Source organism: Micromonospora sp. CP22, assembly GCF_009712475.1.
Taxonomy (GTDB): Bacteria; Actinomycetota; Actinomycetes; order Mycobacteriales; family Micromonosporaceae; genus Micromonospora.
In genome coordinates this window covers 60,924-151,472 of the sequence record NZ_VCJO01000012.1, presented here as the reverse complement: position 1 = coordinate 151,472, position 90,549 = coordinate 60,924, and the positions used below count along the sequence as shown (strand labels likewise).

Here is a 90,549-nt window from a genome sequence, read left to right as displayed (position 1 = left end):
CGCGAAACCCAACCCCAAACCGAGAAGATCAACTGCCCAGATCACGGCCTTGATCAACAGCTAGCGAAAGACCGAGGCTAGTGACGCGAAGAGTCCCGAGCCGAAAGCCGACTGAGCCCACCAGCCGAGGAACCGCCCGTCCATCATCTCGCTACGGGGTCGCATGCGCAGGAGAGTGTTCTGGAAACACACCATCTCATCGATCTCGCCCTGCCAGACTGCGGAGGCTCCGACTGAGGAGAGGCTTCCGCTGCCCTCGGTTACGAGGACATCGCCTGGGCGTAGCCCAAAGATCCGCTGCTCGTCGGGGGTGAAGTTCATCGACTTCACATCACTTAGATCGAGCGTTCCATCCTTGACGTTGGCTGCCCGAAGGTATTTGACCATGAACGGGCCTTCGGCGTGCTGGGGTGAACGCTGTCGGCCGAGCGTGACCTCCGCAACGGACCTTAATGCAACGTTCTCTTGCCACGTCACTTGGTTACCTCGCCCAGCAGGGCCTGGATCTCGGCTTCGAGGGCTTTGAGTTCGGCGTCGATTTCGGCGAGGGGCCTTGGGGGCTTGTAGACGTAGAAGTGGCGGGTGAAGGGGATCTCGTACCCGATCTTGGTCTTGGTGTGGTCGATCCAGGCGTCGGGGACGTGGGGGAGGACCTCGCGGCGTAGGTATTCTTCTACGTCCTCGTTCAGCGGCACATTCTCGTAGTCGCGCAGTTCCGGGTCCGGCTCGGGGTCACCCTTGACGAGTTGCACCTCGCCGTCGGGGTCGCGGACGCCGACGAGTTCGCGCAGGGCCTTCTGGAAGGGGGCGCCGGTCGGCCAGAGGACGCCGCCTTCGGCCATCGCCGAGCGGATCGCGTCCCAGGCGGCCCGCTTGGTCTGCCACGAGCGGCCGACCAGCGGCTTCAAGGCGGCCTCGAACAGGTCGACGTCGACCACCCTGGCGATCGGCTTGGTGTCGCGTACCCGGGTCAGGGTTTCGTCGGTGACCTCGAAGCGGAGCTTGAGCGGGCGTTCCACGGTGACCCGCCGGTAGCCGAAGTCCTCGTTGGCGAAGACCTTCACCTTCTGGTGTTGCGGGTGCTCGGGGTCGGCGGCGGCGTGCAGCGCCTCGCCGTACAGTCGGGTGATCTCCTTGATCTGCTCGGCGGTGAGGTACTTGCGCTTGTCGCCGAGGGACTTGCGCATCTTGGCGAACTGGTCCCGGGCGTCCAGCAGGATCACCTTGCCGGCGTGGTCGGGCAGCTTGCGGTTGGTGAGGATCCAGAAGTACGTGGAGATGCCGGTGTTGTAGAAGAGCTGGTCGGGCAGGGCGACGATGCCTTCCAGCCAGTCGTTTTCCAGGATCCACTGGCGGATGCGGGACTCACCGGACTCGGCGGCCCCGGTGAACAGCGGCGAGCCGTTGAAGACGATCGCGACGCGGCTGCCGCCCTTGCCGTCGGCGGTCACCGGTTTCATTTTTGAAATCATGTGCTGGAGGAAGAGCAGCGAGCCGTCGTTGATCCGGGGCAGGCCCGCGCCGAAGCGTCCACTGTGGCCCAGACGCTCGTACTCGTCCTCGATGTCGTCCTTGACCTTCTTCCACTCCACGCCGAACGGCGGGTTGGCCAGCAGGTAGTCGAACGTGGCGGTCCGGTGGCCGTCGTCGCTGAACGAGTTGCCGAACTTGATGTTCTCCGGATCCTGGCCCTTGATCATCATGTCGGAGCGGCAGATCGCCCAGGACTCCGGGTTCAGCTCCTGCCCGAAGACCTGCACGGTGGCCGACGGGTTCAGCGCGGTGATGTGCTCCTCGGCGGCGCTGAGCATCCCGCCCGTGCCGCAGGCCGGATCCATCACGGTGCGCACCACACCCGGCACGCTCAACGCGTCGTCGTCCGGCGCGACCAGCAGGTTCACCATCAGCTCGATGACCTCGCGGGGGGTGAAGTGCTCACCGGCGGTCTCGTTGGAGACTTCGGCGAAACGCCGGATCAGCTCCTCGAAGACGTACCCCATCTGGTGGTTGGAGACCACCTCCGGCCGCAGGTCCAGGTCCGCGAAACGCCCGACCACCTGGTAGAGCAGGTTCGCGCCGTCGAGCCGGCGAATCTGCTGCGGGAACTCGTAGCGGTGCAGCACCTCCTGCGCGTTGTCGGAGAACGCCCCGATGTACGCCTGCAGGTGCTTCGCCGTCTGGCTCGGGTCGGCGGCGATCGACTTCAGCGTGTAGCCGCTGACGTTGTAGAAGCTGTGCCCGGCCGCGCGGCGCAGGAACCGGGTCACGTCGACGTCCTGGCCCCGAAATCGTTCGGATGTCTCGCGCACCTTGTCCCGGGTCGGCGCGAGGACACATTCGAGGCGGCGCAGCACCGTGAACGGCAGGATCACCTTGCCGTAGTCGGACTGCTTGTAGTCGCCGCGGAGCAGGTCGGCGACCGACCAGGCGTGGTTGGCCAGTTCGGTGTGCTTGCTGGTGCTCAACGGGTTCCTTCCGGTGGATCTGGGGGGAGGAGCGCACCGCCGGTGAGGCCGGCGGCCAACGTGCGGGCGGTCTCGTCGGCGAGCCGGTTCGCGATATCCGCCGCGACGCGCAGCGCGTGGAGCTGGCGGAACGCGTGACCGTAGCGCCGCTGCTCGGCCAAGGGAAGCAGCGGGATGCGCAGTCGGCGCGGGTCCACCCGGACCACGCTGGTGCCCGACGACGCGGCGTTCAGATTGTCCTCGGCGGCGAGGAAGCCGGCAAGGAACCACGGGTCGAGCCGCGTCGGGTCCGGACGCAGCAGATGCAGGTGCCGACCGAGCAGATGCCCGGCGTCGCGGGCATCGGCGACCCGGGCGGTGGCGACGCCCTCGTGCAGCATCTCCGGGAGGATGACGTCCCCGGCCCGAATGGTGACGTCCTCGTCGGAGGGATCCTCCTCGGCGACGCCGGAAGCCGGTCGGCGGGACACCACATCGCGGGCGGTGAGCGTACGAGGCGCGTCGCCGTGCCGCCCGGTCGGGCCCGAGCTGCGGATCGACGCCGGGGCGCGCAGCAGCGTCAACGCGTCGCCGCGCAGCAGGTCGGCGACACTGGCATGCCGCCAGGACAGGGGAGTGGCACCGGTCGGGGACCAGGTGTCGCCGCCGCCGAGGGCCACCAACCCGGTCGCCGCCCGCCGTAGCCGACTGCGCAGCTCGTACGCCAGGTCGGCGAGTTCGTCGGGCCTCGCGGGCACCGGAGCAGCGCGTACGTGGCGGGCGGGGGTGACGTCCACCGCCTCGTCGAGCAGGTCGATCACCGGCACCGCGCGGGCCGTTCCCGGGATCGGCTCGAAGGCGTCGGGGTGTCGGTCGAAGTCGCGCCATGCGCCGAGCACCGCAGCGCGGACCGCCGGCCAGTTCACCGTCGCCCGCCCACCCGGGCCGTCCTCGCTGGTGGCGACGGTGTCGGTGTCGAGCAGGAGCACCGTCGACGGCAAGGTCGCCTGCGGGTGGGGGCGTTCCAGCAGCCACAGGTGCAGACCGACGTGCAGCGGTGGGGCCACCCCGACGGGCAGGGCGACGACGGCTCGTAGCGCCCCCGCGCGGACCATCTCGGCCCTGACCCGCCTGCCGGACGGTCGAGCGGCGGCGTTCGGTGGCATGAGCAGAACCGCCCGGCCACCCGGGGCGAGGTGCGCCAGGCAGTGCTGCAACCACGCGAGTTCCGGTTCGCCCTTCGGCGGCAGGCCGAACAACCACCGAGGGTCGTACGTCAGCTCCTCGTGCCCCCAGTCGCGGTTGCCGTAGGGCGGGGCGCAGAGCGCGGCGTCGGCGACCAACGTCGGGAACGCGTCGTCGCGGATGCTGTCGCCGGCTCGTACCTGCGCCTTCGCTCCCTCGGCCGTGACGGCGAGCAGGGCAGCGGCCTGCCCGGCGATCAGGCGCGCGATGTCCTGCCCGAACAGTTCCCGAGCGCCGCGAGCAGCGGCGGCCAGCAGCAGGCTGCCGACCCCGCACCCCGGATCGAAGACACTGCCCGGGTACGGCTCGTCGGGGCCGGCGAGAAGATCGGCCATCAGGTCGGCCACCGGCTCCGGAGTGCGGTACGCACCGCTGGTCTTGCTGTCGCCGAGATCGCCCTCGGCGATCACGTCCAGGGCTCGTGCCGCTCCTTCCTCGGCGGCGCACCGCAACAGCGTGCGAATCAGCTCCGCATCACCGGGCCGGTAGGTGAGGTCGTCCGCGCCGGGGATGTCGGAAGCGTACGACCGGCTCGTCTGCCGCGCCCACGCGGACAGCTCGTCATCGGAGAGTCCGCCGACCTTCGTCAGCTCGCTGTCGGCAACGCGACTAGCCGCGACAACGAGCGTGAGCAGTCTGCTTCGGTGGGTCACATCGGCCCGGCTGGCGCGCAGCGCAGCGCGCAGCTCATCGGCGGGAGAGGCGGTCGGCAACTGCCCACGGGCGGCCAGCCAGGCGCGAACCGCTTCCAGGTCGTACGCCGGGCTCGTCTCCGTCCCACCCGACGGGGCGGGGAAGTCCGGGTGGCGCCGACGCCAGTTGCTCACCGTGGCGCGCGTGACCCCGGCCAGCCGGGAGATCTCGGCGGCGGTCACCTGGGCGGGCTGCGGCATGGGCGTCCTGTCGGTCGTGATGATGCCCGCCCACCCTACACGACCGCTATCCCGTTAAAGCGGTTTGACAGTGCTTTCACTCTGGTGTCTACTGGCGATGCTTTCACTGGGTCGAGAGGGGTACGACGTGACAGACAGCAAGACCGCCGTCATCGACCAGCGCATCAGCGACCACCTTGACCGTTCCGACCTGCCCGAGATCGCCAAGGACCTCATCGTCGGCGCCCTCTGCGGCGAGGATTACCTGACCGACGTACTCGGCGGAGCCGCATCGCCCCCACCCCGACCGTCCGTCGACGACACCGAAGCGCCCGAGCCGATCGGCACGTACCTCAAGGCGATCGAGGTCACCGGCTTCCGTGGCATCGGCCCTACCGCCACTCTCGACCTGGTCCCCGGACCAGGACTGACCATCGTCACCGGCCGTAACGGCTCCGGTAAGTCCAGCTTCGCCGAAGCCGCCGAGTTCGCCCTCACCGGTGAGAACAAGCGCTGGGCTGGCCGTAGCACCGTGTGGCGCAAGGACTGGCGAAACCTGCACGCCCCCGACACCCCGCGTATCCGCGTCCGCCTCGGTGTCGAAGGCCACCGCGACGGTGCCGTCGTGGAATGCAACTGGGCCAGCGACGCGAAGCTCACCGACGTCACCACCTTCCTCCAGATGACCGGGCAGCCTCGCCGATCCATCGCCGATCTCGGCTGGGACAAGCCCCTGCAGCTCTACCGGCCCTTCCTGTCGTACTCCGAACTCAGCGGACTCTTCGACAAGCCCAGCGAGCTGCACGACTCCCTGCAGAACATCCTCGGTCTCCGGCGCCTCGGAGAGATCGAAAACATGCTCAAGGCCGCCCGCCGGGAGACGGATCAGCAGCGCACGAGGGGCAAGGAAGCCCTCCCCGCTCTGCGGGCCGCGCTCGCGGAGCACCCCGACCAGCGGGCCCGCCTCGCCGAGCAGGCCCTCACCGCCCGGGCTGTCGACCTCGACCGACTCGAGGCCCTGACGACCAGCGACGACGCCGCCGACGACAAGAACGTCGTGCCGCTGCGCCAGCTCGATGTCCTGCGCCTGCCCAGCCGTGACGACGTGGCTGCCATGGTCGGCCAACTTCGCGTCGCGCTCCGCCAGATCGAGGACCTGGCCGGCACCCCGGCCGACGAGGCGAGGGCGCTGGCCGGACTGCTCCGCGATGCCCTGCGCCACCGCGCCAACCACCCCGACCAGCCCTGCCCGGTGTGCCAGGGGCGCATCCTGGACGAAGCCTGGACCCTGCAGGCGCAGGAGCAGCTACAACGACTTACTCAGCGTGCCGAGCAGCTAGAGAGCGCCCACGGTGCGGAGCGTGAACTCCGCCGCCTCCTGCGCGACCAGGTGCCCGTCCTGCCGCACGCGCTGAGCCTCGACCTCTCGGCCGAGCAGGTTCACACCGAAGACGCACGCATGGCCTGGCAGGGCTGGGACGACCTGCTCGCCGCCGGTGATGCTGCCAAGATCGTAGAGTCCGCCGTGGCCACCTTCGACGCCCTGCTCACCACCTTGAACGGGGTGCAGATCGCCGCCCGAAAGGCATTGGAGCGCCGCCGGCAGGTGTGGCAGCCGATCGCCGACCAGCTTCGTACCTGGATCGACACCGAACGCGCCAGCCGGCACGCCGCCACCATGCATGCCGCTCTGAAAAAGGCGGTCGCCGGGCTGCTGAAGATCGGAGAGCAGATCCGCCACGACGAGCTGGCACCGGTCGCAGCGGAAGCTACCGAGATCTGGAACATGCTCAGGCAGGACAGCAACGTCCAGCTTGGTGAGATCGCCCTCGCAGGGACCGGCCCAAGTCGCCGAGCCGACCTCGACGTGCAGGTCGACGGAATTCGCGCTGCCGCCCTGAGCGTCATGAGCCAGGGCGAACTGCACTCCCTCGCGCTGGCGCTGTTTCTCCCCCGGGCGACAAGACGCGAAAGCCCGTTCCGATTCCTCGTCATCGATGATCCGGTGCAGTCCATGGATCCGGCCAAGGTTTACGGCCTCGCGCAGCTCCTGACGGAGGTCGCGAAGCGCCGGCAGGTCATCGTCTTCACCCACGACGACCGGCTGCCTTCGGCCGTACGACACCTCCAGCTCGACGCCCGGATCCTGACCGTCAGCCGCAAGAACCGCTCCGAGATCTCGGTGACCGGTGCCCGCGACGGCGACCCGGGGCAGCGCTACCTCACCGATGCCCGGGCCATCCTCAGCGACCAGAAGATGGCTAGCAAGCTGAAGAACACCATCGTCTGCAACCTGATCCGCGACGCCCTGGAGTATGCCTGCCACGAGAGAATCCGCATCCGCGCCTTCCGCGCCGGCACCTCGATAGTCGATACCGAAGCCGCCATCAGCGAGACCGAGGGATTGCGTGCCACTCTGGCGCTGGCCCTGCTCGGGGACCGTCAGCGGATTGGGGAACTGCGCGACGCGTTGCGCAAGTTCGGTCCCGACGCCGACGAGATCGTCACCGAGGTGAACCGGGGCACCCACGGCGGTGCCACCGGCGACCTGCACGTCCTGATCGACAAGGCAGGACGTCTGGTGGAAAGGCTGGGGCGGCCGTGACCCCCGAACAGCTCCTCCGTGAAGCCGACATCCTACTGACCCGTCCCAGCCGAAGCATGCGTCGTTGTTGGCAGCGGGCCTGCGCCTGCCTGACCCGCCTCGCCCTGCAACAGGGGCTCCGGACCTACTGGGAACAGGTCGACGCTTCGGTGCTGTCCCGATGCCCGACGCGGCACCAGTTGCTGGCCCTGCCGGTCTACGCCGATGTCTCGACGGCCCGCCTCGCGCGCACCGCCTGGCACGGCCTCTCCCGCGCCATGCACCACCACGTGTACGAGCTGGCCCCCACCCACGCCGAGCTGCGCGCCTGGCACCGCGACGTCGCCGCACTGCTCGATGAACTGAAGCATCGGGTTGGCTCGGCCAGTAGCAGCTGAATGTTGCTGACTGGGGTCCTTTCCTCGATACCTCTGTCGCACTTCCGATCCGCATCCATACCTGCTCAAAGCCCTATCCTGTAGGGCTTTGCCCTCGGGCCGTCGGCCCGGCGGATCAGCACTGCCGTACGTCGACCGACATGGAGACGAGATGCTGATGAACCAACCGGAAGCGTTCAACGTCGTCCAGCAGGCCGCCAGCCGGTGGGCAGACCGGCTGATCGACTTCGGCCCGCGTAACACACTGCTGTACTTCAAGGAACGGCAGGCGACCACACTGGATCTCGCCGAAGCCACTGCCGACGGGATCAGCGATCTGCTGCGGGGGAAGAAGGTCCGTCTGCGGACGCTATTTCCGGTTCAGGAGAGCCACAACAGGGCCTGCAATACCGCCCGCACGCTGCGCCGCAAGCTGGTCGAGCTGGATGAGGAGCAGGGTATTCAAGCCGGCTGGGTCGCCCGGGGTCTGCTCTGCATGGTCGGCTCGTATACCCGGGGATCTGTACCGATGCAGCCCCTGCGCGCACCGTTGATCCTGCAACAGCTCACGCTGGACAGCAGGACGGCGACCGAGAACGACTTCACCCTGGAACTGTCCGACTCGCCCGAGATCAATCCCGTGCTCCTGTACGCGCTGGAGCGGCAGTACGGCGTGGAGGCGGACATCATCGCCCTCGGCGAGAAGCTGAGCATGATGCTGAGTGAGATAGCCGACCCTGATCAGCAGCTCAGCAACGCTTACCAACAGATCGCCGAGGCGGTCGCGCCCAGCGGCCTCTCCCTCCATCTCGAGTCGGCGTTGGTCGCCGGTGTGTTCAGTTTCGACAAGCTGGCCATGGTCAAGGACCTGCGCAATTCCGGAGAGCTGCTGGCGTCGCATCCCGTGATCGGCGCCATGGCCGGCGACCGGAACGCACAGCAGCACCTGCGCGTCGAAACGGCCCCGGGCCCGAGTTCCAGCGCGGACCGGGTCGACCTGGCCAAGGAGTTCCTGGTTCATGACGCGGACTCATCCCAGCAGGCGGCCATTGACGCGGTGCTGTCCGGCCGGCACGTGGTCATCGAGGGCCCGCCGGGCACCGGGAAGAGCCAGACGATCGCCAACATCATCGCGTACTCGGCGGCGATGGGTCGCAGTGTCCTGTTCGTCTCCGAGAAGCGCGCGGCGATCGAGGCGGTGATGAACCGACTCGGTGACGTCGGGCTCGACAACCTTGTGTTCGACCTGCACGACCGAAGGATCAACAAGAAGCAGGTCGCCCAACGTATCGCCACCGTTCTCACTCAGGCCGGTGCCGAGCCACCGGTGGATACGGATGATCTGCACCGACGCCTGCGCAGCCGGCGGACCGCCGCACAGCGCCACCCGGCCGAGATGCACGAGGTACGGCAACCGTGGGGCATGAGCGCGTACCGGGTGATCGACGAGTTACTCGCCCTACCCAGTCATGACGTCAGTAGGTATAACCTGCGCGCCTCGCAGTTGCGAAGCCTTGACCGGTCGGCGATCGACGCTGCGCGAGAGGACCTGCGGACGTTCGTCGATCGTGGTGGCCTGCGGATCTGGCGTGGGGCGTCACCGTGGGCGAAGGCCGCGATCCACACTTCCGATGATGTCGACAACGTTTTGGTTCACCTCGAAGGGCTCGCCTTCGGCGCACTTCAGAACGCGCAGCAGCAGATCCGGAATCTGGTCGACCGGGCAGGGCTGGACGTACCCGACGACCTCACCGCCTGGACCGACCTCTTCGACCTGCTCAGCGAGATCGAACGGACCGTCGACAGCTACAGCGAACACATTTTCGGACCGGATCTGGACGACTATCTCTACTCGACGGCGCCACGTCGGCACCGGCCGCGACGAGTCGAACCGCTCGGACTTCTCCGCCGATTCCAATTGCGCCGCCAGCTGCTGCGCGCCTGCCCCGCCGCACCCCGCAAGCGAGCCGAGATGTATCGAGGGCTGCTCGCTGCGGTCGATCAGCGCGAGCGGTGGCGCAAGCTCAGTCGATCCGACAGCATGCCCACCGCCCTGGCCGGTGCCGATCTGTGCATGGCGTCCTTCGTCCAGGTCCGCAACCACCTCGCCGCAGTGGCGGCCTGCGCCCGTATCGACGGCCTCGACCAGGGATCGGCCACCACCGCAGCACACACCCTCGCCGAACTGGACGCCGACCGCGAGACCCTGTTCCTGATGCCCGAGCTGAACAAGCAGCAGCAGCGCTTCCGCTCGCTGGGACTGGGCTGTCTGCTCGACGACCTGGCCGCGCGGGACGTCTCCAGCGGCGAGGCGACCGACATCCTGCTGCGCGCCTGGCTCCAGGTGGTCCTTGACGAGATGCGCATCCGCGTCCCGTACCTTGGGCAGTTCGTCGGTCGGCAGCACAGCACCGTCGTCGCGGACTTCCGTGACGCTGACAGCGAGCACATCCAGGCGGCGGCCCGGCACGTGCGACGCAACGTGGCAGTGAACCTGCGCAAGACCCGGGACACCTACCCCGACCAGAACAGCCTCGTCCGGCGAGAGGCGACGAAGCGGAGCCGGCACCTGCCGCTGCGCAAGCTGCTCGGCAGCGCCCGAGAGGTGCTCCTCGCCGCGTTCCCGTGCTGGGCCATGTCACCCCTCGTGGTCAGCCGCATCCTGCCGGCCGAGCGGATCTTCGATGTGGTCATCTTCGACGAGGCGAGCCAGATCGAGCCGCACGACGCGGTGGCGTCGATCATGCGCGGCGCGCAACTCGTTGTGGCCGGCGACCCCAAACAGCTCCCGCCTACGCCGTTCTTTCGTCGACTCGTCCAGCAAGTTGGCAACGGCGAGGAGGACGAACTCGGCGACGACAGTCTCGAAGACTATGAGTCCGTACTCGACGTCCTCAGCGGTCTGATCTCCGACCGACACCGGCTGACCTGGCACTACCGAAGCCGGGACGAGCGCCTGATCGCGTTTTCGAACATCGAGATCTACGACCGGTCTCTGGTGACTTTCCCCGGGGTGCAGGTGGACACCCCGCTACGCCTTGAAACGGTCGATGGCCGCGTTTCGCCAGGGCAGAGCGGCTCCTCGCCCGAGGAGGTCGACCGGGCCGTTGACCTGATCCTCGAACACGCCGCACAGCGGCCCCACGAGAGCCTGGGCGTCATCACGATGGGTCAGAAGCACGCCTTGCGGATCGAAGCTGCGCTGCGCAGCCGACGCCGTGAGCACGAACACCTCGACGCCTTCTTCTCCCAGGACAGGGCTGCGAGCCAACGGTTCTTCATCAAGAGCCTGGAGAACGTCCAGGGTGACGAGCGTGACGCCATCATCCTCAGTATCGGTTACGCAAAGACCCGCGACGGTCGCTTGCAAATGCGGTTCGGGCCGCTCAATCAGGAAGGCGGCGAGCGGCGGCTGAACGTCGCCATCACCCGCGCGCGTTGTCGGATGACCGTCCTCAGCGCCTTCTCGCACCACGACATGGACCCGATCCAGACCGCCGCGACCAGGAACCGCGGCCCCGAACTGCTGCGCCGCTACCTGGAATTCGTCGACCTTGGTGGCGAACTCGGCGGGCGGCAGCACACCCGCATCGAACTCAACGGCCTCGAACGCAGCGTCTTGGCCGCCGTCGAGCGGCAGGGCATCAACGCGGTGCCGCAGTGGGGGGTCTCCGGTTACCGCATCGACCTGGCGCTCGCCCATCCGGATCAGCCCGGCCGGATGGTGCTCGCCGTCGAGACCGACGGCCACGCCTATCACCAGGCGCACAGCGCTCGCGACCGAGACCGGCTGCGCCAGCAGCACCTCGAGCGGCTCGGGTGGAAGTTCCACCGGATCTGGTCCACCGACTGGTACGTGGACCCGGAAGGCCAGACCGCCCGACTCGTCGCTCGCTGGAAGCAGGCGGTCGCGGAAGCCGATCGCGTCCCGAACCACCGCCCGGAACCCCTGCCGCCGCGACGGCCTGCACCGCCACCGGCCGCACCGTCGCGCCGCGGCCCGCGTCCCCCAGTCCCGGTGGGACTGCGGATCACCGAATACAGCCGCGAACAGCTCGTGCAGATCTGCGCGTGGCTGCTCAACGACGGACTCCAGCGTGACCGCGACGAGCGCCTGCAGGAGGCCATGGCCGAACTCGGGTTCCGCAAGCGGGGATCGATCATCATCCAGCGCCTCACCGAGGCGCTCGACATCGCGCAACAGCGTGCCGACCGGGAGGTTTCCTGATGGCCATCCTTGACCCGCTTACCCTGGAACGGGTAGCACGCCTGATTTGTGACATCGACGGACCGTACGAGCGAAACGGCTGGCAGCTGGAGCGGTTTCTGCAGCGGGTCCGGTGGCCCGGCGACCCGCAGTACGACGGCTCACCTCGCGTTCCTTGGCTCACTGAACTGCTGCTCGCCGGTGCCGACGACGCTGCTGCCCTCGACCGCCTGCTCTGCCGAATCTGCGATCCGTTGGAGTACGACGGCGGCATCGAGGCAGCAGAGCCGATCGCCCAGGAGCTGAACCGCCTCCTGGCACCCGAGCGCCTCACCGTCACCTATGTCGGCGGACGCCCGGTGCTCGGCCAGCTCGATCAGACGGGCGAAGCGCCGATGTACGGGCCACCACCGGACCTGCACGAGCGGGTGCGCCGGCTGACTTCCGACAGCCCGGCGGTAGATGTCCTGATGGCAAGGGCCGACGAGGCGAGCATCTGCCAGAACAACGGCGCGTATGCCTTGGCGATCATCGGAATCGGCAGCTTCGTCGAAGGACTGCTGCACGTCGTGGTGACCGATCGCGATGAGGAGGTCCGCGAGCGTGGCATCCCCGGTTACAACGGCCGGAGGACCCCGGCCGACCGGGCTGGCCTGAAACTCCTGCTCGATTTCGCACACCAGCAGAAGTGGGTCCAGACCGATGCCAAGGACTTCATGGAGAAGGTCCGGGACTACCGAAACTTCGTCCATCCCCGGCACCAGATCGAATACGGCCTGGTGCCGGACATCGACACCGTCCGGATGTGCTGGGCACCTGTGCACGCGCTCCTCAACGACCTGGAATCCGCACCATGATCAACCGCTGATCTCGGTGCCCAGCAAGTAAGCGGATCGACCTCTCCTTGTCCAGATGCCGACCTCGACCCCCGCCTCTGCTACTCCAGCTTCCGACCGGGACCAGGTGCTGGAGTAGCAGACGCGGGGCACCGGGGCCGCATCGAGCGAGTGCGGTGACGCGTTCGGCGCAGCCTTCTCGCCTGTAACCCCTCGGGACGGCGCAAATGCTCGGTTTCAGGTCTGTGTTCGCGACCCACCACGAACGGGACCATCTACAGCGACTGGTGCGGGAACAACTCGACCGTTGGATCGCGGACCCCAAGGGTTGGGATCCGTCCGCGCTTCAGGAGAATCGGTGGGCGACCATCGGTGACAACGTCAGGGCCCTCCTACTGCAGCACGAGGGGCAGGATGGATCGACGTCAACACGCGTACGGATCGTCGAAACGAAGCCGGACGGGCAGTGGATCGTCCAACTGACCGTGCACTCGCCCAATGCGAGAGAACGGGCGGCATGGGCCTGGATCGACATCGAATCACCCGACCCCGACGGCGAGGACCCACGCAGCCGCCCCCGCCTCGCAGGCACCCCCCGCTTCCTGGCCCCCATGCTCGAAATCATCGATGCCTGGGACGGTGCCGCACGCCTGACGACGCGACCAGTCGTCATCCGCGGCGACGAAGTCGACGAGGTCCACCGAGCCCTCATCGACACCGAGCGACGAGGTGTCCTCTTCGTCGCCGGCAACGACGACTCGCTGCCTTCAGTCCCATGGACCAACCGGATCGCCGACCTGACCCGGTTCACCATCGGCATGGCCTCGTGCTACGTGCTGGACGGGGCAGCCACACAGATGCTCAACGACCGGCTCGGCCAGGTGCACGCCGTACTGCCGGGCCGACTTCGTACCTTTCGTCCCCAGGTGCAGCTGGACTCCGCCGTCGACGGGTTGCGGCACCGGGTGCTGAGCGCCGAGCGGATCGCCGACGACAACGAACAGCCCCGGCTCGCGCGGGTCCTCGCCTCCAATGCCCAACTGCAGGCTCTCAAACAGCCGCTGCCCGCATCGGTGGCGCGGGTGCACCGGATGCTGGAACGTATCGCCGACGACATGTTGGTGCACCGGCTCGGCGACGTCACCTCGAAGCGACCATCGCTCGTTCCGTCGCAACCCCAGGCAGCAGCCGTCGAGACCCGACAGAGTGACGGCCAGCAAGATGGTGCCGGCGCGCAGCAAGGCATGTTGCTGGACTACCTGAAGATCAAGGTAGGAATCGATCACCTGACCGTCGACCGGATAGACGAGATCGTGCGTCTGATCGAAGTCGGCCGGTCATCGCAGGAGGCGCAGAAAGACATCGCATCCCGATTCGCGCAGCTCCAGGCCGAACTCGATGAGATACAGAAGGCGTATCACGACGTCAAACGGCAGCTGGACGATGAGCAGATCGAGAACCGGGACGCGGTTGAACGCCTGACCCGCTCCGCGGAGACGGAACGGACGCTGCGCCACCGGCTCGCCTCTCTCGGGCAAGCAGAGGTGGCCTGGACGGCACAGCCGTCGGAAGCTGACGTCTCCCGCCCGGACAGCTTCGGTGAGATGCTCCGTTGGCTGCCAAGGCTCCAGTACGTCGTGTTCACGGGTGATCCTGACTGCGCTGAGGAACTTGACAACAACGATCCCCTGGGCAACTGGGCTTCGAAGACCTGGGACGCGTTGTTGGTACTCCAGGACTATGCAGCGGCGAAGGCAGACGGACGTTGGGCTAGGGACGTCCATGGCTTCCTGGAGAACACTCCGGATGGCTGTCACGGGTGGCCGACGCGACGCCATGCCCGTGACGAGAGCGAGGAGGTCCGAACCAACCCGGCGTACTGGAAAAAGCGGGTGCTACCCGTTCCGGCTTCCGTCATCGCGGCGGGCGAGATCTTCATGGGTGCGCATTTCAAGATCGCTCAGTTCGCGATGATCAGCCCCCGCATGCACTACTACGACGATACGGCGCAGAGCGGACGGATCTATGTCGGCTACATCGGCCGGCACCTACCAACCGGACAGACGAACTGACGGCCACCGAGGGCGATGGCTGAGCCACAGCATCGAGGGCTGCGGTACCTACGGCTGGCTGAGGTCGTGCACCAGTCAGCCGGTGGCGCGGTAGAGCTTCACCCCGCCGCCGCTGGCGTCCGGTGGGCTGGCGACCGCGGCGTGTTCGTTGACGAGCCGGCGACGGCTCCGAGGGCGAAATCCGGACGGCGCCAGATCTCGCGTCGATCATCGAGATTCACGGCGACGGTGTCGGCGCCGACCTGGGCGACGACCACGGGGCCGGACGCGCCGATGACGACCGGGTGCTTCCGCGTCAACTCGTGCTGATCTTCGTCACTGGGCTCGATCTCGATACGTTGAGCTTCACGCCCGGTGCCGGCGTCAACGGCGAGGATTTCGATAACCGGGCGCGGCGGTGTCGTGCCCTTACCGGGCGCAGTGGCGGCGAAGGCTGTCACCACACGGCGCTGCGCACCGGTTCCGGCCAGGACCGGCGGTTGGGCGGGGTTACCACCGACGAACGGGTTCAGCGTCGACGGCGACAGCGCAGGCTCGTGTGCCGGTCGCAGCGTGCCGGCGACCATGCCGGAGGTGATGTCAACGCGCTCCAGCCGGTCCACCGACGAGATCCAGACGCGCTTCCCGTCGAGTAGCACGGGTAGCGGCTCGACGCGTTGCCCACCCAGATTGATCTTCGACAGTGACGCGCTGTCCGGTAGCGGGATGGGGTCGGACACGTCGAATGTGCGCGGTGGGTCAAAGGTGGGCCGCTCGCTCGGTGCGCTGGCTGTCGCTTGGGCTGGTGGCTGTTGCGCCTCCGGTGCGGTTCCGCAGCCGATGGTGGCGGCAAGTACGCCGAGGCCTACGCCGAACACGCCCAGATTGCTTTGCGCACCGCGTCACGTCTCCCCGTCGCCGTTGGGTACAGCCGGGGAGTGTAGCGAGTTTGGTCCACTCTTCGTGTGCCGACCGTCGCAGCCCGGAGCTGAGCTGTATGTCGTGGAGCGAGATAGGGCAACGGAACTCGGGAGGCCGCCATAGGTCATCAGCGCCATAAAGAGGAATTCTCTGCTGGCGGTACGTCCTCAGGCTTCTCCGCCACAAGGCGTCGGACATGACGTTCGGACACGCCGGCGGCCAGAGCCAACTCCGCCGGGCTGGCCTGCGGACGCTCGGCGCGCAGCCGGGCTACAACGTCTGCTGTCCGCTCCGCGCGTCCCGTCACCCGCTTGCGTCGTGAGGTTCGCCGCCGGAGCGGCGCCGACACCTGGCTCGTGGCCGGACCGTCGGCGGCCCCAGCCAGCTGCGCCTCCTTCATCTCGGTCACAACCTCCAACGTCGACCATGGCCGCTGACGCGACGACCAGCATCCCGTCGACCGATAGCGGAAGTACGTAGGCGACCTCGGGACGCTCACCGAACCTCAACGCCACGGCGACCATGTGGCTCCTCGACGACCAGGCAGCAATACCGGCCACCGCCACCGTGCTCACGTCTCGGGCCAGCCGGGTCGGAGTCATCGAACCACCCCCAGCCCGAGCCGACGCTCGATGGCCCGGACCTCGATGGGGTCCACGGACGGACGTCCGCCGATGTCCAGCCGCGTCTGGACATCAGCCCATCGCCACCATCGCCTGAGGAAGTCGATCGCGTCGAGACCGGTCGCTTTCGCGATGTCCGTCAGGTCCGCGCCCGCCCGCAACGCGGTGTGGATCACTGAGGGTTGCCAGCGAGTCCACCAGGACACCACCGCAGCGGACAACGCCAGCTCCGTCAGGACGTCATCGAGGCCGGTTCCCGGCGTTCGAGCGACGGCCTGGTCATGAAGATCGAGAAGGAGTTGGAACGGGTTGATCTCTGCGGCATCGGCGAACCACACCGGCGGTTCGGTCGGTCGGGCCCGGTTCATCGGGCACCGCCCGATCCGCGTGAGCTGGGCAAACTCAGCGGTAGTGGGTCACCGACGATCGTGGCGGTGTGGTTCGCATGGTGGTACCTCCGGCCCACGCAACTTTCTGACCTGCCGTTTCGTGGCGACGTGTGTTCACCATGCGAACCATCGGCGTGGTGTCTGGAGGAACGGTGGACGCCCCAGCGGATTTTGGTCATACTTGTGACCATGACGACGCTGCCGTTGGGGGAAGTGAAGACTCGGCTCTCTGAGCTGGTGGGGCGGGTGCACGACCACCACGAACGGGTGACCGTGACCGTGCATGGTCGGCCGTCCGCGGTGCTGGTGTCGGTGGAGGACTTGGAGCGTCTGGAGGAAACCGTCGCGGTTCTCGGGGATGCGGACACCCTGCGGCGGCTGGCCGACTCCGACGCGGAACTGGCCCGAGGTGAAGAGGTGTCCGCCGGCCAGCTTGCGGAGACCATTCGCGCCCGTCGCGCCTCGGCCGCGTGAGCCCCCGGCTGCCGGAAGATCCGTAAACGTTGCGCACCACGCCGACCGTCCGTCGAGCGCTCGCCGAACGGTTGCCGGAGGCCGTCGCGGTGGCCGCGTACGAGTTCATGACTGGGCCGTTGGTGCGAGAGCCCTACCGGGTCGGGAAGCGTTTGTTGCCACCGTTGTCTGATCGGTTCAGCGCCCGGCGAGGCACCTACCGGATCATCTACCGCATCGACGACGACAATCGCACCGTGACCGTTGTGGACATTGATCATCGAAGGGATGTGTACCGCTCCTGACGCCCCTGGCAATTTGTCGACCCTTGCCATGCGTTCGTCACTGATGGTCATGGAGCTAATGCTTGACGGTTACCTCTCATGGGCCCGTCCCAAGACCTGTCGCCCGCTGAGGCCCGCCGTCGTCCGTAAACGCTGCCGGACCCTGTCTCGGCGATGCCTACATGTACTCTGCCGCCACTCCCTCTGCTTCCGCCACGAACTCGTCCAGCTCGGCCGGGGTCAGCTTCTGCTCTTGCAGCAGCTTTCCGAGGACGAAGATCTCGGCGGCGATCATGGTTTCGGCAGGAATGTTGTCGACTAACTCAGGTTCGCCGAGGGCGGCGCGGATGAGACCCTCCATTTCGAGGGCCGGCAGGGTGTCTCCGTCCTGGTGCTGCGAACGGGTTGTGGACACCCATGCAGCAACATCGGTGGGAGTGGCATCCGGTTCGAAGTGCCGGTTGACAGCAAGGGTGAACGCCGCTCCGATTACCTGGAGGCCGCCGACCCAACCGCCACGACCGATCTCTGCGACGAGGGCATCGGCAGCATCCCAGTCAGCTCGGGCCAGCGCCCGGATAAGCTCGCTGAGCGCTTGAATCTTCACTTCCTCAACCTCGCTATCATCTTGCTGGCCGCGATCATGAACCATCTTGCCCCCATGCCTGCCAGCAGGCTGACCACCACGGCGACCTCGGGACGCTCTCCGAACCTCAACGCCACGGCGACCATGTGACTCCACGACGACCAGGCATCAATCCCGGCCAAGCGCCACCGTGCTCACGTCTCGGGCGAGCAGGGTCGGCGTCATCGGACCACCCCAGTCCGAGCCGCGGCATGGCCATGGAGATCGAGAAGGAGTCGGAACGGGTTGATCTCCTCCGCATCGGCGATCCGCACCGGCGGGTCGGATGGGCGGGCCGGGTTCATCGGGCACCGCCCGATGCCCGTGAGCTGGGCAAACTCAGTGGTAGCGGGTCACCGGCGATCGTGGCGATGTGGTTCGCATGGTGGTACCTCCGGCCCGCTCGAAACGGATACCCAAACGGAGGGTGCAAGATCGCAGGCCACGGCCGGTGTCGTGGCGGCGTTGCCGTACGGCGGCGGGACTCTGCGGCAGGGTGGTGGATTCGTGGGTCAGTTCTGGCCGGGGCTTGCTACGGGTAGTCCTGCTTCCTTGGCGCATTCGAGCAGCCGCCGGTCGTAGGTGACGAAGGCGGTGAGTGCCGCGCCGGACTCGTTGGTCAGCACCTGGGCGGTGGCCAGGTGGATGGCGTCAAGGCTGCGGAGTGTCGGATCGGCGAACGCGGCTGCGGTCGCCCGGATCGTGCTGTCGATCTCCAGTCGGAACAGCCGTCCGACAGCAGCCGGCACTCCGATCAAAGCTTGCGGAGCTGATCGGCGCAGCGCTCTGGGTACTTCCACCTCGACGAGAGCAGAGGAGACCAGCGGCACGTCGTCGTGCTTGTGGAGCCAGGAGACAAGGTCGGCGCTGCACATCTCCTGCCGAACCAGCTTGACGACGGCAGCTGAATCGAGATAGATCACCAGCGCTCCTCGTCACGCATCGCAGCGAGGGAGGCGGCGGCGTCCGCACTCTCGTCACCGAGCTTCGGTGGAAGTGGAACAGAGCCGCCGCCGGTGGGGGCGACGGCTCGCCCTGCCGCTACCAACTTGGCCAACACCGACCTATCGTTGCCTACCGGAACAAGTCGGGCAATCGGGTGTCCACGATCGGTGATCTCGACGGTCTCGCCGCCACTCACCCGAGCCAGCACCTGGCTCGTGTTCTGGTTCAGCTCCCGGACACCGATGCGTTCCATGGGCACAAGTGTAGAACTAAATGTTCTACGGTTCTAGCTCCTGACGTAAACCGGGGCTGCCTGTCCGGCGACCAGAGAGGTCCACGAGGTCTAGACCATGGCGCTGGCCGGCGGCTCGGTGGGTGGTGTCGGAATCATCGCGCACGACCCGAGGTTCGTGAGCCGGGCAAGCTCAGGGTTAGCGGATCGCCTGCGATCGTGGCGGCGCGTTCGCATGGTGGTACCTCCGACCCACCACCCGCCCATCGTGTGGGCTGGATCGGCGAGATCTCCGCGAAGAGCGGACGCTGTTCAGGAAGGTGCTGGTCGCGCTAGCCGTGGCCGTGGCACTGGCGACGATCTACGTGGCTGGCATCGCGGTGCCAACGGCCGGGCCGACGATCGTCGACACACTGTGGCTGTGCTTGTGCGGCGCGGGCGCTGTGCTCGGCCCTACCGCTGCCTATGTCGGCGTCGTACACCTCAAGCGGAGAACAGACGTGATGATCGAGGTGAACGGCGGCTCAACGGCGGTCGGCGTGGGCGGCGAGGGCGCGAAGTCCCGCCAGGTCGAGCACCGTGATCCGGCGGTAGCCGGTGCGGATCAGTCGCTCCGCGCGCAGCGTACGCAAGGCTCGCTGGGTCGTGTCCGTTGCCGCACCGACCAGGGTGGCCAGTTCCGTGTGGCTCAGTGCCACACCGATGACTATCTCGTCGTCGGCGATTCGGCCACAGCTGGCGGCGATCTCGGCGAGCACCCGGGCCAGCCGGACGTGCACTGGATAGGTGAATTCGGCCCGCCGCTCGTTCGCGCTCCGTAACCGTTCGCCGACCACGGCGGTGACCTGGGCGGCGACTGCGGAGCGGCGGTCGAGCAGGCGCAGGAAGTCGACCTGTCGAATCACAGTCGACACCACATCACCGCAGGCTGCCACGGTTGCCGACCGCGCCTGGCCGGTGATCGCGGCAAACTCTCCCACGAGGTCACCCGGTAGGCGGATCGCCAGCAGCCGGTCCGAGCCGTCCACAGTAGCGGTCACCTTGGCGAAACCACGCCGGAGCACCTCGACGTGGGTGTCACGCGCGCCCTCGACGAAAAGCCGCCGGCCGGAGGACACCGTGCGGGTGACCCCGAGCGCGAGCAACTCCTGGCGGTCGGCCGGCGCGATCCGGCCCAGGAATGATCCCTTCGCCCAGGGCGCGTCACCATCCAGCGGTACGGCAGACATGCGGTGCCCTCCTCGACGCGGGACCGGGCGAGATCCCGTCCTTCCCCGGAATACCGGCCACGGGACCGGGGTGCAATACCCCTGGACCGGATGAGCATCCTGACGAGGGGAGGCGACGTGGAGTCTCATTGGGCGAGGGCGTACCGCTGACATCCGTACCCGGTCGCCGACCGACTCGATGCCTCGGCCGCCCACCGGCCAGCGGGGGAGTGGCCGTGCCGATGGCCCGTCCGTCAGGATGATGACAGTGAACCTGTCGGGCGTGCGGTGCGGATCGGAGGCGACATGGCTAGCCGGGACCAGTCGGTCACGGCCATGACCAGCGATGGCGATCCGCCGGCCGTGCCACGCGTGGCACGGCCGGACGGGCCAGGATGTGCGTCACGCGCACGCCGTGCGCCTGTCGGCGGCCACCGTCCGCTGGTGGAGGAGCGGTGACCGACCCAGAACCGCAGCCGGCGGAACTCTCCCCGGTGCAGCAGGCCCGAATCCGGCGGTTGCTCGAACGGGAGTTCACCGAGGCATGGCGTGCGGCCGTGGCAGCCGGAGCGGAGCCGGCTGTGCTGGCGGACACCATCGAGCGGGTGCGGGGGTTACCGCGGGCCGTCGGAGATGATGTGGAGCACGTCGTCGACGATCCGCCGGACGGTGGCGTCGTTGGCGAGCAGGGCTGAGACCCGCTCGTCGGTGGCTGCCGTTTCGCCGGGCACACGATCGATCTCCTCACTGCCGATGTCGGAGCCGAAGACCATTCGGAGTACCTCAACCACCGTCTCGCGCGGGTCGCCCCCGTCGCGCAGACCATGGTTGATCGCTTCGACAGCGGCGGATGCGAGGTCGGCGAGCCTCGCCTCGTCCCGTTCCTGCGGTCCCACCGGCACCAACGGCTGGGGGTCGGTGACCCCGTCACCGGGAACGGCGAGGACGGGAGCGTGTTTGCGGCCGAGTGGCCGTTCCACGTAGTCGGCGTACCACCGGGGCCGTCGTCGCATGGCTGTCAGGACCCTCTCGATCTCCCTCGTGAGGGTGCCACCGTCGCCGCCGGTCGGGTCGCCCGTCACTGCCTCGCGTCGCTGCGCCCACCTGTCCAGCGGCCACAGCTCGGTACCGGCGGTGGTCGGGACGCCGACCCAGGTGAGGATCTGAACCGCCAGGTCGGTGAGCCACGGGTCGTTGTCGAGCTCGCGGGCCAGCCAGGCGGGGACCCGGGGCCGTTGCAACGCGCCCCGACCACCGCGCCGACGGCGGTGACCGTCGACGGTTGCGGCAGTGAGTCGAGTCGAGAGCCAGCGTTCGACATCGATGATCGGTACCCGGGCGTTGGCCAGGAGATCGGTCACCACCGCCTCCACGTCGTCGTGGTGCCGGTCGAGGCAGTCGTCGGCAAGCATTCGAACGGAGGTGGCGCAGGCCCAGTGACCACGTCGTCGTTCCATCGGGCGGGTCACCCTGGTGAAGACGATTGGCCATGCGATCGCGTACGCGGCGCCGGTGAGCCGGGCGCGGACCTCGGGCGTCGCCGATGCCATCGTGGTGGCGAGTTCACCGCGGTGGGCGAGCCCGCGCAGTTCGCCCTGAGCCGGATCGGGGCGGGAATGCGTCTCCCGGTCGAGTGTCGCGTAATTGACAGATCTGGCCGGAAAGGGCTGGCGGATCGAATCATCCGCGTTTGTCATGACGCCCCCTTCCCCATACGGAATGAGCCCTGCCTGACCCTGCGATTGCATCCGAAGGATCGCCCCTGGATGGCCACTAACAATGTCTCCATTGACTCGGCCAGGCGAGCCCCTGCCCGCCGAAGAAGCGGTTCGTGGTCGATCGATGACGGAACGTCGGCCGAGGAGGCCGTTACGGTGAGTGCGGTAGCGGTTTCGCCGAAGTGCCGCGACCCACCTGTCTGCGCGGCCACGTCCGTCAGGGCACCCGAGGTCCGGTCCTGACCCGGCCGATCGGCGGCTCCGCACGCCGGTCTGTGTGTGCTATGACGATTGATTGTTCGTACCCACATGGCGACGAATGGATCCCCGTTTCCTGATTGCGACGAGACTGGTCCATCCTTGTGCTTGCGGGTGCTCGCCGCTGGCCAGGCAATGGCCAATTTTCTGGCCAGATAAAGGTCGCGCGTGGGCGACGACGGGACCAGGGCGGGACAGGGGTCGATAGCCTCCGCACCGTTCTGACGGACCACTACGAAAGGAGGAGGGCCCTGCCTGCTGCGATCGAGGATTACCCCTCGTATGAGGCTGGACTCCGTCAGGAGTTACTGGAACTCCGTCGGGGCGCGGGCGTGCAGAGCAGCCCGTTACGTCGGCGACTCGGCCCGCTACTGGCCGACCTGTGTGGGGTGTCGTGGACGGAGCCAGAGGCGACCACCCGCGCGAAGGTGCGGGCCGCCCTGCTCGCCCGCACCGCCGACATGCCCCGTGAGCTACGTCGGGCAGTCGAGCTGGCGTACGCCCTCGATCCCGATCACTCCTACCTCCGGCTGGACCGCCGCATCGAGCAACTCGCCACGGAACTCTCGGTACAGCACCGCACCGCCCGTCGTCGGATCGACGAGGCGGTCGCCCGGCTGGTCCGCACCATCGCGCTCAGGACTTCCGTCGAGGCATCCGAGTCCGGTCCTGCCTGGCACGTGCAGGCGATGAGCGCACTGCTGCGGCTCGACACGCCGACCCCCGAGCTGTACGAGACGCGGGACATCACGGCGATCCGGGCGATCGACCAGATCACCGTGCAGTTCAGCCTGCCGCGTCGGCCCGGCGACGACGCCCCGGATCACGACGTGCGCGCCGACGTGCTGTTCGGCGCGCGCATCACCGAACTGACCCGGCACAACGCCGGACAGGTCTTCCGCCTCACCCTCGCCCTTCCCCGGACCCTCGCACCGGGGGAGCGGCACCAGATCTGCGTGCACTACCGGGTGCCACCGGGGCAGGCGGTCCGGGAGCACTACGTGTTCCAGCCACTTACGCCGTGCGCGCGCTGCACCGTCCGGCTGCGCTTTCCGTTGGACCGGGGCCCGGTGATCGCGTGGCGGCTCGACGGTGTGCCACCTCGCGCGGTTGACGACCGGGCACCGGGGCCCGACCGGCTGGAACCCGACTCGGTGGGCGAGGTGACTTCGGACTTCGACGGGTTGCAGCAGGGCCATGCGTACGGCATCGCCTGGGCCTTCCCTGACGCCCCGGACGGCTGAGCCCGCATGACGGACGCCGCGCCGGTGGAGACCTTGCGCCGGACGGTCCGTCAGATAGGGACGTGGCGAGTTTTTCCGACCGGCTTCCGGCCGCCGCCTCCCGGTCCGGGCACGCGGCCCGACGGCCTTCGCTGTCCGGGGCGGGACGGACACCCCGGTCCGATGGCGTCGTCGGCCTGACCTCCGCCACGGGCGACCGCTGGCCGGCCAGGGCGATCCGGCCGTGAACCCCTTCGCGCTGTTCCAGGACGAGTCGGAGGAGCCGGACGCGATTCCGTTCGTGACCGACACGCACCGGCGGCGTTTCGTGGCGCTCCTGATCGACACCTCGTGGTCGATGGCGGCCACCCAGAGCAACGGCATGCGCGCGATCGACGTGCTCAACCAGGAGTTGACCCGGTGGCTGCCGACGGTGCGTGCGGAGGGCCGTGGGGCGCTGCGGGACGTCGAGTTCGTGGTCGTCACGTTCGGCGCGGGCGGGGTACGGGTGGTCTCCGGTGACGGAACGGCCTCCGCCGCCGACGGTGCCGCTTTCGTACCCGCATCCCGGCTCGACCTGCCGACCCTGACGGCGGGTGGCGCGACCCCGATGGTCGCGGCGGTGGAACTGGCACTCGATCTCGTGGAGCAGCGTCGTCAGCACGTGCAGACGGTGCATGCCCAGCAGACCGGCGGGCCCCGGCTGATCCTGGTCAGCGACGGCACGCCCACCGACGACGAGGGCAATCCCACGGACGACTGGCGGCCGCTCGCCCGCCGGTTGGAGCAGTGGCGATCGACGCGCCGGCTGCAGATGTTCGCATTCGGTGTGCCCGGGGTCGACGACGAGGTGATGCGCGCCCTGGCCACGCCGAGCGGCTACTTTGCCCTCGCCGACCTCGACCTGCGAAAGCTGCTCGACCTGATTCTGGTGGCGACCTCCGACCATGTCGACTTCGACCAGGTACGCAGTCAGGTCTACGGGGACGACCTCTGATGGCGGCGCGGTGGTCGGTGCTGGGTGGCAGCGTGGCGGGCGGGGCGCACGCCCGCGCCGGGCTCAGCGGCCAGGACGCCTACGCGACGCGGGAACTCGACGGGACTCTGCTACTGGTCACCGCCGACGGAGCCGGCAGCCGGCGGTACGCCGCGACCGGTGCGAACCTGGTGGTCACCCTCGCCCTGGAGGTGTTCGGCGCACTCGCCGCTGATCAGCGCCCGGCCACCACCGCCGCCTGGGCCCGGCTGCTCGACGTCGCTCGGCACCGAGTGATCCGCCGGTTCCGCCGCGCGGCGTGGGCGCTGGCGCGGGCCGTCGGGGACCTCGCCCCCGAGGACCTGGCGACGACGCTGACCGTCGTCGTGGCCCGTCCGCCGTGGGTGGCCGTGCTCGCGGTGGGAGACGGTGTCGTCGTGGTCCGAGCGGCTGACGGCAACCTCGATCTGCTGGTCGCCCCCACCGGCGGTGCGGATCAGTCGCTCGGCACGGCCACGCTGCTGCCGGTCGCCCGCGTCCGAGGTCACGCCCGGCGGCGGGTGGCCCGGCTGCCCGACCTCACCGGAATCGCGGTGTTCACCGACGGCCTGGACAGCCTCCTCGTCGAGTACGACGGTGCCCGGCCCCGTCAGCCCGGCGCCGAGGCGTTCGCCCAACTGTTCGCGCTCGTCGAAGGTGCCGAGCCCGACCCGATGGCGGTGACCCGGATACTCGCCGGCCGACGGGTCGGTGCGCTCACCGACGACGACAAGACTCTCCTGCTGGCGGTGCCCCGATGAGTATGCACATATGGCTCGTCGACCGGGACGGGCGTCGGGTGACCGATCGGCTGGACACGCCGATCGGCTCGGTCGGCTCCCAGGGGCGGGTCTTCCGGCTCCGGGGCCGGCCCGACACGGTGGTCAAGGTGCTGCACCGGGTGGACCGGGCGGAGTTGGCCACCCGGATCCGGGCGCTGCTCGCCGAGCCGACCGACTGGACCGGGCAGGCTGGCCATCCGGTCGTGGCCTGGCCGTACGCAGCGGTGCGTCGGCGGGACGACGACCGACTGGTCGGATACGCCGCCCCGTGGCTCGGACCACCGTTGTTCGCTCCGCTGCCGCTGCTGTTCAACCCGGTGGCCCGGGCTCAAATGCTGCCCGGCATCACCTGGGTCTGGTGGCTCACGGTGGCGGAGGAGTTGGCGCGGGTGGTCGAGGCGGTGCACCAGCGTGGACACGTCGTCGGTGATCTCGCCCCGGTCAACGTCTTCGTCACCGCCACCGGCGGGGTCTGCCTCATCGACGTCGACGGCTGGCAGCTGCACGACCCGACCACCGGGGTGGACCTACCGTGCCCGTTCTCCCGTCCCGAGTACACCGCCCCGGAGGTCCTCGGCCCGGCGCCGGGACGGCGGGACCACTCCAGCGACGCGTGGGCGCTGGCCGTGCTCGTCGCCCAACTCGTCTGTCTCGGCTTCCATCCCTACGGGGGAGTGCCGCCCGACGCGACCGGGCCGGTGGAGGAGGTCGACAACGTCCACCTGCGCCGCTGTCGGCTACTCGGCGCCGACCTCCGCGCTCCGGCCGCCGCCGTACCGGCGGACCTGCTGCCCGACGTGCTGCGACGCCGGCTGAGCGAGGCCCTCGACGCCGGCTTCGACGCGCCGGCGGCCCGACCAGGGCCGCGCTCCTGGGCAGCCGCCCTGGCGTACGCCCGCGACCGGCTGGTCGGGTGCCCCATCGCACCCACCCACGTGTACCCGCGCGAGCGACGCCACTGCCCGTGGTGCGCGATGGTCGCCGCCGGGGCACCCGACCCCTTTCCCGGAGGCCGACGGTGACCACGACGCTTGAGATCAGCCGGGTCGTCGAGCGGACCGCTGTGCTCGGCCCGGGCCTGCGCGCGGTGATCTGGGTACGGGGTTGCCCACTGCGCTGCCCCGGATGTGTGGCACCGGAGGACCTGCCGTTCACCGGTGGAACCACCCGTACCGTCGACGACCTCGCCGAATGGCTCGGCGGCCTGCCGCCCGAGATCACCGGGGTCACCTTCTCCGGCGGTGAACCGATGTCTCAGGCGGCCGGACTCAGCGCACTGGTCACCCGCGTACGGGCCGACCGGGACTGGTCGGTGATGGCATACAGCGGGTGGACCATGGAACACCTGCGTCGGCGGGGTGAGCCCGACCACCTCCGCCTGCTGGATCAGCTCGACATCCTGGTGGACGGTCCGTACGTCGCCGCCCGTCATGCCGACCTGCGTTGGCGCGGCTCGGCGAACCAACGCCTGCACTTTCTCACCGACCGGCACGCGCCGCCGCCGGAGGACGGTTCCGCCGGCATCGAGCTGCGGCTCACCGACGACGGGGTGCAGTGGATCGGAGTCCCGCCGGTGCCCGGCTTCCGCACCGGCTTCGAGACCGCCATGCGGACCCGGGGGATCACGATTGCCCCGTCCGCCACCAGCTCCGACGAGAAAGGTCGATGAATGTCTGGCAGCCCCAAGTACACGACAGTCGACTTCGACGCGGCCCGGCGGGCCGAACTGGCGGCCGCTCGGCGACGACGTCAGGAGGAACGCCGTCGACGTCAGGAGGAACAGCGCCAGCAGCGCTTCGACGCCGCCGTACGGGCGGCCGAGACGCGCCGGGACGCGTTGACCGAACGACTCCGCCAGCTCACCGACAGCTCGCGGGGACTGTCCCAGCATGCCCAGGTCACCGCAGAGAGCGGTCGGGTGGCTGGGCTGGGCCGTCCCAGCGACGGGGCCGAACTGAGCCGGCTCGGCCGGGAGTTGCGCAGCGCCGAACGGCGGGTGGACAAGCTCACCGCCGAGGTGTCCCGGGAACTGACCCGCGTGGAGCACGGCCGGGCGGTGGAGCTGGCCGTCGCGCCAGTGCGGAGCCTGACCGACGCGGAGCAGCTCGACCCGGTGGGGCACCGGAACATCGGTGCCCTGCTGGGCGAGGCGCGGCGGCTGGCGGGTGATCCGCGCGGCTTCGCCGACCTGCATCGCCGGCTCGGTGAGGCGGTCGGGGCGCACGTCGAGACGGTCCGTGACCGTCAGGCATCCCTGATGCGTCTGGCCACCGAGTCCGACGAACTGGCGGCCCAGCTCTCGACCGTCCTGGCCGACGCGGCGGCGGCCGGGGTCACGGTCGACGGGGCGGCCGAACTGCGTGCTGCGGTCGCCGGACTGCGGAGAACCGCCACCGGCAACACCGACTACTGGGAGCGGCAGGTCGCCGGTCTGCGGGAGCGGATCAAGCAGGTGGCTGTCGCGACCGATGCCCGACTCGATCAGCTGGACCGGATGGCGCTCATCGTGGAGGCGGCCAGCGCCGCACTGCCTGCCGCCGGACTCCGAGTCGTGCCGGACAGCCTGACGGAGCGGGCCGATGCGGTGGTCTTCCTCGCCGAACGGGCGGACGGCTCGGCCGTCGAACTCACCGTGCACGCCGGGGACGGCAGCGGAAACCGGCTGGAGTACCGCACCGACGGCTCCGACACGGTTGTCGAACGCACGGTCGACGGCCAGAGTTCCCGCTGCGACCTGACCGAGGAACTGCTCGAACGCTTCCACACCGAACTCGCCGGCCAGGGTGTGGAGGCGGACGGACTGCACTGGGAAGGCAAGCCCGCCATCCCCCGTCCGCCGGCCCGGCAGGCACTGACCCGTCCGGCCCAGGACGACCGGAGTCGGTCGTGACCACCGGACCGGCGAGCCGTCCCAGTGCGCCGCCGGCAGCGGCCTGGTTGGAACGGGTCACCGCCGAGATCGCCCGCGGTCGGCACGTCGTCATCCACGGCAACGTCCGTGACCTGGTCCGCTGGGACCGCTCCTTCCACCCGCTGCGGACGGCGGTCGCCGGCCTGCTGTCGATCTTCGGATACCAGTTGACCGGCTACTACGACCCGGTGGACGGGTTGAGCTTCGTCAGCCCGACCGACCAGCACGAGTTCCATCGGCTCGCCGGGGGCGACCCCGGTGGGTCCTCGGGTGGATCGTCCGCCGCGACGGACCGGACCGGAGCGACCCGGGGTCGGTTCGCCGCCGCGCTACGCGACGCGCCTCCGCCAGCACTCACCAACCCGTACGACGCGATGGCCGCCGTCCGGCGGGTGCTGCGGCAGCCCACCGTCTCGTCGGCGTTCCTCGTCGACCAGGCCGACCTGCTGCTGTCGCCTCCCGACCGGGGCGGCGACGCCGAACGGCGTCTGCTGGGTACCGTGGCCAGGGCGATGACCGAGGCGGCCCAGAGTGGTCCCCTCCGCAACCTGCTGCTGTTGGTCGCCGACGACCTGGCGGCGCTGCCCGCGTGGCTCTACCGGGATCGTCCATACGTGCAGGTCGTCGAGGCGGCTCTGCCCACCTTCGACGAGCGGCACGTCTACCTCCATCAGCAGGCCCGCCACTTCCACGAGGCGGCGGCTGCCCGCAAGGCACCCGAGGACCTGCGGGTGCTGGCCAACCTCAGCGAGGGCATGGCGATCTCCGAGCTGGACGGCCTGTGGCGGATGAGCAACCTGCAGAAGATCCCGCTGGACGAGCCACGGCTGCTGATGAAGCGCACGCTGTTCGGCCCACGGCAGGACCCCTGGCGCCGCGTCCGCGACCGACTCGACCGATTCGATAGCGCCGTCGGTGAACGCGTCATCGGTCAACCTGTCGCCGTCGACCGGGTCCGCCGGGCACTGACCTCGGCCACCGTCGGCATCGACTTCGTGGCCGACCCGCACAACGCCGAGTCTCGGCCCAAGGGGATCTTCTTCTTCGTCGGGCCGACCGGTGTCGGAAAGACGGAGCTGGCCCGAGCGCTCAGCGAGTTCGTCTTCGACGACGAGACCGCGCTGGCCCGCTTCGACATGTCCACCTTCGCGGAGGCGCACTCCGCGGAGCGGCTCACCGGTGCCCCACCCGGGTACGTCGGACACGAGCGGGGCGGCGAGTTGACGAACCGGGTGAGTCAACGGCCGTTCAGCGTGCTGCTCTTCGACGAGATAGAGAAGGCCCACGCATCGGTGTTCGACAAGTTCCTCCAGGTCCTCGACGACGGGCGGCTCACCGACGCGCTGGGCAACACGGCGTACTTCTCCGAGACCGTGATCATCTTCACCTCGAACCTGGGTGCCGCCGAGACGTACGGCTGGCTCGACGGCGGCGAACTGCCCGACTACGACAAGGTCACCGCGCACTTCGAACGGGCCGTCCGAGAACACTTCACCGCCACTCTCGGCCGTCCCGAGCTGCTCGGTCGGCTCGGCGGCGGCATCACCGTCTTCGACATCCTGCGACCCGAGTTCGTCGATCGGATCGTCCGCAAGCTGCTGGGGCAGCTGGTCGCCAGCGCCGCCCGGCAGGGGGTGCGGCTCACCGTCGACGAGCGGGCGGTGGTGACCCGGGTGCAGGAGCTGATGCGCCGGCCCGAGGCGTTGCGACTGGGCGTACGCAGCATCCGCGACGCCCTGGACCGGTTGGTGCGGGAACCGCTGGTCGAGCACGTCTTCGCCCACCCTGTCCAGGCAGCCGTGCATCTGTCGGTCAGTCGGCACGGCGCGGTCATCCGCGCCGACTGACCTCAACCGCTCCGGCCGGACGTCGACGGCGTCTCCGGCGCGGGCGGCACCGGCTCGGCTGGGCCGCGCAGCGGCGTCAGGAAGTACGCGACGACCTGCCCGGCCTGCTGCCATGCGCCCCGGGCGAAGCCTGCCACGTGGGGCTCGGCCGGAGCGGCGACCAGGGCGGCCAGCAGCGCGCCGAGGATCACCAGACGAGCCGCACGGTGGCTGGGTGGCAGCTGTGCATTTCCCTGCTCAGTCAAGTTCGCTCCATTCCCTGCCGAGGATCCAGTTCGCCGGGCCGAAACCGCCGTCCGGACCGCTGTCCCGCCCGGAGACGAGGTAGAAGCGCACCTCGCGGAAGTCGCGTTCGGCGGACAGCACGAGGTTGCTGAGCCCGTTGTCCCGCAACCACGCCCGCACCCCGGCAGAATTCTTCGGACCGGCGGACATCTTTTTGAGCAGGTCCGCCTTGGACACCACCAGGGCGAGTCGTTTGCGGTCCGTGCGTACGCCGTACTCCTGCAATCTCTGCGCGGTCGCGTTGTAGGCGTCCTCCGGGTCGTGGCTCGCCGGGTTCGCCGCGGCGAAGATCTCGGGCGCACCACTCGCGAACTCCTCGCGTACCCGGCGCACCGAGAACGGATCGAGAACGTAGATCAGGGAACGTGCGTGATCCAGGTAGGCGAGCCGGGCGTTCTGTTCCCGGTCGACCAGGTTCTCGCCGGCCGCGTCGAAGAGATGCACCAGTGCCACCCGGGGACCACGGGCCAACCGGAGGGTGATGGCCACGGGTTGCCCGGACGCCTCGGTCTTGGCCGGCGACGCACCCTCGCGCATGAGGCGCGAGTACGTCTCGTGCCGCTGCCGGCTGTGCTCGTCGGCCAGGGACACCTCGACTCCCGCCTGCTTCGCGGCGAGTTCCAGCCCGGCCAGCGCCGACATGATGAGCTGCGTCTTGCCCGCCGACGCGGCACCGAACACCGGCAGCCGCACGTCGGTGACCACGCCGGCACCGGGCAGCAGCGGCTCCCCGCAACTCGGGCAGCACGCCTGCAACCGGCGGCTGAACGCGGCGCGCAGGACGGTGGTGGGCAGCAGGACGCCGCAGCCGCATCGTCGCCAGAGCACGCCGAGTCGCCCGGGGCGCAGATCCCGGTGCAGGTCCGTGTCGGCCAACCGGTGGCTCAGCGGATGCGGTCCCTGGCAGCGGTACGCCGGGACGGCGGCGAGCTGGTGGCAGTTGCGGCAGCTGGCGCGGGCGCCCAGCGCGAACTGCCAGCCCGCGTCCATTCCGCGCAGCAGCAGGACCACCAGGATGCCGACGAGCCAGACAACGATCGACACTCCGGCGGTGACCAGCCCGGCGCCCAGCACTCCGGCCACCACGCCCAACGTCGCTCCGACCTGCACGGCGAGAACCGGCAGGTAGAACGGCCACCAGAACCGCACCCGGTGCGCCCGGGCCCACTGACGGGGCCGGGCCCAGAGCTGACGCGTGATCAGCCAGACGCACCGCGCGAGCGCTTGCGCGTCGAGCAGCACCTGGGCGGCGAAGTACTGTGGCCAGGCCCGGTCCCATCGGACAAAGGCCGGTGCCACCCGGCCCGCCAGGGCGCCGCCGTGCACGTCGTCGGGTGTGCGTACCCGCACCCAGGTGGGACGGCCGACCAGAACGACAGCGGCGACCCCGAGCACCAGCACGATGCCCGCGGCCAGGCCGGTGATCGCGGTGAGGTTGGCCAACGGCAGGGCGACCAGGAACAGCAGGCTGACGCTGACGGTGAAGTGAAGGACGCGTCCGATGAGTCGCATGGTCACCGCCCCCGGAAGGGGTGGGCGAGGCGGTACACGCGACGTCGTTTGCCGCACTTGTCGGAGTACCTCTGCCAACCCTTGCGCCATGCCGGGTCGAGCTTCGCGAAGTGCAGACCGGCGCGTTCGAGCGCGCTGTCCGAGGCCCGGACCAACCAGTGCACGAGAGCCTGCTCGAGGCGCTTGACCTGCCGATCTTCCGGTGTACGCGAACTGGCCGTCAGGTAGTAGGTGAGCACGGCCGGTGCCTCACCCTCCTCGCTCGTCAAGGCGTGCACGAGTCGGTCGACGAAGGGAGCGGCCAGGGCCGAATGCCGGTCGAGCACCCGGTCGAGGTTGGCGAAGGCCACCACCCGGCTCAGCGCCACGACGACCGCGTCCTTCCGCATCTCGACCAGCCGTACGGGACAGTCGCGTAGCCGGCGGAGCAGCTCCGCCTTGCGACGGTCGTTGGGGCCACGGGCCAACTCGTCGATGATGTCGGTCAGCCTGGCGTCCTCGGCCAGTGCGGCGGCCACCCGGTCGCTGGGCGTCATCAGGTCACGGGCGACCAACTGGTGACACAGGTCGAACAGCCGCTGCTCCGCCGGGCCACGCGTCACCTCGTCGGCGACCGCCCGAAAGACCCGGCTGGGTAGGCGCGTGCCGTGTGGTGCCCAGTCGAGCAGCAGCTCCAGCTCCGCAGTCGTGGGCGAGGACTGGCTCCACAGTGCGCCTGCCAGCCAGGCGAAGCCACGCGGGTCGTCCCGGCTGTCGTTGAGGTACCGGCGGATGACCGGTTCACGCTCGTCACCGTGCCGTACCGCTGAGCCCAGCACCGCCTCAGCGAGCGGGGAGGACAGCGTCTTGACCGACGGCAACAGGCGTCGCCACCAGCCGTCGCCCACCTCCGCCCGCTCCTTCGCACCGCGTTGGGCGCGATCATCCAGCACGGTCAGGAGCTGACGTTCCAGCTGGTCGACGCAGGCCAGACCGGCGAGGCGGAAACGTCGGGGGTGGTCCGCCAGATACTCGACGAAGGTCTCGGCAGCCGGCGCGATGTCCGGCCATCGCAGATCCACGTCGAACCGGGTCGCCAGCCGCAGCAACGCCTCGAACCCTTCCGGCGACACGCCCGAGGTGAGCGCTTCGGTGAGCAGCTGGCGAACCTGGTCGTCGTGTTCAGGGTGCCACTCACCGGACGGCAGCGGGGGTAACCGACGGTCGGTCACCAGACCCCGTACGCGAGCCTCCTCCACCTCGCTGATGACGAGCGCGAGACGGACGTCGGCCGCCTTACCCGGCACCAGGCCGTCGCAGCCGACCTCGTCGAGCCGCACCAGCACCCGCTGCTCCCAACGTTCGGGCGTTTCGGCGAAGAGGTCGGCCACGTCGGCGCCGTACGCCTGGCGCATCCCTTCCGACCCGGTGCGTAGCCAGTCCACGATGGCCTCGGCGTGCTGCGGTTCCGGGAGGCGGTGCAGGATCGCGGCCAGTCCGAGCGCGGCAGCCTCCTCCTCGGCCAGCCCGGACGCGGTGGCGACGCCCAACGCGTCGACCACGTCTCGTGGATTCTCGGTGAGGAAGAGGTCGACCCACCGCCGGGCGGCCGTGTTCGGCTCGACCGGGGTGTGCCGGTGGTGGCGCAGGTCGAAAACGGCGTACCCGAGGGCGTTGTCGATCCGGCCGGCCTGACCCGCGAACTCCGGCAGGACCGCGAGGACGGGCAGCGCCGACCGCGCCGGGTCGGTTGAAAAAATCTTGAAGCCGAGCTCCAGCGCCCGCTCACGGGGCAGCAGGAGAGTACCGGCGACCAGCCATGCCACGATCGAGTCCATGTCGTCGCCGACAAAGAGGACCCGTGCTCGCCCGGGGCGGCCGGCCTCGGCGAGCGCCGAGACCAGCGCCAGCAACGTATCCCGGCCGTGCGGCTGGTCGAGGACGAAGGTCTGCGCGCGGAGCGGGGAGTAGCCGGTGCCCGTCCCTTCGCCGAGCCGTATCGGTTCGGATCGGGTGGTGGGTGCCGCCTCGGTCGACCAGAACCCGGCCCGGAACAGCTGCGCCGGTCGCAGGTCGCCGTAGGTGGCCGGATCGGTGGTGACGATGGCGTGGGTGAGCTGGTTGCCCTCCCGGGTGCCGTTCGCCTCTCGGCCGAGGTAGAGCCCGGCGGCGGTGACGAGAAGCCCGTCGGAGCTGATGTGCGCGAACGAGGGGGGGTACTGGTCGACCGGTCGCCGGTCGGCCATCCATCGTGACGGCGGCTCGTAGAGCAGGTGATTGCGGACCAGACCCTCCGCTGCCGCCGCGGATTCCGTCGACCGCGCCTGGAACTGGAGGCCGGCATTGCCCTTGAGCCCCTGACCCGGTCGGCAGTCGGTGTAGATGAGCGTCTCGAAGTGGCTCATCGTGCCGCCTGGCGACGTGGCACCACGTTGAACTCGCTCAGCAGCCAGAGCAGCGGCTCGTCCACCCGGAACGGTCGAACTCCGCGGACGTCCACCCGGTTGTTGTCGTAGTCCGGTTCGGAACCGAGGGCGGAGACGGCGAAGTAGCGGAACTTCCGGTAGTGGTGGGTGAGGTGGGTGTCGATGTCGTCCGCGCCCCAATCGTGCAGCAGTGCTCGGACGTGTTCATGGGTTTCCCGGCCGGCCTGCTCGTCGTAGTACGGCCCCGGCTCCGGACGACGGACCAGGGCATGGTCGGCGCCGAGCACTTCGAAGAACGCGTCGATCTTCGCGAAGGCGACGGCCACCGGAATGGGGATGTTCTTGCGGCCACCGAGACGGTGACTGATCCGCAGGTTCTCGGTCACCCGGTTGACCACGTCGATGGTGTTGGCGTGCTTGTCGATCGCGGACTCCGGCACCCGGATCTGATCCCGCGCCTGCGGGATCATGAAGGGGTCGAGCAGCAGGATGAGCGCGTCGGCCGCGCCGAGATAGCCGAGATTGTCGACGGTCTCCTGGTCGAGCAGATCCTCACCGGCGGTGTCGAAGAAGGACAGGAAAGTGGTGTCGTAGCCGGTGATCCGGCGGTTCTGGCGCCACGCGAACACGATCGGCTCGCGTCGTCCGTTCACCGCCTGGTTGGTCCGCTGGTACAGGCCGCCCTCGGGAAACAGTTCGCCCGCCGGGTCGAGGAAGTCGATGCCACCCCCGGTCTCCTGCTGGAACTGCCGGTCACCGGCGAGCCGCACATCGGCGTTGAACCGCTGGCCCATGCCCCGGCGGAGCTGATGCGCCAACACCTTGAGGTACACGCTCTTGCCGGTGTGCCGGGCGCCGGCCATGGCGATCAGTGGACTGCGCCCCTCACCGAACGCCGCCGGCAACCTGGTGTGGCAGTTCGGGCAGACCTTGACCGCGGACTCGGTCTCGCAGTGGGGGCAGGGCGCGGAGTGCACCGGCCGTAGGGCGCGTCGCGGCCCGGCGAACGACGGCAGCACGAGTTGCTTGTCCTGGAACTCCCGGTCCCGGGCCTCGTCCCACTGGGGCTTGCAGGGCTCCTTTCCCGGCGACCGCCGTCCCGTGCACCGGAACCACGGTCTGCGGGGGTCGATCTTCCCGTAGCAGTACGGGCAGGAGTGGGTCGTCATGTCAGGGCACCTTCATCTCGTCGATCGGGTCGGCAACCCGCGCTCCGGCCGGTCGGATCACGAAACAGCGCAGCCAGTACGGCTTGTCGATGCCGGTGGGCAGGGTGAACGACAGCTGCCACGGCGCGTCCGGGCGCAGCGAGAGCCCGGTGACCCGGCGCACCACGCGGCCCCGTTCCGGTCGAGCCGGCATCGCCAGCCCCGGCGCGGCCACCAGGAGCAGTTCCACACCGTCACACGGCTGGTCGACCTCGACGGTCAGCAACCGTTTGCGACTGAACAGGCCACCCTCCCGTCGGATGCGGTAGCCGAACGCGACGGGCAGCCCGTCCACCGACACCGTCTCCGCGACGGAGTAGGTCTCCCCGCCGGCACCACGTTCCACGGTCCGCACCGACACCCGACCTCCGACCGCGTCCACGCGCAGCCGGCAACCGGATTCGGTGAACTGTCCCCGGGTCACCCGCCGTACGGTCGGCGCGCCGCGCGGTGGCGTGAACGTGACTTCGGCCAGGTTGACCGCGGGCGGCCACACCCAGGCCACGTCCACCTCGTCGCCGGTGCGACGGGCGACGAGCTGCCGGACCGGCTCGGTCACCCCCAGCAGGAGCGGTTCACCCACCACCGCCATGTCCGTGGACCGTTCGATGGTGAACGGGACGTACACGAATCGGCCGCTGGGCACGGTCACCTCGAGGAGGGTCTCCCCGTCCTGCACGATGCGGTCGCTGATCAGCGTCTCGCCGTAACCTTCCATCTCGTCCAGGCGGATCCGGCTGCCCGTGGCCCACGTCGGCCGCAACTCCGACCGGCGGATCGACACCGTGCCAGTGGCCGGGGTGAGCCAGGCCAGGTGTGCCGTCGCGGTGTTCGCGTCATGGGCGGTGACGTGTGCCCGCAGCCGTTCCACGTACGGCGGTGGCGCGTCGCGCAGGGCTGCGTGGGCCACCACCAGCGGCGCGTGCACCTCGGCACCGTGCTCGTCCCGGTAGATCGCGACGATGCCGTAGTAGCGGTCGGTGCTTCCGTCCCCGGTGTCGTCGGAGAACCCGGTGCGGCTGGCCTTCACCGGATCCCCGTCCGCTTCGGTCACCGGGGGGCGGGCCAGCGTGCGGCGCACCCGGATGTCCACCACGGCGTGGTGCGCCCGCCAGGAGCAGGAGAGCTCGGTCGGCCGGACCGACATCCGCACGGCGGACACCGGGGGCACGATGCGGGTCTCGACCGTGGCGGGACGCGACCAGTCCCCGCCGTAGCTGGCGAAGACGCCGTAGTGCAGCGGTCGAGCCGGTGGCGCGGCCGGGTCGGTCGCCTCCGTCGCCGTACCCTCGACGACAGTTTCGCCGTCGGTGGCCGACCGGGGCGGCCGGTCGGATCGGAGCACCCGGTAGCTCACCTCGGTGCTCTGCCCCGCCGGCGGCGTCCAGGTGAGCCGGACACCGGTCTCCGCCGGCCGCACCGTCACCTCACGCGGGGGCGGCGGTGGAAGCGCGACGAGGCGTCCGGCGAGATCCTCGTCGTCCGCCGCGATCCGGAGGGCGGCACGAAGATGCCGGGCCGCCTCCTCCTCGCGCTCCGCGTGGACCGCCTCGTCGGCGGCCTGCCGCAGCGACTCGGCCTCGGCGAGCAGAGTCTCGATCTGGCCACGCAACTCGTCCCGCTCCGGCGCGTCGGCGGGGAGCAGCGCGAGGGCCTGCCGGGCGGCGTGCAGTTGCCCGTCGGCGACCAGATCACGAATCCGGTCCGCCGGGTCGCTCTCCCGGTCGGTGTCCAGTGGCAGGTTCGCCACCACGGACCGGGCGTCGGACTGGTCCAGCCCGGCGTCGGTGGCGATCCGGACCAGCATTCCGTCGGCGAGACCTCTGGTCCGCCCCGATCGCAGCCGCTCGACAAGCTGGAACAGCGCGACCGTGCCCAGGTCCACGCCCGCGTCGGTGGCACGTTGCAGCAGGCCGAGGGCCTCTTTGCGATGCCGCACGGCGGTCGAGTCCGCGAGGCGGTGCGCCTCCTCCGCCTGGGCCCGTACGGTGGCCGCGTCGAGCGGCACCGCGTCCGGGCCGAACAGCCGGAACGGGGCGCTGTCGGGGTGGACCACCTGGACGAGGGTGGGTACGCCGAGCAGGTCCTGAAGCCGGAGCAGCGACCGGTAGCCGGTGCGTTCCATGCCCGGCTCGGACGGCAGTTCCAGGGGATCGGCCACGGTCAGGCCGGCCCGCCGGACCGCGTCGTCGATCTGGTCGGCGTTCAGCCCCGGCCAGTGTCCGGCGATCTCCTTGAGCTGAGCCTGGCTGATCCGCCCGAGCGCACCGTACGCCTGCGCCAGGTCCCGGGCGAGCCGCTCGGACTCCGCACGGGCACCCCGGCCGTGCTCCTCGATCCGCTGCCGCCACCACGACGGATCGAACATGTCCTCGCCGTGCTCGGCGCGTAGCTGCTCGTCCCGGTTGAACAGCCGCGCGCAGACCCGGGCAGCGGAGTCGACGCCGCTCGACCGCTGGTTCCACAGCCGACGAACCGCCGTCAGATGTTCCCGTAGCTGGGCTGCGGACATCTCCGGCGTGACCGCGTAGTGCCGGGCGAGATCGGTGGCCGACAGGCCGTCCGGCCGGTCGCGCAGCGGACCGATCACGTCGCGAAGGTACGCGCGCTGATCGAATGCCATGATCGTCAGCCCCGGACCGTGATCCCGGCGACAACCTCCCGGGCCTGCTCGACCTCCTCCTCGCTGAGCACGCTGACCCGCACCTCGATGACGAGGTCCTTGCCGCTGCTCGGCTCGACGGCGCGCAGGGTGAGCTCACCGCCGTCGCTGACGTCCATGGTGATGTGGATCGGTGACTGTCGGGGCAGCGGCGGCAGACCGGTGATCAGCCCGTTGCCCTTGTCCACCGGCTTGTTGGCCGACAGCTCCGGGCTCTCCGCGGCCCCGGCCTGCTCGTAGATCTCGATCTCGACGGAGGTCTGTCCCTCCACCACGGTCTGTGCGGTGAACTCACGGTGGATCGCCAACGCCTCGTTCGCATGCACCAGGTGCTCCACGAACAACCGCGGCGGTTGGGTCTCCCAGTCCGGAAACGAGGTGTCCCGCAGCTTCACCCCGAAGGACTTCGGCAGGACGGTGACGATCCGCTTGTTCGCGCTGGCCTGCAACGCCTCCTCGTCCAGCCCGATGGCCAGGGCGATGGCCTCGGCCTGCTCCTGCCGTTGCTCCTGGGTGGGGCCCGCACCCTCGCCGTCCCAGGCCCAGAGGGCACGGTTCAGCGCGTAGCGGGCGGCGCCCTTGGCCACCGCCATGTCGGGATCGTGCAGCCGTGGCGTCCACCCCCACCTCTCGGTCAACCGCCGTGCCACCGCCGGCATCTTGCTGGAACCGCCGACCAGCAGCACCTCGTCGATGGCGGCGGCCGAGTCGTCCGTCCCCAGCTTCTGGCCGAGCGTGTGCAGGGTGCGTCCGGTGTATTCGATGGTCCGGTCGAGCAGGTCCGCGGTGATCTCCTCGAACGTCTCTCGGGTGACCTCCACCGATGCGGCCGCGCCCGCGTACCGCATCGGCACCTTGCGCGAGTTCACCACCGAAAGCTGCTGCTTGACCTCCTCGGCGGTCAGCGCGAGATCCTGCATGAACTCATCGTCGAGCGTCGGATCCTCGGCCGGTTCGGCGCGGGCCACGAATTCGTCGACCAGGTACTGGACGAGCCGGGCGTCCCAGTCGGCACCACCGAGCTTCTGATCGCCGTCGGTGCAGAGCACCTCGACGGTGTCCGGGTCGATCCGGATGACCGTGGTGTCGAAGGTGCCGCCGCCGAGGTCGTAGACGAGCACCGTTCGGCTGGCTTCACCGCCCACCTCGTACTGAAGGGCGGCGGCGACCGGCTCCGGCACCACCTCGACCACGTCCAACCCGGCGATCCGGCCGGCCTTGCGGGTGGCGTCCCGTTCCAACAGGCCGAAGTACGCCGGCACGGTGATCACCACTTTGCTGACCGGGCGTTGGGTGTAGTACTCGGCGTCCTGCGCCAGCTGCTTGAGGATCAGCGCAGAGATCGACTCAGGGGTGTACGGCGTCCCGTCGAACTCCCACTGCGCCTCCTTGCCCATGCTCCGCTTGACCCGCTCCACGACCCGGGACGGGTACAGCCGGGACACGTTCTTGGCCGCCTTGCCGACCACCACCTCACCGGTGTCCTGCTCGAAGTAGACGACCGACGGGGTGATCTCGTCGTTGGTGATGACGTTGCGGACGACAGCGGGCCGTCCGGCCTCGTCGATGTACGACACGACCGAGTACGTGGTACCCAGGTCGATGCCGAAGAAGGTCAGGTTCTCGTCGGACATCGTGCTCCTGTCCCGCCGATCTGGTCGGCTGTCACGGGGTGGGTGTGGGTTGCGGGCCGGTCTCCGGCGGTGATGCGGGTTCGACCGCGGTGGGCTCCGGGTCGGCCGTCCAGCGGTGGACCCGGACTGCGGCGGGCACGACGGTGCGTCCCGCCTCGACGTCGTGGTAGCCGTCCAGGACGACGTCGGCGACGGTGCCGTCCTGGCCCGGGTCGTCCGCGATCACGGTCCCGGTGGCGCGCTGGCGCGACGGGTCGAAGGTCGCCCCGACCGTGGGGGACAGCACGGTGATGCCGCCTCTCTCCAGGGTCAGTTCGAGGTTGGCGGCGTAACTGCGCAACATGTCCGCGGCAGCCGCGACGTCGAAGGTCGGGGGTAGCCCGGCGGCGGTGCGAAGCAGATCGTGGCGCAGCCGTTGCAGGTCGGTCAGGAGGGGGCGCAGCAGCAGCCGCCGCTCACCGGCCCGCAACCGTTGGTTGTCCTCGTGTAGACGGTCGATGACCTGTTCACGGGCCTTCGCCCGATCCTGGCTCCGGGCGAGCTCGACGCGCAGGGCCGCGAGTTCCCCGCCGAGCCGGTCCGCCACGTCGGCCAGCTCGTCGCCGAGTCGTTCGACCAGGCCGGTCAGCCCGTCGTCGTGCCGCTCCACCGAGTCCGGCGGGCCGTCGACCGCCGTCTCCTCCGATCGCGTCGGGTCGCCCGTCGTCTGTTCCGGCGGCGCCTCGGTCGCTCGACCTGCCGGGTCGGCAGGGGTCCCCTCCTCGGGACTGTCCGCTACGTCGTGCACCGTCGCTCCCTCCCCTGATCCCATCCGGCCGCCGCACTGGGCGTCTCGGTCTTCCCCTGACGGACGGCTCCGGTGCGCGGTCAGCCGTCCGTCAGGGACATACGACGGTCGACAGGGGGAGGACGATCAGCATGGATCGGCGTACGGTGGCGGCCGTTGCGGCGGCCCTCACGGCGGTGGTGGCGGCGTGCCTGCCGGGCCTGCCCGCGGCGGGGGCGTCGGCGGACAGGGACGAGGTGTACGCGGCGCTCGGTGTCAACCAGGTGGCAGCCGACTATGTGGTGCTGGTCGACGTGTCCGGGTCGATGCGTAACGGCGGGCGGTACGAGCAGGTGAAGCGGGGACTGCGGACGTTCCTGGCCGCCCTCGCCCCGGATGACCGGGTCGCTCTGGTCACCTTCGCCGACTCGACCCGGGTGGTCCACGACGGTCCTGCCGGTCGCGCTCCGGACCAGTTGGTGGCGAAGCTACCGCGCACCGCGACCGGACGGTACACCGACATCGGTGCGGCCATCGAGACCAGCCTGCGGCTGCTGCGCGCCGACCGGGCGGCACCGATCGCCACCGTTCTGCTGCTCACCGACGGGCGGCACGACCCACCTGCCGGCAGCGCCTATCCATTCGAGCAGGGCTACTCCTGGAACCAGTTGGTCCGGACCGCCCGGTCGTTGCGGAAGACCTCGCTGAACGCGTACGCGGTGCCGCTCTCCGGATCGACGGGAGCGCCGCTGCTCGCCCGCGTCTACCCCGATGCCCGGGTTCTCAAGCGCACGTCCATCGATCGGCTCGGCAGCCAGTTGGAACAGCCGAAGAGCGCGGCTCGGGCAGCGAAGGCGCGCGGTCTCCTCGGCGACGACGTGTCCCGAGGAGTGCGGGTGAGTTGGCCTGCCGAGTTCGGGGGGATCGGGGCCGGCCGGAGTCAGGTGGAGGTCCGGCTCACCTCGACCACGACGACGATCCCACTGGTCGTCGACCGCCTTGTCGTCCGCAGCGATCGGCCGCAGGTACGGACGTCGGTCCCGTCCGGTGCGGTGGAACTGCCCGCCGGAGGCACCGTGACTGTTCCGATCACGGTCGAGTGGGATGCCGGCCCACGGCGGACGGCGCCGCTGGCCCGGGTCACCGAGGACGTGACGTTCACTCTTGAGGGAGAAGTCGGCTCCCCGTGGGCCGGGGTGCTGACCGGTGAACTGGGGTTGGACTTCGTGCCCCGCCTGGAGGACGCGTCGACCCCGGGCACCCTGTCCGCCCAGCGCGGCAGCATCGGCTGGTGGTTGCTGGGGGCGGCTCTGGTGGCTGCGCTGGTCGCCGCCGGGTGGTGGGCGCGGAAGCGGCGGCTGTACCCGCCGCCCACCGGTACGGTGCGCCTGTGCGATGCCGGGGGCGACGAACACGACCTGGTGCTGACCGGCCGGCGGACCGCGATCACCGCGGACTCGACCGGGCTACCCGGCTACGGCGAGGTGACCGCGCGCCGGGCATCGCTGCGCGCGTCGGAGGTTCGTCTGGTCATCGGCTATTCCCGGGACGGCACGGTGGCCGCCCGCGAGGTCGGTGAGTGCGAACTAGGGAAGTCCGTTGAACTGGGTGGCGTCACCTTCACGTGGCGCACCGCGACCCCTGGGCGGGCCGGCCTGGTCGGGGGCTTCTCCAGGTCGTCGCGATGACGGATCCGGTCGGGGCGGGGGTGCGGCCGCTGAACGACGCCGATCTGCTCGCTCACGGTGAACTCGTCGCGGCCAGCGGCCGGTGTCCGGGGGAGGACGGCCCGACCGAGCCGATCCACGTACGCTGCGGGCGGCCCCTGTTCTATCCGGTGCCCGCCCGGGACCTCCCGGTGCACCTGCGTCGCCGCGCCGCCGCCACCGGAAGTCGATATGTCGGTGCGCTGTTCGCCTTCGACCTGGACACCCTGCCCCGGCGGAAGCGGTACGCAGCCGCCCGGTTCGTGGTGACCCTCGCCGACTCGGCGGCGTTGGCGATCCGGCTCGACGGTGACGGCGGCGCCCTGGGGCTGAGCTGGTCGCCGGGGTCCGTCGAGGCGAGCTCCACGACGGCGCTACACGCCGTTGCGGCATCCCGGTCCCGGCCGGGTTGGCTGGGCCGGCTGGCCAGCCGATCGGGCGCGGCCCGCGCCCACGTCTTCGGCATCCAGCGCAACGAGTTCGGCTGGGTGTACGAGGATCCGCGGGGCACGTCGCTGGTGCCTCGGGCGCACGGCACGCACGCGCTGCTGGAGCTGCCGTCCCGCGCGACCGGGGTGGCCGGCACCCTGGATGTGCGGGTACGCGTGGCGGGCGGCCACGATCGGTACAGCGCGGGACTGCGTGAGTCGGTGCGGTTCGACGAACCACTCGGACCTGGCGTGGCGGTGGACGGCGCGGCGGTGCGACTCTGCATGGCCGTCGACGTCGCCGGCTACAGCAGGCGGGGCACCGTCGGCACCGAGCGGATCCAGCGCGACCTGGTCGACCTGCTGTCCCGGGTACGGCGTGGGGCAGGCATCCCGGACTCCGCCGTCGAACCGCAGCCGCAGGGTGATGGACAGTTCACCGTGCTGCCGGCCGGGATCGACGAGTCCTCGGTGATTCCTCGGCTGGTCGGCGGGCTGGGCCGGCAACTGCGCGCGCTCAACGCCGGCCGGTCGGCGGCGGAACGACTTCGGCTGCGGCTGGCGCTGCATCGAGGGCTGGTCAAGCCGGCGGCGAACGGCTGGGTGGGGCCGTCGGCGATCGCGGTGCACCGGATCCTCGACAGCACGCCGCTGCGGGAGGCGCTGGCCGCGCATCCGGCTGCGCACTTCGTCCTCGGCCTTCCCGATGTGCTGTTCCAGGACGTCATCCGGGACGCCGCCGAGCCGCCGCTGCCGGCGGACTTCACCTCCGTCACCGTCGAGTTGCCCGCGAAGGACTTCCTTGAGCACGCCTGGCTGCACATCGGCCCCGAGGAGACGGCATGAGCACCTTGTACGCCCTGCTGGTCGGCATCGACAAGTATCGAGCATCGGCGGTGCCCGACCTGGCCGGGTGCCGGACCGACGTGGTCGAGGCGCGGGCTTTCCTGGAGAGCCGCCTGGCGCCTGGGGTCACCCTCGCGCCGCTGTCGCTGCACGACGGTCAGGCGACCCGAGCGGCGGTGGCGGAGGCATTCCGATCACACCTCGGGCAGGCCGGTCCGGCGGACACCGCGTTGTTCTGGTTCAGCGGCCACGGCTCCGAGGCACCCGCCCCGGACTGGTGGCACGTGGAACCGACTGGCATGCTGCAAACGCTGGTCTGCGTGGACAGCCGGGCCGGTGGGGTGCCTGACCTGCTCGACAAGGAACTGTCCGTCCTGCTCGACGAGGTGGCCCGGCGAGCCGGACACGTGGCGGTGGTCCTTGACTGCTGCCACTCGGCGAGCGGCACGCGGGACCTGCCGGGCACCGGTGCCCGGATGGTGGCTCCGCTGGCCGCCGCACCAGCGCGGGAGTTGCTCCTGCCGGAGCTGGTGACCGCGCTGCCTGGAGCACCGCCGGCCCCGGAGCATGTCGCGCTGGCCGCCTGCCGCTCCGACGAGCTGGCCCAGGAAATGGACCTGGGTGGCCGGCGGCGGGGGCTCTTCAGCTGGGCGTTGCTGCGGGCCCTGGCTCGGCTCGGGCCGGCGGCGACCTACCGGGACCTGCTGATCGCCGCGCAGACCGAGGTGGAGCAGACCATTGTCGGCCAGGTCCCGCAGTTGACTCCGGCTGCCCGGGGCGTCGCCGACCGCCCCTTCCTCGGCGGGTGTCTGGCACCACCCGCCGCCGGCCTGGTGCTGCGGTATGCCCAGCACGGCTGGGAGGTCAACGTCGGCAGCTGCCACGGCCTGGTCGGCGATGCCCCGCCGGGCGAGGTCCGGATGGCGGCGGTGGGTGAGCCGTCGGTACGGGAGGTCGAAGTGATCCAGGTGCTGCCAGAGCGGAGTCTGGTCACACCGCTCGGCTGGCAGCCCGCACTGGACCGCCAGTACCGACTGGTGCTCAGCCGGGTACCGCTGCCGCCCACCACCGTCGCGGTGGGGGAGCAGGACGAGGACCGCGCGACCGTGGAGACGGTGCTCGCCGCGCTACGGACCGCCGGTCCGCGAGGGGCGCCCTCGCCGCACCTGCGCCCGATCGATCCGGCGCCCGGCGGCTCGGTGCCGGAGCTGCGGCTGCACGTTCCGCGTCGCGGGGTGGCCGTCGTGTTGGATCGGCACGGCACCCGGCTGACCGGGGAGCTGACCGACGTCGACCGGGACGGGGCGCGGCAGACGGTCCAGGTCCTGGAGCACATCGCCCGGTGGCGCCAGATCCGCGAGCTGAACAATCCGGTCACCGACCTGGCCGGCGCGGTGACGGTGGAGGTGGTGGCGGCGTGGCCGGGGGAGGACCGCACGCCGTTGGACCGGCCGCCGCTGGACACCGACGCCGATGGCGTGGTGCGGCTGCGCTACGAACGGGCAGCGGGCGGGTGGACACCCCCGACCGTCTTCGTCCGGCTGCACAACCGGGCAAACCGGAGGCTCTTCTGCGTTCTGCTGGATCTGACCGATCGGTTCCGGGTGCACGCCGAGCTGTTTCCGGGGGACTTCGTCGCTCCGGGAGGACGGACCGCCGCCCTGCGGGGACGCCGGATCGTCGCCGCCCTGCCGTCTGGCGCGGTTGTCGCGCCGGGGGCTCGGGCCCGGGACTGGCTCAAACTGGTGGTGGCCGAGGAACAGTTCAGCCCCGAACCCTTCGAGATGCCGGCGCTGGGCACGCCGCGAGGGTTGGACCGCGGGCCGTTGGCGGTGCGCGGATTCCTCAGCCGCATCGGACGTGCCGTGCAGAACCGTGACCTGGTGGCCTCCGCTGAGGACGGCGCGTACGACTGGACGGCGGTCACCATCCCGCTGGAGGTCGAGGTGCCACCGGACTGAGCGGACGGGCTCAGATCCCCCGCAGCACCATCGCGGTCCGGTAGGCCGGGTCGGCGAGGTCCGCGGCGGTGAGTGCGGGGGGCAGCTGGGCGGGGGCGATCCGGGCGGGATCCTGGAGCCGGCGGCCCACGGCCCGGACAGCAGCGGCCGGACGCAGTCCACCCCGGACCAACTCGGTGTGCAGCAGGGTCAGCATCAGGGTGGCCACGGTGCGGGGCACCGGCCGAACCCAGTCCACCACCGCGGTGAACCCGACAGTGAGCAGGGCGTCGGCGAGCAGCCCGGATCCCGCCCCGCCGGGCGGCAGCACGGCCAACCCACCCTCGGACCGGGCGTGACCGCCCCGGACCGCGATCATCGCCGGGGTCAGCTCGGCCGGCCCGGCGAGCGCGAGCGACCCGTCGGTGTCGATGGCGCAGTCCAGGTGCAACATCGACGCGTCGAGGTGGGCGAGGACCTCGTCCGGAGTGCCGGTGCCGTCGGTCCCCGAGCCGTCGCCGCCGAGGACGACCGAGCGCGGGTAGAGGCGACGAAGTCGATCCAACTCGGCCGTGACGCGTCCGCCGCGTGGATCCGCGACGATCACCGGTGCCTCGGTGACCCGCATCGGCACCCGCGTGGCAAGTTCGGCCGCCTGCCGGGCCGTGCCGACGTAGGAGACCACCACCGCGTCGCCGGCCGCCAACGGGTCGGTGCCTACCACCACTACCCGGTCCGGCAGATCACGGCCGGTGGGTACGCGGTCGAAGCAACCGGTCTCGGTGCGCAGCAGCAGCGTGTCGTCCGCTCGCGGCCAGGCCAGGGCGGCGACCCGCACGGCGCGCAGCGCCTCCGCCACCGGGGCGAAGCGGGCGTGCACCGTGTCGCGTACCGCTTCGCCGAGAAGCTCTGCCAACTCCACGGCGATCGGATCGACTCCGGACGGCTCGGCCGGTAGGGCGTCGGCGGCGGCGAGCAGGAGTGCGGTGGCAGATCGGAGGTCGTCGCCGCCGTTCCCCCAGCCGTCGTCGGTGTCGTTCGTACCGCGCAGGTACAACGCCACGGCCAGGGCGACCCGGTCGGCCGCAGTGGCCGCCGCGCCTGCGGCGTGTACGGCCGCGGTGGCCAGCCCCACCAGGTCGTCCACCAGCCCGGGCGGCGTCGGGGTGTCGGGGCGCAGCAGGGCCGCGAGGGCGAGGTACGGGTCGCCGTCGTCGGCGACCCGTTCCCGCAGGGCCCGGCGCAGCGCCGCCGGATCGGGTGCCACCGCCGGTCGTGGGGTGGCGGGGAGGACGGCGTCCTCCGCCGGATCGGGCACGGTCACGACGACGACGGGACGGTCCAACGGGTCGACCGTGGCGGGGGGCGAGAAGTCGAAGAGCGGGGGCATCGAGAACTCGGCGAGGAGACCGCCGGTGCGCTGCTGCATCTGTTGCAGCTTGGTCATGAGTTGGATGATGGGGGTGAGGTCGAACGCGGTCGTCGCGCCCTGGTTGCTGCGGGACAGCAGGTCGCGTACGGCTTCGGCCAGCTCCAGCATGACCTTGCTGACCTCGCGCGTTTCGGCGCCCATCTGGTCGGCGGCGATCACCTGCCGGAAGCAGTCCACCGCCCGTTCGGCCTCGGCCACCCCGTCCGGGTCGGGTGCGGCACCCGACAGCAGTCGTCCGACGCCGTGGCCGTCCAGGCCGCGGACCAACCTGTGCAGGTAGAGCTGGCCGAGGGAGAACCGGGCGATGGTCGTGAGGACCGGCGGCAGCCCCACCGCCGCGACGGCCTCCTCGAGCCGGGCGATGGCCGTCTGCCGGTCGGTGTCCGGGCCACCGTGGACGGTGTGTCGGGTGTTCAGCAGCCAGCCCAGGTGAGCGGCGACCTGAGCGCGTAGCGGATCGACGGCCTCGAAAAGGTCGTACGCCTCGGTCAGGCAGTCGATCGCCTCGGTGAGCGCCGGCAACGCGGTCGCCTGCCCGGGGCCGATCCGCCAGTAGCGGTCGGCCAGGATCTGGGAGAGCTCCGTCAGGGGCCGGAGCCGGGCGGGGCCGGTCGATCGGGTCAGCTGCGCTCGCAGCTGTGCCTCCCTGTCCGTGTTCACGACAGCCTCCTTCTGCTCGCCGCGCGCTGCTGCGCAGCTGATCAGTGTCCAAAGTGGACGAAACCGGCCCAGGCGGCGACGTGCGACAGCTCGTCGTGGGCCAGGTGCCGACGCAGCGGTGCCGGCATGCCGTCCGGGATGGACCGCTCCGGGTCGAGCATCCAGCTCTGCGCCCGCCGCAGCGCCTCCCAGGCGGGCAGCCCCTCGGTGATCAGGTGGTGATGGAACATGTACATCAGGGCCGAGGTGGCCCGGTCGGGGATGGCCCACTGGGTGGAGAGCACCGACCGGACGCCGCCGGCCAGGAATGCGGTGCCCAGGCTGTACGCCTCGTCGTAGCCGTTGATCGCCAGGCCCGTCCGGCAGGCGGCGAGCACTATCAGTCCGATGGCCCGCTCCGGGCAGCGCGCCGTCAGCTCGACCAGTTCGTCAGCGGCGAGCCGCCCGCCGTCGGCCAGCAGGAGGTAGGAGGTGGCCACCGCCGGGTCGGTGTTGATGACGCCGTGACACGCGAGGTGCAGCACCGCGCCGGCCCCAGGGCTGTCGCTGGTCAACCAGGCCCGTACCTCCTCGACACTGCCGGTGCCGGACCGGCTCGGCGAGCCGTCGGCCCGGCGGCCGACGTACCGGCCGCCGGGATAGAACGACCGGTGGATCGCGTACGCCTCAAGCCGGGCGGCCGTGAGGTCAGGTGCCTCACCGCCCGGGTCCGGATCCCCGACCACGAGGCCGACCGGGGTCGGCGCGACCGGGGGAAGGGCAGCCGAGTGGCACAACATCCGGGCCGAGGCGGTCTGTGAGATCGCCACCAGCCGCACCGCGTACGTGCCGTCGGACCGGCGGGCCGCCTGCCACGGGATCCGGGCGAGTTCCCCCATCGGCACCAGCACCAGCCGTGGCAGTCGCCCCGAATCCGCCCGGGGCAGGTTGGGCAGGTAGCGCTGCACCAGGGGGCCGATCGCCGCCCGCCACGCCCAGTCGCACACCGTGTCGAGGCTGCCGGCGAAATCCGCCCCGTCATCGAGTGCGACCAGGTCGCGGTGTGGGTCCGCGAGGACGGTGTCGCGCCGGACCAGGGCCGTCAGGTAGCGCTCCACGTCCACGTCGTCGAGAAGGTGCAGATTGGGCAGCGCCATGTAGGCGGGTGGTCCCTGCACCGGTGCGATGACCGCGTACCCGGGGACCGGCGTCGCCCCCGGCATCAGATAGACCAGCGCGTCCGCGTCGAGGGTGTGCAACGCGGCCCTGATCTCGCCGAGCGTCGGTGCGTCGAGCAGGCTGCCCGCGTTGCTCTGCTCGGTCAGCACCGTCAGCACCTCGCGCCGCAGGCCGATCGGGACCTCCGGGGCTTCGTCGGACCCGGTGACCGCCCGCCACCGGGCCGCCAGTTCGGGGTGGCCCGCCGCCTCCAGGCGGCTGGGGATGTGCCGGTTCTCGGTCGCGGCGTAGAGGGTCAGTCCCCGGCCGGAGTCGAGCGCTCGGATGGCGTTTGCCGGGTCGTGGAACATCAGGCACCGCCGCGCCACGTCGATGGCGTCCTGGACGGCCCGACGCGCGGCGGCGGACGCCGCTTTCAGGTCGGTCTGCAGCAGCACCCGCCAGACATGCTCGCGGAGACCCTCCAGGGCGACGGTGTGCGAATTCTCCGCGCCGACGTGCCGCCGCACCTGGCTGAGCAGCTCGTTGATGACCGACCACAAGGCATGGCCCGGTCCACCCGCCAGTTTCTTCGCCCGTTTCAGCACCTCCTCCGCCTCGACGGTGTCCGCGATGGAGCCGGTCACTTCTCCGCGATGGACCAGTCCCAGAGCCAACCCGACCAGATGTGAGGGGAGCCGCGAGTCATCGGGTGGCGCCACGGTCACCGACATCCGGAGATGTTCGACGGCCTCCTCGACGCGAGCCAGGTCGTCGCGCTCCTCGCCGAGTGCGAGCAGCGCGCCGCCGATTCCCGAGTGGAACATCGCGCGCTCTCCCGGGGCGAGGTCGGGTCGCTGCACCAGGGCGCGCATCGCGGCGAGCTGTTCGGGTGTCACGCGGGTCACCGGACCGTCCTGACCCGCACTCCGGATCGACGCCAGCGGTGCCATCAGCGTGTCGATCTCCATCACGGACGTCCGGATCAGATCTCCGGACGGCAACCGCTGCACCGTCTCGCGGAGCGCCTCAAGGGCGGCTGCCGGGTCGTCGCCGCGGTGGTTGGCCATCATGAGGTCCACCAGCTTGGCGAAGGCGTCGGCGATGGGCGCGGCCGCCGCATCGTCGGCCAGCGCGTCACGCAGCTGGTGAGCCTGCCCGGGCAGCCGGTCCAGAGCGGCCTCGTCGCCGTCATACGTCGCCCGCAGCGCGCCGAGCATCGTCCGCATGGCGTTCCACAGCCGCGCCGCCGGTTCGTCGTCACCCGCCGTAGGCGCTACGGCGAGGAAGGACTCGACCTTGGCGAGGGTGGCGAACGGGTCCGACATCTCGCCCTTCATCCCGGCGTGCAGCAGCGCCGTCACCCGGGCCGCCGCCCGCATCTGCGGCCACTCCGGGGTGTCTGGTGGCGACCCCTCGGCGATCTCCAGCAGGTCGTCGAGCTGGCGCAGTCGGTGAGGTTCCGTCGTCGGATCAGCCCGCACCAGCGCGCCGAGCAGATCGGCCGCGAGGACGCCCCGGACGGGCAGGTCGATCGGTAGGCGGTGCAGGTCCTCGATCGCCGCGTCCAGGTCGCCCCGACCGAACGCCGCCCGGCTGATCGCCACGCATCGCCCGGTGATGTCGGCCGCCATCTCCACCCGAGCCCTCCCGCATACTCCGTCCCCATACCAACCTGACGGACGGGAGCAGCTTCGCGGCCGAACACCTCAAGGGGAGAAAGCCCGAGACGTCAGCGGCTTAGCTGCGCGTTGAGTCGGGCGGCCTGGCGGGTGAGGTGGTCGCGTTCGGGGAGGCTGGGTGCGGATCTGGCGGCCTTGGCGTAGAGCTGGGCCGCAGTCGCCAGGGCACCGTCACGTTCGTGCAGGTGGGCGGCGACCGCGTCGTATCGGGGCAGGGCGGGGTCGAGTCCCGCCAGGGCGGCCAGACCGGCGCGCGCTCCGTCGGCCTCGCCGACCGCCACGGCCCGGTTGAGGCGGGCCACCGGGCTGTCGGTGAGCCGGACCAGCTCGTCGTACCACCCGACGATCTGCACCCAGTCGGTCTCCTCGGCGGTGCGGGCGTCGGCGTGCAGTGCGGCGATGGCGGCCTGCGCCTGGTATTCGCCCAGGCGGTCGCGGGCCAGGGCGCTCTGGAGCAGGTGTACGCCTTCGGCGATGAGGCGGGTGTCCCACCGGCTGCGGTCCTGCTGGGCCAGCGGCACGAGTCGGCCGTCGGCGTCGGTGCGGGCCGCCCGCCGGGCGTGGTGGAGCAGCATGAGCGCGAGCAGCCCCGCCACCTCCTCGTGCCGGATCCTCGCCGCCAGTTGACGGGTGAGCCGGATCGCCTCGGCGGCGAGGTCGACGTCGCCGGAGTAGCCCTCGTTGAAGACCAGGTAGAGCACGCGCAGCACGGTGGCGACGTCACCCGGCTGGTCGAACCGAACCCCGGAGACGGTCCGTTTGGCCCGGCTGATCCGCTGCGCCATGGTCGGCTCCGGCACCAGGTACGCCTGGGCGATCTGCCGGGTGGTCAGGCCGCCCACCGCGCGTAGCGTCAGCGCGACCGCCGAGGCCGAGGTCAGCGACGGATGCGCGCACAGGAAGTACAACGCGAGGGTGTCGTCGACCTCCCCGCCGGGCCCGGGTGCGGGCTCGACCTGCGCCAGCGCCTCGCGCCGACGTCGGGAGGTGTCGGCGCGGGCCGCGTCGAGGAACTTGCGCCAGGCGACGGCCACCAGCCAGCCCTTGGGGTCGCGCGGCGGGTCGGTCGGCCACACCCGTACCGCTTCGACCAACGCGTCCTGCACGGCATCCTCGGCCGTCGCGAAGTCGACTCCGCGACGGACGAGGATGCCGATCACGGCGGGTGTGAGGGTCCGCAGTACGGCCTCTTCCACCGAGGGTCACTCCTCGATGGTCGGCGGCTCGGTGAGGAACGGCCGGACCTCGAGCCACTCGTGCAGCGGCTTCCCGCCGACGCCCGGTGCCGCGGACAGCTCGGCGGCCAACTCCAGCGCCCGGTCGTAGCTGTCGACGTCGATCACCATCCAGCCGGCGATCAGGTCCTTGGTCTCCGCGAACGGGCCGTCGGTGACCGGCGGTCGGCCCTCGCCGTCGTAGCGGACGAACGTTCCCTCCGGGGAGAGTGCCTGGGCGTCGACGAACTCGCCGGTGCCTTGCAGCCGTTCGGCGAAGTCCCGCATGTATTGCACGTGAGCCGAGATCTCCTCGGGCGTCCACTTCTCCATCGGCACGTCGGTCAGCGGGGTCGGGCCGCCACGGTAGTGCTTGAGCAGTAGGTACTTGGCCATCGGTGCTCCTTGTCGGGTACGGCCATTCTGGCCGGGTGTACAGCGGGGACGGAGCACGATCCCGCTTCTCGACATGCCGCCGGAAAAAATCTTGGCGGTTTTCTCGGATGGCCTTTCCGTCCGGCTCCCGTCGGCACCCGCGTCGACCGGGACGGCGCGCGGTTGGTCCCCGCCCAGACATGCTGGGCGGGGACCACGCGTTCTCAGACGCTCGACGAGAAGGTCGAGCTGTACTGGCTGTCCAGCAGGCGGCCGTTGTTGGCGAAGCAGGTGACCGGCAGCACCGCAGTGGTGGCGACCTGCGCCCACAGTTCCTGGATGGTGCAGTACGAGGGGCTGTCCCCGATCGCGGTCACGTGCGCGGTGGTGTGCCTCTCGTGCAGCAGCGGGAACCTGACGACGGAGGTGCCGGGGCCGGTGGGAGCGTAGCCGTTGGGTCCGATGCCGAGCGGGTACGAGTAGTTCGTCGGGCCGGCGAACGGTGGGGTGGCGAGGTATCCGAAGTACCTCGGCGGGCCGAACGAGGCGTAGACCGAGCGCTCCCGGTGGAACGACACGGTGAAGTCGCTGTCCATCGGCGCGCCGCTGAACGGATCGTGGCAGGCGACGTAGACCAACACCTCCGGGCCGGACGCGCCCCAGCGGAGGATCTTGCATCGGCGCGGTTCTGCGTTCGGCTGCTGGGCGGTCACCTGCACGTTCCCGGAGAGTATGCCGGACGGTTCGCCGACACCCGAGAAGCGCACGGCGTAGATGCCCACCCCGACGTGGGAGGCGCTGACGGGCGCTCCGGCCGAGTTGTACGCCTGGGCGAGGAGGTTGGACGTCACCTGCGCTGAGGCGTACGCGCCGACGCCCGCCGGCAGGACACCGGAACTGAACGTCCACAACACGGTGAACGGGGTGTCGGCCGGTCTGCCGCCGGGCCGGAAGCACTGCACGTCGACGATCTGGTCGGGACCCGAGCCATACCAGCGTACGAGTTCGCAGAAGCGGCCGTCCCGCGCCACGGCGGTGACGTGCGCGTTGCCTCGGCCCCCCAGGCCGATGTTCGGGAAGCGCACCTGGAACCGGCCGAGTGCCACCTTGCCGCCGGTGGCCGTCAGCCCCGGTGTCCAGCTTCCGTACTGGTAGGCGGCGGGCAGTGGTGTCCAGGGCAGCGCGGTCGGATCGTCGACGTACGCGAACCCGAAGCGGTCGGCGGTTGCGGCTGTGGCCGGGGTGACCGGACTCAACAGCGCCGCGGCCAGGATGGCGGCCACGGCGGCGCAGAGATGGCGCAGGCGGAGAGGCATCGTCGACTCCAATCGGCATGAATCGATGCGTGCTGCCACTCTGCCGGGTAATGACCAAGGTCACAGTCGGATTGCCTACAGTCCGGGGTTAATCGATTACTCGTGGTCCGGGGATGGTGGGGCGGCGCGGCTGCGCCTGGATGTGGCACCGGCCGTCGCGCTCGCAGACCAGCCGGTCCGTACGGCGGGCGAGGTCTCCTTCACCGAGCTGACGCCGACCGCCGACGGCGTACGCGGGATGCTCGTGCTCCCGCCGCCGGAGGTGCCTCGACGGAGCGGGGTGCTGTGGGTCGGCGGCTCGGAGGGCGGCGTCGGCGGGCTGTACGACGCGCCTACCTTCGCCGCCGAACTGCTGCTGGCCCTCGGTGGTCCGCCGCACCGTGCGCTGTTCTACCCGGATGCCGGGCACGGCGTCGGCACCTTTCCGTATCTGCCCTCGAAGACGGTGCACCAGGGACGCACCGGCGAGCAGACACACGGCGGCACCCGGGCGGGCGACGCCGCCGCCCGCCGGGACGGGTGGTCCGAGGTGCTCACCTTCCTCGCCGCGCGCTGACCGCTGGCCGCCGACCCGGGCGGGCCGGCCTTCAGCGGTCAGCGCGGGGTGCGGGTTTTCGGCAGGTCGAACTGGTCGGCGCGGCGGCAGTCGCGCTGATTGCCGATCGCGTCGGGCCCCAGCCGGTCGAGCACCTCTCGGGCCCGCTGGCGCCCCAGGTTCCAGGCGTGCCACGGGTCCGGCTCCGCCAGATCGTCGGCGATCCAGCTGAGCGTGCAGCGGCGAACCGGGTCGGGCAGCGTGGACAGGGCGGGGGTGGCGTCCGCGGACAGCGCCCGCAGATACCACGCGTCGATCCGGCCGGTCTGCTCGTACCGGGCGATGTTGCGGCGGGCCGCGTAGTCCTCCGGGTTCAGCGCCGCCAGGCTCAACAGCATCACCACCGCGAGGGCGGCGGTCAGACGCGGTATCCACCCGCCGCGCCAGCGTACGCCGGCCACCAGGACCATCAGGAACACGGCGCCGAGCAGCAGCTCGAACGCCATCACGAAGATCCGCTCGCCGGTGAAGCTGTAGACCTTCTGGTAGGTGTACATCCGCGACAGGGCCGAGATGACGATGACCACGCTCAGCGCGCTGAGCAGGCCCAGCAGGATCCTCAACAGCAGCCGGTCCAGCGGCCGGTCCCGGCGCGCCCACCTGGTGACGCCGCCGAGCACCGCCAGGGCCAGCACGGTCACCACGACCAGTTGCCAGAACCCGCTGCGGGCGTACTCGGCGTAGCTGAGTCCGGTGGTGTCCAGCACGTGCCGTTGACCGCCGAAGAGCACGGTGAACTGCACGGCGACGAAGCCGCCGAACAGCGTGGTCAGGGTGGCGATCGGCGGAGCCCACTCGATCAGCCCGATACTGCGGGAGGTCTCCCGGTCCACCGAGGACAGGTTCGGCGGTGCGGCGAGCGTGTAGACGGCGGCCACGGCGATCAGGGCACCGACGGCGGCCAGGAACAGCCACCGGAACACCCCGCTCACGCTGATCTCCGGGATGAGGGCGCCGAGCACCCGGGAGAAGGCGGCGTCGGCGGAGGAGAGCAGCGCCCCGAACACGATCAGGAACGCCACGGTGACGACGACCGACCCGACGACCCGCCGGGTGGCCCCGGAGTCGTCGGAGACCCGGACGTGTGCGCGTACCCACGGCACGCCGCGAACCGCCGCGATCGGGGCGGCGACCAGGCTGAACAGGATCGACCGGATGCGCCGCCCACCGATGATCGCCAATGCCGTACAGGCCAGCGCGCCCAACACGCAGAACGTGACCAGCCACCAGGCGTTGCGGAAGCCGAGGACCGCCAGCAGCGCCAGGGCGGCGACGGCCCAACCGGTCCGCAGCCACCGCTCGGGCTGCGGCAGCTCGGCGATGTGGTGTCGTACCGCGACCGCGACGCCGACGGTGAGGACGAGGTAGCCGAGGAGCCAGCCGAGGCCGGTCCGGCCCAACGGGACGAACGTGGCCACGCCGAGCGCACCCGCCACGACGGCCAGCGGGGTGGTCAGCCGCCGGGCCGGTGGCGGTCCCGGCCACACCCGGTCGAAGAACGACGGCTGCGGCGGCACCGGCCGGAACGAGTACGGACCGGACGGTTGGTAGCCGAACGCCGCCGCTGGTGGAACCCGTGGCCCGGCCGGAGCCGCCGGAGCCGCCGGAGCCGCCGGAGCCGCCGGAGCCGCCCGGTCACCCGTCGCCGGTGCGTCCGCCGGGGCTGGGCCGTCTGCCGTCGCCGGGTCGGCGACTGTCGCGGCGGGCGGTGACGGCGGCTGGCCGTCGTCGGCCGTCTCCTCGACCGGGCGTACGACCTGGGTGGTGGGCCCGGTGGCGGCGAGCGCCGCCGGCCGCGCTGCCGTGCGCTGCGCCGGTGCTGCGGGGCTGGCCGGGTTCGCGCCCTCCGGCACCAGGGGCAGAAAGATGGCGTAGCCCTGGGTGCCGGGTGGCACGGTGACCGGAATCGCCCAGGCGGGCTGGTCGGTCGGTCCCGGCCAGACGATGGGGGTCAGCCCGTCGGTGGCTGGCATGACCAGGAGACGGGGTGCCGTCGCGGCCGACGGCGCGGTGCTCTCGCCCCCGGCCGCGACAGGACGTTCGCCTGGTCCCCCGGTGCCGGGGGAGCCGTCGACGGGTGGCGGCTCGGTCACCGCGCCCTCCTAGGTTCGGTATGTCTGCGTCACTCTAGGACCGGTGACGCGGCCACGGTGCCCCCGCCGTATCCGTCCTACGGGGTGTCGCCACCCCTGCCCCGGTCGTCGAGGACCAGCGGGGCCCGACCGCGCACCGTGTACCGGACGTGGGTGACGTGCGGGCGGGGCACCACCCGGTCGGGGGTGAGCTCGATCGCCTCGAAGTCGTCGAGACCCAGGTCGTCGAAGACACGGAGCCCGGCGCCGAGGATGACCGGCGCGATGTGCAGGTCCAACTCGTCGAGCATCCCCGCCCGCAGCACCTGCCGGACCAGACTGCCGCCGCCGGCCACCGCGACGTTGCGGTCACCGGCCGCGGCGCGGGCCTGCTCCATCGCGCTGGCCAGCCCGTCGGTGACGTAGGTGAAGCTGGTGCCGCCCTTACGGTGCAGCGTCGGGCGCGGCCGGTGCGTGACCACGAAGACCGGAGCACGGAACGGTGGCTCGTCGCCCCACGGCACCTCACCGCCGTCGGCCATCCGGCGACCCATCACGTACGCGCCGGCCGAGGCGAACGACTCGGCGATGATCTCGGAGCTGGCGTCGTGTCGGCCGCCGACGAATCCCTGCCGCTCGCGCCACGCCATCGCTTCGGTGGCCCACCGGGTCACCCGGTAGAACCCGTGGCTCTCCGCCGACCGCACCCAGTCGCCGTTGCCGTCGTGCCGTGGCCCGGCGTAGTAGCCGTCGAGCGACACCGACAGTTGGGCGGTCACCTTCGTCATATCCGTTCCTCCCGGATCTGGCGGCGCCCACCGTGGGCGCCGACCCACAGGTGGATCGGTGCCGGGTCGACCGCTTCTACCGGTCCGGCAGGTGACCTGGGTCACACGGGAGCGGATCCTGACTCGCTCAAGGCGGCGGCCCGACGCAGCAGGTACCGCCGCTCGGGTTCGCTGCCGGCGTGCTGCGCCGCCGCCCGCCACTCCGTCGCGGCGGCCCGGTCGTCGGCGAGTTCCAGCAGGTGGGCGCGGACGGCGTGCAGCCGGTGGTGCCCGGCCAGCAGCCCCGACTCCACCTCGGACAGCAGGGCCAGCCCGGCGGCGGGTCCGTGGACCATGCCCACCGCCACCGCCCGGTTCAGCGTGACCACCGGGTTGGGGGCGAGGCGTTCCAGCAGCTCGTACAGGGCGAGCACCTGGGGCCAGTCGGTGTCCTCGGTGGTCGGTGCCTCGGCGTGCACCGCGGCGATGGCGGCCTGGATCCGGTACGGCCCCGGTGGCGAGGCGGTCAGGCTCTGCTCGACCAGCGCGCGACCCTCGTCGATCAGCGTTCGGTCCCACCGGTCGCGGTCCTGCTCGGCCAGGGGCACCAGGTCACCGTTCGGGCCGACCCGGGCCGCCGCCCGGGCCTCGGTGAGCAGCATCAACGCGAGCAGACCGGCCGTCTCCCCGTCGCCGGGAACTCGCTCGTGCAGTCGGCGGGTCAGCCGCAGCGCCTGCCCGGTCAGTTCGGCGCGCCGCAACCGGGGGCCGCTGCTGGCGCTGTATCCCTCGTTGAACATCAGGTACAGCACCTGGCGTACGACGGCCAGCCGCGTCGCGAACTGTGCTTCCGCCGGTGGCTCGAACCGGGCACCCGCCTGCCGGAGTCGCACCTTGGCGCGGGAGATCCGCTGGCCCATGGTCCGCTCCGACACCAGGAAGGCGGCGGCGACCTCGGCGGTGGTGAGCCCACCCACCGCGCGCAGGGTCAGCGCCAACTGTGCCGGCGCGGACAACGCCGGATGGCAGCAGAGCAGGAACAACTCCAGCAGGTCGTCGCGGGGGGCCGTGACGTCGGGCGGTGGGGTGACCAGCGCGTCGCGCGGCGTGAGTTCCAGTGCCGTGCGCTCGCGGCGGGTACGGGCGGCCTCGGCGCGGACCAGGTCGACGTACCGGCGGGCGGCCACGGTGTGCAGCCAGCCCCCGGGTTGTTCGGGTACGCCGTCGACCGGCCACCTCTCCACGGCCGCGACCAGCGCCTCCTGCACGGCGTCCTCGGCCCGGCCGAAGTCGCCGTACCGGCGGGCGAGCGTGGCCAGCACCTGCGGCGCGAGTCGGCGCAGCAGGTCGGTGGTGGCCGCGTCGAGGTTCAGCGGTCCGCTCCGTCGCCGGTCATCAGCGGCCAGATCTCGATCCCGCCGCCGACGGCCCCGAACCGGATGCCCGGATACGCGCGGGCGATCTCCAACGCGCGCTGCTCGTCGTCGACGTCGACCACGAAGTACGAGCCCACGTACTCCTTGGCCTCCAGGTAGGGCCCGTCCGTGACGACCGGGGTGTCGGCGACGATCCGCACCGAGCGGGGCCGCGACACCAGGCCCTGGACGTCGACCAGCTCACCGGAGGCGCGCAGCGTCTCGTTGAAGGCGTCGACCTGACCGATCAGGGCGGTCAGCTCGTCGTCCGGGAGGCTGTTCCAGATCTCCTCGTTGCCGTAGATCAACATCAGGTACTTCACGCACGCCTCCATAAAGGTCAATATGTCTGGAAATGGACAAGACGGCAGGGTCTTCCCTGACGCACTGTTGTAGCAGGTAGAGAGGCTGCGGATGGCGGGCCACATCCGATCCTCCGGCCGAGCATGGGCCGCGAGTCCCACCGGCCGCCGGTAAGGATCCCCCGCCGGGGCGCGTCGTCGCGCCGTCCGGCTCCGGCCCGCCGTCGTGGACCAGCCGCACCGACGGTGTTGCACCGCTGGGTCGCGACGACGGCCAAGCCAGGAAGGAGCCGCCATGGCCGCTCCCACTGTCAACGTCTCGATGAACCCCACCACCTACTCGCCCGGCGAGCAGATGCTGCTCACCGTCAACTACGGCGACCCGGACAACCAGCGGCTGACCCTGACGATCACCGTGGCCGACGCCCAGGGCAACCGCAGCGCTCCGGTCTCGGTGACCGCGGTGATCGACCCGCTCACCCTCACCGTCACCGACGATTCGGGGCGCACCTGGTCCCGGGTCTCCGACAGCGGCTCGGTTGCTGTCTACCGGGCGGTGGCGTGATGCCGAGGGTGACCGTCACCGTGCGGGACGCCACCAGCAAGACCGCCACCGCGAGCGTCGCGTACACCGTGCTCCCGCCGGTGCTCGGCGGTTACTACCTCTCCGGCGGCGCGGACCCGACCGCCGACATGGCCGGTGGCAACTTCCGGTCACTGACCCAGTACCGCAGCTTCGCCGACGCGCACATCTTCCCCGGCTACCAGCGGCAGTGGCTGGTCACCCTCGGCCGGTCCGGGGTGCAGATCAACATGGTGCTCGAACTGAAGCACTACGGCGCGTCCGACACCGGGCCGCAGACCTTCACCGTCGACGGGGTGAAGTACACCGTGCCGGCACCGGCGATGACCATCCAGCAGCGTCCGGGCGCGGTCTGGCCCAAGGCGTACGGGTACGGCCAGGTCCTCGCCGGGCAGTGCGACGGGTTGTTCGCGCGGGCGTTGTCGCAGTACCGGACGATGGGCTTCGGCGTGAACATCCAACTCGCCTCCGAACTGGACACCGACCACGAGTTCGGCACCACCGAGGCGGGCAAGGCGTACACCTGGGCCGAGTCGGACGCTCGGGCGGTGCAGGCGATGACGTACATCGTCAACTGGTTCCGGGCCAAGGGGCTGCCGCAGGGCACCACCTTCTCGGTCGGGCTCGGCGGTTTCGACCGGGCCTGCTTCCGGCGTACCCACCCCGAGGCGCTGATGTCGCGGCTGGACTACCTCCAGTGGAACGTCTACGCGACCAGTGCCGGCCACACCGCGCTGGAGCGCTTCCGGCGTACCAAGGACTGGGCGGTGGCAGACCTCGGCCCGGTCGCGCTGTCCCGCCCGGTGTTGATCGCCGAGTGGGGCGTACGGGTCGTCGAGATCCCCGACCAGGCCGCCTGGATCGCCACCGTGCCGGCGGCCATCGCCCGGCTCAACGCCGAGCGTGGTCCCTTCATCGCCCGGACGAACTACTTCAACTCCGGCTGGGGCACCCTCAGCCCGAAGGCCGCCGGGCTGGCCGCCCTGCGCGCCGCGTACGCCCGGCCGCCGTACGGCTGATCCCGGTCGGTCTGAGTCGGCCCGCCGGGGTACCGGCGGGCCGACCCGTGCGCGGACCGGCCGTCCGCGCGCCTCGTCCGCTGATCGGGCCGGAAGCGCCCGTCTTGACATCGACACCCCACTGGTTACATGGTTAGTTACATGAGTAATGAACCAGCTAACCATGATCGGGATTGGTGGACGTGATGGAGGACGGCCGACCGATCTTTCTCCAGATCGCGGAGCTGCTGGAGAACTCGATCCTGGACGGGACCCTCGCAGAGGAGGGCCAGGTGCCCTCGACCAACGAGCTGGCCGCCTTCCACCGGATCAACCCCGCGACCGCCGCCAAGGGGGTCAACAAGCTGGTCGACGACGGAACTCTCTACAAGAAGCGAGGAATCGGCATGTTCGTCACCCCCGGTGCCCGAGCCAAGCTCCGCGGCCGGCGCCGCGACGAGTTCGCCCGACAGTACGTCCGGCCGCTGCTGACCGAGGCCCGCAAGCTCGGCATCGGACCGACCGAACTCAAGAACATGATCGACACCTGGGAGGAGGACCAGTGAGCGCGGTGGTCACCGTCACCGACCTGACCAAGCGGTACCGGACGGTCACCGCCCTGGACCGGGTCAGCTTCTCGCTCACCGAGAACCGCATCTACGGCCTGCTGGGACGCAACGGGGCGGGCAAGACCACCCTGATGCAACTGCTCACCGCGCAGAACTTCGCCACCAGCGGGGAGATCTCCGTCTTCGGGCAGCACCCCTACGAGAACGAACGGGTGCTGTCGCGCATCTCCTTCATCAAGGAGAGCCAGACCTACCCGTCCGGCCTGCGGGTGATGCACGTCCTCCGCGCGGCCGGTCTGGTCTACCCGGGCTGGGACGAGGAGTACGCCCAGCGGCTGGCCGACGTGTTCCAGCTGCCGCGCGAGCGTCACGTCACGAAGCTCTCCCGGGGCATGCTCTCCGCGCTCGGCATCGTCGTCGGGCTCGCCTCACGGGCCCCGCTGACCTTCTTCGACGAGCCCTACCTGGGGCTGGACGCGGTGTCCCGGCAGCTCTTCTACGACCACCTGCTGGCCGACTACACCGAACACCCGCGCACCATCGTGCTGTCGACCCACCTCATCGACGAGGTCAGCGACCTGATCGAGTACGTGCTGCTGATCGACCGGGGTCGGCTCCTGCTCGACGTCGACGCGGAGGCCCTACGTGGGCAGGTGGTGACCGTCTCCGGCCCGGTCGCCGGGGTGGACGAGTTCGTCCGTACCGGCACCGAACTGCACCGGGTGCTCCTCGGCGGGACCGCGCGGGCCACCGTACGCGGTGACTTCGGCGCGGCGGCGCGGGACCGCGCCCGCTCCCTGGGCCTCGACCTCGAAGCCTCCTCGCTCCAGGACATCGTCGTCCGCCTGACCACCTCGACCAACGGGCACGCGGCCGGTGCCGGCAGTGCCACGGCCAACAAGGAGGCCACCCGATGAACCGCGCCCTGACCGTCGCCCGGTTGCAGTTCGTCGCCTGGCGCGTCGTGCTCGGCTGGCCCTGGGGAATCCTCGCGCTCAGCTTCCTGATCAACCTGGCCCTGTTCACCGCCATGGGAGAGAACGACGACTTCGAACCCACCACGGGCGGGCTGCTCAGCATCTACATCGTGATGTTCATCGCCAGCATCAGCGCGATCACCCAGGACTTCCCGTTCGCCATCGGGCTGGGACTCTCACGCCGCAGCTTCTACCTCGGCAACGTGCTCCAGTTCGCGGCGCAGGCGGTCGTCTACGCGGCGGTGCTCTACCTGCTGGCCATCGTCGAGGAGGCCACCGACGGCTGGGGCGTCAACCTGCGCTTCTTCGGCCTGCCCTTCCTTCTCGTGGAGAACCCGGTACTGCGGTTCCTCGGGTTCGCCATCCCGTTCCTGCTGCTCGGCTTCATCGGCATCGCGATCGCGCTGGTCTTCAAGCGTTGGCGGGTCAACGGCCTGCTGACGCTGGGCACCGTCGCGCTGGGCGGCATCGGCGGCCTCGCCGTACTCGCCACCTGGCGGGGCTGGTGGTCGGCGATCGGCGGATGGTTCGTCGACCAGCCCAACTGGGCGCTGCTGGTGGGTTGGCCCGCACTGGTGACCGTGGTGCTCGCCGCCGTCAGCTACCTGGTCATCCGGCGGGCGACGCCCTGAGCGTCGAGACCGCGCGACGGCAGTGGAGGGCAGTCCGCCCGGAGAGTTCCTATGCTCGACGCATGGAACTGCGGATCTTCACCGAACCCCAGCAGGGTGCCAGCTACGACGACCTGCTGGCCGTGGCCCGACGCGCCGAGGAGACCGGCTTCGGCGCCTTCTTCCGCTCGGACCACTATCTCAAGATGGGGTCGGTCAGCGGCGAGCCCGGCCCCACCGATGCCTGGACCACCCTGGCCGGTCTGGCCCGGGACACCCGTAGCATCCGGCTCGGCACGCTGATGAGCGCCGCCACGTTCCGGCTGCCCGGCCCGCTCGCCATCACCGTCGCCCAGGTCGACCAGATGAGCGGCGGACGGGTCGAACTCGGCATCGGCACCGGCTGGTACGACGCCGAGCACCAGGCGTACGGGATCCCGTTCCCGCCGCTGCGGGAGCGGTTCGACCGGCTGGACGAGCAGCTGGCGGTGATCACCGGTCTGTGGCGTACCCCGGCGGGCGAGACGTTCGACTTCACCGGCCGGCACTACCAGGTCAGCGACTCACCCGCGCTGCCGAAGCCGGTGCAGCGCCCGCACCCGCCGATCCTGCTCGGCGGCAAGGGCGCGAAGCGTACGCCGCAGCTCGCCGCCCGCTACGCCGACGAGTTCAACCTGCCGTTCGTCTCGATCGACGAGACGGTCGCCCAGTTCGAGCGGGTCCGCAACGCCTGCGCCGACATCGGTCGCGACCCGGCCGAGCTGACCTGGTCCAACGCGCTGGTGCTCTGCTGCGGCCGGGACGAGGCCGAGGTGCGGCGGCGGGCCGCCGCCATCGGCCGGGAACCGGACGAGCTGCGCGTCAACGGGTTGGCCGGTACCCCCGACGAGGTGGTCGACCGGATCGGACAGTTCGCGGCGGTCGGCAGTCAGCGCATCTACCTCCAGGTGCTCGACCTGGCCGACCTGGACCACCTCGACCTGGTCGCCGCCGAGGTGATGCGGCAGCTCTGACCACCTCGCCACGCCTCAGACCCGGTGCTCCTCACGCAGCACCGTGTCCAGTCGGCCGTCGCGATCACGGTCGAGGTAGGTGACGTCGGGCAGCCCGTCACCGTCGAGGTCGAACTGCACCACGTCGGCCACGCCGTCGCCGTCGAAGTCGGTGACCACCTGGACCGAACCGTCCATGTGCCGGGCCACGATCGACCGGGCGCCGCCCTCGACCCGGGGCGGCGGCCCGGGGGTGGGGGGCGGCGTCGGCACCGGCTCCGGAGTGGGGGCGGGCTGCGGATCCGGCTGGCTCGCCGACGGCCCGGCCTCGGCCCAGGTGACCGAGGAGCCGACCGGACCGGTGGCGGGTTCCACCCCGCTGCCGGCCGGGTCGATCTCCTCCTCGGAGGGGTACACGTCGCCGCGAGGGGCGGGATCACGGTAGCTGCTCATCGGCGTAGGGTTCCCCGACGAAGCCGGCGGTAACCGCCGGCGGGGAGAGGGGGACGAAGTGTCGACGCAGCGCAACTGGGCCGGCAACGTCGCGTACGCAGCACGGGCACACCACCGGCCGTCATCGGTCGACGAGCTGCGGGAGCTGGTCATCGGCAGCGACCGGATCCGGGCGGTGGGCAGCGGGCACTCGTTCAACCGAATCGGCGACACCACCGGGGACCTGGTCACGCTGGCCGGGCTGCCGGCCACGGTGCGGCTCGACGAGGCGCGGCGGGTGGTGCAGGTACCGGCCGCGATGCGCTACGGCGACCTGGCCACCTGGTTGCACGAGCGGGGGTACGCGCTGGCCAACCTCGCCTCGCTGCCGCACATCTCGGTGGCCGGCGCGGTCGCCACCGGCACCCACGGCTCCGGGGTGGCCGTCGGCAACCTGGCCACCGCCGTCGCCGGCCTGGAACTGGTCACCGCCGCCGGTGAGCTGATCACCGTGGACCGCACCGCCACCGAGTACGCCGGCATGGTGGTCTCCCTCGGCGCGTTGGGCATCGTCACCCGGGTCACCCTGGACGTGGTGCCCACCTTCGAGGTACGCCAGTACGTCCACCTGGACCTGCCGCGCGAGGCGCTGGACGCGGCGCTCAGCTCGGCGTACAGCGTCAGTGTCTTCACCGACTGGCGCTCCACCCGCGGCACCCAGGTCTGGCGCAAGCAGCTCGCGGACCAGCCCGCGCCCCCGGCGGACTGGCTCGGCACCACGGCGGCCGACCGCCCCTGGCATCCGGTGCCCGGCATGCCGGTGGTCAACTGCACCGAGCAGCTCGGCGTGCCCGGCCCCTGGCACGAGCGGCTGCCGCACTTCCGGCTCGGCTTCACCCCGAGCAACGGCGACGAACTCCAGTCCGAGTACCACCTGCCCCGGGCGGCGGCCGGTGCCGCGCTCGCCGCGTTGGACGAGGTGGCGCACCTGATCGCCCCGGTCCTGCTGACCAGCGAGTTGCGTACCGTCGCCGCCGACCAGCTGTGGCTCAGCCCGCAGTACGACCGGGACAGCCTCGCGGTGCACTTCACCTGGATCGCCGACACGAGTGCGGTACTCCCGGTCGTCGCCGAGGTCGAGCGGGCGCTGGCCCCCTTCGCGCCCCGCCCGCACTGGGGCAAGGTCTTCACCATGCCGACCGAGACCATCGCCGCCACCTACCCCCGCTGGGTTGACTTCGCCGCGCTGGTGACCCGGCTCGACCCCGGGGGCAAGTTCCGCACCGAGGAGTTCGACCGCCTGTTTCCCCGCTGACGAGACCCTGTTCCCCGCCGGGGACGACCCGGCGGACCGACGCGGCGCGGCCCGGTCGACGGGCCCGGACACCGCACTAGGATGGGCCCATGAGCGCTGAGGCCGTCGGCATGCACATGCCCGCCGTCGTGACGCTCGACGACGTGGCGGCGATGAACGCCGCCGACGTGAACGGTCATCGGTACGAGACCAGCCCCGAGGGGGTCCTGTCGGTCATGCCGCCACCGGACTCGGAGCACGCGACGATCGCCAGCCGCATCTTCGCCTGGTTGATCATGGCGGGTTGGCCGGCGGAACAGGTGCTCCAGGCCGTTGGCGTACGCATTCCCGGCCCGGACGGGCACGGCGGCAGGATTCCGGACCTCAGCGTCTGGCGCAAACCTCCCCGGCGCGGCGTGTGGTCGGCGGTCGCGGACGTCGTACTCGTGATCGAGATCGTGTCACCCGGTTCCGAGGCGATGGACTCGGTGACGAAGGTCCGCGAGTACGCCTCGGCGGGCATCCCCCGGTACTGGGTGGTGGACCGGGACGGCGCGCAGACGGTCACGTTGCACGAACTCGGCGGCGAAGGGCGCTACGTCGAGCAGGCGCGGATGCCGTTGGCGTGGTTGTTGCAGACCGCGCCGGTCGACCACCTCGACTGAGGCGGGGTCGACGGGTCAGCGACCGGCGCCGAGCTGGTCACGCATACTGCTGCGCTGCACGGCACGGCTGATGTCGCTGGGGGAGACGATGCCGATCAGGCGGCCCTCGGTGACCACCAGTGCGCGGCCGTCGGCACATTCGCTGAGTCTCGGCAGCAGGTCGGTCAGCGGCTCGTCGGGGGAGGCGAGGACCAGGTCGTCGGCGCGGCAGGCCACCGCCGCCAACGTGGTGCTGCCCCGCTCGTCGGCCGGCACGCCGCGTACCCGGTCGAGGGTGACCAGCCCGACGGGGCGGCCGTCCTCGGTCAACGGCAGCGCCGTGTGCCGGTACGCGAAAAGGTAGTTGTTCACGAAGTCGGCGACCGTCAGCTCACCGGAGGCGGTCTGCGGCTGCGGGGTCATCACGTCGCCGACCCGGACACCGCGCAGCGCGTCGCCCACCCGGGCCTGCCGCTCCTCCATGGTGGCCGCGCCGATCAGGAACCAGCCGATCAGCGCCAACCACAGCCCGCCGACGCCGGTACCGCTGAGGAACCGCCACAGCCCGAACCCGATCAGCGCCAGGCCGAGCACCCAGCCGGCGCGGGCCGCCACCACCGTGGCGCGGGTCCGGTCGCCGGTGGCCTTCCACACCGCCGCCCGCAGCAGCCGCCCACCGTCCAACGGTGCGGCGGGCAGGATGTTGAACACGGCCAACAGCAGGTTGATGCCGGCGAGCCAGGCCATCACGCCCAGCACCAGGCCCTCGACCCCGGCGAGGGCGAGCAGCATCGCGATCGCGCCGAAGAAGACGCCGATGATCAGACTGACCAGTGGCCCGACCCCGGAGATGCGCAGCTCGGCACCGGGGGAGCGGGCCTCGCCGCGCAGCTCGGCGACCCCGCCGAAAAGCCACAGGGTGATGCCCTGCACGCCGAGTCCGTTGCGCTTGGCCACCACCGCGTGCGACACCTCGTGGGCGAGCAGGCCGAGGAAGAAGACCACCGCCGCGGTCAGCCCGGCCAGCAGGTACGCCAGCACGGACCGGTCCGGGTACGACTGCGGGAACAGGTTGGCCGACAGCCCCCACCAGATCAGCGCGAAGATGACCAGGACACTCCAGTTGACCCCGACCGGTACGCCCACGATCCGACCGAGCCGGAAATTCGCCCTCATGTTCCGGTGATACCCCGGCAGCCCCTTCCCATGCCAGGGCCGAACGTCACCCCGACCGCAAGCGTGAGCGTCAGTCGCGATGTCGACAGCCACCGGGCCGGGTGCGGCGTCGAGGTTCGGCGATAGTTCGAAGGTGGCGACCTCGACCGATGACAGCGATGACCCGTACCTCTGGCTGGAGGACCTGGACGGCCCGGAGGCCGTGACCTGGGTCCGCGAGCGCAACGCCGAGACCGTCGCGGCGTTGACCGGCAGTCCGACGTTCGTCGCCCGCCAGACCGAGATCAGGCAGGTGCTCGACGCGGACGACCGCATCCCGTACCCGGGATGGCGCGGCGACGGCTTCTACTACGACTTCTGGCGCGACGCCGCCCATCCGCGCGGGCTGTGGCGACGCACGACCCTCGACCAGTACCGCCGACCCGAGCCGGAGTGGGACGTCCTGCTCGACCTGGACGCCCTGGCCCGCGCCGAGGGCGAGAACTGGGTCTGGGCGGGCGTGGCGACGTTGCCGCCCCAACACCGGCACTGCCTGGTCAGCCTGTCCCGGGGCGGTGCCGACGCGGTGGTGGTACGCGAGTACGACCTGGTCGACCGGTGCTTCGTCGACGGCGGCTTCACCGTCGCCGAGGCCAAGACCGACGTCTGCTGGATCGACGTCGACCACATCTGGATCGGCACCGACCTCGGCCCGGGTTCGCTGACCGACGCCGGTTATCCGCGCGTGGTGCTGCGCTGGCGACGCGGCACCCCGTTGACCGACGCCGAAGTCGCCTTCGAGGCGTCCACGCTGGACGTCGGGGCGTACGGGTGGCGCGACTCGACGCCGGGCTTCGAGCGCGACTTCGTCGGCCGCAGCATCGACTTCTACCGCTCGGAGAACTTCCTGTTGACCGGGGCGGGACAGCGGGTCCGCATCCCGGTGCCCGAGGACGCGGAGTGGGGGGTACGCCGGGAGTGGTTGCTGATCCAGCCGCGTACGCCCTGGCCGGTCGGTGAGCTGACCCATCCGGCGGGGGCGCTGTTGGCGATCCGGTTCGACGACTTCCTCGCCGGCTCCCGCGACTTCGACGTGCTGTTCCGCCCCGACGAGCACACCTCGCTCGGTGGCTCCGCCTGGACCCGCAACCACCTGATCCTGACCACCCTCACCGACGTCCGTAGCCGGCTGGAGGTGCTCACCCCCACCGGGCGCGGCTGGCGGCGGGAGCCCCTGCCGGGGGTGCCGGCGGACGAGGAGGGCTGCCTCGTGGAGACCGACCCCGACCGGGACGACTCCTACCTGGTCGCCTCGGAGGGCTTCCTCCAGCCGGCCACGCTGCGCCTCGGTGCGGTCGGCGGGAGTGTGGAGACGCTCAAGCGGGCGCCCGCGTTCTTCGACCCGGACCGCCTCGCGGTACGTCAGTTCTTCGCCACCTCCGCCGACGGCACCCGGGTGCCGTACTTCGTGGTCGGGGATCCGGCCGCGCCTGCCGGACCGACGCTGCTGCACGGGTACGGCGGTTTCGAGGTCTCCCTGACGCCCGGCTACGACGGGATCGTCGGCCGGGGTTGGCTGGCCCGTGGCGGCACCTACGTGGTGGCGAACATCAGGGGCGGCGGCGAGTACGGCCCGCGCTGGCACCGGGCCGCGTTGCGCGAGCACCGACCGAGGGCGTACGCGGACTTCGCGGCCGTGGCGACCGACCTGGTGACCCGGGGTATCACCACCCCGGCGATGCTGGGCATCGAGGGCGGCAGCAACGGCGGCCTGCTGATGGGTGCGATGCTGACCCGCTACCCGTCGCTCGTCGGGGCGGTCGTGGCGAACGTCCCGTTGCTGGACATGCGGCGCTACCACCGGCTTTTGGCCGGTGCCTCCTGGATGGCCGAGTACGGCGACCCGGACGTGCCGGAGGACTGGGCCTACCTGCGGGAGTACTCGCCGTACCACAACGTGCGAGCGGACGTGCGGTATCCGCCGGTCCTGTTCGTCACCTCCACGCGTGACGACCGGGTGCATCCCGGGCACGCCCGGAAGATGGCCGCCCGGCTGCGCGAGTACGGCCACGACGTGGCGTACTACGAGAACGTCGAGGGTGGGCACGGGGCGGCGGCCAACAACGAGCAGCGGGCCTTCATCGAGGCGATGTCGCTGGAGTTCCTCTGGCGGAAGTTGGCCCCGTCGGGGAGTTCCGTGCCCGCTCAGGCGGTCGGGGGCGGGGCGGGTAGCTCGTCGACGACCACCACCGGGGTGCCGGGGCCGACCTTCTCCAACAGCAGGCGCTGGCCGCTGGCGGTCAGCCGGATGCATCCGTTGGTGGTCTGCTGGCCCAGCTCACCGTCGTGATACCAGGTGTGGATGCCGATGTGGGCGCCGCGCAGCCCGGCGGGCACCGAATCCGGGTCGTCGGGGATCGAGCCGAGGGCGTAGATGTCGACCCCGCCGTAGACCGACTCCGGCGGTGGGGTGCGGCCCAGGACGAAGGTGCGGCCGAGCGGGGTTTCCTGACCCCGTTGCCCCAGGCTGACCTGCCAGGAGCGCTGGGCGGTGCCGTCGCGGTACCAGGTGAGCCGGAAGGGTTTGCGCTCCACCACGATCTGGTCGCGCAGCGCGACGGTGCGGAAGTCGCCGGGGGGTAGCCAGGCCAGTTTGCGGTTGGCCGAGGGGAGCAGCACCGCCGTCCAGCCGGACTCGCGGCGGGCGATCGGCACGGTGAGGTCCACCTCGCTGATCGTCGGCATCAGGAACGCCAGTGGTCGACCACCGGGTGCGTCGTACGCGGCCAGCCTGCGGGTCGGCTGTAGGCCCTGGGTCAGCGGTGTGGTGTCGAGGGTGTCCGGGTCGTCGGGGAAACCGGCGGGGGCCGGGTCGTAGTCGATCACCGGGAGCCCGTCCGGTGCCGGCGCGGCGGGCAGCACCCGCTCGGCGACCGCCGACGGCGACGCCGGAGTGGTCGGCACCACCTCGCCCGTGGACCCGACGACCGGCGCAGGTGCGGTGGCCGGAGTCAACGCCCACCCGGTGTACGCCGCGCCACTCATCAGCACCGCCACGCCCACCCCGACGGCGACCTTCCGCCGCCCCCGCGACCCCAGAACCCCCCAAAACCCCACCCACCCACCCTACCCCCCAACCCCTCCCCAACCCCCCCCAAACCCCCCACCCCCTCCGTGTTGATCAAGAAGTTTTGGTCACGTTCGGGCCGTATTCCGACGCAAACTTCTTGATCAACACGGCGGGGTGGGGGGTGGGGTGGGGTGGGGGTTAGGGGAGGCGGGCGGTTTGGTGGATGGCTAGGGCGTCGTGGGCGGGGATGTTGGCGGAGAACCAGCCGTTGGCGTCGACGGTGATGACCGGGCCGGAGCAGGTGCCGTTGGTGAAGGTGCCGTGGATGACGTCGCAGTAGCGGCCAGCCGGGAGACCGGTGTAGTAGGAGCGGCCGTTGATCGCCGAGCCCTCGTGGTTGATGGTGATGTAACCGCGGCCCGTACGGCTGAAGGCGATGTGGTTGTTGCCGTTGTCGTACCAGTTGCTGACCCCGGCGCCCTCGGTGGCGTTGCGGAAGCCGACCATGTTCGCGATCACCTGCCAGCGGTGCTCGCACTCCCAGCCGGAGTAGCAGACCGTGTTGTGCGTCTTGTTGTTGCCGTCCGAGGGTGGTCCGGCGTCCCGGTTGTTGAAGGTGTAGCTCGACATCACCGTCGGGGAGCCGTACGGCCAGGCCAGCATGAACGCGTTCGCCAGTGCGTAGATGCCCCGGTCCCGGTAGGTGAGCACCCCGCCGTCGTCGCGCTGGGTGTCGTGGTTGTCAACGAAGACCGAGGCGACGCCGCTGGGCAGGTGGCCCCAGCCCTCACCGAAGTTGCGCAGGTACGCGAGCCGCTCGGAGCGGAACACCCGGGCCAGGTCCTTGCCGTAGCGGAACTCGTGCACGTCGCCGTTGCCGGTGTACTCGTTCGGCGTGATCGGCTCGCCCGCGCCGTAGATGACCTCCTGCACGATGTACGCCGGTCGGCTGAGTCGGCTGAGGATGTTGCCGATGTCGGCCGCCGGCATGTGCTTGCTGGCGTCCAACCGGAACCCGTCCACGCCGAGCGACAGCAGGTCGTTGAGGTATGCGGCCAGCCGGGAGCGGACGTAGTCCGACTCCGTCTTCAGGTCGGAGAGGTTGACCAGCTCGCAGTTCTGCACCTCGTACCGGTCGTGGTAGTTGACGATGTCGTTGTTGCCGTTGCGACCGCAGTAGTGGAAGTCCTGCGCCTGGTAGATGCCGGGGTAGACGTGGTGCTGGTAGGACGAGCCGGCCCAGCCGACGCCGCCGTTGTCCTGGCCGGACATGTGGTTGATGACCGCGTCGACGATCACTTTCACGCCGGCCGCGTGGCAGGCGTCGACCATGGACTTGAACTGTGCGCGGGTGCCCTTGCGGGACTCGATCCGGTAGCTGACCGGCTGGTAGGCCACCCACCACTGGTTGCCGCGTACGTGCTCCTGTGGTGGTGACACCTGGACGAAGCCGTAGCCCTTCGGGCCGAGCGTGCTGCCGCACTCGCTGGCGACCGAGGGCCAGTTCCACTCGAAGAGGTTGGCGATGACCTTCTTGCCGCCGGTCGGGGCGGCGACCGCCGGGGGTGCGGTCACCACGCCGGGGGCGAGGAGGCCGGCGATCACGGCGAGGGCGATCGCCGGGTGGAGTCGACGTTTGCGCATCGGGGGCTCCAAGGGGGACGGGGGACGGGGGACGGGGGAGATGGCACGGGTTGCCCAGATCTTGCAATCAAGGCTGAAAAATTGCGGAAAGATTACAAGCGGGTTTCAACGCCTGTCAATGAGTGGCGCTGGCGGCGGCGGAACGCGCGTTACACGCGCCAGCGGGCGGGGCGGTTCGACAACTCGTCGAGATTTTTTTCGTGAACACTGATCCGACCGGGGCCGCGCTGCGTACTGGAGTGGGGAACAGGTCGGCCGGCGGTGCGCCGCCGCGAGACGATCGAGGAGCAGATGGCCCGGGCTACGCAGAACGAGAAGGCGGCTGCCGTCCGTACCAGCAGCAGCAGTCGAGGGATCCGCGTCTGGTCCCGCAGCCAGATCCTGGCGCTCTCCGCGTCCGGGCTGGCCGCGTTGTGGGCGTTGACGATGCTCACCGGCGCGGGCCAGACGATGTACGCGATGGGCTTCTTCTTCACCGAGTTCTTCGCCGGCGTGATCGCGTTGGTCGCGCTGAGCCTCACGGTGATGATGGGCCTGCTCGCCACCGACCGGCTGGTGCTGCTCATCCGGCACCGGGTGCTGTTACAGTCCGCGCACCGGGCCACCGGCATCCTCGGCGTGGCGGGGCTGCTCTTCCACGTCATCACGAAGATCGCCAGCGGTCGGGCGGGAGTGACCGACGCCGCCGTGCCGTTCGTCGGTGGTCGGGGCCTCTACGTCGGACTCGGCACCATCGCCGCGCTGCTCATGGTGGGTGTGCTCTGGACCGGCGTCATCCGCGCCCGCTTCGCCGACGTCGGCCCGAAGTGGGTGTGGCGCGCGCTGCACTCCATGGCGTACGTCTCCTGGCCGTTCGCCATCTTCCACGGTCTTCTCGCCGGCCGCCCGCCCGCCACCTGGGTGAGCCTGAGCTACTTCGCCTGCGTGGTGCTGGTGGTGCTCGCCCTGATGGTCCGCCTCTCGGTCACCCTGCAACGGCGCAGCCGCGAGCAGCAGCAGGCCGCCGTCCTGAACGAGGTGATGAGCGGCAGCAAGTCCACCGAGGAGACCCGGGGCAAGACGCTGCTCGGCACCATCACCGGCCGACGTGGCGACGCCGACGACGGTCGCGAGAAGCGCGTCCGTCGGGACACCAGTTGGGCCGACAGCACCTCCGGCACCTGGGCCAGCCCCACCATCCGGCGCAACGATCCGGAGCGGTTCGCCGTGCCGATGGTCCCCGAGCCGGGCACCCTGCGTGAGCGGGACCTTCGCGACGAGGAGTTCGAGCCGGTCGTCCGGCGTGCCTCGCGCCGCGAGGAGGAGGAACTGGAGCGGGTCGTGCGCCGCGAGACCGAGGCGTTGGAGCCGGTCGTACGCCGTCGACGCGACGCGGAGCCGACCAGCCGGCGCTCCCGTCGGGACGAGGACATCGAGAGCACCGGGCGGCGTTCGCGGGTCGAGGACGACCTGGAACCGGTGGGCCGCCGGTCACGGCGCGACGAGGAACCGACCCGCCGCCGGTCGCGGCGCGAGGAGGAGCGCGAGCCGGTGGGCCGCCGCGCGTCCCGCCGCGACGAGGACCTGATGGAGTACGAGGCGCCGGTGCGTCGCCGCCGCGACGAGGACGAGGAGGAGTACGGCCGACCCCGTCGGTCCCGGACCGAGGTCGGCAGCCGGTACTCGGCCCCGCCGCGCGTCCAGGACGAGCCGGAGGAGCCCTGGGACAGCCCGCGTCGGTGGGAGTCCACCGCCCCGATCTCGGTCGATCCGATCTCCGGCGCGCCCATCTCAGGCTCGCCGATCTCGGCCGCGCCGCGTAGCGGCGGCGGACGGCACAGCGCCGAGGCCGACCTGCCGGAGGCGGAGACCGACTACTGGCGTCCGCCGGCCCGGTACACCCCGGAGGATGTCGTGGACGACGACGACACCCCCACCCTGGTCGACCTGGCCTCCCGGCGGGCCCGCCGCGCCTCGTCGGGGGAGAGCCGGCGTCGCCGCCGGGCCGACCCGGACTCGGTGGACGGCGCGTACTGGGCCGGGCTGCGAGGTGAGGCCAAGTGACCATGCGGACCACCGTCCCCCCGGTGGCCGCCGTCGGTGAGCCCCGGCTCACTGCGGGGTTCGCCGAGTTCGGTCGCCTCGACCTGCGCGCCCACGAGATGGTGCACGGCCCGATCAGCCCGATGGAACCGTCCAACCTGCTGCGTCTGGCCGAGGGCATCCAACTCAAGGGCAAGGGCGGAGCCGGCTTCCCGTTCGCCAGGAAGCTGCGGGCGGTGCTGGAATCCTGCGAACGCCAGGACCTGCCGCCCGTCGTGGTGGTCAACGCCACCGAGGGGGAACCGGCCAGCTGGAAGGACAAGGTCCTGCTCACCCGGGCGCCGCACCTGATCCTCGACGGTGCCGCGCTGGCCGCGTTCGCACTGGACGCCGAGGAGATCGTGCTCTGCGTGGCCGACGACCTGGTGGGCCGGGACTCCCTGATGGAGGCTCTGGACGAGCGCCGGATGCCCGCGCCGACCAGCGTCGTGACGGTGCCGCACCGCTTCATCAGCGGTGAGGGTGGCGCGTTGGTGAACGGGATCAACGGGCTGCCGCACATCCCGCCCGGCACCAAGAAGCGTTCCAGCGACTCCGGCGTCGGCGGACTGCCGACCCTGCTGTCGAACGCCGAGACGTACTCCCAGATGGCGATCGCCGCCCGCCTCGGCCCGTACGAGTACGCCGCGCTCGGCACCGACGACGAACCCGGCACGGTGCTGCTCAGCGTCACCGGCGCGGCGAAGCGGCACGCGGTGGTGGAGTGCGCGGCCGGCACCCCGTTGGCCGAGATCCTCGAACTGTGCGAGGTGCCGGACGGCCCCGGCATCCTGATGGGCGGCTACCACGGCAAGTGGATCACCCGGGAGGCGGCGGAGAAGGCCGAGGTCTCCCGCAAGGGACTCGCCGCGGTCGGTGGCACGCTCGGCGCGGGCATCATCGTCCCGCTCGCCAACGACACCTGCCCGCTCGGTGAGGCGGCGCAGGTGGTGCGCTACCTGGCCGGTGAGTCCGCCGGGCAGTGCGGCCCGTGCAAGCGGGGACTGCCCGACCTGGCCCGCGCCGTCGACCTGGCGGTCTCCGGCAGTGCGCCGGTGGAGGTCGTGCGGGCCGCCGCCGGGGACGTCAAGGGTCGAGGCGCGTGCAGCCACCCCGACGGTACGTCCCGGTTCGCGCTCTCGGCGATGGAGGTCTTCGCCGAGGACCTGAAGAAGCACACCACCGGCGAGGGCTGCGGTCGACGGGTCAAGGGCATGATGGGCCTGCCCGGTGCCCCCGACCCGGACCCGCAGAAGCTGGTCCTGGACTGGTCCCGCTGCGACGGGCACGGTCTCTGCGCCCACGTGGTGCCGGACTTCATCCGGCTCGACCAGAACGGATACCCCGCCTTCCCGCCCACCCCGGTGCCGACCTGGTTGCGGGAGGGCGCGGTGAAGGCGGTCAAGGTCTGCCCGGAGCTGGCGCTGCGGCTGACCAAGGCCTGAGCGCGTGGGTGCGGGGCCGTCCTGCTGCGGGCGCGCCTCCTCACCCTCCAAGTGCCGCCGGATGGTGGCGTGGCCGCCCGGCTGCCGGGCGAGCGGACCGAAGGAGACGCCGATGGGGTCGGTCACTTCGCCGGTACGGCGAACCGGCACGGTCACTGCCGCCCTGCTCGCCGTGGTGCTGGCCACCGCCGGATGCGGCGGACCGGACGTAGCGGCGGCCCCACCGGCCGACAGCGCGGCGTCCGCTCCGGCTGACCCGGCGTCCTCGCCGACCGGACCCGCTGCTCCGGTGCCGGACACTCTGCGGTTCACCGGCACGACCCTGACCGGCGCGGCCTTCGACGCGGCCACCCTGGCCGGACGCCCGGTGGTGCTCTGGTTCTGGGCGCCCTGGTGCGCCAGCTGCGCCAGTCAGGCGTGGACCATCGCCGAGATCGAGCCGGGCTTCCGGACGACCGTGCCGATCATCGGCGTGGCGGGGCTCGGCGAACGCAAGGCGATGACCGACTTCGTCACCGAGTTCGAACTGGGTCCGATGCCGCAGATCGAGGACCGGGCGGGGGTGCTCTGGCGGCGCTTCGAGGTCGTCGAGCAGAGCACCTTCGTGATCATCGACCGGGACGGACGGGTGATCCACAAGGGTTGGCTGGACGGCGAGGACCTCACCCGCCGGGTGACCGCGCTGGCGGCCTGATGGAAGCGCCGCTGCTGCTCGCCCTGACGGCGGGCATGCTCGGCGCGGTCAACCCGTGCGGCTTCGCGATGCTGCCCGCGTACCTGTCGCTGCTGGTTGCCGGCAGCGCCGACACCCGGGGGGCCGTCGGTCGGGCGCTGACCGCCGCGGGCGCGCTCACCCTCGGGTACGTCCTGGTGTTCGGTGCCTTCGGGCTGCTGCTGGCCCCCGTCGCCGGCTGGCTGCGGCCCCGGCTGCCCTGGTTCACCGTGGGCCTGGGCGTGCTGCTGGTGCTGCTCGGGTGCTGGCTGCTCGCCGGTCGGCGACTGCCGACGCCCCGCCCGCTGGCCCGGGCACCCCGGTTGACCCGTTCGCTGCCGTCCATGGTGCTGTTCGGGATGGCCTACGCGACGGCCTCGCTGGGCTGCGCCATCGCGCCGTTCCTGGCGACCGTGGTGACCAGCCTCCAGGCTGGCTCGACGGCACGCGGGCTGGTGCTGTTCGGCGCGTACGCCCTCGGGATGGGGCTGGTGGTGGCGGTGGCCGCGCTCGGCGTGGCGCTGCTGCGCGGCGAGGTGGTGGCCCGGCTGCGCGGGGCCGGCGCCTGGGCTCCCCGGCTCAGCGGACTGGTGCTGCTGCTCGCCGGTGGCTACGTCGCCTGGTACGGCTGGTACGAGGTGCGGCTGGCCGCCGGCAACCGTGAGGCCCTGACCGACCCGCTGGTGACCACCGCCGCCAGCCTCCAGCGCTGGCTGGCCGACACCATCACGGCCGCCGGCCCCACCACCCTCACCACCCTGCTCGCCGCCCTCCTCCTCACCGCCCTGCTGAGAAGGAAGGGCACCTTGTTAACGCCTGCGGTAGAGAAAGGGCCCCTTATTAACACCGAGCCGGCGCGCACCGAGCGTGCGCGCCGGCCGGGAACGCCAGCGGTCCGGTCAGCGAGGAGTGAGACGGTCGGTGCCCAGCCGGTCGCGGAGGACCTCCGGCACCAGGACTGAGCCGTCCGGCTGCTGGAACTGTTCCAGGATGGCCGGGTAGAGGCGGCTGGTGGCCAGCGCGGAACCGTTGAGCGTGTGCACGAAACGGGTCTGCTTGCCGCCCGGCTCGCGGTAGCGGACAGCCGCCCGGCGGGCCTGGTAGTCACCGCCCCAGGAGACCGACGAGACCTCCTTGTACTTGCCGGTGCTGGGCATCCACACCTCGATGTCGAGGGTCTTGCGCATCGACGCGCTGGAGTCACCGGCGGCGAGCAGGCTGCGCTGGTAGTGCAGGCCCAACGCCTCGACCAGGCTCTCCGCGTGGGTGACCATCTGCTCCAGCGCGGCGTCGGCCTGCTCGGGCAGGGTGAACTGGAAGATCTCCACCTTGTTGAACTGGTGGCCCCGGACGGTGCCCCGCTCGTCGGAGTGCGAACCGGCCGCCTCGCGCCGATAGCACGGGGTGTACGCGAACACCTTCAACGGCAGCTTCGAGGTCTCCAGGATCTCGTCCTGGTACGCCCCGAGGATCGCCGTCTCCGCCGTCGGCAGCAGGAACTGGCCACGCGGCGCGGACTGCTTGTCCAGGTGGTAGACGTCGTCGTAGAACTTGGGGAACTGACCGGCGGCGAAACCGGCGCTGTCCAGCAGCAGGTGCGGGGGGAGGAGGAACTCGTAACCGGCCTCGATGTTCCGCTCGACCAGCCAGTTGATCAGCGCCCACTCCAGCCGGGCACCCAGCCCGGTGTACATCCAGAAGCCGGAGCCGCCCAGCTTGACGCCGCGTTCGTGGTCGACCAGACCCAGCATCCGGCTCAGCTCGACGTGGTCGCGGACCTTCTCGATGGCCGGTGGCGCACCGAAGGTCTTCACCACCCGGTTGGCCTCCTTGCCGCCGGCCACCACGTCGTCGGCGGGCAGGTTGGGCAGCTCACTCATGGTGCTACGCAGCCGCGCCTGCACCTCGTCGAGTTCCGCCTCCAACTCGGCGACCTGCCGACGACCGGCTTCCGAGGTCACCTGCGGCTCGACACCGGCCCGCTTCGCCTGCGCGTACGCCCGAGCCTCGGCCTTGCGGCGCTGACGTTCCCCGTCGATCTCACTGATCAGCCGGCGACGCTCCCGGTCGAGCTGCTGGATCTCCTCCAGCGCCCGGTCGACCTCGGCGGCGTCCAGCCGCTTCGCCAGCGCGGCCGCCACCGCGTCGCGATCCTTCCGGATCAACTCCATGTCGAGCATGCTGCTCCGTACGCCTCCGTCCGGGCTCAGGTGGACCTCCAGATGCTACCGTCGCGCCCGAATCGCCCCGCCTCCCGCACCCGACCCACCCCACCGACCGGCGGTCGCACCGCCCTCGGCCCGCGCCGCCACCCCGGTCAGAGCCGGATCGGCATCAGGATGGAGAAGGCGGCCGGATCGTCTGGTCGGCGGATGGCCAGCGGGGTGACCGGGCCGTCCAGCTCCAACACCAGGCGTGGCCGAGCGGCCGCGTGCAGCGCGTCGAGCAGATACCCGCCGTTGACGCCGATCCGCAGCTCGGCGTCGCTCCGGTCGTCGGCCAGTTCGTCCGGGCCGAGCAGGCGTGGCGCGTCCGGGCCGCCCAGCCCCAACACGGTCACCGGCAGGTGGCTGCCCGCGTGTTCCCGGGTCACCGTCGGCGCGCCCGAACGCAGCGCGGCGACCAGCCGAGGCGCGTCGACGGGCACCCGGCGAGCCGGTCCGCCGACGGCCGGCGGCAGCAGGGGGCGATAGTCGGGGAAGTCGTACGCCAAGGTCGTCGCCCGCAACCGGCCGCCGGTGACGTCGGCGACCACCTGCCGTCCGACCAGGGTCAGCCGCACCTCACCGGCAGCGTCGGACAACCGGCGCAACCGGTCCACGGCAGCCACCGGCAGCAGTGCCCGTACCGCCGGTCCGCATACCGCCGCACCGGCCGTCGCCACCGCCAACCGGTGTCGGTCGGTCGCCACCAGCCGTAGTCCGTCGTCGGTCACGTCGAGCAGGACGCCGGCCAGCCCCGGCAACGTTGGGTCGGTGCCGACGGCGAAGCGGACGGCGTCCACGGCGGCGCACAGCTCGCTTCCGCTCAGGACGAGCCGGGTGGCCGTTGCGGGCCGGTCGGTGGCGAGCAGGCGGCGGATCCGGGCGGCCTCCCGGCGTGCCTCGGTCAGCCCGTCGGCCAGCCGTCCCAGGTGCGCGTCGAGCAACTTGTGCACCACCGAGGGCTCGGCGCGTACCGCGTGGGCGATCTCGGCCACCGGCAGGCCGACCCGGCGCAGCCCGGCCACCAGCCGGGCCGGTGCCACCTGGTCGTCGGCGTACCAGCGGTACCCGGTGGTCGGGTCGACCCGGGCCGGGACCAGCACCCCGGCGGCGTCGTAGAACCGCAGGGCGCTCACCGTCAGCCCACTGGCTCGGGCCAACTCGCCGATGCTGCGCAGGTCACCATCCACGAGGAGATCCTGCCCCCTCGACCTGGTCGAGGGTCAAGCAGCCACCGACTGCTGACTCAGCACGCGGAAGGTGATGCCGGCGGCGGTGAGCCGGTGCAGCAGCGCGTCGCCCATCGCGGTGACCGGTGTGACCTGACCGGCGGTGGCCGGCAGGTCGTCGCAGGCCAGGCAGAGGGCCGACTCGGCGAGCATCTTCGCGGTCTCGTCGTAGCCGGGGTCGCCACCGGCCACCTCGGTCACCACCCGTCGTTGGCCGCCGACGCCGACGAAACGCACCGAGAACCACGACTTCGCCCGCTGCTCGGCGCTCGGTCCCTGCCCGGAGGCGAGCCGGCCGAGCAGCCAGCGCCGGGTCGGTGGCAGCTTCACCAGCCCGAGCACGGCGCCGAGGCCCGCCCCGGCGGCCAGCACCGTGGGCAGCCGTCGTACCGCCGCGAAGTGCCGGTAGCGGAAGTCCGGACCGTACTCGGGGCGGGCCGCCGCCGAGCGGCGGACCACCTGCGGGTCGATGGTCGGCAGCGGCACCGCCCAGACGGGCAGGTCCCGCGAGCGGGCCAGCCGCCCCGGCACGGCCCGGACCCGACGGTCGGTCGGGCGGGGTTCGGCGGCGCGGCGCTCGCGGGCCGCCCGCGCCGCCTCGCCGGTACGCGCGAACGCGGTCAGCGCCGAGTGGTACGTACCGGCGGAGAACCGCCCACCCGCCCGCACGTACCCGTCCACGGTGATCGCGGTGTCGGTCGGTAGCTGTTTGACCGTGAACCAGACACCGAGGTCGTGGGGGATCGAGTCGAAGCCGCAGGCGTGCACCAGCCGGGCGCCGGTGCGCACCGCCTCGGCGTGGTGGCGCAGGTACATCCGGTCGACGAACTCCGGTTCGCCGGTGATGTCGAGGTAGTCGGTCCCGGCGGCGGCGCAGGCGGCCACCAGCGGCTCACCGTGGTGGACGTACGGGCCGACCGTGCTGGCCACCACCCGGGCGTCGTCGGCCACCGCCCGCAGGGTGGCCGGGTCGGTGACGTCGGCGGTGAGCAGCGGCATCCCGGCCAGTGCCGGGTCGATCGCGGTCAACCGTTGGCGTACCGCGGCCAGCTTCTCCGGGTTGCGCCCGGCGAGCGCCCAGCGCAGCCCCGGCGGCGCGTGCTCGGCCAGGTAGCGTGCGGTGAGCCCACCGGTGAACCCGGTCGCCCCGAACAACACCACGTCGTACGAGCGTTGGGCAGCCATTCCGCGATCATGCCACCGTCGTCGGCGATCCGCCCGGTGCCGCTCAGCGCGGGGTGAACCGGTGCCGCTCAGTGCGGGGTGAACACGGCGCGCAGGCACTCGTCGGGCCGGTCCCGGAACAACGCGTACCCCTCGGCGGCCCGCTCCAGCGGGAAGTGGTGCGTGGCCAGGTGCTCGGTACGCAACTCGTCGCGGGCCATCCGGTCCAACAGCATGGGGATGTGGCGTTGGCCGTGCTGGCGTCCCCCGCGTACGGTCAGCGCCTTGTGCACGACGGTGCCGACCGGGAACGCGTCGACGTGGCCGGCAGCGCCGTTGAGGACGAAGACGCTGCCGCCCTTGCGGCACGCGTACACCGCCTCCCGGACCGCCTCCGGCACCCGTGTCCGGCCGGTGAACCGGTCGGCGAGCGTCCGGTGCTCACCCGCGGGCCCACCGACCGCCTCGACACACACGTCCGGTCCCCGCCCACCGCTGAACTCCCGCAGCTGCGCGCTGACGTCGCTGTCCCGCTGGTCGATGGTCTCCACGCCGATGTGCTGGCGTGCCATCAGCAGCCGCGCCGGGTGCCGGTCGACCACGATCACCCGTTCGGCACCGAGCAGCCAGGCTGCCCGCGCGGCGAGTTGACCCACCGCGCCCGCGCCCCACACCGCCACCACGTCACCGGGACGCACCTCGGCTCCCTCGGCGCCCAGCCAACCGGTCGGCGCGGCGTCCGAGGCGAAGACGGCCCGGTCGTCGCCCACCGACTCCGGCACCGGGAACGCCCCGACGTCGGCGTACGGCACCCGGACGTACTCGGCGTGGCTACCGGCGAAGCCGCCTGCGGCGCGCGGCTGGCCGAAGCAGCCCGCCACCGGGTGACCCCACTGCGCCTCGTTGGCGATCGGATCGGTGCTGCCGTTGTCGCAGCACGACGGCAGTCCTCGACGGCAGTACCAGCAGGCGCCGCAGGCCACCGACGCGCAGACCACCACCCGGTCGCCGACCCGGTGGCGGCGTACCTGCGGGCCCACCTCGATCACGTCGCCGAGGAACTCGTGGCCGAGCACGTCACCGGCGGCCAGACCCGGCGTCTGCCCGGCGAGCAGCGACAGGTCGGCCCCGCAGGTGGCGCTGCGCCGCACCCGCACGATCACGTCGTGGTCGTTGCGCAGCTCCGGGTCGGGCACCTGACCGACGGTCAACTCACCGCCGGAGGTCCAGCACAGCGCTCTCACCGCTGTGGCCCGTCCGATGACGGCCGCACGTCGGGCACCACCGGCCCGCGCTCGTCGGGCATCCGGTCGGCGCGCAGCACCTCGCCGGTCTCGGCGAGCTGTTTGACCTGCCACAACGTGCGTCGGACCAGCAGGCTGGGGTCGTCGCCCAGCAGGTGTGCGGAGAGTCCGGGCCAGTCCGCGTGGGGCCGTACCCGGGCCGCCAGTTCGGTGCCCCGGCCGCCCGGCGCGCGGGCCACCTCGACCTCGACGGCGTCGCCGAGGCGGCGCAGTGGCTCCGGCCAGACAGCCGAGGGGAGCACCTGCTCCGGTGGCCGGTCGACGGTGACCACCTGCCAACGTCGCGGGTGTCCGGTTCGTCGGGCCTCGGTCGGCCCCGGCACGGAGGTCAGGCGCGCCCGCTGCCGACCGACGGCGGTACGCGCGGCCCTGGCGGCGGCCACACCGAGGGCACCGGCCACCGCGACGACTGTCCCGACCCGTCCCACTCGTACCTCCGAGATCGGCTTTGCGGCTGTGCTGCCCCGTCACGCCGGACCGTGGCGGCCCACAGCGCTCGTCCACCCGGCCACAGCCCGGCATCCGGTCCACCGTCAACCCGGCCATCCGGTCCACCGTCATGGTCGTCGCCGTCCGGGTGAACCCGGCTCCTCCCGAAGGGGTGAACCGTCGCGGGCCGGGTAACCGCCCGCCGCAGGACCGGGGAGGAACGACGCGTCCGTGGGGGTGGGCCGGATGCCGGATGACCGCAGCACCGTCCGGGTCGGCGCGGGGATCCGCGCGTCGGGCGGCCCGCCCCTGCTGGCGTCGCGGCTGACGCCCGCCGTGCCGGCCGAACCGGTGGTGCTGCGACCCCGGCTGGCCCGGCTGCTCGACGAGGCGGTGGACCGTCCGGCCGCCCTGCTCCGGGCACCCGCCGGTTGGGGCAAGACCACCCTGCTCGCCAGCTGGCTACGGTCCCGGCAGGACGCTGACCCGCAGCAGCCCGCACCGGCCTGGGTGTCGGTGGAGGCGGGTGACGATCCGGACCGGCTCTGGTGCTACCTCGGTGCCGCGCTGCGCTCCGTGCTGGACGGCGCGGCAGTGCTGCCTGACCGGGCGCCGCGGCCGGACGAGTTGGAACTCCTCGCCGCCGCGCTGGCGGATCGGGAGCGGCCGGTGGTGCTGGTCGTGGACGACCTGCACCAGATCACCGACCCGGCGGCGCTGACCGGGCTGGAGTTCCTGCTGCGCCACAGCGAGCAGCGGTTTCGCCTGGTGGCGGCGGGGCGGTCCGAAGTGCCGTTGGCGGTGCACCGGCTGCGGCTGGCCGGGGAACTGGCCGAGATCGGCCCGGACGACCTGGCGTTCACCGACGACGAGGTCGCCGACCTGCTCACCGCGCACGGGGTGGCGGTACCGGCTGCCGCAGTGGCCCGGCTGCGACAGCGGACCGGGGGCTGGGCCGCGGTGCTGCGGATCGTCGCGCTCGCCCTGCGCGACCAGGCGGACCCGGAGCGCTGGATCGCCGAACTCGGTGCCGACCAGCCGGAGATCGCCGGCTATCTGCGGGCGGAGCCGCTGGCCGGGCTGGAACCGACCGACCGTGAGCTGCTGCGCCGGGCGGCCGTCGTCGACACCGTCTGCGCTGGTCTGGCCGCCGCGCTCAGCGGCGACGCGGACGCCGGTGAGCGGCTGAGCACGCTGGCCGACGGCGGTGGTCTGCTGCACCACGACGGCAGCCGACCGGTCTGGTACCGGTGCCACCCGCTGCTGGCCGACCTGCTGCACCGGGAGCTGGCCCGGCTGCCCGAGGACGAACTTCGCGACCTGCACCTGCGGGCGGCGGGGTGGTACGCCGACAACGGCCGACCGGCCGACGCGCTGCGCCACGCCCTCGCCGCCGGTGACTGGACCGCCGCCACCGACCTGTTCGTGGTCCGCTGGCCGGAGCTGGCACCGTACGAGCCGTCGGCGGGCACCGGGTCGGCACCCGCGCCGCCCCCGCCGGAGGCGGTCGACCGCGATCCCGAACTCGCGCTGGCCTGCGCCGCCGAGCGTGCCCTCGACGGTGACACCGGGGCGGCCGTGGCGTACCTGCGGCTGGCCGCCGGGCACTCCCGCCGGTTGCCGCAACCGCGCCGGTCCCGCTTCGGACGACTGGCCGCCGCGGTCGACCTCACCCTGGCCCGGCTGGCCGCCGACCCGCCCACCGTGCGCGCCGCCGCCGCTCGGCTGCTCGCCACCGACGGTCAGCCGGGCGTCCCCACCGGCGCCGAGCCGGGCGGCGAGTCGTCGGCCGCAGGCGGCGGCACGGGGGAGGTCACCGGCCCACGCGGCCACGCCGGTGAGGACGCCGACGTGCGGGCCGTGGCGGGTACCGCGCTGGCCCTGCTCGCCCTGGACGAGGGTGATCTGACCAGGGCGGCGACCGGCTTCGGGTCCGCGCTGACGGCCGCCCGGAAGGCGGCACGTCCGCGTACCGAACTGGTCTGTGCCAGCCGGTGGTCCCTGGTGACGGCGCTACGCGGGGAGCTGCGCGCCGCCGAGGAGGCGGCGCGGGCGGCGCTGGCCCTGCCGCCCTGCCAGGGCTGGGCCGCGTTGCTCGACTGCGGGTACGCGCACCTGGCGCTGGCGGTCGTGGCGCTGCACCGGGACCAACCGGCGGAGGCCGACGCGCACCTGGGGTTGGCCGCGCCGGCCGGCGGTGAACCGGTGGCGGATGCGGTCGCCGGGTGGTGTCGCGCGTACCTGCGCCACGACGAAGGGGATCTCAGCGTCGGCCACCGGCTGCTGGTGGAGGCCCGCACCGGGTGGGGTGCGCGCGGTGGTGAGCTGGGCTCGTGGCTGCGCGCCGCCGAACTGGACCTGCACAGTGCCCGGGGCGACGTGCAGACCGCCCGGGAACTGGCCGGTGAGCGGTCCACCGAGCCGGTGTCGGGTGCCGCTGCCCCGGTGGCCGTCGCGGCGGCCCGCACCGAACTGCGGGCCGGTGACCCGCGTGGTGCCGACCGGCTGTTGCCGGACTGGACCGCCGCGTCGACGGCGGACTGGCCGCTGCCGGTACGCCTGGACGCCGCGCTGCTGGCCACGGTGCTGGCCGTCCGGGCCGGTGACGACCGGCGGGCAAGCCGGATCTTGGAGCAGGCGCTCGACCTGGCCGCACCCGAGGGGTACCGTCGCCCGTTCCTGCGGGCCGAACCGGGCCTTCGGGAACTGCTCGCCGCCCACCTCGACTCCGGCACCGCACACTGGTCGCTGGTGAGTGACCTGGTCCGCGCGGCAGACGCCTCGGTCGGGCAGGCGGGTGGCCCGGGTGCGGCGGACTCGGCCGTCGCGCCGCTGGACGAGCCGCTCACCGAACGGGAGTTGACGATCCTGCGTTACCTCCAGAGCATCCTGTCCAACGTGGAGATCGCCGCCGAGCTGTCGGTCTCGGTGAACACGGTCAAGACCCACGTGCGGAACATCTACCGCAAACTCGACGCCACCCGTCGCCGCGACGCCGTCCGTCGTGCCCGTCAACTGCACCTCATCTGACCACCTGTGTGGCCCACCGTCGGACGGGGCGAGATGTCCGTCAGCCGGTGGCGGCGTCGACGGCGGCGCGGAGGGCGTCCGGGGTGAAGTCGCCGTCGTGGCGGACGTCGTTGACGAAGAGAGTGGGGGTGGCGTCGACCCCGCTGCGGATGGCACCGACGAAGTCGTGCCGGATGCGGTCGCCGTGGGTGTGCCGCTCGATCTCCGCCTCCACCTCGTCGACCGGCAGGCCGAGCTGCTCCACTCCGAGGGTCAGGTGCACCGGATCCAACTGGTCCTGGTGCTCGAAGAGCCAGTCGTGCATCTCCCAGAAGCGGCCCCGCCGACCGGCGGCCTCGGCGGCCTCGGCGGCCCGCTCGGCGTACGGGTGCAGGTTGGTGATCGGGAAGTGGCGGTAGACGTGACGGACCTGGCCGCCGCGCTGTCGCAGCACCTCCGTCAGGTTGGCGTGGGCGAGGCCGCAGTGGGGGCACTGGAAGTCGCCGTACTCGACGATCGTCACCGGTGCGTCCAGCGGACCACGGACGTGGTCGTGCTCCGTGACGGGTGTGCGAAGTCGCGCAGTGACCTGTAGGGGCGTGGTCAGCTGATCGGTCATACCGCCCAGCCTCGGACCGGGTCGGGTGAGCGCGGCTCACCCGACCCGGGTGGTTCCGCGCCGACTCAGCGCAGCACCGGGGCGACCGCGATGTGGTTCTGCACCTCACGGATCCCCGGTGCGGACCAGACGACCCGCTCCACCTCGGCGCGTTCGGGCACCGAGTGCACCAACCCGCCGAGCAGCACCGTGTCGCCGTGCACGCGTATCGTCACCTGCTCGGCGTCGGTGGCGCGGTTGCGGGCCAGCGCGTCGACGATGCGCCGGGCCAGGAGGGCGGCGTCCGGGCGTACCGGCGGTCGGACGGTGAGTCCGTTGCTGACCCCGCGTACGCCGTTCAACTGGCTCACCGCCTGCTCGGCGGCGCGGCGCTGGTACTCCCACTCGACCTCGCCGTGCAGGGTGACCCACCCCTGGGAGACCGTCACGTCGAGCGCCTCGACCGGCACGAACGCCTGCCACTGGAGCGCGTGCTGGACCGCGGCGGCGATCTCCGGGTCGGTGTGTTCGGCACCCGTGACCAGGCGTACCGCGATGTCGTTGGCCACCGCCCGGACCTGCGTGACCCGGTGCGCGGCGCGCTCAGCCGCCCACTTCTTGGCGTAGCTGTCCACCCGCCCGGTCAGCGTCACCACGCCCTCGGTGACGATGACCCCGATCTCGTGCGGTCCGACCCGGGGTTCCCAGTCGAGTTCGTCGAGCACCGCGGACCGGATGTCCTCGTCGGTGCGGTTGATCGTCGAAATGCTGGCCATCGGTCGCTCCCTTCTCGCCAGGGTGGCGCGACCGGTGCGTCCGCACGCCCGCACCGGCACGGTATGGCCCGCACCGGCACGGCGTCGTTGCGTCGGGCATCGTCTGCGTGCCGGCTTGGGCCGTCCGCGTCGGGCTTCGCCCGGCCGGCGTGGCGCGGGCGCGCGTCGGCGACCAGGTCCGCCGTGACCGAGCCTGGTTACCGTCCGGGTGAATCGGCCTCATCCGGATCGGACGAGGACTCGCCGGGGAGCGTCAGTTGGCGGGGCTGGTCGGGTCGGCGGGGGAGTCGGGCCGGTCCACGTCGACGAACTCGATGTCCTCCAGGGCACGGTCACGGCCTCCGGCGGCGCGTGCGGCGGTACCGGCCGCCCAGCCGACCGCGGCACCGACCAGGGCGGCGCCGATCAGCAGCGTCCAGGGCAGCGCCGGTCGGCGTCCGGCGAGTGCGTCGAAGGCGCGGCTGGCGCGGTGGCGCGCCTCCTCGGCGGCCGACTCGACCAGGTCACCGGCGTCGCCCGCGAAACCGGCGGAGTTGTGCCGGGCGGTGCGGGCGGTGTCGCGGATGCTGTCACCGGCGTTGTTCACCGCCGAGACGAGGTGGTGCCACGCCTGGTCGGCGATCCGCTCCGGCTTGCTGCGGCGCTCCAGCAGATGAGTCCCGAACATGTTGTTCCCTCCATCGACGATGCCGGCCCCGGTGCACGCGTCAGCCGTCGGGCGTCGTCCGGCCCGGCGGCGGTTCGCATTCGAGGCTGTGCCCGCCCCGCCGTGGCCGCAAACCACCGACTCACGCCGCGATCGGCACTTCTCGGGCGGTCCGGCCCCGGTCGTGCGGACATGAGTCGTCCGCACGTCATGGGGGTCACACGTGATGGTACGCACGCAACGGCGACCATCATTCTTTGCGCGCAGGTCAGGTTGGGTCCGTGGGGCCACGCCGGAAACTCCGGGATGCGGCGGGGGTGGCCACTCCCCGCTACCCTGGTTCGACGGCGTCGGCGGTGTCGAACGCCGAGGAAAGGTCAATAAAGTTCGGATATGGGCGATTTGACGTGCCCTCATCCGTGAATTGCTCATCCCGAGGGGTGGCGACCGAGGCCGTCGAAGGAATACTGTCGGTCGCGGCCCGCGTACTGATGAGGCGCCCGTCGTCGGGCGAGTGGAGGTGCTCGCGTGAGCCTGTCGATCCTGCAGACGGTTCGGCCCGGTGGTGTCATCGAGATCGCCCCTCGGGGCGAGATCGACGTCGACACCGCGTACGAGGTTAAAGAGGCCATCGCCGAGGTGCTGGCCAAGGGACGTCCAGCCCGGATCGAGCTCAACATGCGGCTGGTCACCTTCATCGACTCCGTGGGCATCAGCGCCATGGTCGCCGGCTTCCAGACCGCCGAGGTCAGCGGGGTGAAGCTGGTCGTCACCGAGCCGAGCCGGTTCGTGCACCGGCAGCTCTGGGTGACCGGCCTGCTCGGCCTCTTCGGCGCGCCCGAGCCCTACTACGCCGGAGCCGCCACGGCCCCCGAGGTGCTACCCGGGGCCTGACGACCCGTCGGCCCGGTCAGGCCGCGTCGAGGCGGTCAGCGAAACGTCGAACGCCTCGGTGACCGCCAGGCGGTCACCGAGGCGTAGCCGTCGGCGAGGAACTCAGTACACCGACAGGTGGACGTGGTTGGTGTGGTCGCTGGACGGGTCACCCCGACCGCCGCTGTACGACTTCCAGCCGCTGCTGGGCAGCCAGATCTGCTTGTACCAGATCACGTAGAGCACGGCGAGCCGGTCGGCGTTGTTCACGAAGTACGCCGCCAGGTTGTTGCCGTAGGTCCGGTCGCCGCCGGTCGCGACCCCGCCGAAGCCGTTCTTCTGGGCCGCGAAGTCACAGGCCCGGCCCTTCGGGTGCTCGCCGGAGCCGCCGGAGCGGTAGCAGGAGACGTACCGGGTGAAGCCGGCCGCCTTGGCCTGCTTCAGCGCGTGCAGGGTGCGCGGGGTGATGCAGCCGTTGGCCGGGGTGGGGTCGTTGACGCTGCACGACTCGGCCGGCCACGACCCGTCGGAGTTGCGTGGAGCGGGCTTGGCGGTGGGGCTCGACCCGCCGCTGCGTGAGGGTGAGCGGGCGGCCCGTTCGGCGGCCTCGGCCCGCTCGGCGGCCTTGTCGCGTTCGATGGCCACGGTCAGCGCCCGCTCGGCCTGCTCCTTGCGCTTGGCCATCACGGCCACCTGCTTGCGTTGCTCCTGGATCTCCGCGTCCAGGGCCCGCTTGGTGGCGCTGACCTCGTCCCGGGCGTTCTGGAGTTCACGCAGCGCGCGGTCGGAGTTGGCGGCCACCGCGTCCAGCGCCGCCGCCCGATCCATGAAGCCGGCCGGCGACCCGCTGTTGAGCAGTGCCGACGCGGCTCCCAGTCGCCCGGTGCGGTACGCCTGCGCGGCGATCTCGGCGACCTTGGTGCCCCGCTCGGCGACCTGGACCTCGGTCGTCTTGAGCTGCTCGGCGAGCTGCTTCTGGCGCTTGACCGACCGGTCGAGCGCGGTCTTGGCGTCGAGGTAGCCCTTGCTGGCGGCCTCCAACTGGGCCCGCAGCGCCGGGGTGCCACCCTCGTCGTCCACGTCACCCGGTGCCGCCGCCCGCACTGGCTGCGGGGCCGCGGTGGCTGGGGCGAAGGGGGCCAGCGCCACGCCGAGGGTGACGGCGAGCGCGGCGGCGATCAGGGCCGCCGTACGGGCGGCCGGTCTTACCGTTGCCACTGCTGGCATGTGCACATGTCCTTCCGTCAGCCGCCGACCGGGTTAGCTGACGGGTTCGGGACGGAAGATCCCTACCGCTGACGCGGATACACCCCAGGAACATGGTTCCCCGGTTCGCCCTGGTGGGCGATTAGGCGGCGGCCGCCGCCGGCGCCGGTGGGCGCCGCCTGGCGGAGGCCGGGTCCGAGCCTACCGGTGCCTCTGTGACCGGTGCAGCTGCTGTTACTCCTGGTGTTCAGTTGTTGACTAGTAGAACAGACAAAAACGGACGATGATCCCTTTTCGGGAATGCGCTCGTCACCACCGGGCGGCACCGCAGTCTCCAGGATCCGAGCGCGGCTCGATCTGGAGGGTCGCGTGCTCGATCTGGAAGTCCTCGTGCAGCGCCGCGCGAGCCGCCGCGAGCACGGCCCCGACGTCGGTGCCCGGCGTGATGGTCAAGTGTGCCGAGGCGACCTCCATGCCGGAGGTCAGCGTCCAGACGTGCAGGTCGTGCACCCCGGCCACCCCGGGCACCGCGGCCAGCCGGTCGTGTACCGCGGTGACCTGAAGGTGCTCCGGTGCGGCCTGGACCAGGATGCGCACCGCCGCCCGTCCCAGCCGCCACGTCCGGGGCAGGATGAACCCGGCGATCGCGACCGCCACCAGCGGATCGGCCCACCACCAGCCGGTCGCGGCGATCAGCAGGGCGGACGCGATCACGCCCAGGGAGCCGAGCAGATCGCCCAGCACCTCCAGGTAGGCCCCGCGCAGGTTGATGCTCTCCCGTGCCCCCGGGCGCAGGAGGGCGAAGGCGGCGACGTTGGCGAGCAGGCCGAGGGTCGCCACCACCAGTACCGGGTCGGTGAGCACCTCGGGGGGATCGCCGAACCGGCGGGCCGCCTCGATCACCACGTACACCGCGACGCCGGAGAGCAGCACGGCGTTGGCCAGGGCCGCGAGCACCTCCAGCCGGTACAGCCCGAAGGTGCGTTGCGGATCGGTGTTGGCCCGGCGTGTGGCGGCGACGGCCGCGAGGGCCATTCCGATGCCCAGCACGTCGGTGAACATGTGCCCGGCGTCGGAGAGCAGGGCCAGCGAACCGGTTCGCAGTGCGGTGCCGGCCTCGATCACCATCAGCGTGCTGAGCAGGGCAAACGCTGCCCACAGTCGGCCAGAGTGGCGGTGTGCGGCGTTCGACACCGCAGCGTGGTGGTGGTCATGGCCGGTGCCCACCCAGACACCTTGCGCCGTCCGTCGGGCGGCGGGCAGATCTATGCCAACATCGCTATGTGTGCAATCGTCGGGTGGGTTCGACGCGTGGTCTCACCCGGTCGGGTCGACGGTGGTCAGCCGCTGGGTGGCCCGGGACAGCGCGACGTAGAGCGTCCGGACACCGGAGCCCGGCTCCGCCCGGATCTCACTCGGCGCGACCAGCACCACCCCGTCGTACTCCATGCCCTTGGCCTCCAGGCTGGTCACCACCTGCAACCGCTCCCCGCCGAGCGCGCCCAGCCAGGCCGC

At 71.1% G+C, this 90,549-nt stretch carries 74 protein-coding genes, 1 pseudogene and 1 riboswitch (1 of these 76 cut by a window edge); of the genes and pseudogenes, 33 read left to right on the top strand and 42 right to left on the bottom strand.

Features of this window, described 5'->3' with window-relative positions:
- Positions 1 to 60: 60 nt before the first annotated feature.
- The 3 genes from FF096_RS19705 to FF096_RS19695 are packed head-to-tail and all read right to left on the bottom strand — an operon-like array spanning position 61 to position 4,582.
- Positions 61 to 477 (bottom strand): hypothetical protein, encoded by a 417-nt coding sequence (locus tag FF096_RS19705; RefSeq protein ID WP_155220593.1) that lies wholly within the window; start codon positions 475 to 477, stop codon positions 61 to 63.
- Positions 474 to 2,465: a class I SAM-dependent DNA methyltransferase gene (locus FF096_RS19700; protein ID WP_155220591.1), complete on the bottom strand. Its 1,992-nt coding sequence runs from the start codon at positions 2,463 to 2,465 to the stop codon at positions 474 to 476. The genes FF096_RS19705 and FF096_RS19700 overlap by 4 nt, the downstream gene beginning before the upstream one ends.
- Positions 2,462 to 4,582: an N-6 DNA methylase gene (locus FF096_RS19695; protein WP_155220589.1), complete on the bottom strand. Its 2,121-nt coding sequence runs from the start codon at positions 4,580 to 4,582 to the stop codon at positions 2,462 to 2,464. Before FF096_RS19695 ends, FF096_RS19700 begins: the two co-directional genes overlap by 4 nt.
- 127 nt (positions 4,583 to 4,709) lie before the next feature.
- Here FF096_RS19695 and FF096_RS19690 point away from each other — a divergent pair, with 127 nt between their 5' ends.
- The 5 genes from FF096_RS19690 (at position 4,710) to FF096_RS19670 (ending at position 14,637) form a co-directional block, all read left to right on the top strand.
- A complete protein-coding gene (locus FF096_RS19690; protein ID WP_196222589.1) occupies positions 4,710 to 7,166 on the top strand; it encodes an AAA family ATPase in 2,457 nt (818 codons plus the stop codon).
- Between the two features lie 56 nt (positions 7,167 to 7,222).
- On the top strand, positions 7,223 to 7,543 hold the full coding sequence (locus tag FF096_RS19685; RefSeq protein ID WP_155220585.1) for a hypothetical protein: 321 nt from the start codon (positions 7,223 to 7,225) through the stop codon (positions 7,541 to 7,543).
- A 157-nt stretch (positions 7,544 to 7,700) separates the two neighbouring features.
- Positions 7,701 to 11,750: an AAA domain-containing protein gene (locus FF096_RS19680; protein ID WP_196222588.1), complete on the top strand. Its 4,050-nt coding sequence runs from the start codon at positions 7,701 to 7,703 to the stop codon at positions 11,748 to 11,750.
- Positions 11,750 to 12,586, top strand: a complete 837-nt coding sequence (locus FF096_RS19675; RefSeq protein ID WP_155220581.1) for a hypothetical protein — start codon at positions 11,750 to 11,752, stop codon at positions 12,584 to 12,586. Before FF096_RS19680 ends, FF096_RS19675 begins: the two co-directional genes overlap by 1 nt.
- A 266-nt stretch (positions 12,587 to 12,852) precedes the next feature.
- Entirely contained in the window at positions 12,853 to 14,637 is a 1,785-nt protein-coding gene (locus tag FF096_RS19670; protein ID WP_309223614.1) for a hypothetical protein, read from the top strand.
- Between the two features lie 98 nt (positions 14,638 to 14,735).
- On the opposite strand, the gene FF096_RS19665 is transcribed toward FF096_RS19670, so the two are convergent.
- From FF096_RS19665 to FF096_RS19655, 3 genes are all read right to left on the bottom strand, one after another.
- Positions 14,736 to 15,494, bottom strand: a complete 759-nt coding sequence (locus FF096_RS19665; RefSeq protein WP_230462772.1) for a hypothetical protein — start codon at positions 15,492 to 15,494, stop codon at positions 14,736 to 14,738.
- 210 nt (positions 15,495 to 15,704) lie between these two features.
- Complete coding sequence (locus FF096_RS27530) at positions 15,705 to 16,061, bottom strand: hypothetical protein (RefSeq protein WP_230462787.1); 357 nt, start codon at positions 16,059 to 16,061, stop codon at positions 15,705 to 15,707.
- A gap of 74 nt (positions 16,062 to 16,135) precedes the next feature.
- Entirely contained in the window at positions 16,136 to 16,528 is a 393-nt protein-coding gene (locus FF096_RS19655) for a hypothetical protein (protein WP_155220577.1), read from the bottom strand.
- Between the two features lie 210 nt (positions 16,529 to 16,738).
- Here FF096_RS19655 and FF096_RS19650 point away from each other — a divergent pair, with 210 nt between their 5' ends.
- Positions 16,739 to 17,023, top strand: coding sequence for a type II toxin-antitoxin system Phd/YefM family antitoxin (locus tag FF096_RS19650; RefSeq protein WP_155220575.1), 285 nt, complete (start codon positions 16,739 to 16,741; stop codon positions 17,021 to 17,023).
- Positions 17,024 to 17,052: 29 nt separating this feature from the next.
- Positions 17,053 to 17,307, top strand: a complete 255-nt coding sequence (locus tag FF096_RS19645; protein WP_230462771.1) for a type II toxin-antitoxin system RelE/ParE family toxin — start codon at positions 17,053 to 17,055, stop codon at positions 17,305 to 17,307.
- 157 nt (positions 17,308 to 17,464) lie between these two features.
- Here the strand turns inward: FF096_RS19645 and FF096_RS19640 are convergent, their stop codons facing one another.
- From FF096_RS19640 to FF096_RS19620, 5 genes are all read right to left on the bottom strand, one after another.
- Positions 17,465 to 17,938 (bottom strand): hypothetical protein, encoded by a 474-nt coding sequence (locus FF096_RS19640; RefSeq protein WP_155220573.1) that lies wholly within the window; start codon positions 17,936 to 17,938, stop codon positions 17,465 to 17,467.
- Positions 17,939 to 18,423: 485 nt separating this feature from the next.
- Positions 18,424 to 18,834 carry a type II toxin-antitoxin system VapC family toxin gene (locus tag FF096_RS19635; protein WP_309223613.1) on the bottom strand — a complete coding sequence of 137 codons (411 nt, stop codon included), beginning with the start codon at positions 18,832 to 18,834 and terminating at the stop codon, positions 18,424 to 18,426.
- Positions 18,831 to 19,109 carry a type II toxin-antitoxin system Phd/YefM family antitoxin gene (locus FF096_RS19630; protein WP_155220571.1) on the bottom strand — a complete coding sequence of 93 codons (279 nt, stop codon included), beginning with the start codon at positions 19,107 to 19,109 and terminating at the stop codon, positions 18,831 to 18,833. Before FF096_RS19630 ends, FF096_RS19635 begins: the two co-directional genes overlap by 4 nt.
- A gap of 503 nt (positions 19,110 to 19,612) precedes the next feature.
- Positions 19,613 to 20,317, bottom strand: coding sequence for a Crp/Fnr family transcriptional regulator (locus tag FF096_RS19625; RefSeq protein ID WP_155220569.1), 705 nt, complete (start codon positions 20,315 to 20,317; stop codon positions 19,613 to 19,615).
- Positions 20,318 to 20,910: 593 nt separating this feature from the next.
- Positions 20,911 to 21,993: a hypothetical protein gene (locus FF096_RS19620; RefSeq protein ID WP_196222587.1), complete on the bottom strand. Its 1,083-nt coding sequence runs from the start codon at positions 21,991 to 21,993 to the stop codon at positions 20,911 to 20,913.
- A 611-nt stretch (positions 21,994 to 22,604) separates the two neighbouring features.
- On the opposite strand from FF096_RS19620, the gene FF096_RS19615 reads away from it, so the two are divergent.
- From FF096_RS19615 to FF096_RS27335, 7 genes are all read left to right on the top strand, one after another.
- The gene (locus FF096_RS19615; protein ID WP_155220568.1) at positions 22,605 to 23,516 is read left to right on the top strand and encodes a hypothetical protein; all 912 of its coding nucleotides are present in this window, start codon (positions 22,605 to 22,607) and stop codon (positions 23,514 to 23,516) included.
- 223 nt (positions 23,517 to 23,739) lie between these two features.
- Positions 23,740 to 24,492, top strand: a complete 753-nt coding sequence (locus FF096_RS19610; RefSeq protein ID WP_155220566.1) for a VWA domain-containing protein — start codon at positions 23,740 to 23,742, stop codon at positions 24,490 to 24,492.
- Positions 24,492 to 25,271 carry a protein phosphatase 2C domain-containing protein gene (locus FF096_RS19605; protein ID WP_155220564.1) on the top strand — a complete coding sequence of 260 codons (780 nt, stop codon included), beginning with the start codon at positions 24,492 to 24,494 and terminating at the stop codon, positions 25,269 to 25,271. Before FF096_RS19610 ends, FF096_RS19605 begins: the two co-directional genes overlap by 1 nt.
- A complete protein-coding gene (locus FF096_RS19600; RefSeq protein WP_155220562.1) occupies positions 25,268 to 26,314 on the top strand; it encodes a protein kinase in 1,047 nt (348 codons plus the stop codon). The genes FF096_RS19605 and FF096_RS19600 overlap by 4 nt, the downstream gene beginning before the upstream one ends.
- Positions 26,311 to 26,961: a 4Fe-4S single cluster domain-containing protein gene (locus FF096_RS19595; protein WP_309223612.1), complete on the top strand. Its 651-nt coding sequence runs from the start codon at positions 26,311 to 26,313 to the stop codon at positions 26,959 to 26,961. Before FF096_RS19600 ends, FF096_RS19595 begins: the two co-directional genes overlap by 4 nt.
- A complete protein-coding gene (locus FF096_RS19590; protein ID WP_155220560.1) occupies positions 26,962 to 28,182 on the top strand; it encodes a hypothetical protein in 1,221 nt (406 codons plus the stop codon).
- The gene (locus FF096_RS27335) at positions 28,179 to 30,050 is read left to right on the top strand and encodes an AAA family ATPase (RefSeq protein ID WP_155220558.1); all 1,872 of its coding nucleotides are present in this window, start codon (positions 28,179 to 28,181) and stop codon (positions 30,048 to 30,050) included. The genes FF096_RS19590 and FF096_RS27335 overlap by 4 nt, the downstream gene beginning before the upstream one ends.
- A gap of 2 nt (positions 30,051 to 30,052) precedes the next feature.
- Here the strand turns inward: FF096_RS27335 and FF096_RS19580 are convergent, their stop codons facing one another.
- From FF096_RS19580 to grpE, 7 genes are read right to left on the bottom strand one after another with little or no spacing between them, the layout of a single operon-like run.
- Complete coding sequence (locus FF096_RS19580; RefSeq protein WP_155220556.1) at positions 30,053 to 30,295, bottom strand: hypothetical protein; 243 nt, start codon at positions 30,293 to 30,295, stop codon at positions 30,053 to 30,055.
- Positions 30,288 to 31,847, bottom strand: a complete 1,560-nt coding sequence (locus tag FF096_RS19575) for a hypothetical protein (protein ID WP_155220554.1) — start codon at positions 31,845 to 31,847, stop codon at positions 30,288 to 30,290. The genes FF096_RS19580 and FF096_RS19575 overlap by 8 nt, the downstream gene beginning before the upstream one ends.
- A 2-nt stretch (positions 31,848 to 31,849) precedes the next feature.
- Entirely contained in the window at positions 31,850 to 34,231 is a 2,382-nt protein-coding gene (locus FF096_RS19570) for a GTPase-associated protein 1-related protein (RefSeq protein WP_155220552.1), read from the bottom strand.
- A complete protein-coding gene (locus FF096_RS19565) occupies positions 34,228 to 35,421 on the bottom strand; it encodes a hypothetical protein (protein WP_230462770.1) in 1,194 nt (397 codons plus the stop codon). Before FF096_RS19565 ends, FF096_RS19570 begins: the two co-directional genes overlap by 4 nt.
- A 1-nt stretch (position 35,422) precedes the next feature.
- Complete coding sequence (locus FF096_RS19560) at positions 35,423 to 38,083, bottom strand: hypothetical protein (RefSeq protein WP_155220550.1); 2,661 nt, start codon at positions 38,081 to 38,083, stop codon at positions 35,423 to 35,425.
- 5 nt (positions 38,084 to 38,088) lie between these two features.
- Positions 38,089 to 39,756, bottom strand: coding sequence for an Hsp70 family protein (locus FF096_RS19555; RefSeq protein ID WP_155220548.1), 1,668 nt, complete (start codon positions 39,754 to 39,756; stop codon positions 38,089 to 38,091).
- 31 nt (positions 39,757 to 39,787) lie between these two features.
- Positions 39,788 to 40,543, bottom strand: a complete 756-nt coding sequence (grpE, locus tag FF096_RS19550; RefSeq protein WP_155220546.1) for a nucleotide exchange factor GrpE — start codon at positions 40,541 to 40,543, stop codon at positions 39,788 to 39,790.
- 131 nt (positions 40,544 to 40,674) lie between these two features.
- Here grpE and FF096_RS19545 point away from each other — a divergent pair, with 131 nt between their 5' ends.
- Genes FF096_RS19545 through FF096_RS19535 form a run of 3 tightly spaced genes read left to right on the top strand, consistent with a single transcriptional unit; the run spans position 40,675 to position 45,463 of the window.
- A complete protein-coding gene (locus tag FF096_RS19545) occupies positions 40,675 to 42,210 on the top strand; it encodes a VWA domain-containing protein (RefSeq protein WP_155220544.1) in 1,536 nt (511 codons plus the stop codon).
- Positions 42,207 to 43,502 (top strand): hypothetical protein, encoded by a 1,296-nt coding sequence (locus tag FF096_RS19540; protein ID WP_155220542.1) that lies wholly within the window; start codon positions 42,207 to 42,209, stop codon positions 43,500 to 43,502. The genes FF096_RS19545 and FF096_RS19540 overlap by 4 nt, the downstream gene beginning before the upstream one ends.
- Positions 43,499 to 45,463, top strand: coding sequence for a caspase family protein (locus FF096_RS19535; RefSeq protein WP_155220540.1), 1,965 nt, complete (start codon positions 43,499 to 43,501; stop codon positions 45,461 to 45,463). Before FF096_RS19540 ends, FF096_RS19535 begins: the two co-directional genes overlap by 4 nt.
- Positions 45,464 to 45,473: 10 nt before the next feature.
- Here the strand turns inward: FF096_RS19535 and FF096_RS19530 are convergent, their stop codons facing one another.
- The 5 genes from FF096_RS19530 to FF096_RS19510 form a co-directional block, all read right to left on the bottom strand.
- Positions 45,474 to 47,534 carry a hypothetical protein gene (locus tag FF096_RS19530; RefSeq protein WP_155220538.1) on the bottom strand — a complete coding sequence of 687 codons (2,061 nt, stop codon included), beginning with the start codon at positions 47,532 to 47,534 and terminating at the stop codon, positions 45,474 to 45,476.
- Between the two features lie 41 nt (positions 47,535 to 47,575).
- The gene (locus FF096_RS19525; protein WP_230462784.1) at positions 47,576 to 50,305 is read right to left on the bottom strand and encodes a CHAT domain-containing protein; all 2,730 of its coding nucleotides are present in this window, start codon (positions 50,303 to 50,305) and stop codon (positions 47,576 to 47,578) included.
- A 98-nt stretch (positions 50,306 to 50,403) separates the two neighbouring features.
- Positions 50,404 to 51,549 (bottom strand): DUF6596 domain-containing protein, encoded by a 1,146-nt coding sequence (locus FF096_RS19520; protein WP_309223611.1) that lies wholly within the window; start codon positions 51,547 to 51,549, stop codon positions 50,404 to 50,406.
- Positions 51,550 to 51,555: 6 nt separating this feature from the next.
- Positions 51,556 to 51,963: a YciI family protein gene (locus FF096_RS19515; RefSeq protein ID WP_155220534.1), complete on the bottom strand. Its 408-nt coding sequence runs from the start codon at positions 51,961 to 51,963 to the stop codon at positions 51,556 to 51,558.
- Between the two features lie 203 nt (positions 51,964 to 52,166).
- The gene (locus FF096_RS19510) at positions 52,167 to 53,258 is read right to left on the bottom strand and encodes a hypothetical protein (protein ID WP_155220532.1); all 1,092 of its coding nucleotides are present in this window, start codon (positions 53,256 to 53,258) and stop codon (positions 52,167 to 52,169) included.
- 142 nt (positions 53,259 to 53,400) lie between these two features.
- Between FF096_RS19510 and FF096_RS19505 the strand changes: the two genes are divergently transcribed.
- Positions 53,401 to 53,814, top strand: coding sequence for an acyl-CoA thioester hydrolase/BAAT C-terminal domain-containing protein (locus tag FF096_RS19505; RefSeq protein ID WP_196222586.1), 414 nt, complete (start codon positions 53,401 to 53,403; stop codon positions 53,812 to 53,814).
- Between the two features lie 38 nt (positions 53,815 to 53,852).
- Here FF096_RS19505 and FF096_RS19500 read toward each other — a convergent pair whose 3' ends face one another.
- The 4 genes from FF096_RS19500 to FF096_RS26385 form a co-directional block, all read right to left on the bottom strand.
- On the bottom strand, positions 53,853 to 55,946 hold the full coding sequence (locus FF096_RS19500; protein ID WP_309223610.1) for a DUF4153 domain-containing protein: 2,094 nt from the start codon (positions 55,944 to 55,946) through the stop codon (positions 53,853 to 53,855).
- Between the two features lie 77 nt (positions 55,947 to 56,023).
- Positions 56,024 to 56,713, bottom strand: a complete 690-nt coding sequence (locus FF096_RS19495; protein ID WP_155220528.1) for a dihydrofolate reductase family protein — start codon at positions 56,711 to 56,713, stop codon at positions 56,024 to 56,026.
- Positions 56,714 to 56,814: 101 nt separating this feature from the next.
- A complete protein-coding gene (locus FF096_RS19490; protein WP_155220526.1) occupies positions 56,815 to 58,065 on the bottom strand; it encodes an RNA polymerase sigma factor in 1,251 nt (416 codons plus the stop codon).
- Positions 58,062 to 58,430 (bottom strand): YciI family protein, encoded by a 369-nt coding sequence (locus FF096_RS26385; protein ID WP_196222585.1) that lies wholly within the window; start codon positions 58,428 to 58,430, stop codon positions 58,062 to 58,064. The genes FF096_RS19490 and FF096_RS26385 overlap by 4 nt, the downstream gene beginning before the upstream one ends.
- Positions 58,431 to 58,704: 274 nt before the next feature.
- Between FF096_RS26385 and FF096_RS19480 the strand changes: the two genes are divergently transcribed.
- The 6 genes from FF096_RS19480 to FF096_RS19455 all read left to right on the top strand — a co-directional run bounded on the left by FF096_RS19480 (position 58,705) and on the right by FF096_RS19455 (position 63,160).
- Positions 58,705 to 58,974 carry a hypothetical protein gene (locus FF096_RS19480; RefSeq protein WP_155220522.1) on the top strand — a complete coding sequence of 90 codons (270 nt, stop codon included), beginning with the start codon at positions 58,705 to 58,707 and terminating at the stop codon, positions 58,972 to 58,974.
- Positions 58,974 to 60,011, top strand: a complete 1,038-nt coding sequence (locus FF096_RS19475) for a hypothetical protein (RefSeq protein WP_155220520.1) — start codon at positions 58,974 to 58,976, stop codon at positions 60,009 to 60,011. Before FF096_RS19480 ends, FF096_RS19475 begins: the two co-directional genes overlap by 1 nt.
- A 185-nt stretch (positions 60,012 to 60,196) precedes the next feature.
- Entirely contained in the window at positions 60,197 to 60,556 is a 360-nt protein-coding gene (locus tag FF096_RS19470; protein ID WP_155220652.1) for a GntR family transcriptional regulator, read from the top strand.
- On the top strand, positions 60,553 to 61,476 hold the full coding sequence (locus tag FF096_RS19465; RefSeq protein ID WP_309223609.1) for an ABC transporter ATP-binding protein: 924 nt from the start codon (positions 60,553 to 60,555) through the stop codon (positions 61,474 to 61,476). The genes FF096_RS19470 and FF096_RS19465 overlap by 4 nt, the downstream gene beginning before the upstream one ends.
- Positions 61,473 to 62,168 carry a hypothetical protein gene (locus tag FF096_RS19460; protein WP_155220518.1) on the top strand — a complete coding sequence of 232 codons (696 nt, stop codon included), beginning with the start codon at positions 61,473 to 61,475 and terminating at the stop codon, positions 62,166 to 62,168. Before FF096_RS19465 ends, FF096_RS19460 begins: the two co-directional genes overlap by 4 nt.
- Positions 62,169 to 62,230: 62 nt before the next feature.
- Positions 62,231 to 63,160 (top strand): LLM class F420-dependent oxidoreductase, encoded by a 930-nt coding sequence (locus tag FF096_RS19455; RefSeq protein ID WP_155220516.1) that lies wholly within the window; start codon positions 62,231 to 62,233, stop codon positions 63,158 to 63,160.
- A gap of 15 nt (positions 63,161 to 63,175) precedes the next feature.
- Here the strand turns inward: FF096_RS19455 and FF096_RS19450 are convergent, their stop codons facing one another.
- Complete coding sequence (locus FF096_RS19450; RefSeq protein ID WP_155220514.1) at positions 63,176 to 63,592, bottom strand: hypothetical protein; 417 nt, start codon at positions 63,590 to 63,592, stop codon at positions 63,176 to 63,178.
- Between the two features lie 58 nt (positions 63,593 to 63,650).
- On the opposite strand from FF096_RS19450, the gene FF096_RS19445 reads away from it, so the two are divergent.
- Positions 63,651 to 64,886 (top strand): D-arabinono-1,4-lactone oxidase, encoded by a 1,236-nt coding sequence (locus FF096_RS19445; protein WP_309223608.1) that lies wholly within the window; start codon positions 63,651 to 63,653, stop codon positions 64,884 to 64,886.
- A gap of 89 nt (positions 64,887 to 64,975) precedes the next feature.
- Positions 64,976 to 65,530: a Uma2 family endonuclease gene (locus FF096_RS19440; protein WP_155220511.1), complete on the top strand. Its 555-nt coding sequence runs from the start codon at positions 64,976 to 64,978 to the stop codon at positions 65,528 to 65,530.
- 15 nt (positions 65,531 to 65,545) lie between these two features.
- Here the strand turns inward: FF096_RS19440 and FF096_RS19435 are convergent, their stop codons facing one another.
- Entirely contained in the window at positions 65,546 to 66,685 is a 1,140-nt protein-coding gene (locus tag FF096_RS19435; RefSeq protein WP_155220509.1) for a site-2 protease family protein, read from the bottom strand.
- Between the two features lie 79 nt (positions 66,686 to 66,764).
- Here FF096_RS19435 and FF096_RS19430 point away from each other — a divergent pair.
- Positions 66,765 to 68,831, top strand: a pseudogene (locus tag FF096_RS19430) (prolyl oligopeptidase family protein); the annotation flags it as partial.
- A gap of 38 nt (positions 68,832 to 68,869) precedes the next feature.
- Here the strand turns inward: FF096_RS19430 and FF096_RS26765 are convergent.
- Both FF096_RS26765 and FF096_RS19420 read right to left on the bottom strand, forming a co-directional pair.
- Complete coding sequence (locus tag FF096_RS26765; protein WP_309223607.1) at positions 68,870 to 69,781, bottom strand: L,D-transpeptidase family protein; 912 nt, start codon at positions 69,779 to 69,781, stop codon at positions 68,870 to 68,872.
- Between the two features lie 151 nt (positions 69,782 to 69,932).
- Entirely contained in the window at positions 69,933 to 71,378 is a 1,446-nt protein-coding gene (locus FF096_RS19420) for an alpha-amylase family protein (protein WP_155220507.1), read from the bottom strand.
- Positions 71,379 to 71,639: 261 nt separating this feature from the next.
- Between FF096_RS19420 and FF096_RS19415 the strand changes: the two genes are divergently transcribed.
- The 4 genes from FF096_RS19415 to FF096_RS19400 all read left to right on the top strand — a co-directional run bounded on the left by FF096_RS19415 (position 71,640) and on the right by FF096_RS19400 (position 76,558).
- A complete protein-coding gene (locus FF096_RS19415) occupies positions 71,640 to 73,421 on the top strand; it encodes a ferric reductase-like transmembrane domain-containing protein (protein WP_309223606.1) in 1,782 nt (593 codons plus the stop codon).
- Between the two features lie 2 nt (positions 73,422 to 73,423).
- Entirely contained in the window at positions 73,424 to 74,884 is a 1,461-nt protein-coding gene (locus FF096_RS19410; RefSeq protein ID WP_155220644.1) for an NADH-quinone oxidoreductase subunit NuoF family protein, read from the top strand.
- Positions 74,885 to 74,996: 112 nt separating this feature from the next.
- A complete protein-coding gene (locus tag FF096_RS19405; RefSeq protein ID WP_155220505.1) occupies positions 74,997 to 75,578 on the top strand; it encodes a redoxin domain-containing protein in 582 nt (193 codons plus the stop codon).
- Positions 75,578 to 76,558: a cytochrome c biogenesis CcdA family protein gene (locus tag FF096_RS19400; RefSeq protein ID WP_155220503.1), complete on the top strand. Its 981-nt coding sequence runs from the start codon at positions 75,578 to 75,580 to the stop codon at positions 76,556 to 76,558. The genes FF096_RS19405 and FF096_RS19400 overlap by 1 nt, the downstream gene beginning before the upstream one ends.
- On the opposite strand, the gene serS is transcribed toward FF096_RS19400, so the two are convergent.
- The 5 genes from serS to FF096_RS19375 form a co-directional block, all read right to left on the bottom strand.
- Complete coding sequence (gene serS / locus FF096_RS19395; protein WP_155220501.1) at positions 76,496 to 77,776, bottom strand: serine--tRNA ligase; 1,281 nt, start codon at positions 77,774 to 77,776, stop codon at positions 76,496 to 76,498. The genes FF096_RS19400 and serS overlap by 63 nt on opposite strands.
- 137 nt (positions 77,777 to 77,913) lie before the next feature.
- A complete protein-coding gene (locus FF096_RS19390) occupies positions 77,914 to 78,990 on the bottom strand; it encodes a MerR family transcriptional regulator (RefSeq protein ID WP_309223605.1) in 1,077 nt (358 codons plus the stop codon).
- Positions 78,991 to 79,023: 33 nt separating this feature from the next.
- Positions 79,024 to 80,214, bottom strand: a complete 1,191-nt coding sequence (locus FF096_RS19385; RefSeq protein ID WP_155220499.1) for a trans-acting enoyl reductase family protein — start codon at positions 80,212 to 80,214, stop codon at positions 79,024 to 79,026.
- A 68-nt stretch (positions 80,215 to 80,282) separates the two neighbouring features.
- On the bottom strand, positions 80,283 to 81,437 hold the full coding sequence (locus FF096_RS19380) for an alcohol dehydrogenase catalytic domain-containing protein (protein ID WP_309223604.1): 1,155 nt from the start codon (positions 81,435 to 81,437) through the stop codon (positions 80,283 to 80,285).
- Positions 81,434 to 81,925, bottom strand: coding sequence for a hypothetical protein (locus FF096_RS19375; protein WP_375335359.1), 492 nt, complete (start codon positions 81,923 to 81,925; stop codon positions 81,434 to 81,436). The genes FF096_RS19380 and FF096_RS19375 overlap by 4 nt, the downstream gene beginning before the upstream one ends.
- Positions 81,926 to 82,172: 247 nt before the next feature.
- Between FF096_RS19375 and FF096_RS19370 the strand changes: the two genes are divergently transcribed.
- Entirely contained in the window at positions 82,173 to 84,956 is a 2,784-nt protein-coding gene (locus FF096_RS19370) for a LuxR C-terminal-related transcriptional regulator (protein WP_155220497.1), read from the top strand.
- A gap of 40 nt (positions 84,957 to 84,996) precedes the next feature.
- Here FF096_RS19370 and FF096_RS19365 read toward each other — a convergent pair whose 3' ends face one another.
- The 3 genes from FF096_RS19365 to FF096_RS19355 form a co-directional block, all read right to left on the bottom strand.
- Positions 84,997 to 85,542 carry a thioredoxin domain-containing protein gene (locus tag FF096_RS19365; RefSeq protein ID WP_155220636.1) on the bottom strand — a complete coding sequence of 182 codons (546 nt, stop codon included), beginning with the start codon at positions 85,540 to 85,542 and terminating at the stop codon, positions 84,997 to 84,999.
- Between the two features lie 77 nt (positions 85,543 to 85,619).
- On the bottom strand, positions 85,620 to 86,309 hold the full coding sequence (locus tag FF096_RS19360; protein WP_155220495.1) for a BON domain-containing protein: 690 nt from the start codon (positions 86,307 to 86,309) through the stop codon (positions 85,620 to 85,622).
- Between the two features lie 253 nt (positions 86,310 to 86,562).
- Positions 86,563 to 86,976: a hypothetical protein gene (locus tag FF096_RS19355; RefSeq protein ID WP_155220493.1), complete on the bottom strand. Its 414-nt coding sequence runs from the start codon at positions 86,974 to 86,976 to the stop codon at positions 86,563 to 86,565.
- Positions 86,977 to 87,483: 507 nt separating this feature from the next.
- Between FF096_RS19355 and FF096_RS19350 the strand changes: the two genes are divergently transcribed.
- Complete coding sequence (locus FF096_RS19350; RefSeq protein ID WP_099850669.1) at positions 87,484 to 87,849, top strand: STAS domain-containing protein; 366 nt, start codon at positions 87,484 to 87,486, stop codon at positions 87,847 to 87,849.
- Between the two features lie 102 nt (positions 87,850 to 87,951).
- Here FF096_RS19350 and FF096_RS19345 read toward each other — a convergent pair whose 3' ends face one another.
- The 3 genes from FF096_RS19345 to FF096_RS19335 form a co-directional block, all read right to left on the bottom strand.
- Positions 87,952 to 89,055: a hypothetical protein gene (locus tag FF096_RS19345; protein WP_155220491.1), complete on the bottom strand. Its 1,104-nt coding sequence runs from the start codon at positions 89,053 to 89,055 to the stop codon at positions 87,952 to 87,954.
- Positions 89,056 to 89,061: 6 nt separating this feature from the next.
- Positions 89,062 to 89,193, bottom strand: a riboswitch (cyclic di-AMP (ydaO/yuaA leader).
- A 150-nt stretch (positions 89,194 to 89,343) separates the two neighbouring features.
- On the bottom strand, positions 89,344 to 90,261 hold the full coding sequence (locus FF096_RS19340; protein ID WP_309223603.1) for a cation diffusion facilitator family transporter: 918 nt from the start codon (positions 90,259 to 90,261) through the stop codon (positions 89,344 to 89,346).
- A 90-nt stretch (positions 90,262 to 90,351) separates the two neighbouring features.
- A protein-coding gene (locus FF096_RS19335) for an AAA family ATPase (protein ID WP_309223602.1) crosses the window boundary here: on the bottom strand, positions 90,352 to 90,549 show its final stretch. The gene runs 1,917 nt beyond the window's last position; 198 of the gene's 2,115 nt are visible here — the last part of the coding sequence; its start codon lies off the right edge, out of view — the gene reads right to left on this strand; the stop codon is at positions 90,352 to 90,354.

Bases quoted from the DNA above. Each gene is read 5' to 3' on its own strand.
- FF096_RS19695 (WP_155220589.1), bottom strand. From the start codon at position 4,582: ATGCCGCAGCCCGCCCAGGTGACCGCCGCCGAGATCTCCCGGCTGGCC.
- FF096_RS19685 (WP_155220585.1), top strand. From the start codon at position 7,223: ATGCGTCGTTGTTGGCAGCGGGCCTGCGCCTGCCTGACCCGCCTCGCC.
- FF096_RS19680 (WP_196222588.1), top strand. From the start codon at position 7,701: ATGAACCAACCGGAAGCGTTCAACGTCGTCCAGCAGGCCGCCAGCCGG.
- FF096_RS19675 (WP_155220581.1), top strand. From the start codon at position 11,750: ATGGCCATCCTTGACCCGCTTACCCTGGAACGGGTAGCACGCCTGATT.
- FF096_RS27530 (WP_230462787.1), bottom strand. From the start codon at position 16,061: ATGGTCGCCGTGGCGTTGAGGTTCGGTGAGCGTCCCGAGGTCGCCTAC.
- FF096_RS19655 (WP_155220577.1), bottom strand. From the start codon at position 16,528: ATGAACCGGGCCCGACCGACCGAACCGCCGGTGTGGTTCGCCGATGCC.
- FF096_RS19650 (WP_155220575.1), top strand. From the start codon at position 16,739: ATGACGACGCTGCCGTTGGGGGAAGTGAAGACTCGGCTCTCTGAGCTG.
- FF096_RS19640 (WP_155220573.1), bottom strand. From the start codon at position 17,938: ATGGTTCATGATCGCGGCCAGCAAGATGATAGCGAGGTTGAGGAAGTG.
- FF096_RS19630 (WP_155220571.1), bottom strand. From the start codon at position 19,109: ATGGAACGCATCGGTGTCCGGGAGCTGAACCAGAACACGAGCCAGGTG.
- FF096_RS19625 (WP_155220569.1), bottom strand. From the start codon at position 20,317: ATGTCTGCCGTACCGCTGGATGGTGACGCGCCCTGGGCGAAGGGATCA.
- FF096_RS19620 (WP_196222587.1), bottom strand. From the start codon at position 21,993: ATGACAAACGCGGATGATTCGATCCGCCAGCCCTTTCCGGCCAGATCT.
- FF096_RS19605 (WP_155220564.1), top strand. From the start codon at position 24,492: ATGGCGGCGCGGTGGTCGGTGCTGGGTGGCAGCGTGGCGGGCGGGGCG.
- FF096_RS19600 (WP_155220562.1), top strand. From the start codon at position 25,268: ATGAGTATGCACATATGGCTCGTCGACCGGGACGGGCGTCGGGTGACC.
- FF096_RS19590 (WP_155220560.1), top strand. From the start codon at position 26,962: ATGTCTGGCAGCCCCAAGTACACGACAGTCGACTTCGACGCGGCCCGG.
- FF096_RS19575 (WP_155220554.1), bottom strand. From the start codon at position 31,847: ATGCGACTCATCGGACGCGTCCTTCACTTCACCGTCAGCGTCAGCCTG.
- FF096_RS19570 (WP_155220552.1), bottom strand. From the start codon at position 34,231: ATGAGCCACTTCGAGACGCTCATCTACACCGACTGCCGACCGGGTCAG.
- FF096_RS19565 (WP_230462770.1), bottom strand. From the start codon at position 35,421: ATGACGACCCACTCCTGCCCGTACTGCTACGGGAAGATCGACCCCCGC.
- FF096_RS19560 (WP_155220550.1), bottom strand. From the start codon at position 38,083: ATGGCATTCGATCAGCGCGCGTACCTTCGCGACGTGATCGGTCCGCTG.
- FF096_RS19555 (WP_155220548.1), bottom strand. From the start codon at position 39,756: ATGTCCGACGAGAACCTGACCTTCTTCGGCATCGACCTGGGTACCACG.
- FF096_RS19545 (WP_155220544.1), top strand. From the start codon at position 40,675: ATGGATCGGCGTACGGTGGCGGCCGTTGCGGCGGCCCTCACGGCGGTG.
- FF096_RS19540 (WP_155220542.1), top strand. From the start codon at position 42,207: ATGACGGATCCGGTCGGGGCGGGGGTGCGGCCGCTGAACGACGCCGAT.
- FF096_RS19535 (WP_155220540.1), top strand. From the start codon at position 43,499: ATGAGCACCTTGTACGCCCTGCTGGTCGGCATCGACAAGTATCGAGCA.
- FF096_RS19525 (WP_230462784.1), bottom strand. From the start codon at position 50,305: ATGGCGGCCGACATCACCGGGCGATGCGTGGCGATCAGCCGGGCGGCG.
- FF096_RS19515 (WP_155220534.1), bottom strand. From the start codon at position 51,963: ATGGCCAAGTACCTACTGCTCAAGCACTACCGTGGCGGCCCGACCCCG.
- FF096_RS19510 (WP_155220532.1), bottom strand. From the start codon at position 53,258: ATGCCTCTCCGCCTGCGCCATCTCTGCGCCGCCGTGGCCGCCATCCTG.
- FF096_RS19495 (WP_155220528.1), bottom strand. From the start codon at position 56,713: ATGACGAAGGTGACCGCCCAACTGTCGGTGTCGCTCGACGGCTACTAC.
- FF096_RS19480 (WP_155220522.1), top strand. From the start codon at position 58,705: ATGGCCGCTCCCACTGTCAACGTCTCGATGAACCCCACCACCTACTCG.
- FF096_RS19475 (WP_155220520.1), top strand. From the start codon at position 58,974: ATGCCGAGGGTGACCGTCACCGTGCGGGACGCCACCAGCAAGACCGCC.
- FF096_RS19470 (WP_155220652.1), top strand. From the start codon at position 60,197: ATGGAGGACGGCCGACCGATCTTTCTCCAGATCGCGGAGCTGCTGGAG.
- FF096_RS19460 (WP_155220518.1), top strand. From the start codon at position 61,473: ATGAACCGCGCCCTGACCGTCGCCCGGTTGCAGTTCGTCGCCTGGCGC.
- FF096_RS19455 (WP_155220516.1), top strand. From the start codon at position 62,231: ATGGAACTGCGGATCTTCACCGAACCCCAGCAGGGTGCCAGCTACGAC.
- FF096_RS19450 (WP_155220514.1), bottom strand. From the start codon at position 63,592: ATGAGCAGCTACCGTGATCCCGCCCCTCGCGGCGACGTGTACCCCTCC.
- FF096_RS19440 (WP_155220511.1), top strand. From the start codon at position 64,976: ATGAGCGCTGAGGCCGTCGGCATGCACATGCCCGCCGTCGTGACGCTC.
- FF096_RS19435 (WP_155220509.1), bottom strand. From the start codon at position 66,685: ATGAGGGCGAATTTCCGGCTCGGTCGGATCGTGGGCGTACCGGTCGGG.
- FF096_RS19420 (WP_155220507.1), bottom strand. From the start codon at position 71,378: ATGCGCAAACGTCGACTCCACCCGGCGATCGCCCTCGCCGTGATCGCC.
- FF096_RS19410 (WP_155220644.1), top strand. From the start codon at position 73,424: ATGCGGACCACCGTCCCCCCGGTGGCCGCCGTCGGTGAGCCCCGGCTC.
- FF096_RS19405 (WP_155220505.1), top strand. From the start codon at position 74,997: ATGGGGTCGGTCACTTCGCCGGTACGGCGAACCGGCACGGTCACTGCC.
- FF096_RS19400 (WP_155220503.1), top strand. From the start codon at position 75,578: ATGGAAGCGCCGCTGCTGCTCGCCCTGACGGCGGGCATGCTCGGCGCG.
- serS (WP_155220501.1), bottom strand. From the start codon at position 77,776: ATGCTCGACATGGAGTTGATCCGGAAGGATCGCGACGCGGTGGCGGCC.
- FF096_RS19385 (WP_155220499.1), bottom strand. From the start codon at position 80,214: ATGGCTGCCCAACGCTCGTACGACGTGGTGTTGTTCGGGGCGACCGGG.
- FF096_RS19370 (WP_155220497.1), top strand. From the start codon at position 82,173: ATGCCGGATGACCGCAGCACCGTCCGGGTCGGCGCGGGGATCCGCGCG.
- FF096_RS19360 (WP_155220495.1), bottom strand. From the start codon at position 86,309: ATGGCCAGCATTTCGACGATCAACCGCACCGACGAGGACATCCGGTCC.
- FF096_RS19355 (WP_155220493.1), bottom strand. From the start codon at position 86,976: ATGTTCGGGACTCATCTGCTGGAGCGCCGCAGCAAGCCGGAGCGGATC.
- FF096_RS19345 (WP_155220491.1), bottom strand. From the start codon at position 89,055: ATGCCAGCAGTGGCAACGGTAAGACCGGCCGCCCGTACGGCGGCCCTG.